Raw genomic sequence first — 95,822 nt, 5'->3', positions numbered from 1 at the left:
CAGCGACCTAACCCCCGCCCGCTGCGCAACACACTCAACCAGAACCAACTGCTGTAAGCATTCAATCAAACCAGAAAGGCGCCCGCGTAAAAAACGGTCGCCTTTTTTGCTGACTTCCTTTGCTTTTGATGGAAATTGAGATGACCGACCAGACTACCCGCCTGCCGATCCGCCGCGCCTTGATCAGCGTTTCCGACAAGACCGGGATCCTCGAATTCGCCAAGGAGCTTGAAGCCCTGGGCGTCGAGATCCTCTCCACGGGCGGAACGTTCAAGCTGCTGCGCGACAACGGTGTTGCCGCAGTGGAAGTCGCGGATTACACCGGTTTCGCCGAAATGATGGACGGTCGGGTGAAAACCCTGCACCCGAAAATCCACGGCGGCATCCTCGGTCGTCGCGGTATCGACGATGCGATCATGAGCGAGCACGGCATCAAGCCGATCGATCTGGTGGCGGTCAACCTGTACCCGTTCGAAGCCACCATCAACAAGCCAGGCTGCGACCTGCCGACCGCAATCGAGAACATCGACATCGGCGGGCCGACCATGGTCCGTTCGGCAGCGAAAAACCATAAAGACGTAGCGATCGTGGTGAATGCCAGCGACTACGCCAGTGTATTGGAAGGCCTCAAGGCCGGCGGTCTGACCTACGCTCAGCGTTTCGACCTGATGCTCAAGGCCTTCGAACACACCGCTGCCTACGACGGCATGATCGCCAACTACATGGGCACCGTGAATCAGGCAGCCGAAACGCTGAGCACTGAAGGCCGCAGCGAATTCCCGCGCACCTTCAACAGCCAGTTCATCAAGGCTCAGGAAATGCGCTACGGCGAGAACCCGCATCAGAGCGCGGCGTTCTACGTTGAAGCCAAGCCCGCCGAAGTCGGCATCGCCACCGCAACCCAACTGCAAGGCAAAGAGCTGTCGTACAACAACGTGGCCGACACCGACGCCGCGCTGGAATGCGTGAAAAGCTTCGTCAAACCTGCCTGCGTGATCGTCAAGCACGCCAACCCGTGCGGCGTGGCAGTCAGCCCGGACGCCGAAGGCGGCATCCGTCAGGCCTATGAACTGGCTTACGCCACCGACACCGAATCGGCGTTCGGCGGCATCATCGCCTTCAACCGTGAACTGGATGCCGAGACCGCCAAGGCGATCGTCGAGCGTCAGTTCGTGGAAGTGATCATCGCCCCAAGCGTTAGCGAAGAGGCCCGCGCCATCGTCGCGGCGAAAGCCAATGTGCGCCTGCTGGCCTGCGGCGAGTGGTCGGCAGACCGCGCTGCTGCGTGGGACTACAAGCGCGTCAACGGTGGTCTGCTGGTGCAGAGCCGTGACATCGGCATGATCAGCGCCGATGACCTGAAAGTCGTGACCAAGCGCGCCCCGACCGAACAGGAAATCCATGACCTGATCTTCGCCTGGAAAGTCGCCAAGTACGTTAAGTCCAACGCCATCGTCTACGCCAAGAACCGTCAGACCATCGGTGTCGGCGCTGGCCAGATGAGCCGCGTAAACTCGGCGCGTATCGCTGCGATCAAGGCTGAGCACGCCGGTCTGCAAGTGGCCGGTTCGGTGATGGCCTCGGACGCGTTCTTCCCGTTCCGTGATGGTCTGGATAACGCAGCCAAGGTCGGTATCACTGCGGTGATCCAGCCGGGTGGCTCGATGCGTGACGCCGAAGTGATTGCTGCTGCTGATGAAGCCGGCATCGCCATGGTATTCACCGGCATGCGCCACTTCCGTCACTAACCAGTCGACGGCCGCACTGAAGCCGGCATCTGCTGCGTTGGAGCCGACCTCGATGATGCTCATTGCCAAAAGGCAACTCCGCTCATCGAGGTCGACTCCGCCTTGCATCTACCGACTTCATTGCGACCTCCTACAGCGTGAAGCGCTTTAGGTTCTAAAAACAGAATTAGCGTCATCCGAGGTTTTTGAAATGAATGTTTTGATCATTGGCAGCGGTGGCCGTGAACACGCCCTGGCCTGGAAAGTGGCTCAGGATCCGCGCGTGCAGAAGGTGTTCGTTGCACCGGGCAATGCTGGCACCGCCATTGAAGCCAAGTGCGAGAACGTCGCCATCGACGTGCTGGCCCTTGAGCAACTGGCCGACTTCGCCGAGAAAAACGTTTCCCTGACTATCGTCGGCCCGGAAGTGCCGCTGGTGGCTGGCGTCGTCGATCTGTTCCGCTCCCGTGGCCTGGACTGCTTCGGTCCGACTGCCGGCGCTGCGCAACTGGAAGGCTCGAAAGCCTTCACCAAGGATTTCCTCGCGCGTCACAAGATCCCGACCGCCGACTACCAGAACTTCACCGAGATCGAGCCGGCCCTGGCTTATCTGCGTGAAAAAGGCGCACCGATCGTGATCAAGGCCGATGGCCTGGCCGCCGGTAAAGGCGTGATCGTCGCCATGACCCTGGCTGAAGCCGAAGACGCCGTGCGTGACATGCTCGCCGGCAATGCGTTTGGCGACGCCGGTTCGCGCGTGGTCATCGAAGAATTCCTCGACGGCGAAGAAGCCTCGTTCATCGTCATGGTCGACGGCAAAAACGTTTTGCCGATGGCCACCAGCCAGGACCACAAACGTGTTGGCGACGGCGACAGCGGCCCGAACACCGGCGGCATGGGCGCTTACTCCCCTGCCCCGGTGGTCACCGCTGACGTGCACAAGCGCGTGATGGACCTGGTGATCTGGCCGACCGTGCGCGGCATGGCTGAAGAGGGCAACGTCTACACCGGTTTCCTCTATGCCGGTCTGATGATCGACAAGGCCGGTAATCCGAAGGTTATCGAGTTCAACTGCCGCTTCGGCGACCCGGAAACCCAACCGGTAATGCTGCGTCTGCAGTCGAGCCTGGTGCTGCTGGTTGAAGCGGCACTGGCGCAAGCGCTGGACAAGGTCGAAGCACAGTGGGATCCACGCCCGAGCGTCGGCATTGTATTGGCCGCTGGCGGCTACCCGGGCGACTACGCCAAGGGCACAGCGATCAACGGTCTCGATGCTGCGGCGAAGCTGGAAGGCAAAGTCTTCCACGCCGGTACGGCACTCAAAGACGGCAACGTCGTCACTGCCGGCGGTCGCGTGCTCTGCGCCACTGCAATGGGCGCCAGCGTCGGTGAAGCGCAGCAGCAAGCCTACAAGCTGGCAGCAGCGATCGACTGGGAAGGCTGCTTCTACCGCAAGGACATTGGCTACCGCGCCATTGCCCGTGAGCGTGGCGAAACCCAGGAATAAGCTGTCGATCACGTCCGGCGAGGGATACCGTTCCTCGCCGGGCTGTTCCACCGCCGCGCATCGTTATATTCTGGCATCAACCTACGAAGGGATTTCGCCGTGCGCTGGCTCAGGATTGCCATAAGCTTCACCGTCACGTTGCTGACCTTGCTCTGCATGCTCCCGGCCCAGGCCGCGCAAGGCAGTGGCTGGTCGGTATTGCTCGACGATCAGGGCAATCTGCAACTGAGCGACATCCGCTCCGCTCGCTACACCAATCAATTCAGCCCCATCGACCTCGACCGCCTCACGGCGTCCGAGCCCGACGGCGCCTTGTGGCTGCGTTTCAGGCTGGCGCCGGGCAAGCACGAACAAGTGCTGCGTATCTTTGCCCCTGACCTGTCAAAGCTCAATCTCTACGTGCTCGACGGTGACAAGCTGATCGAGCAGCGCAACACCGGCACCGACCAGCCACAGGCCGAACGGCCATTGCCGAGCAGCGACTTCATGTTGCCGTTGCCGCAGAGCGACAAACCCCTCGATGTCTATCTGCGCCTGGTGTCCGACCATCAGTTGCGCCCGCACGTTACCTTGCAATCGGCGGTGATGAGCGCAGCCAATCACAATCAGACGCTGGTCTTCGGTTTACTGTTCGGTTGCCTCGGCATGCTGCTGTTGCACAACCTGGTGCGCTACGTCTATTCCCGCTCGCGCAGCAGCTTATGGCTGGCGGTCTGCGAAGGCCTGTTGGGCCTGAGCCTGCTGTTGTTGCTAAACCTCGCCGGCCCTTGGTTGCCGAACTGGCATGCGGTGCAGACGCCGGGCGCCTATCTGGCGTTGCTGCTGACGGCTCCCGCCGGATTGATGTTCGCCTATCGCTTCTTCGCCCCGCTCGGCCCGCACCCGCTGAACAAGCTGTTGATCGGCGACATCCTGTTTATCGTGACCTGCAGCCTGTTGCTGTTGTTCGTCAACACCCTGCCGCTGAACATCATCACGTATGCACTGGTGGCGCTGGCCGGCCTGAGCATGTTGTTCGTCGCGTTCTATCACTGGCAGAAAGGTTACCGTCCGGCGCGTTTGTTCGTCGCCGCGATGGTGGTGTTCAACATCGGCACCTTGATCATTCTTCCGGCCTTGCTGGGGCTGACGCTGGTGTCGCCGCAAGGCTTGATCATGACCCTGATGGCGTTCATCTGCATCAGCGGCCTGTTGATGAGCATCGCCCTCGGTGAGCGTCAGCGCAGCATCACCGAAAGCCGTTTCAGCGTCAGCCGCGATCTCGCCGCGAGCAATGCCGAGATCAACGCCAAAGCCGAGTTCCTCGCCAAGATCAGCCACGAAATCCGCACGCCAATGAACGGTGTTCTGGGCATGACCGAACTGCTGCTGGGCACGCCACTGTCGGTCAAGCAACGCGACTACGTGCAGACCATCCACAGCGCCGGCAACGAACTGCTGACGTTGATCAACGAAATTCTCGACATCTCCAAGCTCGAATCCGGACAGATCGAGCTCGACGACGTGCAGTTCGACCTCAATGCCTTGATCGATGATTGCCTGAGCATCTATCGCGCCAAGGCCGAACAGCAGAACGTCGAACTGATCAGTTTCATCCAGCCGCAAGTGCCGCGAGTGATCAGCGGTGACCCGACGCGTCTGCGCCAGACGCTGCTGAGTCTGCTGGAAAACGCCCTGAAGAAAACCGATGAAGGTGAAGTGCTGATCGTCGTCGCACTCGACGAACGCAGCAGCAAGCCACGCCTGCGCATCGCCGTGCAGGACAGTGGCGCGCCAATGGAGCAGGAAGAACGCGATGCGCTGATGCACGCCGAGCTGCACAGCAAACACTTCCTCTCGGCGAATCGCTTGGGCGGCAATCTCGGACTGGTCATTGCGCGGCAATTGATCCGTTTGATGCAAGGCGAATTCGGCATCAAGAGCGGTGCCAGTCAGGGCAGCACCTTGTGGCTGACCTTGCCGCTGGATCCGGATCGCCTCGAACACCCGACCTCTGATCTCGACAGTCCTCTGCAAGGCGCACGGGTACTGGTGGTCGACGACAACGATACCTGTCGCAAAGTGCTGGTCCAGCAATGCAGCGCCTGGGGCCTGAATGTCAGCGCCGTGCCTTCCGGCAAGGAAGCGTTGGCCTTGCTGCGAACCAAGGCGCACCTGCGTGATTACTTTGATGTGGTGTTGCTCGACCAAAACATGCCGGGCATGACTGGCATGCAGCTCGCGGCCAAGATCAAGGAAGACCCGAGCCTGAACCACGACATCCTGCTGATCATGCTCACCGGCATCAGCAATGCGCCGAGCAAGATCATCGCGCGCAACTCGGGGATCAAGCGCATCCTCGCCAAACCGGTGGCCGGCTATACCCTCAAGACTACCCTGGCCGACGAGCTCAATCAGCGCAACAAAGGCCAGGTAGTGTTCCAGCCACAAGTGGTCACCCCGGCCACCGCCGCCAAAGTGCCGAGCGACTTCCGCATCCTCGTCGCCGAAGACAACACGATTTCGACCAAAGTGATTCGCGGCATGCTCGGCAAGCTCAATCTGCAACCGGACACCGCTGCCAACGGCGAAGAAGCCCTGCAAGCGATGAAAGCCCAGCGTTACGACCTGGTACTGATGGACTGCGAGATGCCGATCCTCGATGGCTTCTCGGCGACCCAGCAATTGCGCGCCTGGGAAGTCAGCAACCAACGCATTCGCACGCCGATCGTGGCGTTGACGGCGCACATTCTCGCTGAACACAAAGAGCGCGCGCGTCAGGCCGGGATGGATGGGCACATGTCCAAACCGGTCGAACTGTCGCAACTGCGCGAGCTGATCGAGCACTGGGTGGCCCAGCGTGATCAGCAGAACCGGGCCACGACGCCAACCTCCTGAGCCCACAGGCCTCGGAGCGCCTGATAGACTCCCCCACGACTTCCCTCGCCAGTGAGCTTGCACCATGCTCCATGTGTTGTTCAGCGTTTACCTGAAGATGCTGGTGCTCTACAGCCCGTTCTTCGTGTTGTCCTGCTTTATCAGCCTGACCCGCGGTTATTCACGCAAGGAGCAACGGCGCCTAGCCTGGAAAGTCGCCGTGGCCACGCTGGTCTCCAGCGTTTTGCTGTATCTGTTCGGGCGGGTGATTTTCGATGTGTTCGGCATCACCGTGGATGCTTTCCGCATTGGTGCCGGCAGTGTGCTGTTCATTTCGGCATTGGGCATGGCGCAGGGCAAACCGGCGGTGCAGGCAGACAACGTGCAACAGGACGTCACCATCGTGCCGCTCACTATTCCGCTGACTGTGGGTCCGGGCACCATCGGTGCTTTGCTGGTGATGGGTGTCAGTCAGCCGCATTGGGACGACAAGCTCACCGCGATCATCAGTATTGCACTGGCCAGTTTCACCGTGGGCGTGGTGCTGTATCTGTCGAATCGTATCGAGCGGATTCTGGGCGATCAGGGATTGCAGATCGTCAGTCGTTTGATGGGATTGTTTGTCTGCGCCCTGGCAGCGCAGATCATTTTTACCGGGATTAAAGGCTATTTGGTGCCCTGATGCAGGTCCCCGGCGCGCCGGCCAACATTAAAACGCCGCGAACGACAACGTTCGCGGCGTTTTGCTTTTCAGACGAATTTACCGCTCAGGGCAAACGTTCAGCCACCACCGCCAGGCTGGCAATAACGTCATTGCCCTGTACGCTCGCAAAGGCTTTCAACCATTGCTCGAGTGCGCACAGGTATTGACGCCCAGCGATTCTGACCGCCAGTTCGCACGTACCCTGCTCCTCGATCCCGCGAACGATCAGACTGTGGCCGTTGTCCGGGTCGGCGAGCACCAAGTGGTTATCGACCCGCGACATCAGCCAATGACCGCACTCAGGTATATCCAGCACCAACGAGCCAGGTTCTATCTTCTGCTCCCCGAATGGACGCCGTACATCCACGACGATGCAATCCAGACGCTGCCAGCTTGCGGCCGATATCCGATAACCCTCCGTGCGCGAACCAAAGGTCAGAATCAACCTTTCGATATTGTCAGGAAGCAATGGCTGCACCGCGGTGAAGTCGTCACTCACTTCCAGCACCATGACCTCCTCGTCACGGTGGGCGTAACTGTCCGGCAACCCAACGCCATCGGCCGTTCCAGCGCTGAAGATCAATTGGTCAATCGGGTCGAACAGCAACGGATTGGCCCCGTTACGCGTACCAAGAAACGTCGCCCATTTTCCGTCGTCCCGTGCGGACACATCGAATAGTCGATCAAGCGTCGGAACATAGTATTGGTATCGATTGCCGGTGTTTTCCACGGGGATAAACGCGGCATGGGCTTGCCCCTTCAGCCGCTGCTTCAAACGCTCCTGCAACTGCGCAGGTGTCTGGCCAAGGACGTCTGACCAGCGGTTTTCCATGCCGACGATTCGCGCCGGTTGCTGATCCTGCAGTTGCAGCGTCACACCTTCGCAGGTACGCCCGAGCAGCCCGTCACCATGCGGCAGCACTTCACAAAACGCCCACGATGACCACACACGCTCGGCCTGTGGCAACGCCTGGCGATGCCGTAATACGCTGCCGCTGCCGAACGCCATGCGCACCTGTTCGAGGGGGACCAGCGTCTGGCGCCACAGTTGCCCGGAAGTAACATCAAGCAGCCAGACCGCCTGCCGGTCGGGCGTCAGCCCCAGCAACATGTGCTCGTGGCTGCCCAGTGCGTCCATCAGCACAAGCTTTTCGTCAATACACCATACAGGCAGATGTGTCTGACCCGCGTGGGCACGCAGGCCGATGATCGCAAACGCGGTGCTGCTGTATTCCTTGGCCAGGGCCGGTAACGCCGCCAGCCAATCGGGGTGTTGTTGCAGCCAACGCTGACCGAGGCCGACAAACTTCAGAACATTTCTATCAAGTTCGGACAACCAGTTGTCATCCTTGGCACCGAGATCAATTTCGAACAGCCGCCCATCGTCCTGAGTGGCCAGGAAGCTTTCGCCAACACGCGTCACGTCAATCACGTTTTTCGCCAGTGCCTTGTGCCATGGCACGTTGTCACGCAGCTCGATGCCATGACTGAGCATTTGATTTTGCTTGCTGTAAAACAGCAGCGCAGCGGCGGGATCAGCGGATCGTGGCATCAACATCACCCGGTCCGCGTCACTGTCGGCATCAGCTCGGAAGTACCTGTCGTGATGCGCGGCAATCCATGCCCGCTCGAGCAGCCGATCGAAGGACCAGGCACGGGCGTGAATGTACGGCGCGTAGCTCCAGGTACTGATGGGCGAAGCCATGCCAGGTGTCTCGTCGGCGTAGGGACGACGCTGTTTCTGGCGATGGCGGAAAAACGCGATTCTCGTCCCCTCCTCGGGCTTGAGGAAAGAGTTTTCCAGACCGGGCGACCACAGGTTGATGTCCGTCAGCGTCACTTCGCGATCGGACAGATGGAATTGCAGTGTCGTGCGCACGCTCACGGATGTTTGCTCAACCAACCGCTGCGAAACTCGCAGGGTGCCGTCCGCCAATTGCTCGAAAGCGGTGATTTTCGTACCGGGTTCCAGACTCAGTAACCGATAACGATGTACGACCAGGCCGGTGATCACATCGACGCGCCAGACCGTGGCATGGTCGGGATGATAAAACCATGCATGATCAGCGTTGGCGGCGCCCAGCATCAGGCCCTCGTTGACTTCGCGCGGCAAATTGCGCGCGTACAACAAGCGTCGTTGCGCGACATCGTAAAAGGCCGTCGTGCGCACCGCGTCGCTGGCCGGATTGAACGGAACCATGAACCGGTGAAGCGTGACGTAACCCGTGCCCAGGCGCCCCTCATTGCCTCGCTGGCGCAGATGGGCAAGGACATCACGCGGATTGTTTTTATCATCGCCGAGGGTGATGGCAGCCAGGCGCAGTGCATTGCGTTGCCAGTCCAGTTGAAACAACTCTCCTGCGGCCAGTTCGATCAGCCCCTCGAACGCCGACAGCACGATACCGTCGACCGTTAGTTGCCGCCCCGCCATATGCGTCCGCTTGACGCCGTCATCCATCGTTGGTCCGTCGTGGAAGCTGACCTGCTCGACGTCGACCCAGGGTGCATGCACCAGCCATTGGCCTGGGCCCTTGAACGCCACCGCTCGCAATCCCGGCGTCAGACGCAGCTGACAGCGGCCTGATGTGGAGGAAATTTCGTAGGACAGCTTTTGCTGACACTCCAGCGGCAAAGTGGGAACCACTAATTGGCGCACATGCTCATCCAGTTGCACGCTGATCGTCGTGGGTTTGTAGACCGGATGCAGTTTGTACAGGATGTGTTTTAACGACGGCGTGCTGTGCAGGTAAAAACGCCGGTTACCCTGCTCGTCGTATTCCAGCTTGTCCGCCGTACTGTTGCGCAATTGCGGATAGCGTGTGTGGATGCGCGTATCCAGACGGGTCGCCAGCGTATCGCCCAGTGCCGTGAACGCATTGAAATGCGAGTACCAGTGGGGTTCAGGCATTTCACTGGTGTGGCGAGGCTCGACCTGCTCTCCGGGCAACGGCTCGTACACATGGCCCGCGCCTCCCAGTTGATATTCGTAGCCGTAATAGCAAAGCGGTGTGCAGGGCAACACCACGCTATTGAAAGCGGCAGCCCCCTGGATATGCAGTGCTGCGTTCTCGGGGAGACCCAAGGCCTGCCGGATATTGAGGGAATGCTGTATCTGTTGCGGATCATCGTTGTATTGCGGCAATTCGAGTGCGCCGCCGCCCCAAGGATAAAAGCGCTGGCTGTCAAAACGAACCCGCCTTTCCTGCAGATCCAGGTGGGTGATCACGGCTTCTGGCGGGAATTGCAACACCCCCTCTGCGACCGTGAAAGCGCCCGGTTTGTAAGCGTTGTGGATGGCTCGCAAATGATTGCCGACCGCTGTTGCCTTGTCGGCAATCTGCCCAAGATTGCTGGCGATGGCAGTGGCTCCGATACCGATACCGAGCAACGGCACAGACAGAAAAGCCGCCGCTCCCCCCACCGTTCCGCCTGCCGCCAGTGCAACTACATCCAGTGCCAACGCCACCGTATTGAACGCCAGAGACGTAGAGAACCGCGAGCGCTGCTCGTGATTTTGCGCCAGTGAAAGGTTGTGAATGTCGAAGCCGATGTTGACCAGCGAAAACGCAAAACCAACGCCTGTTGCCGCACGACCGAGCACACGGCCGGACAACGACGACTGGCGCAAGACCAACGCCTGTTCACTGGCCACCACTTGCCGCACCAGGTTGATCATCTGCGCGGTATCGCTGAGCACACCAAAACCCAACTGCGCATAGCTGACGTAAACCTGAACCTGTAACGCAATCGACAAGGCTGGTAACCGATCACCGGCCTGGTCTTCACGATGGCGCATTTCGCTGATCAGCGTCTGGATCGCAAAGGCGAAACTCAAGCGGCTACCGCCATCAGCCTCCGCCGGACCACTCGGTTTGCCGGCCTTTACGCGCTGATGCAGATGCTGCTTGAGCTGAGTGAAGCGCGGGTCGGCCGTGCTCACTGTTCGCACCTGATACGGATTCTGCGCGTCGACCAGCTTCAGCGAAAAATCGCCGTCCGCCTGAGGTTTGAGCGTTTCCAGCAACGGCAAATATTCACGCCCCAGCGAGTGCTCACTGCGCAACTGCTGCATGGCCTGAGCAAACGCCTGCGCCCAGTAGCGCGCGTCCACTTGCGCCAGGCTGGCGCCCATTCGCGCGTTTTCGCTGAGCGAACGCTGACGCGCCACGGCCTGCTTTGCCCAGACCGGAACACGGCCTGAATCACTCGAAGGAATGCGCAAAAAACTGTCCAGGCGCAAACCCGTCGATAGCTTGCGGACCGCCATCGCCTCGGTGTTCAACTCGATCACGTTGAATCGCGCCCCGGCCATGTCGCCCAAGCCGTAGAGCCTGGCCAGCGCACTGTCGCCGGCGCTCAGATAACGCTCAACGCCAGATTGCATATGTGCACCTGCGGCGAACGCATAAATGGCGAAGTTCGGGTCATAGAATCGGTAGACGAACTGGTCTCCTGCCTGCACTTTGGCCACCAGCAAAGCGTGATCGCCGGTGTCGAGCAACAGAACGGCGGATGCACTTTTCGCCTCCAGTGTCTGTATGACCGAACCCAGACTCTGCAAGCCGCGGGACTCACCAACAGCACTGGTGGGCAAGGCACGCAGTTCATTCAACGCAGTGAGCAGAGCCTGTGAACTGAGTTCCTGGTGGTTGATATTGGCCGTCGCGACATGCCCCACCAGTGTCCGTTCGGCCGACTCGCCGGCAGCCACCGCGGCGCCCATCAGCAACGCCAGCGGATAACACCGACGCCCCGGATCACTGGGCGTATGCATCAGTAAATCCTGCGACAGTTGCCGGGCGGAGGTCGCGCCAGCCTCGAAGAACATCTCGCGCACCTGCGCACTGCGCTGGAGAATCCGCGAACGGTATTCGCCTTGCGCCGTGCGATTGATTTGCCCGATACGTTCGCCCCATTGGCGCAAGGTCAGTGGCTCAAACAGTGCCTGAACCTTGAGTTCGCGCGCCGTCAGGAGAGCAGGCGCCTGTCCACGCGCGAGCCCGGCCTCGAAGTCGGGCGACTGCCGCTGGCGCAGGGCTTTTTCAACCGCATCGTAACGCGCGAAAGTACCGTCGCCGTCAGTGTCGACAGCAAGGTCGCGCACGGTTTGCCAGACGCTGGCAAAGCTGGCGTCGTCCAGACTTGTCGCGCCAAAAATCCCCCCGAGCATGACGCGCACCAACGGGCTGAGTTGTTCAAGCGGCAGAGAATCATGGGCGATGCGGCTGAGCAGTTCGTTGAGGTTGCTTGAGGATTCGGCGCCATGGGAAACGGGCAGTTCGCGCACAGGTTGCGCAAGGATCAACTGACGATTATCGAAGCCGATGGAAAAAGGTTTGGTGAAGGTAAGGTCACCGCTCAGCTTGTCCCTCATGGCTCGCACAAAGGGCTCGCCCAGATCATCCAGCAATTGTTGCAGGACCGACGTCAGCAGCACGGCTTTACCGCCTATTACTGGCCAGCCTTGTTTGAACGTCAGCGTCTGTTGCGGCTGAAGCAGATCCGTCATCTGGCCGGTGTAGCGTGACTTGAGTTTGCCGGCTTTCCACTTTTCCTGTTCTTTGGCCAGCCATTGCTCCGCGTCGTCATTGACGGTCCAACCGGAAATCGCCTCCTCCTCGGTCTGCACGTTGTAACCCTCGGCCAGGCGCAAGCGCTCCTGAACCGCAACCTCGCTGTGCGGCAGAAGGTGAGTCTCGACATGATTTTTCAACCCGGTAACGGCCGCACCGGGCCCGGTAAGCGCAATGGTGCCGCGCGCTCCGACGCGAATACCATCACGGTAGTAACTTAAAATGGCCTCGCTCAACTTGCCGATAAAATCCCGCAGTGTGCGCGTCAGCTGTCCCTGCTCGACTTTCTCGTTCATGACGTTTTCTATGACATCGAGCAATCGTTCAGTCTCCGACCAGTCCACCGCCGACGCGATGGCCGACTGTTCAACGGCCTGGAGGCAGTCATAGTTGAAGCGGATCAATTGCATGACCGCGAGCGTCATCTCGCTTTGCGGCTGTGCCAGCAGATAAGCGTTCATCTCCCTGCCCAATTGCGCGCCCATACGCAGGCCGTTCCGAGGGCTGTGGACTTCACGCGGGGCGACGAATATATGTTCGACGCCAGGCTTGCTGCGGGCAAAGTCCAGCAGTGCCTGCCGCTGTGCAGCAGGCAAAGTGTCCGTGTGATCGGCGTAGCGCCGGCGGTCGCGACCGGGCATCAACGTTTCATCATGATTGAGCAACAGCTGCAACACCCCCAGCCGTTGCTCGTCACTGAACCCGCTGATGTCGACACCGCCCAGTCTGTCAGCCAGCGGCGGCAAGTAATCCATGTCACTGTAACGCCCGCCTTCGGCATATTCGGCCTGTAAGCGAACAACGTCACTTGCCGCCGCAAAGTTACCGCGCATTGCCACTTCGCGTTGATAGACATCCTGTAAAAAGTGCCCGGCAAACTCCCGACGAACATCACGCAACTGCAAATCGCTGCCGGCCATTTGCTGATGGGTTTGCAAACAGTGTTGACGAAAGTTTTCCAGGGTCGCGCGGTCCTTGCCGTAGGCGCGTACCATCAGTTCGATTCGGGCCTGATCCGCCTTGCCTTGCCATTGCGGTTGTTGCAGATATTCGAACATCTCGCGCTTCAATACACGCGCACGATCTTCGATCATTTTTGAAAGTTCACCAGGGTTGGTAACGGACTCCCCGCCTGACTCCATCGCATCAATTCTGGCGCTGTCGGATATAGTCCGGTTCATCTCGAAAGCCAGCAACGCATCGCTGTCGTACCAGAGATTGAACTGATAATTCTCGGCAGCCAGAACCTGACGCCAGATATTCATGTAATCGCGCTGAATACTGCCGACTTCACTGCCGCCCACCCAGACAAAGTGCATGATTCGCGGCACCGGACCGGACACGTCACTGAGCATGTTTACTGTGCCCGCCACACGGGCGGCGTAATCGCGCAATTTGCCTTCGACGGTATCGATCAATGCCGACACAGGCGCCGAATGGCGATTTGCCAAGCGTTCAAAGGTCTGCAGAAACAGTGTTACAACCTGAAGCTTTTCAGCGAGGCTCGTGGCCTGGCCAGCCTGCTCGTAAAGCGTCACCAACATTGCATATTCGGCAGAACCAGAAAACGCCTTGAACGCTCGCTTTAACGCTGAGTAATCATCTGCCGAGATAAAATCAAACTCATCAATATATTGCTCCATTACACCCATCAAACTTCATCCTTTATTCATTGAGAGAATCCAGGACGAAGTTAGTCTGCCCGCGAGGCAACTTCAAAAAGCACAAAACTCAAATAATTTCCCGAGAAACATCAAACAACAGACAAGTTGATTGCCTGCATGATTCGGCAACAAACAGACGCGTAACGAGTTATTCGACAAACCCACGAAGCGGCGCTCCCAACGGATCCACCGCGCAGTTTTAAACCTTATCGTCCGATAATGAATTTCGACTTGATGTCACACCGAGGCAACTTGCTTACAACTTGCCTCGGCATGGCACTCAGGAAAGTGGTTTTTCACCGTACCAACGCGGTGTGTAAACCCAATCACCACCGCTGGAGCGGGGAAAGGTGCATGTGGTGGACGAGCCAATCAACACCATGGTGCGCATATCCACCTGCTCGGGGGTTAATGCGCCGAGTGTCGTGGTGCGCAGGGTCTGGCCCGGACGGCCGATGTCGCGGCCCAGCACCACGGGGGTTTCAGGCGAGCGATGCTGCGCGACAATCTCCAGCGCCCGGCCCAGTTGCCACGGACGCGCACGGGAGATCGGGTTGTAGAACGCCAAGGCCAGGTCCGCTTCAGCGGCCAGATCCAGACGTTTTTCGATGATCGACCAGGGTTTCAGGTTGTCCGACAGCGACATCACGCAGAAGTCATGGCCCAGTGGCGCGCCGGCCTGTGCAGCGGTGGCCAGCGAAGCGGAAACACCCGGCAGAATCTCCAGATCGACGCTATGCCACGCTGGGTCCGTGGACTCGTGCAAGGCTTCGAGCACTGCCGCAGCCATGGCAAACACACCGGGATCGCCCGAGGACACGACGATCACCGAACGCCCCTCGGCGGCGAGCCTGAAGGCGTGACGGGCGCGCTGCATCTCTTCGCGGTTGTCGGTGCAGTGCTGCACTTGATCGTCGCGAAACGGCCCGGCCATGCGTACGTAGGTTTCGTAACCGAGCACATCGGTAGCGCGAGCCAGTTCGGCTTTTACCGCCGGCACCATCAGCTCGGCAGCGCCGGGGCCGAGGCCGATCACCGCGAGACGACCGCGTGGCCGGCCAATGCTGGAAACATCCAATGGCTGCTCGGCGACAGCGATTGCCATGCCGTGGCCAGCAACGACAGTTGCCGCAGGTATGGCGACACGCGCCAGAGTTTCGATGTCGCTTTGCATCGCGACAAAGCGCAGCGGCACACCTAGCTCAAGCGCCGCGTCACGCAAAAGTGGCGAAGCCGTTTGCGTCTCGCTGGCCAGCAGACAGGCCAGCGATTGCACGGCGATTTGCGCCTGCTGCAACGCGCTGCGAACGGCATCCGCCAGGTCCGCTGTTTCAGCACTCACCGCCACCGCCACACTGCGTGGATAGATCAGTAACTCACTGGCACTCGCCTCACGCGCGGCACTGCCGACATGAATCGAGCGCTGCGCCTGCGGATCTTCCGGCAATTGCGCCTGATCCAGCCACGGCGCCGCGCCTTCTATGCGCACGCTGTGACCGGCCAACAGGTCGGAGACAAAGCGCTTGCCCAGTTCCAGATCACCCAATGCATACCCGCTTGGCGGATTCAGCAGGCACGTGCCAAAGCGCAACTCGCCGCTGGTGGTGATCGCCGCGGCGACTTGCAGCCCGGCAGCAATTTCCCGCGCCATGACGTTCACCCCGCCGAGACCACCCAACAACGGCACCACGGCGCTGCCGTCTTCGGCCACGGCGAGTACTGCCGGTTCGGCGCCCTTTTCCAGCAACAGCGGCGCCAGCGTGCGGATGACGATACCGGCGGCGCACAGGGCAATGATCGGCGTGTCCTGCTGATACAACGCGCGCAGGGTGGCGCCGAATTCCGGATAGGTGCAATCGGCGCCTTCGACCCGCCCGGCGAGGCCGTGGATCTGCGCTGCCGGATAGACCTGCTGGATGCGCCGCGCGGTGGCCAGGCTGCCCTGACCGAGAATGACGATGGCTGGCGTGGATTGAGTCATCAGCCTTGCCACCGTTCGCCCGGCACAATGATCAGCGAGAAGTACGGCGACGACATCGGCTCGACCTGATCCATCGGCACGATCTTCTGGTTGGCCATGGTCGCGCGCTCGACGTACAGCGCACGCTCGGCCAGACCGAGTTCTTCCAGCACCTGCCGCACTTTGGGGAAGTTGCGCCCCAGCTTCATGATCACCGCCGCGTCGGCATCGGCCAGACGTCGCTTCAGCTCCTCATGGGGCAATACGCCGGAAAGCACAGACAGGCTCTGATTGCGATACACCAGCGGCGCACCCAGTACCGAAGCGCCGCCGAGCATCGAGCACACGCCCGGCACCACTTGAGCTTCGTAACGGGTGGCGAGGCGATCGTGCAGGTACATGTAAGAGCCGTAGAAAAACGGATCACCTTCACAGATCACCGCCACATCGCGACCGGCATCCAGATGTGCAGCGAGCGTTTCGGCGGCTTCATCGTAGAAATCGCTGATCACCTGCTCGTAGGAAAGCGGTGCCGGCAGCGCTTCGGTGGTCACCGGGTAGACCAGCGGCAGCAGGTTCTGCGCCTGTTGCAGATGCGCTTCGATGATGCCGAACGCGTTGCCCTTTTTGCCCTTGGCGACGAAGTACGCCACCACCGGCGATTCGCGCAGCAGGCGCAGGGCTTTGACGGTAATCAGTTCCGGATCACCCGGGCCGACGCCCAGGCCCAGCAAACGTCCTTTGGCCTGCATCATTCGATCTCCGTGGCGAGGGCGTTAACGGCGGCGGCGGCCATGGCGCTGCCACCGAGGCGGCCTTGCATGATCACGAACGGCACGCCACGGCTGTCGGCGGCCAGCGCGGCTTTCGATTCGGCGGCGCCGACGAAGCCCACCGGGAAGCCGAGGATCAGCGCCGGTTTCGGTGCGCCGGCGTCGAGCATTTCCAGCAGGTAGAACAGTGCGGTCGGCGCGTTGCCGATCACCACTACGCTGCCTTCCAGATGCGGACGCCACAACTCCAGCGCGGCGGCGGAACGAGTATTGCCCAGTTCACGGGCAAGCGCAGGCACGCTCTCGTCGCGCAAGGTGCAGATCACTTCGTTGTTGGCCGGCAGGCGCGCACGGGTCACGCCTTCGGAAACCATTCGCGCATCACAGAGGATCGGCGCTCCGGCGGCCAGCGCATCGCGCCCCGCCTTGCCCGCACCTGCGGAGAACTGCAGGCCGTCGACGGCTTCGACCATGCCGCAGGCGTGGATCACCCGCACCGCGAGTTTTTCCAGATCGGCCGGGATGCGCGCCAGATTGGCCTCGCTGCGAATGATCGCGAAGGAGTTGCGATAAATCTCCTGACCGTCGCGGATGTAATCAAGCATCAAGGGGGCTCCGAGAGCGGGCGGCGAGCAGGGTCGCGGCCGCTTCAATAGTAAGGTTGCGTGCGTGCAGCGCGCCGAAACCCGGCAGCGTCGCATCGCGAAAATAGAGGTCGTAATGACCGGGATTGACGGCCAGCAACGTCACCGGGGCACAGTGGGCGGCAGCGCAGGAGCGCGGGCAGCCGCTGAGGTGGACGTTGAGGGCCGAGGGCAGCAAGGCCGCCAGATGGCGGGCGTCCTGCTTGGTGTCGGCCAGGCCTTTGCCGCAGCCATTGGAGCCGGTGCAAGCGATCAGTTGTGCCAGCGGCTCGCTGGCCCGGGTCAGCAGGTTCGACTGCTCAAGTGCCTCGAGCACCACAGCAGCATCGGCCGCGTTTACATTCGGCAGCAGCAGACTTTGCCACGGCGTGCAGCGCAGGGTGCCATCGCCATACTGCCGAGCCAGTTGCGCAGCGGCGCGCAACATCGCGGGATCAAGACGCCCGAGTGGCGGCACGGCGCCGATGTACACCCGTCCCGAGGTCTGTTGCGGATGAACGCCGATGTGCAGATCCTGCGCAACGCCGGTGCGCTGCCACTGGCTGGTCGACTTGATCGGCACGCGCGTTCGCAGGGCGTCGAGAAACGCCAGCCTCGGCAGTTCATCGAGCAAATGGCGCATCCGCGTCTGTTCGGGGCGGGCCAGTTGCAGGAACAATTCCAGCACAGCGACCACCAGCGCATGGCCGTTTTCCGCCGCCACGGCACCGATGGCGCGATCCGTCGGGCATCCGGCCAGACCGAACGCCCACAACCTTTCGCCCTCGCGCTCAAACGCCGACAACCACAGATCATGCGGATGTTCGAGCATCGCCAGCGCTTCGCCGCCATCGATTTGCACGGCGAACTTGGCGCTCAACTCATGAAAGCGTGGATGGCGTTGCAAGGTGTCGAGGATCTGCTCGGCCAGCGCGCGGGTATCGACGCGCATCTGTCGGTCGATTCCCGCAGCCGGGCTGAGCATCAGGTTGCGCACGTCATCACCGGCGGCGGTGCGTGGACCGAGCCCGGCAGCCAGCAAACGCTCGATCAGCGCGGCGGATTGCTCACCGATCCCGCGAATCTGCAGATTGGCCCGGTTGGTCGCTTCAATGGCCCCGCCCGAAAACTGTTCGGCGGCCTCGGCCACCGCGTCGGCCTGATCGGCAGTGATCGAGCCGCCACTGAGCTTGATCCGGCAGATGCCGCCGTCCAGTGCCTGGACGATACGCAGCAACCCCGGGCAGGCCGAGGGGCGTAAGGCGGTGGACATCGGGCGTTCGTTCAAGGGGCTGACCGGCTGCGTGGGAAAGGCGCTTCGTGGGCGAAGGCGCGGTATTATGCCTGCTTTGTCCGCTGGCATGAAAAGTCTGCCCGTCGGAACGGCCTGTTTAGAGGAATATAGATGTCGCCCTGGCTGACGGTAGTGGGAATCGGTGAAGACGGCTTCAAGGGCCTGGGCAAAAACGCCCGGCGTGCCCTGCTGGGCGCCTCGCGGATCGTCGGTGGCCAGCGTCAACTGGATTTGCTGCCGGTGTGCATTCGCGGTGAGCGGCAGTTGTGGCCAAGCCCGTTTTCCCTCGCCCCCGTGCTCGAACAGCGTGGCGAAGCGGTCTGCGTGCTGGCCAGTGGTGACCCGATGTTCTTTGGCGTCGGCGCCAGCCTTGCCCGTCAGGTACCGAGCGAGGAGATGCTGATTCTGCCGGCGCCGTCGTCCTGTTCACTGGCCGCCGCCCGCCTCGGCTGGGCGTTGCAGGAGGTGGTGACGCTGTCGCTGGTGGCCCGACCGCTGGCGGCGCTCAATGCGCAATTGTTCAGTGGCGTGCGGCTGTTGTTGCTGAGCAACGACGGCCAGAGTCCGGCGGCTGTTGCGCAATTGCTCAGCGAACGCGGCTTCGGTTCGAGTCGCATGAGCGTTTTCGAGCATCTGGGCGGTGACGCCGAGCGGCGCATCGACAGCAGCGCCGACGCTTGGGACAACGCTCCGATAGCCGACCTCAATGTGATCGCCATAGAATGCCTGGCCGATTTACAGGCCCCACGCCTTTCACGTCTCGCCGGATTACCGGACTCGGCATTTCAGCATGACGGCCAACTGACCAAGCGCGACGTACGCGCCATCACCCTCGCCCGTCTCGCCCCGACACCCGGCGAACTGCTCTGGGATGTCGGCGCCGGCAGTGGTTCCATCGGCATCGAGTGGATGCGCGCGCATCCGAGCTGCCGCGCCTTGGCCATTGAAGCCGACGAAGGTCGCCAGCAACTGATCGAACATAACCGTGATGCGCTGGGTGTGCCCGGTCTGCAACTGATTCGCGGCAAGGCACCGCAGGCACTCGCGGGACTGGAGCGTCCGGACGCGATTTTCATCGGTGGCGGCGTGACCCGTGAGGGCGTGTTCGCAACCTGCTGGGAACGCCTCAAACCCGGCGGCCGTCTGGTCGCCAACGCCGTGACCCTGCAAAGCGAAGTGGCCCTGATGAACTGGCGCGAACGTTACGGCGGCGAACTGACGCGCATCCACGTCGCCCAGGCGCAGCCGCTCGGCGAGTTCGATACCTGGCGGCAGGCGCTGCCGATCACCCTGCTCGATCTGGTCAAACCCCTCGATGCGTGACGAAACCGCCGAACAACCCACGCCCCTGCGCAGTGGCCTGACCACCGGCAGTTGCGCCACCGCCACCAGCCTGGCCGCCGCACGCCTGTTGCTCGGCGGGCTGTCGGCCGATGCGGTGCAGATTGTCTTGCCGAAGGGCAAACAGGTGCAGATGCGTCTGGAGTTCTGTCGATTGACAGATGATGGCGCCGAGGCCGGGACGATCAAGGATGCCGGCGACGATCCCGACGTGACGCATGGCGCGTTGTTGTACTCGCGAATCCGGCTGATGGCCGAACCGGGGATTCGTTTCAATGCCGGTGCCGGCGTGGGCACCGTAACCCGGCCGGGTCTGGTGCTCGGCGTTGGTGAGCCGGCAATCAACCCGGTACCGCGCAAAATGATCAGCGATCACCTGACATTGCTCGCAGCGGAAACCGGTTATGCCGGCGGCTTCGATGTCACGGTCAACGTCGAGGGCGGCGAAGCGCTGGCGCTGAAAACCATGAACCCACGGCTGGGCATTCTTGGTGGGCTGTCGATCCTCGGCACCAGCGGCATCGTCCGGCCGTTCTCTTGCGCGGCCTACATTGCCTCGATCCATCAAGGCATCGACGTGGCGAAAACCAACGGTTATCTGCACATCGCTGCCTGCACCGGCAACGCCAGTGAAGACACCATGCGCCGGGTCTACAACCTGCCGGAAATCGCCCTGATCGAAATGGGCGACTTCGTCGGCGCGGTGCTCAAGCATCTGCGCAAAGTGCCTGTGGATAAACTCAGCCTGTGCGGCGGCTTCGGCAAGATCAGCAAACTGGCGGCCGGGCACATGGACTTGCACTCGCGGCATTCGAGTATCGACCTTCCGCAACTGGCTGAGTGGGCCGCAGCGATTGGCGCCGATGAGGCGTTGCAGCAAGGCATTCGTGAAGCCAATACCAGCCAGCAGGCATTGGCCATGGCCAGTGCGGCGGGTATCGCCCTCGGTGATGAAGTCTGCCGCCATGCGTTGAATTTCGCCCGCAGCGTGGTGCCGGCGCAGGTGCAGGTCGAGGTGTTTGCGATTGATCGTCAGGGCGGCATTGTCGGGCAGGCCGGAGGTTTTGCATGAAACGGATATTGCTGCTCGGCGGCGTGACGGAAGCGCTGGCAATCGCCCGCACGCTGGGGCCACAACATATCTACAGCCTCGCCGGCGTTGGCCGGGTGCCGACCGATCTGCGCTGTCAGGTGCGCGTCGGCGGCTATGGCGGCGCCGAAGGACTGGCGCAGTTCATCCGAGACGAAAGCATCGATCTGCTCCTCGACGCTACGCATCCCTATGCCGCACAGATCAGCCAGAACGTCGTGAGCGCCGCACAACTGACCGGCATCCCTTGCTGGGCATTACGCCGTCCGGCGTGGCAGCCGCAGCCCGGAGATGACTGGCGCGAAGTCAGCGACTGGGCCGAGTTGATCGCTGCCCTCAAACCGTTTCGCCGACCGCTGTTCACCCTCGGCCGCGAACCGCTGCAACACCTCGACGAAATCCCCTCCGAGCAGTTCTGGACCCTGCGCGCCCTCGACGTTTATCCCGGCAACGAACGCTGCGAAGTCATTGGCGCGCGTGGGCCGTTTCTGCTGGAGGATGAGCGTGCGCTCTTCGAACGGCGGCAGATCGATGTGCTGATCAGCAAGAACAGCGGCAGCACCGCGACCGAGCCGAAGCTGGAAGTGGCCCGCGAGCGTCGGGTGCCGGTGATTGTGTTGAAGCGTCCGAAGTTGCCGGGGGCTGATCGGGAGTTTCGATCAGCGTCTGAAGTCCTTGAAGCCCTGACGACGTCAGACTTTTCCTGACTTCGAGTTTATTTGCGAATTTACCTGCAATTTTTGAGGACGCAGCCGACTGTTTTTCACTACATCCTCACCCCAATACTTCGGTTCCTTTAATCCCGACAAGCAGACAGCCAAGAAAAGCGGCTTGCCAGCTTGTATCCCAAGGAATACGATCCCGACATGATCGCTTTTGAACGATCCCGCATATTTTCCGAATGGCTCGACTCCTTGAAAGACATCAAAGGGAAAGGCCGAATCATCTCCAGAATTAAAACAGCCGAAAATGGCAACTTCGGTGATTGCGGGTTCGTCGGTGACACTGTTTATGAAATGCGTGTTCATTACGGCCCTGGTTACAGGATGTACTTCACACGCAAAGGCGAAGTGATTTATCTGCTGCTGATCGGGGGCGACAAATCGACACAAAAAAGAGATATCAAACGCGCCGTGCAGATGGCTCATAAAATCGGAAATGAGGAGTAAATCATGACCGAAGAATTCGCTCGTTTTGACGCCGCCGAGTACCTCAAAACTCCCGAGGACATGGCGGCATATCTAGATGCCTGTTTTGACGATGATGAAGGCGACGGCGTCCTTATCCGTGCAGCGCTCAATGACATCGCCCGGGCTCAAGGCATGACACAAGTGGCGCGGGATGCAGGCTTGGGCCGCGAAAGTCTTTATAAAGCGCTGAGTAGCACTGGCAATCCCGAATTCGCAACTATCATGAAAGTCATGAAGGCTCTGGGTTTGCGATTGCATGCCGTAACACTGTGAACGCGCTGCGACACCAAACCGCACGACGCTTTTTTACTTATCGGCCCTGATCAGGCTAAATAGCCCGCGCCTGATCGCCCACCCAATGGATCTGTCCCATGAACCGACAACGGCTAGCATTTGCCTGGATCGCCTGCTTTGCAGTGCTGTTCAACATGCTCGCCATGCCGATGACCGGGGCGATGGCGCAGGCGGCCAGTTCACCGGCCGAGCAATTGCTCTGGAGCAGTTTCTGCACCGGCAGCGGGACGAAGATGGTGGCGATCAACATCGGCACCACCGATCAAAAAGCCCCGACCAACGACACTCATTCGAACATGCAGCATTGCTGGTGTTGCTCAGGCTCGGCGCCGTTGGTGGCGCTGCCGGGGCATTCGCCGCAGCTGTATTTCGCCCGCTATGAAAGCAATCGCAGTGTGGCGCCCGCCTCGCTGCAAACCCCGGCACCGCGCCAGCAATGGCCGAGTCTCAATCCCCGCGCCTCCCCTCTGGTTTGATTTGTTCGCGCAATTGACCTGCGTTTCAAATCGTTCTGGAGAACTGCCATGTTGAACAAACTCATCGTTGTCGCTGCGCTGTTGTTGCCGGCGTGCTTTGCCCATGCCCACGAATACAAGGCTGGCGAACTTGAGATCGCCCATCCGTGGTCGCAAGAGCTGCCGCCGAATGCACCGACGGTCGCCGCCTATTTCATCATTCACAACGCCGGCAAGACGGACGACCGCCTGCTCAGCGTCGACTCGCCGATTGCCCCCGAAGCGCAATTGCACGAACACGTGATGCAGGGCGATCTGATGAAGATGCAGCAAGTGCCGAGCGTGGAAATTCCCGCTGGCGGCAACGTGACCTTTGCGCCGATGGCCTGGCACGTGATGCTGCTCAACCCGACCGATCGCAGCCTGCTCAGCGATGGCAAGCGCTTCCCGCTGACGCTGCATTTCGAGAAGGCCGGTGACGTCACCGTCGAAGTCTCGGTGCAGAAGAAGCCGCCGGAAACCACGCAGGCCCACGCGCACGCTCAGTAAGCTTTGCGGCAGACTCCGCCCATGCGCCCGTTGAGCGCCAGGCCCTCCCGGCAACGCCGTCAGACTCAACACCTGACCCGCGGCAGCTGGATCGCCCTGTTCGCCATGTTCGCCATGTTGATGATCTTCATCGGCCCACTGATTTCTCAGTCGATGCCGATGGATCAACACGCCTCGACCTCCATGCCGATGAGTATGGACATGTCGATGGACATGCCGGGCATGGATCACTCCGGGCATGAGGCGAAATCGAATGCCGAACACTGCCCACCGCAATCCTCGCACCACGTGCTGTGGGAAAAGTGCGGCTATTGCAGCCTGTTGTTCAATTGTCCGGCGCTGACCGGCGGTGGCGACTTCGTCGCTTTCAACATCCCGCCGCTGAACACCTTCACCCCGCCCTATCCACGCCTGGGTCATGCCCGGCAGACATTCTTCCCCGGCGCCCGCACCCGCGCCCCGCCCGTCGCAACGTAAACACGCACCTTTGATTGCACACGGTTGAGAAGACAGCTTCAGGCTGCCGGCCGTGTCGTTTACGACTGTTTGATGGAAATTTCCATGTCCAGGTTTTCTGCTGTTCCACGCTCGGGCGCAAGCCCAGTGTCCTTCGCTTTGAACGAATCGCGGATTCGTTTCAGGCACGCTACCGCCGTCCTTTGCGGCGTACTGCTGTCCCCGCTGGTGCTGGCTGATGATCACGCCGGCCACAACGAAGAACTCAGTCCGACGGTAATCACTGCGATTGCGCCGAGTTCACCGCTGACCATCGTCACCAATCCAAAAGACCCGCGCCAACCGGTGCCGGCCAGTGACGGCGGCGATTACCTGAAGACCATTCCCGGCTTCGCCCTCGTGCGCAATGGCGGCACCAACGGCGATCCGGTGCTGCGCGGCATGTTCGGCTCACGCCTGAACATCCTCACCAATGGCAGCGTGATGCTCGGTGCCTGCCCGGGTCGGATGGATGCGCCAACCTCGTACATCTCGCCGGAAACCTACGACAAACTCACCGTGATCAAAGGTCCGCAAACCGTGCTTTGGGGCCCGGGCGCGTCGGCGGGTACGGTGCTGTTTGATCGTGAACCGGAGAACTTTGGCGAACTCGGCACACGGGTAAATGCGAGCATTCTGGCCGGCTCTCACGGACGCTTCGACAAGGTCGTCGATGCCGCTGCCGGCGGCCCGTTGGGCTACGTGCGCGTGATTGGCAACACCGCGCATTCCGACGATTACCGCGACGGCAACAACGACATCGTCGCCTCGCGCTACGACAAGTGGAACGGCGACGTCGCCGTCGGCTGGACGCCGGACGCCGACACCTTGATCGAACTCACCGCCGGCAAGGGCGATGGCGAAGCGCGCTACGCCGGACGCGGCATGGACGGCTCACAGTTCCTGCGTGAGAGCCTCGGTCTGCGCTTCGAAAAATCCAACATCACCGACGTGCTGGAGAAACTCGAAGCGCAGGTCTACTACAACTACGCCGACCACGTGATGGACAACTACACCCTGCGCACGCCGTCCGGCACCGGCATGATGGCAGGTCCCATGGCATCCAATGTCGACCGCCGCACCCTCGGCGCACGGATCAAAGCGACGTGGCGCTGGGCTGATATCCAGTTGATCACCGGCCTCGACGCGCAGACCAATGAACACCGCCAGCGCAGCGGCATGGGCATCGATACCTACAAGGATCAGCCGTACACCAAGGACGCTGATTTCCATAACTACGGCGTGTTCAGCGAAATGACCTGGTACGCCGCCGACCGCGATCGGCTGATCACCGGCGCCCGCGTCGACCGCGCCTCGGCCAAGGATTATCGGCAAACCAGCGGCTCAGGAATGATGTCCCACCCGAACCCGACCGCCGACGACACCCGCGCCGACACCCTGCCCAGCGGGTTCATCCGCTACGAGCATGATCTCGCCGACAGTCCGACCACGCTCTATGCGGGCCTCGGTCATGCACAGCGCTTTCCGGATTACTGGGAGCTGTTTTCGCCCAAATCCGGCCCGGCAGGATCGGTCAACGCGTTCGATTCGATCAAACCGGAAAAAACCACGCAGCTGGATTTCGGCGTGAACTACAAGAGCACCGAACTCGAAGCCTGGGCATCGGGCTACGTCGGTGTGGTCCGCGACTACATCCTCTTCGACTACACGCCCGGAATGATGGGCATGAGCACCTCGCGCGCCGAGAACATCGACGCGCGGATCATGGGCGGTGAGCTCGGTGCCGCCTACAGACTCACCGACCACTGGAAAGCCGATGCGACCCTGGCCTACGCCTGGGGCAAGAACAGCAGTGACGGCAAGGCTCTGCCGCAAATGCCGCCACTGGATGCACGCTTCGGTCTGACCTATACCGAAGACAACTGGAGCGCCGGCGCACTGTGGAGGGTGGTTGCCGCGCAAAACCGTATCGACCAGAACAAGGGCAACGTGGTCGGCAAGGATTACGACAAGAGTTCGGGCTTCGGCGTCTTCTCACTCAACGGTGCCTATCGGATCAACAAGCACTGGAAGGTCAGCAGCGGCGTCGACAACCTGTTCGGCAAGGCTTACGCCGAACACCTGAACCTGGCGGGCAACGCCGGATTCGGCTACCCGGCCAACGACCCGCAAGCGATCAATGAGCCGGGGCGCACGCTCTGGACCAAGGTCGACATGAGTTTCTAACAAGAAAAGTCAAAAGATCGCAGCCCGCAGGTACCCCTGTAGGAGCTGCCGAAGGCTGCGATCTCTTGATCTAAAAAAACGCCCAGCGGAGCACACGTGATGAAACAGCCCAAACCGAACTTCTACAACCTGGCCTGGCGTTGGCATTTTTACGCCGGCCTGTTCGTTGCCCCCTTCATGGTGATGCTGGCCCTGACCGGCATCATTTACCTGTTCAAACCGCAGCTCGATTCACTGATGTACAGCAGCCTGCTCAACGTCCCCGCCGGCCATCACACCGTCTCGGCCGATGACCTGCTGCAACGAGTAAAAAGCGCCTATCCACGGGGCCAGGTCACCCAATACCTGCCGCCGGTCAACGCCGAACGCAGCGCGCAGTTTGTCGTCAAGAACGCAGGCCACGAACTCAACGTATTCATCGATCCGTACCACGGCGACATCCTTGGCGAACAGGATGCCAAGCAAAATCTGCAAGCCATCGCCCGGGCGATTCATGGCGAATTGATGATCGGCACCGTTGGTGATCGGCTCATCGAAATGGCCGCCGGTTGGGGCGTGGTGCTGGTGGTGTCCGGCCTGTTCCTGTGGTGGCCGCGCGGTCAGGCTGCGGGCATTTTGTGGCCGCGCCTGAACAGTCGCGGTCGCGTGTTGTGGCGTGATCTGCACGCGGTCACCGGGTTCTGGGGCGCGACCCTGTTGCTGGTGATGCTGCTCAGCGGCATGACCTGGACCGGTTTTTGGGGCAAGCAGTACGCGCAAGTGTGGAACGTGTTTCCGGCCGCGATGTGGGACAACGTACCGACCTCCGACGTCGAGGCCCGCAGCCTCAACAGCGCCACGCGTCAGACCGTGCCCTGGGCGATGGAAAATACGCCGATGCCAATGTCCGGCGATCACGCCGAACACATGGCTCACGGCGCCACCAACGCCGGCCCCGCAGCACCCGCCATCAGCCTGCAAGACGTGCAGAACATCGCCACCCAGCGCAAGGTCGAACCCGGTTACAGCATCACCCTGCCGACCACCGCTACCGGCGTGTTCACCATCGCCGTGTTCGCCGATGACCCGCGCAACGATGCCACTCTGCATGTCGATCAGTACACCGGCAAAGTCCTCGCCGACGTGCGTTTCGAGCAGTACGGCACGGTCGCCCGCGCCACTGAGATCGGCGTGATGCTCCACGAGGGCAAGATGTTCGGCACCTTCAACCAGATCGTCGTGTTACTGATCTGCCTGATGATTCTGCTCAGCGCCGTCAGCGGCGTGGTGATCTGGTGGAAGCGTCGGCCACAAGGAAAATTCGGCGTACCGCCGCTGCGCCATGACCTGCCGAAATGGAAAACCGGCGTGGTGATCATGCTGGCGCTGGCGGTGGTGTTTCCGCTGGTAGGCGCTTCGCTGGTGGTGGTGTGGTTGCTGGATCGATTGCTGCTGGCGCGACTGGGTGGACAAACCGAATCGGCCTCGACCTGATACCGCCCCGCTCTTCTTCAAAACCAATCCCGTGTGGGCCGCCCCCCCACGGGATTTTTTTGCGCCCCAATCTGGCGCGGCGGCCTGCACCAATGCGCCATAGGCGTTCCTTCGTGGTGCATGCGCTACACAACCAACCGCTCTAACACGACATTTTCTTGCCAAAACCCGACCGGGCACAGCCCTTGCAAAACACCCTTCAGTCGTCCGCATCTGCCAACCAAAAAAACTTCAAATGTTCATGGAGATCGCACAATGAAGCGTCGCAGTTTGATCAAGGCTTTCACACTCTCGGCATCGATTGCCGCGATGGGCATGACCTGGACTGTCCAGGCCGCCGAGACCATCAAGGTCGGGATTCTGCATTCGTTGTCCGGCACCATGGCGATCTCCGAAACGTCGCTCAAAGACATGGCGCTGATGACCATCGACGAGATCAACGCCAAGGGCGGCGTCAACGGCAAGATGCTCGAGCCGGTGGTGGTCGACCCGGCATCCAACTGGCCGCTGTTCGCCGAAAAGGGTCGGCAGTTGCTGACTCAGGACAAGGTCGCCGTGGTGTTTGGCTGCTGGACTTCGGTGTCGCGTAAATCGGTGTTGCCGGTGTTCGAAGAACTCAACGGTCTGCTGTTCTACCCGGTGCAGTACGAAGGCGAAGAGATGTCGCCGAACGTCTTCTACACTGGCGCCGCGCCGAACCAGCAAGCGATCCCGGCGGTTGAATACCTGATGAGTGAAGAAGGCGGCAGCGCCAAGCGCTACTTCCTGCTCGGTACCGACTACGTCTACCCGCGCACCACCAACAAGATTCTGCGTTCGTTCCTGCATTCCAAAGGCGTGGCCGACAAGGACATCGAAGAGGTCTACACGCCGTTTGGTCACAGCGACTATCAGACCATCGTCGCCAACATCAAAAAGTTCTCGGCGGGTGGCAAGACTGCGGTCATTTCGACGGTCAACGGCGACTCCAACGTGCCGTTCTACAAAGAGCTGGCTAACCAGGGTTTGAAAGCCACCGACGTACCGGTTGTAGCGTTCTCGGTCGGCGAAGAAGAACTGCGCGGCATCGACACCAAACCGCTGGTGGGCAACCTCGCGGCATGGAACTACTTCGAGTCGGTAGAGAATCCGCAGAACAAAAAATTCGTCGCTGACTGGAAAGCCTACGCGAAGAAACACAACCTGCCGGGCGCCGATAAAGCCGTGACCAACGACCCGATGGAAGCCACTTACGTCGGCATCCATATGTGGGCGCAAGCGGTTGAGAAAGCCAAATCCACTGACGTCGACAAAGTCCGCGAAGCCCTCGCCGGCCAGACCTTTGCCGCACCGTCGGGTTATACGCTGACCATGGACAAGACCAACCACCACCTGCACAAACCGGTGATGATCGGCGAGATTCAGGCCGATGGTCAGTTCAACGTGGTGTGGCAGACCGAGGGGCCAATCCGCGCGCAACCGTGGAGCCCGTTCATTCAAGGCAACGACAAGAAGCCGGATTATGCGGTGAAGAGCAACTGAGTCGAATTCAGTTTATGAGGCGGGCTTGAGATTTCCCCCTCACCCCAGCCCTCTCCCTCAGGGAGAGGGCTGGGGTGAGGGAGCAGATCTTCATGCTCTTCAAAGCCTGAGTTCGGCTCGAATTCGCAGGTCGCAGCACATCGCCCAAACACCTCGGTCAGTTCCCTCAATTTCAAGAGGGAGAGGGGGGGAAGGGAGCTGATCTTCATGCTTTTCAGAACATGAGTTCGGCTCGAATTCGCAGGTTGCAAAACATCGTCCAGACACCTCGGTCAGTCCCCTCTCCCTCCGGGAGAGGGTTAGGGTGAGGGGGCGGTTGAACAGGACACCACTAATGCCCACTGCCATACACCGCTTTCTCATAGCCATCGCACTCTTGCTGCCGATGCTCGCCCACGCCGGCGACGCCGAAGACTTCGTCGCGGCCAATCCCGTGCAACAAGCCAAACTCCTCGAAACATGGGCTGCGCAGCCCGACCCGGTCCGTATCGAATTGCTCAACGCCCTGCAACAAGGCGAATTGACCATCGACGGCCAGTCAAAAACCCTGCGCCTGAACAATCGCCTGCGGGGTCTGATCGACACCGCTCTGGCCAGCCACCAATTGCTCGCCGCCGACGCCAAAATCCGTCTGACTGCCGCGCAGCAATTGCAGAAAAGCGCGAAACCCGCGCAGCTGAAATTCCTCGACCAGCAACTGGCTGGTGAAAAAGACGAAAGCGTCCACGCCGCTCTGAGCCTGGCGCTGGCCAATCTGCAACTGGTCGATAGCGATCCGGCGGTGCGCCTCGCCGCCGTACGCCTGCTCGGCGAAACCGGCGACCCACTGGCACGCACACGCCTTGAAGGTTTGCTCGAACCCGGCGTCGAAAGTGATCCCGGCGTGCGCACTGCCGCCGAAACCAGCCTCGCCCAGGTCAAACGCAAACTGCTGATCGGCGAGATCCTCGGTCAGGCCTTCAGCGGCATGTCCCTCGGTTCGATTCTGTTGCTCGCGGCGCTCGGTCTGGCGATCACCTTCGGCCTGCTCGGCGTGATCAACATGGCCCACGGCGAGATGCTCATGCTCGGCGCCTACTCGACGTATGTGGTGCAGTTGATGTTCCAGCGCTACGCACCGCAGGCCATCGAGTTCTATCCGCTGATCGCGCTGCCGGTGGCGTTTTTTGTCACGGCGGCAATCGGCATGGCCCTGGAGCGCACGGTGATTCGGCATCTCTACGGCCGCCCACTGGAAACCCTGCTCGCGACCTGGGGAATCAGCCTGATGCTGATTCAGCTGGTGCGGCTGTTGTTCGGCGCGCAGAACGTTGAGGTCGCCAACCCGGCGTGGCTGTCCGGCGGCATTCAAGTGCTGCCGAATCTAGTGTTGCCGTACAACCGCATCGTCATCATCGCTTTCGCCTTGTTTGTGGTGGTGCTGACCTGGCTGCTGCTGAACAAAACCCGCCTCGGTCTCAACGTCCGCGCCGTCACGCAGAACCGCAACATGGCGGCCTGCTGCGGCGTGCCGACCGGGCGCGTCGACATGCTCGCCTTCGGCCTCGGCTCGGGCATTGCCGGCCTCGGCGGCGTCGCGCTGAGCCAGATCGGCAACGTCGGCCCGGACCTTGGCCAGAGCTACATCATCGATTCGTTCCTGGTGGTGGTGCTCGGCGGCGTCGGCCAGTTGGCCGGTAGCGTGCTCGCGGCATTCGGCCTGGGCATTGCCAACAAGATTCTCGAACCGCAGATCGGTGCGGTGCTCGGCAAGATCCTGATCCTCGCGCTGATCATTCTGTTTATCCAGAAACGTCCGCAAGGCCTCTTCGCACTGAAAGGACGGGTGATCGACTGATGAACCAGCCTCTGTTAGTCACGGCCACACAAAAGGCCGGGCCGAAAGTCACGATGGCCGTCGGCGCGGTGATCCTTGCCGTGCTGATCGCCCTGCCGCTGCTGTCGTTGTTGCCGGCGGACAGTGCACTGTCGGTCTCGGCGTACACGCTGACGCTGGTCGGCAAAATCCTCTGCTATGCCATCGTCGCCCTGGCGCTGGATCTGGTCTGGGGTTACGCCGGTCTGCTGTCGCTGGGCCACGGTCTGTTCTTCGCGCTCGGCGGTTATGCGATGGGCATGTACCTGATGCGTCAGGCTGCCGGCGATGGTCTGCCGGCGTTCATGACCTTCCTGTCGTGGAGCGAATTGCCGTGGTACTGGACCGGCACCAGCAGCTTCATCTGGGCGATGTGTCTGGTGGTGTTGGCCCCGGGTTTGCTGGCGCTGGTGTTCGGTTTCTTCGCCTTTCGTTCGCGGATCAAAGGCGTGTATTTCTCGATCATGACTCAAGCCCTGACCTTCGCTGGCATGCTCCTGTTTTTCCGCAACGAAACCGGGTTTGGCGGCAACAACGGCTTCACCAATTTCCGCACGATTCTCGGTTTCGGCATCACTGAGCCGGGCACGCGCGCGGTGTTGTTTCTGGCCACGGTGTTGTTGCTGGTAGCGAGCCTGTTCATCGGTTGGCGTTTGGCGCAGAGCAAGTTCGGCCGCGTGCTGACGGCGTTGCGCGATGCGGAAAACCGCTTGATGTTCTGCGGCTACGACCCGCGCGGTTTCAAGTTGTTCGTGTGGGTATTGAGTGCGGTGTTGTGTGGTCTGGCCGGGGCGTTGTATGTGCCGCAAGTGGGCATCATCAACCCGAGCGAAATGTCGCCGACCAACTCGATTGAAGCCGCAGTGTGGGTGGCCCTCGGCGGGCGCGGCACCTTGATCGGTCCGTTGCTCGGTGCCGGCGTGGTCAACGGCATGAAAAGCTGGTTCACCGTGGCGTTCCCCGAATACTGGCTGTTCTTCCTCGGCGCGCTGTTCATCGTGGTGACGTTGTACCTGCCCAAAGGCGTGATCGGTCTGCTGAAGAAACGAGGTGAACAATGAGAGTCACGGCGAGCGCTGAATTCATGCTGGAACCGGCCTTTTTTCCCGTCGAACCGAACAAGGACGCCGGCACCAGCCGCGACTCGATCGGCCTCGGCCAACGCGTCGGCCCGGGCCTCGACACGCGTCACGGCACGATCCTGACCCTGGAAGACATCAGCGTCAGCTTCGATGGCTTTCGTGCGCTGAACAATCTCAACCTGTACATCGGCGTCGGTGAATTGCGCTGCATCATCGGCCCCAACGGCGCCGGCAAAACCACGCTGATGGACGTGATCACCGGCAAGACCCGACCGAGCCACGGCAAGGCGTGGTTCGGCGAAACGCTGGACCTGACGCAGATGAGCGAAGTGCAAATCGCTCAGGCGGGCATCGGCCGCAAGTTTCAGAAACCGACGGTGTTTGAGGCTCTGAACGTGTTTGAAAACCTTGAACTGGCGCAGAAAACCGACAAGTCGGTGTGGGCCAGTTTGCGTGCGCGCTTGAGTGGCGAACAGAAAGACCGGATCAGCGAAGTGCTGGAGACCATCCGCCTGACCACTTCGGTCAATCGCCAGGCGGGGTTGCTCTCTCACGGGCAAAAACAGTTTCTCGAGATCGGCATGTTGCTGATGCAGGACCCGCAATTGCTCCTGCTCGATGAGCCGGTGGCGGGCATGACCGATGCGGAAACCGAGTTCACGGCTGAACTGTTCAAGTCGCTGGCGGGTAAGCATTCGCTGATGGTGGTGGAACATGACATGGGCTTTGTCGGCTCGATTGCCGACCATGTCACCGTGTTGCATCAGGGCAGTGTTCTGGCGGAAGGCTCACTTGAACAAGTGCAGGAAAACGAGCGCGTGATCGAGGTCTACCTCGGCCGCTGAAGACTCAGATCGTTCCCACGCTCCGCGTGGGAATGCCGCCATGGACGCTCTGCGTCCGCCGTTATGTGACGCGGAGCGTCACGGGATGCGTTCCCACGCAGAGCGTGGGAACGATCACCGGGGGAGAATTTGAACATGCTGCAAGTCGACAAGCTGCACCAGTACTACGGCGGTAGCCACATCCTGCGCGGCCTCTCGTTCGACGTGAAAGTCGGTGAAGTCACCTGCCTGCTCGGCCGTAACGGCGTCGGCAAAACCACCCTGCTCAAATGCCTGATGGGCCTGCTGCCGGCCAAGGAAGGCGCGGTGAACTGGGAAGGCAAAGCGATTACCACGTTCAAGCCGCATCAGCGGGTTCACGCTGGCATCGCTTATGTGCCGCAGGGCCGCGAGATCTTCGGGCGCCTGACGGTTGAAGAGAATCTGTTGATGGGCCTGTCGCGGTTTCCCGGCAGCGAAGCCAAGGAAGTGCCAAGTTTCATTTATGAATTGTTCCCGGTGCTGCTACAAATGAAGCAGCGTCGCGGCGGCGACCTCTCCGGTGGTCAGCAGCAACAGCTTGCGATTGGTCGCGCATTGGCCAGCCGCCCGCGTTTATTGATCCTCGATGAGCCGACCGAAGGCATTCAACCTTCGGTGATCAAAGAGATCGGCGCAGTGATCAAGAAACTCGCGGAACGCGGTGACATGGCGATTTTGCTGGTCGAGCAATTCTACGATTTCGCCGCAGAACTGGCCGATCAATACCTGGTGATGTCCCGAGGCGAGATCGTGCAGCAGGGTCGCGGTGAAAATATGGAGGCCGAAGGTGTACGCGGGCTGGTAACGATCTAGTACAACGAACTAATCTGTAGCTTCCTAACGATAATTACACACCATGAATTCGACTGTTGTACCTGCCCTGTTTACCCCGAGCTGGCACGCCGAGCTGGAACTCGCTTACGCCCGTTTCGGCGACTGCACGCGCCCGGTTCTGCGCCGCCATCTCGGCCCGTTGCGGGTGCAAAAGCACCTTTATGCCGAGGGGCCTGAAGTGTGTCAGCACATCATCGTCCACCCGCCGGGCGGGATTGCCGGTGGTGATCGCCTCGATATCAGCGCCCGCGTCGAGCAACGCGCCTGGGCGCAGATCACCAGCCCCGGCGCGGCCAAGTGGTATCGGGCCGGTGGACCGGCTTATCAGAAACTTGATCTGAAAGTGGCGGCCGGAGCGACGCTGGAATGGCTGCCTCAGGAAACCATCGTCTACAGCGCGGCACAGGCTGAGCTGAGCACGTCGATTGATCTTGAAGGCGATGCGCGGCTGTTCTACTGGGACGTGGTGGCGCTGGGTCGCCCGGCCAGTGGCGAGCGTTTCGACCGTGGGCATTTTCAGGCGCACCTGGATATTCGTCGCGACGGCCGATTGCTCTGGCATGAACGCCAGCGCATTGTCGGCGGTGATGGTTTGCTTGATTCGCCGATCGGGCTGGATGGCCATCCGGTGTTTGCGACGTTGTTGGTGACCGGTGAGATTGATGCTGAGTTGCTGGAGCGCTTTCGCTCGTTGGGCCATGAAGTGCGCGGGGATCTGACCCAGTTGCCCGGCCTTTTGGTCGCCCGTTGTTTGGCGTCGGAAGCACTGCTCGCCCGCGCCTGGCTGATTGATTTATGGCGTTTGCTGCGGCCGGTGCTGCTGGGCCGCGATGCGGTATCTCCCAGAATATGGAGTACCTGAAAAAGCCCCTCACCCCCCGCCCTCTCCCGGAGGGAGAGGGCGCCTGACCGAGTCGTTTGAAATGAATTTGATTGCCTGAACGAATACTGCTGACTGAGCCGGCCATAGAAAACAACCGAGATCAGTCCCCTCTCCCTCGGGAGAGGGCTAGGGTGAGGGGTGGCTCCAACTGGCACCCCACACCCGCAAGAACCTCACAAATCTGCCCTGATGGAACCCCACAATGGACCTGACCCCACGCGAAAAAGACAAGCTGCTGATCTTCACCGCCGGCCTCGTCGCCGAGCGGCGTTTGGCGCGCGGTGTGAAACTCAATTACCCGGAAGCCATGGCCTACATCTCCGCCGCGCTGCTCGAAGGCGCGCGTGACGGCCAGACCGTGGCCGAACTGATGCACTTCGGCACCACCCTGCTCAGCCGCGAACAAGTGATGGAAGGCATCCCGGAAATGATCCCGGAGATTCAAGTCGAAGCGACGTTCCCCGACGGCACCAAACTGGTCACCGTCCACCAACCGATCGTCTGAGGCGTGCCATGACTTACTCCACTCGTGATGCCGTCCACGCCGATCTGCCGGCGATCCGCGACATCTACAACGACGCCGTGCTCAACACCACGGCGATCTGGAATGAACAAGCTGTCGACCTCGGCAACCGTCAGGCGTGGTTCAGCGCGCGTCAGGCCCAGGCCTATCCGATTCTGGTGATCGTCGACGGCGACAACAGCGTGCTCGGCTACGCTTCATTCGGTGACTGGCGGCCGTTCGACGGCTTTCGCCACACCGTCGAGCACTCGGTTTATGTGCGCAGCGACCAGCGCGGCAATGGCCTCGGCCCGCAATTGATGACCGCACTGATCGAACGGGCGAAGACCTGCGACAAGCACGTGATGGTCGCCGCCATTGAAAGCGGCAACGCCGCCTCGATTCGTCTGCACGAGCGCGCCGGCTTCAACATTACCGGGCAGATGCCGCAAGTCGGCACCAAGTTCGGTCGCTGGCTCGACCTGACGTTTATGCAACTGACCCTCAATCCTGGCGCGGAGCCGCCTGACGCCAACAAGGAGTGACACCGATGAACGCCGCCCAACTGCGCCGCGTCAATGCTGAAAGTTTTGCCCATTACCGTCAGGGCCTGATCGATCTGCTGCTCGATGCCGTGGGTTACGGCGCCAGCGTCGGCTTCATGGCCGACCTCGATGCGGCGCAGGCGCGTGCCTATTTCGATGAGGTGCAGGACAACGTCAACAAGGGCAGCGTATTGCTCTGGGTGGTGGTCAAGGACGAACAGGTGCAGGCCAGCGTGCAGTTGGGTCTGTGCCAGAAGGCCAACGGCCTCAATCGCGCCGAAGTGCAAAAACTGCTGGTGCGCGAAAACGCACGTCGTCGCGGCCTCGGCCAGCAATTGATGACCGCCCTTGAACTCGAAGCGCCCAAGCACAAGCGCGGCATGCTTTACCTCGACACAGAAGCAGGTTCGCCGGCTGAAGACTTCTATAAAGCCTTGGGCTACACCCGCGCGGGAGCCATTCCCGATTACGCTTGTGACCCGAACGGCACGTACCGCCCAACCGCCCTCTATTACAAGATTCTGCAAGGAGCCCAGTGATGATTCCTGGCGAGTACCAGATCCAGCCCGGCGACATCGAACTCAACGTCGGCCGCCGCACCGTCAGCCTGAAAGTCGCCAACAGCGGCGACCGGCCAATTCAGGTCGGTTCGCACTATCACTTTTTTGAAACCAACGACGCGCTGACTTTTGATCGCGCCGCCAGCCGTGGCATGCGCCTGAATATTCCGGCCGGCACCGCCGTGCGCTTCGAACCGGGGCAGAGTCGCGAAGTCGAGCTGGTCGATTACGCCGGACATCGGCGGGTGTTCGGGTTTGCCGGACGAATCATGGGTGATCTCTGACATCTGCGTGCACCGCTGCCCCTCACCCCAGCCCTCTCCCGAGGGAGAGGGAGCCGAATGGGGGCTTTTCCGATCCTGAGTTCGACTCGATATTTCAGGTCGATGTCTGTCGAAAGAAACCCGCGATCAGTCCCCTCTCCCTCTGGGAGAGGGCTAGGGTGAGGGTCAATGGCTCACCACTATTTTCCTGAAGGACGCTGCATGAAAATCTCCAGACAAGCCTACGCCGACATGTTCGGCCCCACCGTCGGCGACAAGGTGCGCCTGGCCGACACCGAGCTGTGGATCGAAGTCGAAAAAGACTTCACCACCTACGGCGAAGAAGTGAAATTCGGTGGCGGCAAAGTCATCCGCGACGGCCAGGGCCAAAGCCAATTGCTGGCCGCCGAAGTCGTCGACACGCTGATCACCAACGCGCTGATCGTTGACCACTGGGGCATCGTCAAAGCCGACGTCGGCCTCAAGGACGGGCGCATCGCCGCGATCGGCAAGGCCGGCAACCCCGACGTGCAGCCCAACGTGACCATCGCCATCGGCGCCGGCACTGAAGTGATCGCCGGCGAAGGCATGATCCTCACCGCCGGCGGTATCGACACGCACATCCACTTCATCTGCCCGCAGCAGATTGAAGAAGCGCTGATGAGCGGCGTCACCACCATGATCGGCGGTGGCACAGGACCTGCCACCGGCACCAACGCCACCACCTGCACATCAGGGCCGTGGCACCTGGCGCGCATGCTTCAGGCCGCCGATGCGTTCCCGATGAACATCGGCCTCACCGGCAAAGGCAACGCCAGCCTGCCAGAGCCGTTGATCGAACAGGTCAAGGCCGGCGCCATCGGCCTCAAGCTGCACGAAGACTGGGGCACCACCCCGGCGAGCATCGACAACTGCCTGACAGTCGCCGATCAGTTCGACGTGCAGGTGGCGATCCACACCGACACCCTCAACGAGTCCGGTTTCGTCGAAACTACCCTCGGCGCGTTCAAGGGCCGCACCATCCACACCTATCACACCGAAGGTGCCGGCGGCGGTCACGCGCCGGACATCATCAAGGCCTGCGGTTTCCCCAACGTGCTGCCGAGTTCGACCAACCCGACCCGGCCGTTCACCCGCAACACCATCGACGAACACCTCGACATGCTGATGGTCTGCCACCACCTCGACCCGAGCATTGCCGAAGACGTCGCGTTCGCCGAGAGCCGCATCCGTCGCGAAACGATTGCCGCCGAAGACATCCTCCACGACCTCGGCGCGTTCTCGATGATCAGCTCCGACAGCCAGGCCATGGGCCGTGTCGGCGAAGTCATCACGCGCACCTGGCAAACCGCCGACAAGATGAAAAAGCAGCGCGGCCCGCTGCCCCAGGACGGCGCAGGCAACGACAACTTCCGCGCCAAACGCTACATCGCCAAGTACACGATCAACCCGGCGATCACCCACGGCATCAGCCATGAAGTCGGTTCGATCGAAGTCGGCAAGTGGGCGGATCTGGTGCTGTGGCGCCCGGCGTTCTTTGGCGTGAAGCCGACGCTGATTCTCAAGGGCGGCGCGATTGCCGCCAGCCTGATGGGCGATGCCAACGCCTCGATACCGACCCCGCAACCGGTGCATTACCGCCCGATGTTTGCCAGCTACGGCGGCTCGCTGCACGCCACCAGCCTGACCTTTATCAGCCAGGCGGCGCAGGAAGCCGGATTGCCGGAAGCGTTGGGGTTGAAGAAGAAAATCGGCGTGGTGAAGGGGTGCCGTGATGTGCAGAAAACCGACCTGATCCACAACGACTACCTGCCGAACATTGATGTTGATCCGCAGACGTATCAGGTCAAGGCTGATGGCGTGTTGTTGTGGTGTGAGCCGGCGGAGACACTGCCGATGGCCCAGCGGTATTTCTTGTTCTGACCACAAAAAAAGGCCCTTCGGGGCCTTTTCAATAATGAGTCAGAAACTCCGCATCATCGTTCATCGCGGGCAAGCCAGCTCCCACAGGTTCTGCGCCGACCTGAGATCTGCATTCCAACGCAAAACCCTGTGGGAGCTGGCTTGCCAGCGATGAGGCCAGCTCAGCCCCAACAAGATTTTCAGGCTGTCTACTCCACCACCAACCGGCCCAAGCGCTGGCGCAACATGCGATTCTCGGCGCGCAACTCACGCACCTCTTCCAGCAGATCCAGCGCCAGGGCGACACCTTCCCACTCAAGCTCCAGATCGCGCCGCAGCTTGGCGGCGCGTTTGGCCAAAGCCAATTCGTAATCGGTGAAACGCCATTCCCGGGGCTGCGCACCCTGAGGTTCGAGGATGCCGTGCTCGACGATTTCGATCACGTAGACGTCCGACAAATCGGCCGCCTCACAGAATTCTGCCAGGTCCAGTTGAACGATCAGGGGGCTGCTCATGATGGGCTACTCCGTCGTCGAATTCAGAAGTTCTCTCGCGGATTGAAGGCGGCTTTCTGCGCCAGTTCCTGCCACAGCGCCTTGACCTCGTCGTCGGCCGCTTTCGGCATCACCGCTTTGAGTTGCACAAACAGATAACCGCGCTCACCGGCCTTGTTTTTCAGACCATGACCTTTGGCGCGCATGCGCTGGCCATTCTGGCTGCCGGCCGGGACCTTGAGGTTGATCTTGCCGGTCAGGGTCGGCACCGCCACTTCGGCACCCAGCGCCAGTTCCCAAGGCGCCAGCGGCAAGGTGATGATCAGGTTTTCGCCTTCAACATCGAATTTCGGGTGCGGCGCAAAGCGAATGGTCAGGTACAGATCGCCATTGACCCCGCCACCGACGCCCGGTGCGCCCTGGCCTTTGAGGCGGATGCGCTCGCCATCGGTGACGCCCGCCGGGATCTTCACGTTCAGGCTCTTGCTGGTGTTGCTGACGTGCTGACCGTTGGCGTTGTATTGCGGCACCTGGAAGGTGACTTTCTTCGACTCGTTCGACAGCGTCTCCTCGAGGAAGATCGGCAGTTCCATTTCCACGTCTTGCCCTCGGCGCCCTGCACTGCGTTGTTGCCGGCCTTCACCGCCACCGAAACCGGGGCCGCGATTGCCGAAGATCGAACTGAAGAAGTCCGAAAAGTCGCCGGTGTCGCCACCGCCACCACCAAAGCCGCCACGGCTCTGCCAGCCCGGTGGCCCCTGGAACGGCTGACCGTGCTGGCCATAACGGCGCAGTTCGTCGTATTCGGCGCGTTTGTCGGCGCTTTTCAGCGCTTCATAGGCTTCCGAGGCGTCTTTGAACTTGGCCTCGGCGTCCTTTTCCTTGCTGACATCGGGGTGGTATTTGCGCGCCAGCTTGCGATAGGCAGCCTTGATTGCCTTGTCGTCTGCTGTCGGCTCCACGCCGAGTATCTTGTAATAGTCTTTGAAGTCCATTGAAGGAATCACCATCCGTTATCGATTTCGCGCCGATGCCAGCATGCGCTGATTCGCGCGTGCCAGGTTGACCGATCTCAAGGTTGTGACCGGGTGACGCAGCAGAAGTTTATCGGCAGTGGACGGCGGTTCTTGCGACCGCCGGTGGTTCTGCCGGCCCATGCCAGCAAGTTTGGGGCAAAGCTTGAGGTTTCAAGGCAGTTTAGTCGCGAAATAGCAGATGACCGGCCTTCGAATCTGGCGCGCACTGACATACACTGCGCGGCCGTTTTTTTGACCGGAACCGAAAGACATGAAAGACGCCTCTCCAGCCCGTGCCTGCGGCATCGACTTCGGCACGTCCAACTCCACCGTCGGCTGGCTGCGCCCCGGCATGGAAACGATGATCGCGCTGGAAGACGACAAGATTACCCTGCCGTCGGTGGTCTTCTTCAACATCGAGGAACGCCGCCCGGTTTACGGTCGTCTGGCGCTGCACGAGTACCTGGAAGGCTACGAAGGCCGCCTGATGCGCTCGCTGAAAAGCCTGCTCGGTTCCAAGCTGATCAAGCACGACACCAGCGTGCTCGGCACGGCGATGCCGTTCAAGGACTTGCTCGGTCTGTTCATTGGCCAGCTGAAGAGCCGCGCCGAGACCGCCGCCGGTCGGGAATTCGAGCAAGTGGTGCTGGGTCGTCCGGTGTTCTTTGTCGATGACGATCCGCTGGCGGACCAGGAAGCCGAAGACACCCTGGTCGATGTGGCGAAGAAGATCGGCTTCAAGGAAGTCTCCTTCCAGTACGAGCCGATCGCCGCTGCCTTCGACTACGAGTCGACCATCGAGAAAGAAGAGCTGGTGCTGATCGTCGACATCGGCGGTGGTACGTCCGACTTCTCGCTGGTGCGCCTGTCGCCCGAGCGTCGTGGTCTGGATAACCGTCACGATGACATCCTCGCCACCGGCGGCGTGCACATCGGCGGGACCGACTTCGACAAACAGTTGAGCCTGCAAGGCCTGATGCCGCTGTTCGGCTACGGCAGCCGCATGAAGAGCGGCGCCTACATGCCGACAAGCCACCACATGAATCTGGCGACCTGGCACACGATCAACTCGGTGTACTCGCAGAAATCCAGCCTGGCGCTGGGCAGCATGCGTTACGACATCGAAGACACTGGCGGCATCGATCGCCTGTTCAAGTTGATCGAACAGCGTGCCGGGCATTGGTTGGCGATGGAAGTCGAAGAAACCAAGATCCAGCTGACCCACACCGACAGCCGCCATGTGCCGCTGGACCGGATCGAAGCCGGTTTGAGCGTGGAACTGTCGCGGGCGCTGTTTGAATCGGCGATCGATGCGCTGCTGGAGCGCGTCCGCGGCAGTGTTACGCAGCTGTTGAACGATGCCGGTGTGGCGGTCGATCAGGTTGATACGGTGTTCTTCACCGGCGGTTCGAGCGGGATTCCGGCGCTGCGCAACAGCGTCTCGGCGATGTTGCCGAATGCACGGCATGTCGAAGGGAATATCTTTGGCAGCATTGGTAGCGGTTTGGCAATTGAAGCGATGAAACGCTACGGCGCCATGAACTGATCCAAGACCGCGTTGCGCCCATCGCTGGCAAGCCAGCTCCCACAGGTTCTGCGCCGCTTTCGAAAGCGGTATCACTCTTGTGGGAGCTGGCTTGCCAGCGATGGCGGCAGCTAAGGCAACACAGTTATCGGATCAAACCATCCCGCCCAGCTTCAACTCACTCTTCAGGTACGCATAATAAATCGGCCCCGCCACCACTCCCGGCAAACCGAACGCGGCCTCGAACACCAGCATCGCCAGCAGCAACTCCCACGATTTGGCACTGATCTGCCCGCCAACGATGCGCGCGTTGAGAAAGTACTCGAGCTTGTGGATAAAAATCAGATAGCCCAGCGCGGCAATCGCCACCCAGATCGACAGTGAAAGACCGACGATGGTAATCAGCGTGTTCGACATCAGATTGCCAATCACCGGCAGCAGACCGAGCAGGAAGGTCAGTACGATCAGGGTTTTGGTCAGCGGCAGCTTGATGCCGAACATCGGCAGGATCACCGCGAGGAAAATCCCGGTGAAGACGGTGTTGAGCAGGGAAATCTTGATCTGCGCGAAGACGATGTTGCGGAACGCCTGCACCAACAGGTGCAAACGGTCGAACAGCGCGGCTGCCAATGGTTTGCGTTTGGTAACGTCGGGGATCCGCTGCAAGGCGATGATGGCGCCGAGAACCATGCCGATCAGCAACGTCACGAACATGTGCGCGGCGTCCTTGCCGACCAGTTGCAGGTCGGACAGGTGTTTGCTCATCCACTCGCCAATCGCCACGCGAAACTCCGCAGCACTGGCCGGTAAATAAGCGTCGATGAACGGTGGCAATTGCCCGCGCGCGCGGTCGACCACGCCCATGAACTTGTCGAGAGACGCGCCCGGATTTTCCGCTTCGTGCAGAAGAAAACTGATAGCGCCGGCGAAGATCAACGCCAGCACACTCACCACCAGCGTACCCAGCAACGCCACCGCCAGCCAGCGCGCGCGGCGGCCTTCGATCAGCCGTTGCAGTTGCGGGGTGAGCATATTGACCAGCTCATAGACCAACAAACCGGCCAACAGACTGGGCAACAAGCGCAGCGGCAGCACCAGCAGCAAACCGCCGAAAATGATGATGCAACTGACCCAGAACACTACATGACGCTCAGAAAACGTTGGCATACAGCCTCAAAACGAACGGCGTAAAAGGATTGGCAGTCTGCCAGCGTTCCGGGGTGAGCACTAGAAATATGCGGTGCTTGAGGTCCCCTCACCCTAACCCTCTCCCAAAGGGAGAGGGAACCGATTGGGGGATGCTCTGGATTTACAGTGACCTGAACCAGCGACATGGAATCCATAATCAACCGGATTTCTCAGGTCGACGAATACCTTGAGACAAAGCGGTCAGTCCCCTCTCCCTCCGGGAGAGGGTGAGGGTGAGGGAGAGGGTGAGGGCAAATCTCAAGCGAACACGTCAACCCAGTCACCCACTGATCCAGGTTATTTTTTCTTCAGGCAATCACTCATGAACGTCTTGCGTGCATCGCCGGTCAGGGCCTTGGTTTTCGCATCGGCGTTGCAGGTTTTCATTTTTTCCTGCTGCGGAGTCAGGGCCTTGGCATCGTTGGCCGCTGGCGCTGCCTTGAGGCAGGTGCTCATGAAGGTTTTGCGCTCATCGCCTTTCAGACTCTTGGCGGTCGCATCGGCATTGCAGGTGGTCATTTTGTTCTGTTGCGCCGTGGCGGCGAAACCCTGGGAACACAGGAGCAAACCAATCATCAACAAAGGCACACGCAACATCTTCATGGAGTTTTCTCCTTGTCGCCGCACCGAGGGGGGGCGGCCTCTGCTGGAGTGTAGCCAAATCTTGTTACACCTTCCTGCCTTCCAGATGGCTACGGCGATACTGCTCCGGCGTACACCCGGCCTGCCGCGCGAACATGGCAATGAATGCCGAGCCGCTGCTGTAACCGAGATCGAAGGCGATTTCCTGCACGCTGCGCGAAGTTTCCAGCGCCTCGATCGCAGCGAGGTAACGCAGACGCTGACGCCACTCGCCAAAACTCATCCCCAACTCACGAACAAATTGCCGCGCCAGCGTGCGCTCGCTGACATGCACTTGCAGCGCCCAATGCGCCAACGGCTGATTGTTACCCGGTTCGGCCTGCAAGGTTTCGAGAATCGCCAGCAAACCCGGGCTGCTCGCGTACGGCAGATAACACTCATGCACCGGCGCCTGTTGCAACTGATCGACCAACACCTGCGCCAGACGCTGATCGGCATCGAGCTCGGGAATCTTCACGTCGCGGGCGGCAAAGTCCTTGAGAATCGCTTTGAGAATGTCACTGATCGCCAGGGTACAGGCGCGCTTGGGCAGTTCGGTGCAGACCTTGGGGTCGAGGCACACCGCGCGATAGTTGACCGGTTGATGGCTATAGAAACTGTGCTCGACCTGCGGCGGCACCCACACCGCGTATTGCGGCGGCGACATGAAGCGGCTGCCGTCGACGTCCATGTGCAGCACGCCGTGGGCCGCGTACTCCAAAGTGCCCCACGGATGCCGATGCGGCGCGGCATATTCATGAGCATTGAAGTCGGCGTAGCGGAAATACACCGCTGACGGCAGTTCGCTGAAATCCAGCAGATCGATGTGTTTACTGTTCATGCTGTCCGGTTTCAGAGGCAGGTTGTCCGGTTCGAAGTATAGGCCTGCATCCAGACAAGGGATAATTGCGCTTCATCAACGTACTGGTTTCAACGCATGCAATACGCTTTTCCGCTGCTGGCGATTTTTATCTGGGCCGGCAATACCGTGATCAACAAACTCGCGGTCGGGGCAATTTTCCCCGCCGAGATCGGTTTCTACCGCTGGCTGCTGGCCGGCCTGCTGTTCACGCCGTTCATGCTCAAAGCGGTAATCGCGCACTGGCCGCAGATTCGCCCGAACCTGGGCAAGATCTTCGTCCTCGGCGTACTCGGCATGGCGGTATATCAAAGCCTCGCTTACTTCGCCGCGACCCTGACCACCGCGACCAACATGGGCATCATTCTGTCGCTGATGCCATTGATGTCGCTGGCCATGGCGATCATCAGCCTCGGCCAACGCCTGACCGCCGGTGCGCTGGTCGGTGCGGTGTTGTCATTCGCTGGCGTGCTGGTGGTGGTCTCGTCCGGCAGCCTCGGTGCGTTGCTGCAGCACGGCGTGAACATGGGCGATGCGATGATGCTGATCGCGACCATGGCCTATGCAATTTACAGCACGCTGCTGAAGAAATGGCAGCTACGCCTGCCGCCATTGGTGTTGTTGTATTTGCAGGTGCTGGTGGCGATTGTCGTGTTGTTTCCGCTGTATGCCGCTTCGCCGAAAACCGGTTTGACCCTGCAGAACATTCCGCTGGTGCTGTATGCGTGCCTGTTGGCGTCGATGCTCGCGCCGCTGGCGTGGATGCAGGCTGTGCAGCGGTTGGGGCCGAGTCGCACGACGTTGTTTTTCAATCTGCTGCCGTTGATTACTGCGCTGATTGCGGCGGTGGTGTTGAAGGAGCAGTTGGCGATGTATCACCTGGTGGGTGGATTGCTGACCTTGGGCGGGGTGATTCTGTCCGAGCGTTGGACCACCGTGTTGAGCCGCCGGATCAGCGTTGCCTGATAGGGCCCCATCGCTGGCAAGCCAGCTCCCACAGTGATTTGGGCGTTCACAAGATTTGTGTTCGATCCCAAACCTGTGGGAGCTGGCTTGCCAGCGATGAACGAAAACGCGGTCTGGCTGTTAAACCCCAGCTGCCTTTAGCCGCGCCGCATGCTCGACAAACAGCCGCACCGGATCCGCCCCTTTGCCGACCAGCCCCAGCGACTGATTGACGATGTCGAAGTGATCCAGCGGATAGTCATCGCCAATCACCGTGCCCAGATGCGAGCTATACCGCCCGACCATCCCGTCGCACTGCCCCGGCTCACGCACGAAGGTTTTCGCAAACAAGCGACAACTGCGATTGGTCCCGTCAAACAAATTCCCGCCGCGATCAGTCTTGCCCGGCTGCAACGTCCCCGACCATGAGTAATAGCGCACGCCGTTGACCTCTTCCGGCCCGTGCCCGCCCCACGTCTCGGGCAAGCCCTGTGGATAACGCTGGTTGAACAGCGCGACGCCCTCAGTCGTCAGCGATTGGTGCGAGGCGTGGATATCCACCGGCAGTTTCGGCCCGTGATAACCGGTCTCCAGTAACGCCATCAGCCAACCGACAAACCGCAACAGCGCCTCAAGGATCCGACCTTTGGCACTGTCCGCCGGGTAATGTTTCGCCAGGTAGTCAGCCAGTTCCGAACCGTGATTGGGTCCGGCCACCGATGTCACCGAGGCCACCAGATCCGGCCGTTTCGCCGCCGCATAGCGCGCCGTCAATGAGCCCTGACTGTGGCCGAACAGGTTGACCTTTCGCGCCCCGGTCTCCCGCAGAATCTCATCGATACGCGCCAGCAATTGCTCACCACGCACTTCTGTGGAATGGAGCGGCGACACCTGCACGGCAATCACCGTCGCACCACCACGGCGCAACGCCTTGATGATTCCGTACCAATACGGATAGAGCACCAGCCGGATAAACCCGAGCATGCCCGGCACCAGCACCAATGGATAACGCGTCGACATGGGCAAACATCCTTGTGGTCGGTGGGTGGATGCAAGGCGTGCAAAACGCCCGCCAAGCATCCTCCCTGATGATGACAACTCAACCACCAGCCTACTTCAGGCCCACCACCCCCGCCACAATCAGCCCTACCGAAACCAGTTTGACCAGCGTCAGGCTTTCGCCCAGCAGGGCGAAACCGAGGAACACCGTGCCCAGTGAGCCGATCGCGGTCCAGATCGGGTAGGCGATGCTCACCGGCAACTCGCGCATCGCCAGCGTGAGAAAGTAGATGCCGCCAACCGCCGCAATCACCGTAATCAACGACGGCCAGAGCCGAGTAAACCCTTCGGCGTACTTCATGCCCATGGCGAAGGTCACTTCAAACCCGGCGGCGATCAGCAAGAACAGCCAGGCCATCTAGAACACCCGGGCGAGGTCGAGCAAACGCTGCTCGGCCTCGGCCACCGACACCGCGAAGGTGCGTTCGGCGGACTCTTCGCCCTCGGCCGCGACCACAGTGACGTCGTTGATGCCGATAAACCCCAGCGCCGTGCGCAACCATGGATCGGCGTGATTCAAGGCCTCCAGCTCACCACCCGGGCCGAAACCGAAACCGCCGCGACTGGTGACGATCAACGCCTTCTTGCCCTGTAACAGCGGGGTGTACTGGGCAATGCCGTTGTCCAGCGTGTGATCGAAGGTCAGGCCCAGCCGCACGATCTGATCGACCCAGGCCTTGAGGCCGCTGGGCACGCTGAAGTTGTACATCGGCGTGGAAATCAGCAGCAGGTCGTGGTCGAACAACTCGCCGACCAGTTGATCGCTCAGGGCCAGATCGGCCTGCATCGACAATGGACGCGCTTCAGGCTGTGGATGAAACGCGGCGACGACAAAGGCTTCGTTGACCGCCGGAATCAGCGCTCGGCCGACCTCGCGGCGGGTCACCTGCGCCTGTGGATGACGCACCTGCCAGGCGCTGAGAAAACTTTCCGCCAGCCGCCGCGAGTGCGAACGGTCGCCACGTGGGCTGGCATGAATCGCAAGAATTTTGCTCATCTGAAACTCCTTGAGGCTAGACTTCGATTGCTGTGTCGCTGCAGATTGCAGGCAGCACACCGTTGCCTCAAATGAGCAAATATCAGTCTGGATGAATTCATTTCATCCATGGAGCTTTCAATGTTCGCCTCGCTGCCTCTCACTGCCCTCCGCGCTTTTGAATCGGCGTCACGCCTGCTCAGTTTCAAGGGTGCCGCCGAAGAACTGTCGGTCACGCCCACGGCGATTTCGCACCAGATTCGTTCGCTGGAAGACTGGCTCGGCGTCGCATTGTTCGAGCGCCTGCCACGTCAGGTGCGCCTGACCGAGGGCGGCGAGCGCCTGTTTCGCAGCTTGCATGGCGCGCTGCTGGAGGTGGCACAAAGCGTCGACACCCTGCGCCCGCAGCGCAACGCCAGCACGCTGACGCTATCGACCACCGCCGCGTTTGCCGCGCTGTGGCTGGTGCCGCGTCTCGGTCGCTTTTATGCGCAGCATCCGAACATCAACGTGCGCCTCGATACCCATTGCGAAGTCATCGATCTGCATCAGGACGCCAGTGTCGATCTGGTGTTGCGCTACAGCCTCGACGATTACCCGAACCTTTACGGTCTGTGCCTGTTCGATGAATCGTTCGGCGTGTACGGCTCGCCCGAGCAAGTAGCGCTGGCCGCGCGGCGCACGCCGACGTTGATCAGCGTGCGCTGGCATAACTCGAAGCTGTATGCCCATGGCTGGGAAGCGTGGTGCGCCAAGGCCGGCGAACACTGGCTGAACCAGCAACCGGCCATCCGCGAATACGATGAAGAGCATTACGCCCTGCAGGCGGCGATCGCCGGGCAAGGGCTGGTGCTGGCGAGCAATATTCTGGTGTCGGAGAGCGTTGCCAGTGGTTTGCTGGTGCCGTTCATGGGTCAGGTTCAAGTCGATGGCGCCGGTTACAGCGCATTGTGTGTGCCGGGGCGCGAGCGGCATCCGCCGGTGCGGGCGTTTTTTGCCTGGTTGCGCGAAGAAGCGCTGCTCTCGGGACTGGCACCCAGGTCGCCGCAAATCGGGTAAAACTTTTTGCAACGCTCACGACTCACAGCTTAGGTAGCGACCGCGTCCGCAGAACGTGGCGACAATCGGATTAGCCTCCAGGAGATCGAAATGAGCGACGACCTGCATCTGTCAGATGTTCAAACCTTGCGCGACCGTGCGCGCCAACACGTCGAGAACGGCGCCGTCACCGAAGGCTACAGCGCCGACCGTGAAGAGGTGCTGCGCTTGCTCAATGAATCGCTGGCCACTGAACTGGTCTGCGTATTGCGCTACAAGCGCCACTATTTCATGGCCAATGGCGTGAAAGCCCATGTGGCCGCCGAGGAGTTTCTCGAACACGCCACCCAGGAAGCCCAGCACGCCGACCGCCTGGCCGAACGCATCGTGCAATTGGGCGGCGAGCCTGAGTTCAACCCTGACCTGCTGTCGAAGATGTCCCACGCACAATACGTAGCCGGCAACACCCTCAAAGAGATGGTCTACGAAGACCTGGTTGCCGAGCGCATCGCTATCGACAGCTACCGGGAAATCATCCAGTACATCGGCGAGAAAGACCCGACTACGCGGCGTATCTTCGAAGATATTCTGGCGCAGGAAGAAGAGCACGCCGATGACATGGCTGACATCCTGAACGACCTGTAATCCCTGACGACTGATCGTTCCCACGCTCCGCGTGGGAATGCAGCCCGGCACGCTCCGCGTGCCTTTTTATTGCCGAACGCGGAGCGTCCGTTGAGGCATTCCCACGCAGAGCGTGGGAATGATCAGGAAAACGGCCTTCGCGAGCAGGCTCGCTCCCACACTCGACCGCATCCATCTGAAGGAATGCGGTCCCCTGTGGGAGTGAGCTTGCTCGCGAAATGGCCCTTACGGGCACTGACTATTTGGTGGGTTTAACGGTGACCGGCGCCTTCCCCGCCTTCATCTGTTCCAGCAACGGCGCACACTGATTCGGCTCACCGCCACTCGGTGCCACCAGCGCCAACAACCCCGCCGCCGGTGCCGCAATCACACCCAGCGCAACCATCCCCGCCCCGCGCAACATCAGCGGCACAGCCTTCACGCCGGCATCGGGCTTGATGAACTTGCCGCGCACATACAGCGGCGAGCGCAGAGAGATCAAACGCCAGCCCTTGGATTCCGGGGTCACGGTCAGATCCAGCTGCTCGGTGGCCATGTTCGCCGTGCCGTCGATGTAGATGATCGCGTTCTCGGTATCGAAGACGAACAGCTGCGTGGTCGCCAGACCGGTCTTGATGTCGAAGTCCGCCGCTGCACAGTTGATCTTCACTTCCTTGTCGCCAAAAATCTTGCCGACCACATAGTTACCGACGTTGAGCCCGGCCAGTTCCATCAGCTCGCGGCTGATCGCGCCGTCGTTGATCAACATCTTCAATTTGCCGTTGGCGCCGCCCAGCAGCTTGGCCACCGAGTTGCCGCGACCACTGATATCGGCGTCGCCGTTGAGCTCACCGAAACTGGTCTTCATCGGCTCAAACGTCGGGAACAGCTCTTTGAGCTTGAACTTGCGCGCAGTCAGTTTGGCGCGACCTTCCAGCGGCTCGGTGCGACCGTTGAGGCGAATCTGTGCATCAAGATTGCCGCCAGCCACGCCGAAGCGCAGTGGCTCCAGGCTCAGTTCGCCGTCGTTGAGTTTCAGGTGGGTATAAAGGTCAGTGAACGGCAGTTTCTCGCTATGGACGATGCGCTTGCCGGTGAACTCGACATCGGCGTCCATCGCGCGCCAGCGATCAGTCTTGAACTCTTCGACCGGCAGCACTTTATCGGCCGGCTGTTTGCTTTCGCCGCCGCGAGCCTTTTGCTTGTCATTGGAGTCGGCGCCGATCAGCGGTGCGAGGTCAGCGAACAACAGTTGATTGGAGAGTAACGCGCCGCTGAGTTTCGGCCGTGGCTGGCTGGCGACGTAGGTCAGGTCGCCATGGATATCACTGCTGCCGATCTTGCCGTTGAATTGCTCATAGGTGAATTTCGCCCCGGCCTCGTCATGCAGTTTGGCGATCAAATGGCCGTCGGTGGAGTACGGCGGCGTGTCCGGCAGGGTCACCCCGGTTAAAGGATAGAGATTGCCGAGGCTGGCACCGGCCAGTTTCAGGCGCAGATCGAGCGCGCCAAGGTTCAGCGGATCGGTCAGCGTGCCGGCCAGTTCGATACTGGTGTCGCCGATCTTCGCCTGGGCCTGCAACGGGAAGGGTTTGCTCGCGTCCTGCAAGGCGAGCAGCCCGCCGATCTTGCCTTGGCCCGTAAGGTTCTGGCCGTGGTATTGGCCTTTGACCTTCAGAGCAAATGCGTAATCCTGCGGTGCGCCACCCTTGTCCTGCGCGTTTTTCGCCGCTTTGGCACCGACGATGTCGCTGTACGGAATCGGCTTGCCCAGCGGATCGATCAGCACATCAAGGTTGGTCTTGAGCGTCTGGTCGTCGAGGGTGACGTGGCCCTTGTCGAAACCGATGGCGCCGATGTCGACCACCCAATTCGACGGCTCAGCGTTCGGATCCTTCGGATCGAATTTGAACGTCCAGTTGGCGCGGCCGTCGGCAAGGCGCTGCAACTCGGCGTTGGGTTCGGTCAGGTCGATGCGCGGAATCACCACCCGTTGCGCCAACAGCGCCAGCGGCGAGATACGCAGCTCAACGCGCTTGAGCGTGACCATCTGCGGTTTCTTCGACCAGTCCGGGTTGCCCAGGTTCAAGTCCTCGGCGACCACATGCGGCCACGGCACCCACGCACGCCAGCCGCCCTCGTCGGGTTCGCGCTGCCAGATCACCGCGAGGTTGCCGTTAATAGCAAACGGTCGGTGAAGTTCTTCCGAGACTTTGGCGTTGAGCGGCGGTTTGATCCGGTTCCAGTCGAAGAACACGATGATCAACACCAGCACGGCCAGTAGCAGCACGAGGATGGCGAAGGTCCAGCTGAAGATTTTTCCAGTGCGCGTCATGCACAAAGCTCCTGATCACGACCGCACGCAAAAACTGAGGCGCACGGCTGAAACGGCGGGCCAAAGCGGCCCTCATGAAGTCTACGACTGGCAAACGAGCCGCAGGTTTAATCGAAAGGTCGATTCAGGCGCAAAAAGTCGCGCGAAATCTGACCGATCAGTCGAACAGTGTTACCTCGACCCGCACTTTTGCGAGGCGCGAGTGAGTCGTAAATACCCACCTCGGTGCAAAACCGTTGCTCTGAAAGGCCCGATCTAGAGCCTCCCGGCAGAACAATCAATTCTGTTGATTATTACCATTGCGTTTATGAACTTTTATATCGACTTATCGAGAGTAGCATTGCCCTCGTACCCACTTTATCGCCCTCCCAAGGAGCAACCCATCATGAAACGCCAATTACTGCTCAGCCTTACCCTGTCGATGCTAGCCAGCACTGCTTTCGCCCTGCCCGCTGCCGATCAGGCCACCCCGCAAGTGAAATCCAGCCACTCGGTGTTCAGCCAGACCGTAGCGGCTGATGGCTCGGACCGTACCCCACAAGGCCAGACTCTGGCTGAAGGCGGCCGTGATCGCCTGGAAGAGAAAGGTCTGGTTCAAGACGGCTACGACAAGACTCCACAAGGTCAAACGCTGGCGTCTGACGGTACCGAACGCACTCCACAAGGCCAGACTCTGGCATCCGACGGTAGCGACCGCACCCCACAAGGCCAGACCTTGGCATCTGACGGTGGCGACCGCACTCCACAAGGCCAGACCCTGGCTGACGACGGTTTTGATAAAACCCCACTGGGTCAAGCACTCGCCGAAGGTGGTGGTGACCGTGTAATCGAACGCAACAGTGCCTTGAGCTAAGCCCATGGCGGCCTCGAAAAAAAGCCCAATCACCGGATTGGGCTTTTGACTTTTCCGGCTCGATAAAATCGTTCGCTGCATGCCCTCCCGTTCGACGCCGACAAAGCCGATTTGCTAGAGTGCGGCGCTTGTCCTGCCAAAGAACACACCCTGCGATGCTGCCCCGCGCCGAACAGAAGCAACAGACCCGCAACGCCTTGATGGACGCTGCCCGCCACTTGATGGAAAGCGGCCGAGGATTCGGCAGCCTGAGCCTGCGCGAAGTGACCAAAACCGCCGGGATCGTACCCACCGGTTTCTACCGGCATTTTGCCGATATGGATGAGCTGGGCCTGGTATTGGTCAGTGAAGTTGGCCAGACCTTTCGCGAAACTATCCGTTTGGTCCGCCACAACGAATTCGTCATGGGCGGCATCATCGATGCCTCTGTGCGGATCTTCCTCGACGTGGTCAGCGCCAATCGCTCGCAATTCCTGTTTCTTGCGCGCGAGCAGTACGGCGGTTCACTGCCGGTGCGTCAGGCGATCGGACGCTTGCGCGAAAACATCAGCTCCGACCTCGCTGCCGACCTGACGATGATGCCCAAGCTTCAGCATCTGGATACTGCTGGTTTGAGCGTAATGGCTGACCTGATCGTCAAATCGGTGTTTGCCACCCTGCCGGACATCATCGACCCGCCCGCCGAAGCGCTGCCGGAGCATCTGACGCCGCAGGCGAAGATCACCCAGCAATTGCGCTTTATCTTTATTGGTCTCAAGCATTGGCAGGGCTTGGGTAGTACCGAGTAACGCCCCCTCATTACTGACACGACAAATTCCCCCTGCTCGCGAAGGCGTCGTGTCAGCCAACATCCATATCGCTGAACCACCGCCCTCGCGAGCAAGCTCGCTCCCACATTTGGTTCGGCGCATCAGCCTCCATTTGGTGCATTAAAAAATCTTCACGCACCAAAACCTTCCATATTCCCGCAACATCTTGAAACATCCACTACGCTCCGACAGGGATTTCCTACATCTCGTCCGATTGGCAAGGCCCTTGCTCTAGCCAGAGTATTGTCCATAGCTGGAAGTTTTCCGATGCTGGTGATTCACCGCAGAATCGACCCTCAACCCGTCTGGGCCGCCGAGTTGCACCTGACCTTCGAAGCGCGGAGCAAAAGCCGTTTGCGCTGTTTCAGTGCCGAGGGCGAAGACGTCGGGTTGTTTTTGGAGCGCGGCCAGCCGCCGCTGTATGACGACGAATGCCTGCAGGCTGAAGACGGCCGCATCGTCCGCGTCTGCGCGCGCCCCGAGCAATTGCTCCACGTCACCTGCGCCAACGCCTTCGAACTGACCCGCGCGGCTTATCACTTGGGTAACCGCCACGTCGCCCTGCAAGTCGGTGATGGCTGGCTGCGTCTGCTCGACGATTACGTACTCAAAGCGATGCTCGAACAACTCGGCGCGCAGGTCGAAGCCATTGAAGCACCGTTCCAGCCGGAACACGGCGCCTACGGCGGCGGCCATCACCATTCACGCCACGGCGACGAGGACTTCAACTACGCGCCGAAACTCCATCAGTTCGGCGTACGTCTGTGAATCCGGCCTGGGCGCTGCTGCGCCTGGCCAGTCCGCAATTGCCGATTGGCGGCTACAGCTATTCGCAAGGCCTGGAAATGGCGGTGGATAACGGCCGCGTGAACAACCCGGACAGTGCCCGGCGCTGGATCAGCGATCAGTTGCTGCTCAACCTCGCCCGCTTTGAAGCGCCGCTGCTGCTCGCGCATTGCCAGGCAGCCGCGGATGAGCAATGGGCCGAGTTGCAGATTCTGCGCGAAAGCCATCGCGCCAGCCGCGAGACGCGCGAGTTGCATTTGGAGAGCCGGCAGATGGGCTATTCGTTGCAGCAATTGCTCAGCGGTTTGCCTGAACTCGACGCACCGGCACGCGACTTTCTCGATCAATGTACTGAACCGCACCTAGCCCTGTGCTGGGCGTTGGCCGCACGCGCCTGGGGCATCAGCCCACAAGACGCCCTCGCCGCGTGGCTGTGGAGCTGGCTGGAAAACCAGCTCGCCGTATTGATGAAAACCCTGCCACTGGGCCAGCAAGCCGCCCAGCGCCTGACCAGCGAACTGCTGCCACTGCTGCAACAAGCGCAGCAGGACGCAACCCGAATCAATCCCGAACACATGGGCAGTGCCGCGTTCGGCCTGTCCCTGGCGTGCATGGCCCACGAGCGCCAGTACAGCCGTCTCTTCCGCTCTTAGGAGAAACAACCATGAACACACAACCTCTGCGCGTCGGCATCGGCGGCCCGGTCGGTTCCGGCAAAACCGCGTTGACCCTGGCCCTGTGTCTGGCCCTGCGCGAGCGCTACAACCTCGCCGTGGTCACCAACGACATCTACACCCGCGAAGACGCCGATTTCCTGGTGCGCAACGAAGCCCTCGCGCCGGAGCGGATCATCGGCGTGGAAACCGGTGGCTGCCCGCACACGGCGATCCGCGAAGACGCCTCGATCAACCTTGAAGCGGTGGATCAACTGAACCGGCGCTTTCCCGGGCTCGACCTGATTCTGGTGGAGTCCGGTGGTGACAACCTGTCGGCGACCTTCAGCCCGGAACTGTCCGACCTGACTATCTATGTGATCGACGTTTCGGCGGGCGACAAGCTGCCGCGCAAGGGCGGACCGGGGATCTGCAAATCCGATCTGCTGGTGATCAACAAGATCGACCTGGCGCCGCTGGTAGGCGCTTCGCTGGAAATGATGGACAGCGACACCCAACGCATGCGCAACGGCAAGCCGTTCGTTTTCAGCAACCAGAAAACCGGTCAGGGTCTTGAGCAAATCATCGCCTTCATCGAACGCCAGGGCCTGCTGACTGCAGCCTGATTCACTGATCAACAAGGAAGCTTATCCATGACACTCAAACGTATTCTTGGCGCCGTGGCGCTGCTGCTGACGCCTGCGCTGGCTTTCGCTCACCCGGGACACGGCGACAGCGGTTTGATCGCCGGCATCAGCCATCCGATCGGTGGCCTCGACCATTTGCTGGCGATGGTGGCTGTTGGCTTATGGGCGGCGCAGCAGCAAGGCGCGGCGCGCTGGGCGCTGCCGTGCACGTTTGTCGGCACCATGCTGATTGGCGGCATGCTCGGGTTTGAAGGGCTGGAATTGCCGGCGCTGGAAAGCGGGATTGCGGCGTCGGTACTGGCGTTGGGTCTGGCGGTGGCATTGGCGGTGCGGCCGCCGCTGGTGATGGCGGTGGCGGCGACGGCGGTGTTTGCGTTGTTCCATGGTGTGGCGCATGGGCTGGAGTTGCCGGACATGAGCAATCCTTGGGCGTATGCGACGGGTTTCGTTGCTGCGACGGCTGCACTGCATGCGGCGGGTTATGCCGTGGTGCGTTTTCTGCCTCAGGCGGCTGCACCGTTGGTGCGCCTTGCAGGTGCTGCCTCAGCAATCACAGGCGCCTGGCTGCTGGCAGGCTAATCTCTATCGCCTGAGCCGGCCTCATCGCTGGCAAGCCAGCTCCCACAAGGATATTTGGTGTTCACACAATTGTGGACTTACCCAATAACCTGTGGGAGCTGGCTTGCCAGCGATGACGGCCGATCAGACACCAAACCTCTAAAGCCCGCCGCTCTGCTACCATGTCGCGCAATCGCCCCAGCCGTGACGACGTCCGCCCATGCCCCACGCTTCCCGCTCCACCTCCCTGCCCGAATTGACCGCCCTGTTCGGCGCTGTGCAGCAGCACTTCGTCAACGTGATCGTGCCGCTCTGGCAAGGCCCGGGCTGGAACGCCGACATGGCGTTGCCCTATGAGTCGCTGGACGCCACGCACCAACCTCTGCCACCACAGCGTTATCGGGCGATGGCCTGCGCCCGGCAGTTGTATTTGTTCTCCAGTCTGATCGGGGTTGTGGATAACGCTGATGTGCGCGCAGCGGCGCTGTTCCGCTCCTTGCAACGGCACTTTCATGATGCCGAGCATGGCGGCTGGTTCTACAGCATCGATGCCCAGGGCAAGCCGCTGGATCAACGCAAGGATCTCTACACCCACGCCTTTATCCTGTTTGCCTGCGCGCATTACTGGGGAAAGTCCGGCGATCCACTGGTCGAGTCGACGTTGAATGCGGCGCTGGAAATCATCGGCCGACGCTTCGCCACCGGCGATGGCTTGTACGAAGCCTGCCTGGAACGCGACTGGATCACCCTGCAAACCGGTCCGCTGCAAAACCCGCTGATGCACTTGGCTGAAGCATTTCTCGCCACCCTTGCCGTGCGCGAAGATGCCCAGACGCAGAAAGCACTGCTGGAGTTATGCACAGCCATGCACAAGCACTTCGTCGACCCGCAGCATGGCGTGTTGATGGAGAAACCGCTCGGGGCTGTGGATAACTGGTATGAGCCGGGGCACCAGTTCGAATGGTATTTCCTGCTCGAATCGTCAGCGTTGCTGCGGGGTTCGAAATTGCACGCGGCGCTGGATCGGGCGTTTGCGTTCACCGAGCAATACGGTGTGGTGCAGACATGCGGCGCGGTGCGGGCAATGCTCGATCTGGAAACGGATGGACGCCCGCGAGACTCGACCCAACGGATCTGGGCCCAGGCGGAATATCTGCGCGCGCTGACGTTGCGTCAGGGCAGTGAAGCGGTGGTACTGCGGCAGTTGCAGGCGTTGCAGCAGCGCTTTCTGCATGCCGGGGGCTGGCATGAGTGTCGGGATGAGCAAGGGGAAGTCAGTCGCAAGGATATGCCTTCTACTACGCCGTATCACTTGGCGACTTGTTACCACGGTTTGGCTGAATATCTTCGCTGATTTTAGATCGCTTTCGCGAGCAAGCTCGCTCCCACATTGGAATTGCGCCGAACACACTATTTGTGAGCAGCACAAATGAACTGTGGGAGCTAGCCTGCTAGCGATAGCCGTTACGCGGTCTCTAAGCGATCCACTTCTTGTCCCCGGTGAAGCTGATCGTCAACCACCGCGCCGCATCCGGCTTGCCCAGCTTCGCGGAAATCTCTTCGCGCAACGCATCCAGCTGTCCGACATTGCTCAACGCATAATCGGCTGACAACACCACATGAATCTCGATAAACCGCGCCCGCCCGTGCTTCTGCACATAGGACACATAGTCATCGAAACCGTGCTCGGTTTTCGCCGCCTCCATCACCTGACGCACCTGATCATCCAGCGTGTCCGGGGCAATCCCCAAGACATCGCGCAACGCCGGGCCAAGGATCTTGAACGCCGGCGGCAGCATGGTCAGCGCCAGCACGATCAGGATCAGCGGGTCGACATACACCGCCCACTGGCCATAACCCTGGGACTTGAGCAGCAGCGCTGCGAGAAAACTGATCAACAGGCCCACGGACAGCATCGCGTCCACCAGCCAACTGATGTTGTCGAACTGGATCAGGCTGGATTTGAGCTTGCGGTTACGATGGCGGACGTAGAAGAAGTAGGCGAATTCGACAACGGTAAACACCGCCGCATAAATGATCACCAGCCCCAACTCGATGTCACGGCCCCCGTTGATGACGCCGAACACGCCGTTGAGAAACGCGTAGATCGCAATCAACATCAGGAAACTGCCTTCGATCAACAGCACCATCGGCTCCAGATGCCAGAAACCGAACTGGAACCGGTGATTGCTTTCCTTGGCGATCAGCTTGGCGGTGATCAGCATCAGAACTTTGATGAACGTTGCGATCAACGAGAAAAAACCATCAAACAGAATGGATTGTGAACCTGAAACAAAACCGGTGACGATCCCGGCAATCGCCACAGCCAACATCAGAATGGTCGATTGTTTGAGCAGTGCCTGCTCACCTCGGTTACTCACTTTGACTCCTCGAAAAACCCTGAAAACCGCGGGGTGCGGTTGGGTTGTTGCGAGGGGAGTTTACCTTATCGGGATTTATTGCCTGTTCTGGCCTCACGCTGGCAAGCCAGCTCCCACAGGGTTATCGGTACACACGAATCTTGTGAGCGACTCGGTACTTGTGGGAGCTGGCTTGCCAGCGATTGGCCGTGACGCGGTGTCAGGCCTTGTTACGCTCGATAGCGAAACCCGCCCAGGTCTGGCTCACCGGCATCAATTCCAGGCTGTTGATGTTGATATGCGCCGGCGCATTCATCACCCAGAAAATCGTCTCGGCAATGTCCTGCGGCTGGATCGGCTCGGCACCCGCGTAAGTCGCGTTGTAACGCTCCTGATCGCCCGCAAAACGCACCAGCGAGAACTCGCTCTCGCACAGCCCTGGCTCAATGTTACTGACCCGTACGCCGGTGCCTTGCAAGTCGCAACGCAGGTTCAGCGAGAACTGTTTGACGAATGCCTTGGTCGCGCCGTACACATGGCTGCCCGGATACGGATAGTTGCCTGCGATGGAGCCAAGGTTGACGATGCCGGCGCCGCGGCCATGAGCGATGAGGCGCGGCAGCAGCAGGCGCGTGGCGTACATCAGGCCTTTGACGTTGGTGTCGACCATGGTGTCCCAATCGTCCAGATCGCATTTCGGCGCAGGATCCACGCCCAACGCCAGACCTGCGTTGTTGATCAGGCCACGCAGCTTGGCGAACGACGGCGGCAGATTGGCAATCGCCTCTTCCATCGCCTTGCGATCACGGACGTCGAGCACCAGGCCGTGCACTTCGGTCTGTTTCGACAATTCGGCGCACAGCGCGTTGAGGCGTTCTTCACGACGGCCGGTCAGCACCAGTTTCCAGCCAGCCTCGGCAAAACGGCGGGCACAGGCTTCACCAAATCCGGACGTCGCGCCGGTGATAAACAGGGTGTTGGACATCGTGTTCTCCTTGCTTCGGCCGCCGGGGCAGCCCTTGGAATAGAAAATCAGCCCGCAGCATGCCCGGCCCCGCACGCACGGGCAACACCCACAACGTGTGCAAAAAACAACCAACACCGCCAACGCCATAGCCAGCGTGGCCTGTAGCCATGTGCACGCATGTTATCCACAGTCCCTTCCACAGTTTCCGGGGGCAAGTGCAAACGCGCAAAGCCGCGCCACACAAGGCTTTGCGGGCGAAATAGAAAGTTTTTTGCTTGACCCTGAAGTGGCGGATGTGCGGGACATGGCATTTTGCACGACAGGTCAGTCAGCACAGTGATTGCGCGAGGCCAGTAATTACGGCCCTCAGCGCAGTCTTTCCAGAGTTTAATCACAGACTTATCCACAGGCTTATCGACATCGAATTGTCTGACAGTCAATGCCCAGAAAAAGGTTGACAACGACGCCTTCATCTTCAGCAAAAACGCCTGATCAAAAAACAACCACACACTTGCAGGCCACGGATTACAAGGCCTGCAGCCAGATACACCCACGTTATTCACAGCCAGCTCCACAGTAACCGGGGACAAGTCAAAACTGTGGAAAAACAGCCATTTGCAGCGTCTATATGTCGCGCTTTGGCAGCTTCGGGAATTTGTTTTCCACAATTCCACTGAAGGTCACCGCTTAACCTGTGGGAGCTGGCTTGCCAGCGATGGGGCCGTCACTCCCTGCATCAGTGTTGAATGATGAAGCGCTATCGCTGGCAAGCCAGCTCCCACAGGGATTGAGGTGGGTTTGGGATATAAAAAAGCCCCGGGACTTGCGTCGCCGGGGCTGTGTTTGACGCAGGAAAAGTCAGTGCCCGCCCAGATAAGCGTTACGCACCTCCTCGTTCACCAGCAACTCTTTACCCGTGCCCGTCAGGCGAATCTCGCCGTTAACCATCACATACGCCCGGTCCGACAGCTTCAGCGCATGGTTGGCGTTCTGCTCGACCAGAAAAATGGTCATCCCGGTTTTCGCCAATTCCCGCAGGGTCGCAAAAATCTGCTTCACCACAATCGGCGCCAACCCGAGGCTCGGCTCATCGAGCAGCAACAACTTCGGTCGACTCATCAAGGCCCGGGCAATTGCGAGCATCTGCTGCTCGCCACCAGACATGGTCATCGCCCGCTGCGTGCGCCGCTCTTCAAGCCGTGGAAACAGTTCGAACATGCGCTGCATGTCTTCCTTGGCGTATTTGTCACCAATCGGGATGGTGCCCATCAGCAGGTTTTCCTCGACGGTCATGTCGGGGAACACCCGCCGGCCTTCCGGCGACTGCGCAATGCCGTTGGAAGCGATGTAGTGCGAGGACTTGTGGGTGATGTCGACGCCTTGATAAAGGATCTGCCCGCCCGCCGCCCGTGGCTGGCCGAAGATCGACATCAGCAGCGTCGATTTGCCGGCGCCGTTGGAGCCGATCAGGCTGACGGTTTCCCCCTCATTGATCTGCAGCGAAACACCTTTGAGCGCCTGGATTGGTCCGTAGAACACGTCGAGGTCTTTGAGTTCGAGGATCGGTTGGGTCATACCAGCTCCTCTTCGTCGGCGCCCAGATAGGCGGCAATCACTTTCGGATCGTTGCGGATCGCTTCAGGCCCGCCTTCGGCGATGACGATGCCGTGGTCCAGCACCACGATGTGGTCGGAAATGCTCATTACCATGCCCATGTCGTGTTCGATCAGCACCACGGTCAGATCGTGCTCGTCGCAGCAGCCGGATCATCGCGCTCAGCGCTTCGGTTTCCTGAGGGTTGAGGCCGGCGGCCGGTTCGTCGAGGCAGATGATCTGCGGCCGCGTGCACATGGCCCGGGCAATTTCCAGACGGCGCTGTTGGCCGTAGGAAAGCTCACCGGCGAGCCGGTTGGCGCAGTCCACCAGATCGACCACCTCCAGCCAGTAGAAGGCGCAGTCCAGCGCATCACTTTCAGCCTTGCGATAGCCCTTGGTGTTAAGGATGCCGGCGAGCATGTTGCGGTTGACCCACATGTGCTGGGCCACCAACAGGTTTTCCAGCACCGACATTTCCTTGAACAGGCGAATGTTCTGGAACGTCCGCGCCAGGCCTGCACGGTTCACCAAATGCGTGCCGCCGAACATCTTGTAATACAGACGACTGAGGAAAGATTTCGGCGAAACGAAGTCGGTCGCTTTGAACGACTCGCCCAGCAACTGGATGACGTTGGTCTGCTGGCCGCGCACGTTGAGTTCGATCTTGCCGCCGGAGGCCTTGTAGAACCCGGTCAGGCAGTTGAACACCGTAGTCTTGCCGGCGCCGTTGGGGCCGATAAGGGCGAAGATCGAGTTGCGTTTGACCTTCAGACTGACATCGCTCAAGGCCTTGATGCCGCCAAAGTGCATCATCAGTTTTTCAACAGAGAGTACGACTTCACTCATGGCGCAGTCCTCTCATAGTGAATGGCACCTTTGCGTGGAGTGACCCCGGTACGGCTGATGCGGATCAGCCCGCGTGGTCGCCAGATCATCATCAACACCATCAGGATGCCAAACAGCAGCACGCGATATTCGGCGAAGCCGCGCAGCAGTTCAGGAGCGACAGTCAGCACGAATGCGGCGATCACCACACCGATGGTCGAGCCCATGCCGCCGAGCACGACGATGGCGAGGATCAGCGCCGATTCGAAGAAGGTGAACGAGCTCGGGTTGACGAAACCTTGGTAGGTGGCGAAGAACACACCGGCGAGACCGGCGGTCGATGCACCGATGGTGAATGCCGAGAGCTTGACCAGCACGTGGTTGAGGCCCATCGAGCGGCAGGCGATTTCATCTTCACGCAGGGCTTCCCAGGCGCGACCGACCGGCATTTTCACCAGACGATGCTTGATGTACAGCACGGCCAACACCACGAGGAACAGCACCGCGTAGATGAAGTAGTACTTCACGTCCGGGTTGTAGGCGATGCCGAAGAACTCGTGGAACGGCACCCCGCCATCCTTCGCCCGTTTGCCGAACTCCAGACCGAAGAACGTCGGCAGCGGCGCCGGCATGCCGTTCGGGCCGCCGGTCAGGGACAACCAGTTGTTGAGGATCAGGCGAATGATTTCACCAAAGCCCAGGGTCACGATTGCCAGATAGTCGCCATGCAGGCGCAACACCGGGAAACCGAGGATGCAGCCGGCAAGCCCCGCCGTGATCGCCGCCAGCGGCAGTACGGTCCAGAAGCCCAGGCCGAGGTATTGATAACCCAGCGCCAGACCGTAGGCGCCGATGGCGTAGAACGCCACGTAACCCAGATCGAGCAGACCGGCCAGACCGACCACGATGTTCAGCCCCAGCCCCAGCAGCACGTAGATCAACCCGAGGATGACCACGCCCAGCAGGTAGGAGTTGGAGACAAACGGCACGATGATCGCCAGCACAATCAGCAGCGGGATGATCCAGCGCAGGCGCGTCTTGTGATCGGCCGGCAGCACGTGCACACCGGAACCGGTGCTCTCGAATCCGTCGAGAATCTTCAGGCCCTTGGGCGTTTGCAGGAACAGGCTGAGGGCAAAGCGGCCGATCATGACAATGCCGATGATCCAGGCCACGCGGGTCGGTTCAAGGTTGAAGCTGTAACCCTCAAGTACGACGCCGACAATCGGCCCGAACACAATCAGGGCAATCAGGCCGGCCAGAATCGCCTCAACCAGGCTTTTTTTGATATCAATGCTTTTTTGAGTGGTTGAAGACATCGCTTACACCTTCGACACAAGAGGACGGCCCAACAGGCCCTGCGGCCGGAAGACCAGAACAAGTACGAGCAGCGAGAAGCTGAACACGTCTTTGTAGTCGGAGTTGACCAGACCGGAGAACAGCGACTCGGAGATACCGAGAATGATCCCGCCCAGCATCGCGCCCGGCAGCGAACCGATCCCGCCGAGTACCGCAGCAGTGAAGGCTTTAATGCCGATGACGAAGCCGGCGTAGAAGTCGAACGTGCCGTAGTTCATGGTAATCAGCACGCCGGCCAATGCCGCCATGGCCGCACCGATGATGAACACGTAAGAGATAACGCGGTCGGTGTTGATCCCCAGAATCGAGGCCATCTTGCGGTCTTGCTGAGTGGCGCGGCACATGCGGCCGAGCTTGGTGTATTTGATCACGTAGGTCAGCAGACCCATGCCGACGAATGCGGCCACCAGAATGAAGATCTTGGTGTAGGTGAGCTGAACGAAACCGGTGCCGATGTCGACGCGCCAGGCGCCGGTGAGCAGCGTTGGAACACCCTGTTGACGGGCGCCCTGGCTGATCTGGGCATAGTTCTGCAGGATCAGGGAAATACCGATGGCGCTGATCAGCGGGGCCAGTCGGGTGGAGTTGCGCAGGGGTTTGTAAGCGACTCGTTCAATGACCCAGCCATACACCGCCGTAACGACGATGGTGAAGATCAGAGTGCCGAGCATCAGCAGCGGGAAGGATTCGATACCGAAGTACGCCAGCAGAGCCAGACTGATTGCCGCCAGGTAAGCAGAAATCATGTAAACCTCGCCGTGGGCGAAGTTGATCATGCCGATGATGCCGTAGACCATTGTGTAGCCGATGGCGATCAGGCCATAGACCGACCCGAGGGTCAGGCCGTTGACCAGTTGCTGCAGGAAAATACCATCCATAACGCAATCTCACGCAGTGAGAACCTGCACACCTGTGATGTGCGGCTCTTCTAGGAAAAATACAGATTTACGTCGGAGCAATGTCAGAGCGCGATTTACCCGATCACTCCAAACCCTGTGGGAGCTGGCTTGCCAGCGATAGCGGTGGATCAGCCGAAATGAGTGTCGACTGAGCTGACGCCATCGCGGGCAAGCCCGCTCCCACAGTTACTGATGTGGGATCAGTTGATCGCGTCAGCCCTTACTTCTGTTTTTCCAGCTGGTGGTATTTGCCGCTGGCGTCCCACTGGTACACCACGTAATCAGAGACTTTCAGGTCGCCCTTCTTGTCCCAGGCTTTTTCACCCATGACGGTTTTCACCGGGTTGGCTTTCAGCCACTCGGCGGCTTTCTCGCCGCTGTTGGACTTCGCACCGTTGAAGGCGGCGGCCAGGGTCTGAACCGAAGCGTAGGCGTACAGGGTATAGCCTTCTGGTTCGGTGCCAGCCTTGCGGAAGGCATCCACGACGGTTTTACTTTCCGGCAGCATGCGCGGGTCGGCGCCGAAGGTCATCAGCACGCCGTCGACGTATTGCGGACCGCCAGCGGTGGTCACCAGTTCGTCGGTGACGATACCGTCGTCGGACATGAACTTGACGTCTTTCAGGCCTTCGGTACGCAGTTGTTTGACCAGTGGACCGGCTTCCGGGTGCAGACCGCCGAAGTAGACGACATCGGCACCGGCGGCGCGGATCTTGGTGACCACGGCGCTGAAGTCTTTCTCGCCACGGGTCAGGCCTTCGTACAGCACCGGCTTCACGCCACGTTTTTCAAGCTGAGCCTTGGTGGCATCCGCCAGGCCTTGGCCGTAGGTGTCCTTGTCGTGCAGTACGGCAACCTTTTTACCCTTGAGCACGTCGACGATGTAGTCGCCGGCGACGATGCCTTGCTGGTCATCACGCCCGCACATACGGAACATGGCGCTGAGGCCGCGCTCGGTCACTTGCGGGTTGGTGGAACCCGGAGTAATCGCGATCACACCGGCTTCGTCATAAATTTCCGAGGCTGGAATGGTGGAAGAAGAACAGAAGTGACCGACTACGCCAGCGACTTTCTGGTTGACCAGGTCCTTGGCGACCGTCACGGCCTGCTTCGGTTCGCAGGCGTCATCGCCCTTGACCAGAACGATTTTCTCCCCGTTGACGCCACCTGCCGCGTTGACTGCGTCAGCCGCCGCCTGTGCACCCTTCATGTACTGCTCGCCAAATGCCGCGTTGGCGCCAGTCATTGGACCGGCTACACCGATTTTCACATCAGCTTGAGCAAACGCAGAAACACCCAACGCAGTAGCCACTGCGAGGGCCAGAAAGCCTTTCTTGTAAAACGTCTGGGACATGAGGTGGTGCTCCAAGGTTTTTTTTAGTTGGCACTGCGACTTCACTTCACTGAATGCTCTGAGCAAGGGCCGTGCCATCGGTTTTTTATTCTTCAAAAAGTCGCTGCTTTCTTGTTATTTCGACTGTTTCGTTCCCATTTTCATTGGGCGTGCAACCGTCTAAACCGCGGAAGGTGAAACCATTTATTTTTTCAGGCGCAACCCGCACGCGCCATCATTGCAACCGCGGCGCCAAACGACGTGCAACCAGCCTGTAACAGCCCGCGTCACCGAACTGCACACTGCTGGTGCGGGACTGCTACAACCCGCACCATTACAGGCTAGTCGCTACGTGAAAAAGCGCCGCTTCCGGCAACAAATTTCAACACTCAAATCACAATGCGCAGGCACTGGCCCGCGTGATACAGCGAGAAGCCTGCCTCGTACAGGCAACTGCGCAAGCCCACGCCGGCCAGGGGCTGCATCGGTGCAAAGGGAATCGGCAGGGCTTGAGGATTGCCGTGACACAAATAGTCGGCGAAGGCTTTGCCGACCACGGTGCCAGTGGTGACGCCACGGCCGTTGTAACCGGTGACGGCCACCAATCCCGGCGCCGGTTCGAACAGGCGCATAAGGTGATCAGGGGTAAACGCGATGCGCCCGGTCCAGGTGCATTCCCACTCGACGGGTTTCAGATTGGGGAAATAATGCTGCTGCACGCGATCGGCCCAGGCCTTGAGAAACCAGGTCGGTTTCTGATTGCCGTTGCCCAGGCTGCCGAGCAATAACCGCCCTTCTTTGTCGCGGCGGATGCTGCTCAGGACTTGGCGGGTGTCCCACGAGCCCTGCCCGCCCGGGAGGATTTCCTGCGCGGCATCCTCAGTCAGCGGCACCGAGGCGACCTGATAGTAATAACCGGGGAAGAAGTTACGTTTGAGCTCGGTCCAGTCGCCTTCGGTGTAGGCATTGGAGGCGATGACCACTTGTTCGGCCAATACTGAACCGTGCTCAGTCTGCACTGACCAGTTCGCGCCCTGACGCTCAAGCCGAGTGACCGGCGAATGGTCGAACATTTGCCCGCCAAGACTGATCACGGCACTGGCCAGCCCGGTGACGTAGGCCATCGGATTGAGCGTGCCGGCGCGGCGATCGAGCAAAGCCGCAGCAATTTTTTGCGTGCCGGTGGCTTGCTCGCAGGCCTTGCCGGTCAGCAGTTCGACTGGCGCACCACGGCGCTTCCATTGCTGCTCGCGACTGCGCAGATCCGCCTCGCCCTTGGCGTTGTGCGCCATGTGCAGCGTACCTTCGCGGCGCAACTGACAATCGATGTCGTATTTATCCACAAGGCTGAAGACCAGCGCTGGCGCGGCCCCGAGCATGCGGTTGAGTTGACTGCCGACCGCTTCGCCAAACCCGGCTTCGATCTCGTCCGGTGGAATCCACATGCCGGCGTTGACCAGCCCGACGTTGCGTCCGGAACCGCCATGACCGGCGCGATGAGCTTCCAGCACGCAGACGCTTTTGCCTTTTTCCAACAGATGCAACGCCGCCGACAACCCGGTGAACCCGGCGCCGATCACGCAGACATCGACTTTGACTTCGCCTTTGAGCTCGGTGTTATCCGGTCTTTGCGGCGTGAGCTTTTCCCACAGACATTCTTCGCGTAACGGCATTGCCAGACTCCAACAGAAACCTAACCAAATGCGCTTGTGGGGCTACCAAAAGATCGCAGCCTTCGGCAGCTCCTACAAAACCGCAGCCTGGCGCCACCTATGTAGGAGCTGCCGAAGGCTGCGATCTTTTCAGCTTCCCTCCATCCTCAGTCGAACGTAATGCCCTGCGCCAGCGGCAACTCCAGCGAGTAGTTCACGGTGTTGGTCTGGCGGCGCATGTACGCGCGCCACGCATCGGAACCCGACTCACGACCGCCACCGGTTTCTTTCTCGCCACCAAACGCGCCGCCAATTTCCGCACCGCTCGGGCCGATGTTGACGTTGGCGATGCCACAGTCGCTGCCCACTGCCGACATGAACTGCTCAGCCTCGCGCACGTCAGTGGTGAAGATGCACGACGACAAGCCTTGCGGCACGGCATTGTTCAGGCGCAGCGCTTCCTGGAAATCGCTGTAACCGACCACGTAGAGAATCGGCGCGAAGGTTTCGCTGCAGACCACGTCGCTCTGCTCGGGCATTTCCACAATCGCCGGCGAAACGTAATACGCATTAGGGAATTGGTCCTCCAGTTGGCGCTTGCCGCCAAACACCCGACCGCCTTCGCTCAATGCCTGCTCCAAGGCGTCCTGCATGTTTTCGAAGCTGTGCTTGTCGATCAGCGGGCCAACCAGATTTCCTTCCAGCGGGTTGCCGATGCGCACTTTCGAGTAAGCAGCCTTGAGACGAGTGACGATTTCTTCTTTCACAGATTCGTGGGCAATCAGTCGACGCAGGGTAGTGCAGCGCTGCCCGGCCGTGCCGACGGCGCTGAACAGAATCGCGCGTACCGCCATGTCGAGATCGGCGCTTGGGCCGAGGATCATCGCGTTGTTGCCGCCCAGTTCGAGAATGCTGCGAGCGAAACGTGCGGCGACTTTCGGCGCCACTTCGCGGCCCATGCGCGTGCTGCCGGTGGCGCTGATCAGCGCGACACGCGGGTCATCGACCAGCGCTTCGCCGGCATCGCGGCCACCAATAATCACTTGGCAAAGGTTCGCCGGGGCATCGGTGAAGTTCTTCACCACGCGGTCGAACAGTGCCTGACAGGCCAGTGCAGTCAGCGGAGTTTTCTCCGAAGGCTTCCACACCACCGGGTTGCCGCAGACCAGCGCCAGCGTGGTGTTCCAAGCCCACACCGCGACCGGAAAGTTGAACGCGCTGATCACGCCAACCACGCCCAGCGGATGCCAGGATTCACGCATGTGGTGGCCCGGACGCTCAGAGGCGATGGTCAAGCCGTACAGCTGACGGGACAGGCCGACGGCGAAATCGCAGATGTCGATCATCTCCTGTACTTCACCGAGACCTTCCTGAGTGATCTTGCCCGCCTCCCAGGAAACCAGTTCGCCGAGATCGGCTTTGTATTCGCGCAGCACTTCACCGAATTGACGCACCAGCTCGCCGCGACGCGGGGCTGGCACCTTGCGCCACTGCTCGAACGCATGATCTGCGCGACTGATGTGTTGCTCGACTTCGGCTGGGCCTTCCCAGTTGACGGCGGCGATGCGGCTGCCGTCGATCGGCGAATGCACCGGTACTTTGCCGTTCTGGTATAGGGCCGGGTTTACACCTAGACGATCAAGCAATGCGGCAACCATGGGTCACTCCTCAAGCAAAAACTGAATGTGTGCGGGCGCTTTTTCGCGACCGGGCAGGCCTTTAGTTGTAGCGTCACAATGGCGAGGCAACAAACGACCTTTACGCGAGATATCATTCCGTTTATTCATGCTGGGCATAGAAAGACAAGAAAAGGATCGGCCATGCTGAACAAACGCCACTTGCCCTCGATCACCGCATTGCAGTGTTTCGAGGCCGTGACCCGTCACCTGAGTTTCACCCGCGCTGCCGAAGAACTGAACCTGACGCAGAGCGCGGTCAGCAAGCAGGTCGCGCAGCTGGAAGAATTGTTACAGCACTTGTTGTTTCTCCGCGTGCGTCGGCGTTTGCAAATGACCCCGGCCGGGGATTTGTACTTGGTTGAAGTACGAAAAATCCTCACGCAAGTGGAAATGTCGACGCACTACCTGCGCTCCTACGGCGGCGAAACCGAAGTCCTGCGCGTATCGACGCCGTCGACCTTCGGCGCGCGCTGGCTGGTGCCGCGTTTGAAAGGCTGGCGCTTGCGCCATCCGTCGATCCATCTGGACCTGTGCAATGAGCAGGAAGCGGATGACCTGCTGCAAGGGCGCAGTGATCTGGCGTTCTACTTCGGTCAGGGCTCACGGCCCGGCACTGAATGCCTGAAGCTGTTCGGCGAAGAGCTGGTGCCGGTGTGCGCGCCGGGCAGCCTGCCGGACACACCGTTTACTGACCCGACGCAACTCACTGATCTGGTGCTGCTGCAAAATGCCTCGCGCCCGCAAGCGTGGCATGACTGGTTCGACAGCCAGGGTTACCAGACCGAGCACAGCTACCACGGGCCGCGTTTCGAAACCTTTTATATGTGCATTCGTGCCGCGCAGGTTGGCTGCGGCGTGGCGTTGTTGCCACGGTTTCTGGTGGAAGAAGAATTGTCCGACGGCAAACTGGTCATTCCCTGGCAGCATGCAATGCCCAGTTCCGACGCCTATTACCTGGCGTACCCGGAGCATGCGGCGGAAGTGCCGAAGGTGCGCGACTTCGTCAAATGGATGCTCGAACAGATCGACAATCCCCTGTAGGAGCTGCCGCAGGCTGCGATCTTTTGATTTTGAAAACCAACATCAAAAGATCGCAGCCTGCGGCAGCTCCTACAGAAGCACAGCAGAAATTGCTGGCAATCCCCACCGCTGATATGCGCCACTAGCGCCATTGATTGAGACCGCGCCACGGCGCGGCGCACCTGGAGACCCCGTTATGAGCGAGAGTGTGTTTGCCGATCGCATCGTGCAGAACCTGCTCGACACCGACTTCTACAAACTGACGATGATGCAGGCGGTGCTGCACAACTACCCCAACGTCGAAGTCGAATGGGAGTTTCGTTGCCGTAATAGCGAAGATTTGCGCCCGTATCTGGCCGAGATCCGTTTTCAGATCGAGCGTCTGGCCGAACTGAGCCTGAGCGCCGATCAACTGAGTTTTCTGGAGCGCATCAGCTTCCTCAAACCGGATTTCCTGCGTTTCCTGGGACTGTTCCGCTTCAACCTGCGCTACGTGCATACCGGCATCGAGAACGGCGAGTTGTTCATCCGCCTGCGCGGGCCGTGGCTGCATGTGATTCTCTATGAAGTGCCATTGCTGGCGATCGTCAGCGAGGTGCGTAACCGCTATCGCTACCGCGAAACCGTGCTCGAACAGGCACGCGAGCAGCTCTATCGCAAATTCGACTGGTTGACCGCCAACGCCTCCGCCGACGAATTGTCGCAACTGCAAGTAGCCGATTTCGGCACCCGACGCAGGTTTTCTTACCGCGTGCAGGAAGAAGTGGTGAACGTGCTCAAGCACGATTTCCCGGGGCGTTTCGTCGGCACCAGCAACGTGCACCTGTCCCGCGAGCTGGACATGAAACCGCTGGGCACCATGGCCCATGAATGGATCATGGCCCATCAACAACTCGGTCCACGGCTGATCGACAGCCAGATCGCCGCACTCGATTGTTGGGTCCGCGAATACCGCGGTTTGCTGGGGATCGCGCTGACCGACTGCATCACCACCGATGCCTTCCTCGGCGATTTCGATCTGTTCTTCGCCAAGCTGTTCGACGGCCTGCGCCATGACTCCGGCGATCCTGTGGTGTGGGGCGAAAAATGCATCGCGCACTATCACCAGCTCGGCATCGACCCGATGAGCAAGACGCTGGTGTTCTCCGACAGCCTGACCCTGCCCAAATCGCTGGAGATCTTCCGCGCGCTGCACGGTCGGATCAACGTCAGCTTCGGCATCGGCACCAACCTCACTTGTGACATCCCGGGTGTCGAACCGATGAGCATCGTGCTTAAAATGACTGCCTGCAACGGCCAACCGGTGGCGAAGATCTCCGACGAGCCAGGCAAGTCTCACTGCAAAGACCCGAATTTCGTCGCCTACTTGCGACACGTGTTCCAGGTTCCTGCCGATTCCCGTCTATCTAGCAAGGAGTGAATTCATGCAAGCCGTACAGCGTGAGATTGCGCAGCAGCTCAAGGTGCAACCGCCGTTTGCCGACTACAAGGCCCTGCAGGCCGAAGTCGCCCGGCGCATTGCCTTTATTCAGGATTGTCTGGTCAATTCCGGGCTCAAGACACTGGTGCTGGGCATCAGCGGCGGCGTCGACTCGCTGACCGCAGGCCTTCTGGCCCAGCGCGCGATGCGTGAGCTGCGTGACCAGACCGGCGACAACAGCTACACATTCATCGCCGTGCGCCTGCCGTACGAAACCCAGTTCGACGAACACGACGCCCAGGCCTCGGTGGACTTCATCGCGCCGGACGAACGTCACACCGTCAACATCGGCCCGGCCGTGAAATCGCTGGCCAGTGAAGTCGCCGCGTTCGAAGGCAAACATGCGGTCTCGGTGGACTTCGTGCTCGGCAATACCAAAGCGCGCATGCGCATGGTCGCCCAGTACACCATCGCAGGCGCGGCGAACGGCCTGGTAATCGGCACCGACCATGCAGCGGAAGCGGTGATGGGTTTCTTCACCAAGTTTGGTGACGGCGCCTGCGATCTGGCACCGCTGAGTGGTCTGGTGAAGAATCAGGTTCGCGCGATTGCGCGCAGCTTTGGCGCGCCGGAGTCGCTGGTCGAGAAAGTCCCGACGGCGGATCTCGAAGACCTGTCGCCGGGTAAACCGGACGAGGCTTCCCATGGTGTGACGTACGCCGAGATCGACGCGTTCCTGCATGGCGAACCGGTGCGTCAGGAAGCGTTCGACATCATCGTCGCGACCTATAACAAGACTCATCACAAACGCGTGATGCCATTCGCCCCGTAAGTTGAAAGCCCCCTGAAGGAGCTGTCGAGTGAAACGAGGCTGCGATCTTTTGATCTGGCTTTGAAGATCAAGAGCAAAAGATCGCAGCCTTCGCCAGCTCCTGCAAAAAACAAAAAAGCGTCCCGAGGGACGCTTTTTTATGCCTGACTCAATTACTTGACGGTAATCGTGCCTTTCATCATCGAGATGTGACCCGGGAACGAGCAGAAGAAGCCGTAGCCGCCATCAGCAATCTTGGCTACGTCAAAAGTCAGCGAGTCAGTTTCCTTGGCGCCGATGATCTTGGTGTGAGCGATGATGCGCGCGTCACCTTCGGGCAGGTAGTTCTTGTCGATACCGGCGGCCAGGCCAGCGGTAGCGATTGGCTGCATGTCAGCTTCTTTGCTGATCACCAGGTTATGGCCCATGACGTTCTTCGGCAGGCTGCCGGAGTGGGTCAGCTCGACGGTGAAGGTCTTGCAGCTCTTGTCGATCACGATTTCCTTGGTGTTGAAGGACATCTGATCGGTGGAGTCAACGGTGGTTTTGCACTCGGCAGCCATCAATTGGCTGCTGGCCAGCGCCAGCAGGGATACCGCAACAACTTTGGAAAACATGGTGAATCTCCAAGGCAGGGTTAACAGAAACACGAATGATGGAAAGACTGCCTGAAATCTTCGCAAGTTCCTATGACTTGAGTCAAAAATTGTATACAACTTTCAGGCTATGACACTCATCGAGACAATCTAACGGCCAGATTCCCCGGCCAGCCCTATGATCGGCGCATCTACTGAGACGGAGTGCCTGTCATGTTCTTTAACGGTCTGTTGTGCAGTTTGCTCGCCGCTTACGCCTGTGGCGCCAGCGGTACCTTTGAATCGCCTGAACGCGAAGTTTAGGCCTTGGATCGAGGCGTGCCAGCCATTACCCTGTGACGGATTGACCCAGGAGGAAGGCATGTCTCTGAAATCCGTTTGTGTATTTTGCGGTGCCAACGCCGGCACCATCCCGGCCTATACCGATGCTGCCGTCGCCCTTGGCCGGGCCTTGGCTGAACGCAAGTTGACCCTGGTCTACGGCGGTGGTGCTGTGGGCTTGATGGGCATTGTTGCCGACGCCGCGCTGGCCGCTGGCGGTGAAGTGATCGGCATCATCCCGCAGAGCCTGATGGACAAGGAAATCGGCCACAAAAGCCTGACGCGCCTGGAAGTGGTCGATGGCATGCACGCGCGCAAGGCGCGCATGGCTGAGCTCAGCGATGCGTTCATTGCCCTGCCCGGTGGCCTCGGCACACTGGAAGAGCTGTTCGAAGTCTGGACCTGGGGCCAGCTCGGCTACCACGGCAAGCCGCTGGGCCTGCTCGAAGTGAACGGTTTTTACAGCAAACTCACTGCTTTTCTTGACCACATCGTCGGCGAAGGCTTCGTTCGCGCGCCACACCGTGACATGCTGCAAGTGAGCGAATCACCGCAAACGCTGCTCGATGCCCTGGATACCTGGAAGCCGACCGTCACGCCAAAATGGGTCGACCAAAAACCCGGCTAACCGCAAGGCACCGATACAGGGCAGAATATGCGCCGCTCAACCTCACCTTCGACCAAGAGGAACGCCCATGGCCAAACCCAATTACTCCTTCGCCAAACGTCAACGAGACCTGGCAAAGGAACAGAAGAAAGAGGAAAAGCTTCAGCGCAAGAAACAAACAGCTGAAGAAGCAGCCCTGAACCCTGAGGGTGAAGTGGCAACGGATGATGATGTTGATGCAACTGAAACACCGAAAGATCAGGCGCCCGACGCCTGAACCCCACCGGGTTTGATCATCGAATCAGACCCTGCGGATTTGTGACGGGGCTGGCGGTTTTCACCGCCGGCCCTCACAGCCCTCCACTCCCCAATACACCCAAATTCCCAGTGGGAGAGAGCAGGCTCGCTCCCACATTTTTTGATCATCGTTAATCCAGGGGCATTACGGTGACGCGCACTTCCGGGTCGTGATTGCCGCCGCCAAGGATCACCCCGCGCAACGGCGACACATCAGAGAAATCCCGCCCCCACGCCAAGGTGATGTGCTCCAGCGCCGGTTGCACATTGTTGGTCGGATCGAAATCCACCCAGCCCAGCACCGGACAAAACACCGACACCCAGGCATGCGAAGCATCGGCGCCGATCAAGCGTGGCTGCCCCGGTGGCGGCTGGGTCAGCAAATAACCACTGACGTATCGCGCCGCCAAACCTCGCGAGCGCACGCATGCCAGCATCAAGTGCGCGAAGTCCTGACAGACCCCGCGTCGCCGCTCCAGTACTTCCACCAAGGGCGTCGCCACTTGGGTCGCTTCGGCATCGAAGGTGAATTCGCTGAAGATCTTTTGCATCAACGCCTGTACACCGAACAGCAATGGCCGCCCCAGCGGGAAACAGCTGTGCGAAAACTCGACGAAGCTACTTTTCAAATGCACATACGGTGACTGAAAACGATAACGACAAGCTTCAAGCACATCCGCGGATAACGGCTGACTGCTGTAGGTCAGCGCATCGCGGGTCTGCTCCCATGCCGGCGATTGACGGAAATCCAGCGCTGGCCGCGCCAGCACTTCAACCGTCAGTTGTGCATTGACCTGCAACTCATCATGCGGGCGCTCGAATGCCAGTCGAGTCAGCGGATTGCCAAACACATCCAGTTCATCGCGCCGCGCAGTAGGCTCCGGGCTGATCAGCAGTTGCTGATCGGTGCAGCGCTGCCAGGTGCAATCGCGCGGCCACAGATGGGCCAGTTGCTGCGCCAGCGAAACCGGACTGTCGTAGTGATAACAGGTGTCGTGGAAGATCTGGTAACGGGCGCTCATCAGACGGACACCGTGCGTTGGCTGACATCATCGACGTGAGCGAAATGGCGCAGCGCCAGACGATCAGACACCTGGCCGCTGGCCTCGGCGATTTCCTGCAGCAGATCCGCCAGGCCCGAGAGGGCCGCACGTACGCTGGCCTCACCGAACAGTGGATTCTCCAGGCAACCCAGATCAAAGCGTGCCAGACGCTCAACCAGTCGCGGCAGCCCGGCCTCCCTCGGCACACCGAAGTCATCATTCAAGCGCTTCAACGTGCGGGTCACCAGTTTCAACTGGAACAGCACTGCGTGCGGGTTTTGCTCATCCAGCAGCAACAGGTCGAGCACTGGAATCAACTGCGCCACCGCCAGATAGCGTGAACGGTAAGTGATGCTGCTGTTGCCCAGTTCCAGCAACCACTCCAGCCCTGCCTGATCAAACGCGCCGGCACCACGCAGAAATGCCGCCAGACTGCTGCTGAGAAACTGCAGTCGCTCGATGCGCCGGCCGATCATCAGAAAGCGCCAGCCTTCGTCGCGGGTCATATCGTCCAGGGCAAATCCGGACAGCGCCGCCAGCGACATCACCAGCCGGTTGAGAAAATCCAGCAACTCGCCGAAATCCGGTTCTTCGGTGTCCAGCTCCATCGCCTCGCGTTGCAACTCGACCAGCGCCTGCCAGTTCTCCCGCGAGAGCTTGCCGCGCACTTGCGAGGCGGCCCACTGCAGGCGTTGCAGGTTGGAGCGCAGGCTGAACGACCAGTCCTCACCGAGCAGCGCAGCGAGCAAGCGCTCCGGCAGTTCACCTTCGTCCGGCAGCAGTGTCAGTCGCTCGCCGAGATCGACCGCCGCCTGCAGCGCTTGCGGATCATCGCCGTCGACGTAGCGCGCGAGCATGATCCGCAGCAGCCGCGCACTGTCGTCGCAGCGTTCGCAGTAACGACCGAACCAGAACAGGTTTTCCACCACCCGCGAGGGTAGATACGGGTCGCGCCGCACCAGATCGTGGACGCCGACGTTACGTTGCGTCTTCCACTGTTCGCCGCTGGGCGCACGATCGCCCAATACCCACGTGTCTTTGCTGGCCCCGCCGCGCTGCATCGACACCACTTCGGCATCGGCCTCCGCAGCCACTCGAGTCAGGCCTCCGGGCAGCACGCGATAACCGTCGCGACTGGCCACCGCGTACATGCGCATGCCGATCGCCCGTGGTTGCAGTTGACCGTTTTCGGCCTGCCAGATCGGTGCCTGGGACAACTGAGCCAATTCTTGCGCCACATAAGCATAAGGACGCGCCTGCATGCGCTCGCCAAGCGCCTGACGCTGTTTTTCACTCAGATCACGGCCAAACACGGGCGCGAAGCTTTGTGAGGGAAACGCCGGTTTGATCAACAGTTCCGGCAGTTTTTCCAGGGCTTGCGCCAGCACTGGCGCCTCACCGCACCACCACGTCGCAATCGACGGCAGGATCAGTTCTTCGCCGAACAGATAGTAGTTGATCTTCGGCAGAAACCCGAGCAATCCCGGCGATTCCAGCACCCCACTGCCCAACGCGTTGGCCACCAGCACCCGGCCCTGACGCACCGCTTCGAGCAGCCCGGGAACACCGAGCGCGGAGTCCGTGCGCAGCTCCAGCGGGTCGCAAAAATCGTCATCGAGGCGGCGCATGATCGCGTGCACCCGGCGCAGCCCGCTGAGGGTTTTCAGGTAGACCGTGGCGTCGCGCACCGTCAGGTCACCGCCCTCGACCAAGGGATAGCCGAGCTGGCGAGCCAGATACAAATGTTCGAAATAGCTTTCGTTAAAACGCCCCGGCGTCAGCAACACCACCAGCGGCGCGTCATCGTCACACGGTGCTTGCCGTGCGAGGGTTTCCTGCAACGTACGGAAGAACCCCGCCAGGTGCTGCACCTTCAAATCCCGGTACAACTCGGGAAAGGCGCGCGACACGATGGTGCGGTTTTCCAGGGCATAACCGGCGCCCGACGGCGCCTGAGTACGATCGGCGGTCACCCACCAGCGCCCATCCGGCGTGCGCGCCAGATCCACCGCATACAGATGCAGAAACGCGCCTTCCGGGGCTGCAATACCCTGGCAAGGCCAGAGAAAATTGTTGTGTCCAAACACCAGTTCAGCCGGTAACAGGCCTTCGCTGATCAAGCGCTGCGGCCCGTACAAATCAGCCAACACTGCATTGAGCAGTCGCGCACGCTGAGCGATGCCGGCCGACAACTGCTGCCACTCATCCGCCGCAATCACATGCGGCAGAAGATCCAGCTCCCACGGCCGGTCCGCACCTTTCGGGTCGGCATAGACGTTATAGGTGACACCATTTTCCTGAATCTGCCGCGCCAGCAATGCCTGCCGCTGCACCAGTTGCGCCGGCGTGCTGCGCTGCAACTGATCGAACAGTCGCTGCCAGTGCGGGCGCACCGCACCACTGCCGTCGAGCAGTTCGTGATAAGTGCCCGCCATCAGCGGGTAGCGGTCTAGCAGGTCAGGCATGGAAAGCTCGGCAGACAGCAGGGAACGGTCAGACTAACGCAGGCACATGACGCGCGGATATACGAAAAATCCGCGTGTCGCGTAGGCCTTAGAAACGTCGCAAATCGATTGTCATCGGTAGCTCGTCACTGATTTCCACGTTCGGTACAGGAAGTTTCCCCGGCGTGTGTCCGACGCGAAAGAATCGCGCCATCCGCCGGCTCTCGGCTTCATTGGCATTGACCGGCAGCGTCACGTAATTACGCCCGCCCGGGTGGGCGACGTGGTACTGGCAACCGCCCAGCGAACGCCCCATCCAGGTATCGAGCAAGTCGAACACCAGCGGCGCGTGCACAGGTATCGTTGGTTGCAGACAGTTGGCTGGTTGCCACGCGCGGTAACGTACACCCGCAACGAACTCGCCGACCCGCCCGGTCGGGTGCAGCGGCACGGCGATGCCGTTACAGGTCAGCAGATAACGCTGTGGCGGCACGCCTTTGACCTTGACCTGCAAGCGCTCCAGCGATGAATCGACGTAACGCACCGTGCCACCCGCCGCGCCCTCCTCACCCAGCACATGCCACGGCTCCAACGCCTGACGCAGTTCCAGTTCGATGCCGTTGACGGCGTAATCGCCGACCTTGGGAAAACGAAACTCCAGGTGCGCGGCAAACCATTGCGCCCGCAGCGGATAGCCGGCGTTATTGAGTTCGACGATGACGTCGGCAAAATCCTGCTCGATAAAGTGCGGCAGCAGGAAACGGTCGTGCAACTCTGTGCCCCAGCGCGCCAGTTTCGGCGGCGCATAAGGTTCGCGCCAGAACCGTGCGACCAGCGCCCGCAGCAGTAACTGTTGGGCCAGGCTCATGCGCGCATGGGGCGGCATTTCAAAGGCGCGCAGTTCCAGCAGGCCAAGACGCCCGGTGGCGCCGTCCGGTGAATACAGTTTGTCGATACAGAACTCGGCGCGGTGCGTGTTGCCGGTGACGTCGATCAGCAAATTGCGCAGCAGTCGATCAACCAGCCACGGCGCGCATTCCTCGCCCGGTTCAGGCATCTGCGCGAAAGCGATTTCCAGTTCGTACAGCGCGTCATTGCGCGCCTCATCGACCCGCGGCGCCTGCGAGGTCGGGCCGATGAACAGTCCGGAAAACAGATACGACAGCGACGGATGGTTGTGCCAGTAACTGATCAGGCTGCGCAGCAGATCCGGACGACGCAGAAACGGTGAGTCCGCTGGCGTCGCACCACCGAGAACGAAGTGGTTACCGCCGCCGGTGCCAGTGTGGCGACCGTCGATCATGAATTTCTCGGTGGTCAGGCGAGTTTGTCGTGCCTCTTCATAGAGAAACTCGGTGCGCTCGACCAACTCGTCCCATGATGCCGACGGCTGCACGTTGACCTCGATCACGCCCGGATCGGGGGTGATGCGGAAATTGCTCAGACGCGGGTCGCTCGGTGGCTCGTAGCCTTCCAGCAACACCGGACAATGCAGTTCTTCGGCGGTGGCCTCGATGGCCGCAACCAGCTCCAGATAATCCTCGACCCGCTCCAGCGGCGGCATGAACAGGTACAACCGCCCATCGCGCGCCTCGGCGCAGAATGCGGTGCGGGTCAGCCAATCAGCGGATTCGTCGATTTTCGGCACGCGTTCGTCAGCCGCTGCCGGTTCGCCGTGACGGTTGAGCTGAGCGGTTTCCGGCAGTTCAGGAAAGTCCTGATTTGGATCCTGTGGATGAATAAACGGATACTCGGCCGCCTTCACCCACGGCTGCGAACCCAGCGGCAAGCGATACCCCAGCGGCGAATCCCCCGGGACCAAACGGCAATGCTCATCGCGCAGGTACCAGCGCCCACTCTGCCATTGATCGCCCTTGGCGGTGCGCGCCAGCGGCAATACCTGACCGATCACCTTGTTCAGGCCCTGGCTGAAGACCTTGCGCAGGCGAGCGCGCTCCAGCGGCTCCTCCAGGCGCGAGTCTTCGGCGCTGACATTGCTCGGCAATGTGCCCTCGCGCCAGAGGTAATAGAAATTGTCCTCGTAGGCAGGGAAGACAAAACGTGTAGGCAACTTCAACCGTTCGGCGACACTGGCCAGAAAGCGCCCGGCCAACTCGCCATTGGCACCGTAATCCTGCTGCTCGTCAGCGATCAGCGCGTTGTTGTGCCAGATCGGTACGCCGTCGCGGCGCCAGTAGCAATTAAGCGACCAGCGCGGCAGTTGCTCGCCCGGGTACCACTTGCCCTGACCGAAATGCACCAGGCCCTCCGGGGCGTAGTGCTTGCGCATGCGCTGAAACAGTTCGGCGGAGAGCTGACGCTTGGCCGGCCCCAGCGCGGCGGTGTTCCACTCGGCGCCATCCGGGTCGTCGATGGAAACGAAGGTCGGCTCGCCGCCCATGGTCAGGCGCACGTCATCCGCCAGCAGGTCGGCATCGATCTGCCGGCCCAGCGCCTGTATTGCCAGCCACTGCTCATCGGTGTAGGGCTTGGTGACGCGCGGCGCCTCCCAGATCCGCTCCACCGACATTTCATGGCTGAACTCACATTCGCACGGCTCGACCAAGCCACTGATCGGTGCCGCCGAGGACGGATCGGGACTGCAGGCCAACGGGATATGCCCTTCACCGGCAAACAACCCTGACGTGGCGTCGAGGCCGATCCAGCCGGCACCGGGCAAATACACTTCGCACCAGGCGTGCAGGTCGGTGAAATCGACTTCAGTGCCGGACGGCCCGTCGAGGCTTTTCACGTCTGCCGTCAGTTGAATCAAGTAGCCGGAGACAAACCGCGCCGCCAATCCGAGGTTGCGCAGCAATTGCACCAGCAGCCACGCCGAATCCCGACAGGAACCGGAGGCGTGTTCTAGGGTGTGTTCCGGGGTTTGCACGCCCGGCTCCATGCGGATCAGGTAACCGATGTCCTCGCTCAAGCGCTGGTTGAGCGCCACGAGAAAGTCCACCGCCGGCAGCGGCGTGCGGTCGATGGCGTCCAGGTAGGCTTTGAATTTCGGCGTCAGCGGCAAGGTTTCGAGGTACGGCGCCAGTTCCTTGCGCTCATCGGACGCATAGGCGAAGGGGATTTTCTCGGCATACGGCTCGAGGAAGAAGTCGAACGGGTTGAATACGGCCATCTCGGCGAGCAGATCGACTTCGATGCGCAGCTCACTGGTTTTCTCGGGGAACACCAATCGAGCGAGGTAGTTACCCTGCGGGTCTTGCTGCCAATTGATGAAATGCTGCTCAGGCGAGACTTTCAGCGCATACGACAAAATCCGCGTGCGGCTGTGGGCGGCCGGGCGCAGGCGAACGATCTGCGGGCCGAGTTCGACAGCGCGGTCGTAGCGGTAATGCGTGACGTGATGCAATGCGACATGAATCGACACGGCGTGCCTCCTGCGAGCCTAAGCGTATTCGAAAGCGCGCAAGACTTATGCCATGCAGAGGGCTTGGGCGCTTTCCCGGAATGCTTAGGGCAGTACAGCACCAAAATCGGGCGATGCGGGGAAATGGTTTGGGCTCATTGCACGTAAATGTTGCGAGAGCCCCCCCTCACCCTAGCCCTCTCCCGGAGGGAGAGGGGACTGACCGCGCTGGATGTTGGAGATACGCCGACTTGAAAGTCTTGAGTCGAACTCAGATTTTGAAAGGCACAGAGTTCTGCTCCCTTCCCCCTCGCCCCCTTGGGGGAGAGGGCTGGGGTGAGGGGGATGGATCTTGCGGCCTGCATAAATCCAACGGCAGAAACGCAAAACGCCAACCCGAAGGTTGGCGTTTTCTTTAGCGCGGTACGACCGGCTTGCGCGTCGGCTTCGGCCCTTTGCCTTTCGCAGCGTCTTTACGCTCTTTGGCCGCCTGCTGGTTGCGGGCAAACGCCGCAGCCTTGGCCTGTTCACGCTTGTCCCAGGGATTACCACCATCACTGGCACGCGGCGGCAGGCCGGTGTGCTGAGTGAGAATCTTGGTGGTCTTCTCTTTGCCTTCCTTCGCCACTTTATGGCTGCCGGCTGGCGTCGAGTTCTTGCGACGGGCGCTCTGGTAGCTGTCAGTGGACGGCTGGTGGGTCGGAATCAATTGATCCTTACCCGAACCAATCAGATCAGCACGACCCATGCGGATCAGCGCCTCACGCAGCATCGGCCAGCCTTTCGGATCGTGGTAACGCAAGAACGCCTTGTGCAGACGACGCTGCTCCTCGCTCTTGACGATGGTCACGCCGTCACTCTTGTAAGTGACCTTGCGCAACGGGTTCTTGCCCGAGTGGTACATCGCGGTGGCGGTGGCCATCGGCGACGGGTAGAACGCCTGCACCTGATCTGCGCGGAAGCCATTGCCCTTGAGCCACAAGGCCAGGTTCATCATGTCTTCGTCGGTGGTGCCCGGGTGGGCGGCGATGAAGTACGGAATCAGGTACTGCTCCTTGCCCGCTTCCTTGGTGTACTTCTCGAACATGCGCTTGAACTTGTCATAGCTGCCGATGCCCGGTTTCATCATCTGGTTGAGCGGACCTTCCTCGGTGTGTTCCGGGGCGATCTTCAGGTAACCACCGACGTGGTGGGTCACCAGCTCTTTGACGTACTCCGGCGATTCGACCGCGAGGTCGTAACGCAGGCCGGAAGCGATCAGAATCTTCTTCACACCCGGCAAGGCACGGGCGCTGCGGTACAGCTGAATCAGCGACGAGTGGTCGGTGTTCAGGTTCGGGCAGATGCCCGGGAACACGCAGGACGGCTTGCGGCACGCCGATTCGATTTCCGGGGTTTTGCAGGCGATGCGGTACATGTTCGCGGTCGGGCCGCCGAGGTCGGAAATGACGCCGGTGAAGCCAGGGACCTTGTCGCGGATCTCTTCGATTTCGCGAATGATCGACTCTTCGGAGCGGTTCTGGATGATCCGGCCTTCGTGCTCGGTGATCGAGCAGAAGGTGCAGCCACCGAAGCAGCCACGCATGATGTTCACCGAGAAACGGATCATGTCGTAGGCCGGGATTTTCTCCTTGCCGTACGCCGGGTGCGGAACACGGGCGTAAGGCATGCCGAACACGTAGTCCATTTCTTCAGTGGTCATCGGAATCGGCGGCGGGTTGAACCAGACGTCGACTTCGCCATGCTTCTGCACCAGCGCACGGGCGTTGCCCGGGTTGGTTTCGAGGTGCAGCACGCGGTTGGCGTGGGCATACAGAACGGCGTCGCCGCGCACCTTCTCAACCGACGGCAGACGAATCACAGTCTTGTCGCGAGTCATGCGCGGGCTGGCCAGAATCTGCACGACCTTGGCTTCCTGCGGATCTTCGACCGGGCCTTTTTCCTGTTCGATGGCGCAGGCCTGGGTGTCCTGGGTATTCACGTACGGGTTGATGATCTTGTCGACCTTGCCCGGACGGTCGATGCGCGTCGAGTCGACTTCGTACCAGTCTTTCGGCGTATCGCGACGGATGAACGCGGTGCCGCGCACGTCGGTGATGTCTTCGATCTTGTGGCCGTAGGACAGACGCTGGGCGACTTCGACGATCGCGCGCTCGGCGTTGCCGTACAGCAGAATGTCGGCGCTGGCGTCGATCAGGATCGAGTTACGCACGCGATCCTGCCAATAGTCGTAATGGGCGATGCGACGCAGCGAGGCTTCGATGCCACCGAGAACGATCGGCACATGCTTGTAGGCTTCTTTGCAGCGCTGGCTGTAAACCAGGCTCGCGCGGTCCGGACGCTTGCCGGCCATACCGCCAGGCGTGTAAGCGTCGTCGGAACGGATTTTCTTGTCCGCGGTGTAGCGGTTGATCATCGAGTCCATGTTGCCCGCTGCAACCCCGAAGAACAGGTTCGGCTCGCCGAGCTTCATGAAGTCGTCTTTGGACTGCCAGTTCGGCTGCGCGATGATCCCGACGCGGAAGCCTTGCGACTCCAGCAGCCGGCCAATGATCGCCATGCCGAACGATGGGTGATCGACGTAGGCATCACCCGTAACAATGATGATGTCGCACGAATCCCAGCCAAGCTGATCCATCTCCTCCCTGCTCATCGGCAGGAATGGCGCTGGCCCGAAACATTCGGCCCAATATTTTGGATAGTCAAATAACGGCTTGGCTGCTTGCATGTCGACGACCGGTGTTGAAGTGAAAAATCGCGGGCGCGGAATATAGCACAAATTTTGACCAATTCCGACGGCAATGGTCGGTTTCTCTTACAGCCTCCGCGACACACGGCTTACACGACGACCGGCCAGGAGAAATCGCCATTCAAATCACATATTCATCGGCCAGCGTTAAAACTGGCTGATGTGACACCCCTTCAAGGATGAAGAAATGTCACCAAAATTGCCTGCCAAAGGCAGCCTTACCAGCAACACCACAACACGAGCCACGCAATCGACCACCTCGAATCCGCGGACGCCCAACAACCCGCATCCCGCAGTCGCGAGTTCATCCACCAGCAGGCCAGGAGAAACCTCGAGCACTCCGGTCAGACCCGATTTGCAGCCTCGCGTATCAGTCAGCCGGTCACCTTCCGGGGCGGCCATGGTGGCGACACCGGTGCAACGACCGCTGGCAGATTACTGGATTCCCGCCGACGTCCGCCTGCCTCCTGCCGATACGCAGGGTTTTCGCCACTACAAAGCACGCAGTTACGTCGATGTGCCGGACGGTCACTCGGTCCTGGTGGCGATTGATCCGAAAATGGGCCTCTATCGCGCCACGCTGACGAATGAGCGGGACCCTTCCGGCCCGGTGCTGCAACTTGATCCGCAGCGCAAACTCTGGCGGCCGCTGCAGGCCCCGGGCGACTTCCCGGCCCTTCGCTCGATCGCTGACCTGAACGGGGAACTGGATGTCCATATGCAAATGATGGATGAGTCTGCTGCTCTCGCCAGAGAGCTGGAAAGCGCCTGGTACGATTTGACCGGTCAGGAGGGCGAACGAACGGCAATCATCAAATATGAGGTTCAGTACCACAGACATTTGGCCGCCGTGGACAAATGCCTCGATTTCTACCTGAGGGAACAGATCGCCCTCTTGCTCTACAAAGGCATCGGCGCTTACGAGGCAGACCTGTTCAAGATTCAGATAAGGCGTTTCGAAATTCTTTGCAGAATGATGCAGGCCGGCGATCGGCGCAAACTGATCGACATGCCACCCAATAAACGCATCACTCCCGAACAACATCGTTCGAGCGCCGGATATCTGAAGGGCAAACTGGCGCTGTTGCGCAAGCGCCAGATCCTTGCAGATGAATTACTGCACAAATCGCAATACAACCAGAACGATTTTTCCGAGTGGGGTTACGACCCTATGGAAATTCACAGAGACACTGCTGACTGGTTGCAATCAAAGTGTCAGGTGCTGGCCGCCGATCAGGGCGTTTTCGCGCCTTTGTACCTTTCGTTGTCGTTCTCAGAAACGACGCGGGCCTTTCTTGATATCGACGCTATCCCGCTGGAAGCGCGCATTCCTGTTTTGAGCGATCTGCTGGAGCAATGTACCTCGATCAAGAACTCCTTTGAGTACCTTGAATACCCTTCGGGCTCCACCCACACCACTTCCCGGCAAGAAATCATCGACGCCATCAGCTCGTTCGAGAGCACGCTGGAAGATCGGCTGACCCTCTATCACCGCGATCTGGAAAGCATTCCATTACTACCCTCGTCCGATCAGTCCATCGACTTCGATTTCTTACCGGCGCAACGCGCAAACGAACCGGCCCCGCTGCCGACCAGGATGTTCCGCAGCAAACATAACGGCGTTCACAAGATCCGCCTCGGGCAACCGCGACGTGGTGCCGCTGACGAAGAACTGATTGATGTCATGCACCCACACCAACCCGCCGAGATCCTGCAGACGTATGAGCGGCGAGAGGGCGAGTGGCACCGCCGCGTAGCCACCCCGGCAAAAAGCCTGTCGAAGCTGACCACTGAAGCCGAGCAGCACCTGGCAATGTCAGATCAGTATTTGCGCGAGGCCTGGAAAAAAGAGGCGGCAAAACATAATGCATCAGGCATCGTGGATGAGTTGGTCAGCAAAGCCATCGTGCTCGATGACTTTATTCCACAGATAGAAAAAGCTCCAAACCCTTCCGCCATTGATACTGGACCTGTCCGGCAACGACTCAGGCAAGACAGCCAGCGATTACACAACGAAGCCGAAGCGATCCGCATTCGGCTGTTCAAAGACAAAAGCTACTTGAGCGCCGATCGGGTGGTGTACCTGATCGGCCGCGACGAACTGCGCGTCAAACGAATTCAGAGCCGGCAGCCGCTGGGCAGAGGCGCGAACAAAGAGTTTCTGGATATCTACGTGCTGAGCGACAAGCAGACGGGGGAGCGATTATGGGAGGCCCATTTTCACTATCCGAAAGCAGACACTTCTGCACTCGGGTTCAACGACCGCGGCGGTCATCTGAAAACGCTTGATCAAGCCCGCACAGGTGCGTCGTCCCAACGTCGGGATGAACAAGCCGGGCGTCCGCATGTCGCCGTCTGGAGACTGACCCTCGACCGCAAAACAGCGCAGAAAATCTTCGACATGGCGTCGTGAAACCGTACCTGTACCGGGATGAACAGGCGGGTCGGGCACATGTGCGTATATGGCGAGCAGACATCGACCTGTCGACAGCGCGGCAAATATTCCAACTGGCTTCATAGAACAGCCTCCCCCTGAACCAGGGCTGAGGGACTTTTTCAAGGATGAAAAAAACATGGCTCCAAAAAAACCCGCCAAGGGCACCACCAATGTGGATGGCCCTTCCCGCCCGGATGCACCACTGCACGGTAATACCGGGCAAGCGTCGCGTACGACACCGGATTCGCCGTTATCCTTTGGCTTAGAACTGCGACCGGCCCTCCCCCACAGCGCTGCCGCCCCAGGAGTGGCCAGCCCCTCTCCTGTCGTGATCACGCACTCGACAGTACCCGCACTGGAAGTCGGTTCAGCGGGACCCCGAACGCTGGAGCGCTACTGGCTCCCGGCACCCGCCCGTTTGACACCGGCCAACGCCGAGGGCCTCAGGGTGCACAAGGGACGCGAATATGTCGATGTAGCAAACGACGGCATCGTTATGATCGGCGCAGATGAGCAGACCGGCCTCTATCGTTGCAGATTCGCCGCTGAACAGACGGCCTCAGGACCGCTACTGCTGCGCGACGCCGACAGCGGTCTCTGGCATCCGCTCAAGGACGGTGACGCCGTAACCTTGAGCGATACTCACCTGCGAACGCTGCGCACCCCTCTGGATTTCACCGGCGTCGAGGCAGACGGCGACGGAATGTTTCGCCACGAAGGTCGGCTGTACCTGAGCATTCACCATGATGTTTATCAGGCCATGCACGATGTGAGGGCATCCACCGCGACACAAAAAGCCTGGCGCATCGTCAACCCGAATGATCCTGTCGCCATCGACATTGCCAATACCTACCGGGCCAGCCGCAGCGGTAAAACACGAGCGGTCAGGCGCGATGAGGGCAACCGATGGGTCTACCATTTGTCGGCCGACAAGGCTGGCATCCCGGATGCGCAGGCAGCGCTGTTAAGCAAAGATAATCTGCTGCTGATGTACGTACCTTTTCAGAAGGCCCACGCAGAGTTGGTGGCCTCGTCAGCACGGCATGACGCGCTGTGGGCCGATACCAAAAATCTGCCGCAGGGCAGTACAGAGAAAAACGCCAAACTGCTCAACCTTGAAGTGAATCTGCTCAGGCACGTTCTCAAGCAAGCAGACTTTGTGGATTCGCTTGTTCTTAACAAGAACTGGCTGATACGCGTGAAAGCAAGCGGGCTGTTCGGCGAAGAACTGCACACCTTCCGGATCGAGCGAGCAGAGTTCCTGAACCGGCTCATGGCGGCCATGGACTTGAGGGTCAGGCCTACGTTTTCGAGGCTGGACGCCGACAGTTGCAAAAGGGTCATCCCCCACCTGAACAAGAAGTTGAGGTATCTCGAAGAGCGGGAGTTGGTGATGGCTGAAATCAAAAAAACCAATCCCGGTGCGGCCCCGACACTCGAAGAAATCCGCCAGCAAGTGCCCTCGGCCGAGCGCATCAACTTCAACAAGCTGATCCTCTACGTCCACCTGTATGCGGGCACGCCCGACCACGCGCCCAATGCAACCATGCCCTCGCTTGCGGCCATCGACCTGATTACCGGCGACCTGAATAACGTCCCGCAACGCGATCATCCGATGGCGCTGTTGTTGACCCTTGATCAGATAAGGACAGACAAATCCCGCTTTGAGATGCAACTGGCCGCCATCGACGCTTCCAGGACCGAGTACACAAGGGAAATCCTCAGCCTGATAGGTCCATTCGAGAAGCGCATCGAAAACAGATTAAGCGAAATTCTTGACTCGCTTGATCGCAACACCGCGCTGCCAAGCGTCAGCCACGACATCGATTTCGATTTTCTTCCAGCGCAGCCCGACCCTTCCGAAAATGCGCGCCCCGTGCCGGCCAGGAAGGTTTTCCGTGTCCGTCAGCATGGCACTTACCGGGTCTTGGTCGGGAACATGGAAACGGCTCAAGACGGCAGCGTCACCGTCAATGTTCCGGATCCGTTGCGTCCGGACTTTCCTTCGGCACGTTACGAAAAAAGACATGGCGAATGGTTGCCCGTGCCCCCTCCCATGATCAGTGAACCCAGGCCACAACTCGTCGCCGAGGCTAAACGGTTACTGGCCGAAGTCGGACAACACGCCGACAAGGCCAGACAGGACGAAGCCCGAAAGACCAACCCCACTGAAATTGTCGAAGACCTGGATAAAGCGACGCAAAGCCTGAATGAGCAGGCAAGACGCCTGCAAAACCACGAAGGGGCCGCCGAGGATTTAGAGATCATCGACCTGGGAGCCCGCTTGCGAGCCGCCGCTGACTCGCTTGCCGCGCAAGGTGAAAGCGTTCTGGTGCGCATGTACAAGAACAAGGAAGTGCTCGACATCATGCGGTTGAACTATCTGATGGATGCCGACGAGCTCAATGTGCGCAAGACCGTTGATCGCACGCCGCAGGGCAAAGGCCAGAGCAAGTCGTTTCTTGACGTTTACTCGATCCGTGACCGTGCCGACGACACTCCGTTATGGGAAGCCCATTTCCACTACGACAGGCGCGACGCCCTGCCCCTGAATTTCACGACAAGAGGCGGTCACCTCAAAACGCTTGAACAGAGCAGGCGCGGCATCGAGTCTCAACGTCGCGATGAACAGGCCGGCTTACCGCACGTGGCCATCTGGCGTCAGACCTTCGATGGCAAGACCGCGACAAAAATATTTGCACTGGCCAGTCCGGCTGCCGTGCTTCCCAAGCCCGAGTGAGGAGCATTGGGACCAAACGCTGAATCAGGCAATGACGCCGCCCCTGCCATCAGCCCCTGCTCAGGCGAGCTGATGCGCACACTCTACAAGGATAAAAAGACATGCCCGTTAAACGGCCCCCTAATGGCAACAGTTCCGGTAATACACCCCTTCCCCCAAACACCACACCGGAGGTGAATACCCCGCGCCCTGAGCTGCCACCGCGTACAAGTGTCGAAATCCCGACGCCGGGCGGCCACTCGCCGCGATCGGGCAGGCCAGGGACACAAGCCGACCTCGATGCGATCGCGCCGGCACCGACCATCACGGTGCATTCGGCCCCTTCGTCAGACATCTCCCATCCGATCAATCAATCACTGGAACATTATCGGCTCACTGCAGCGGCGGGTTTGGCGGCACCCGACGACAACGGTTTAACAACGCACAAGGGTCGACAATACGCTGAGCTGGCCGACGGCGGCATCGTGCAGGTTGGCAAGGATCCGCTCACGGGTCTGTTGCGGGCCACGTTATCAAGCGAATCAATAGCGTCCGGCCCATTGCTGTTGCGCGATCCCGGCAGCGGGCTCTGGCACAGGCTGGAAGACTTTCAACCGGTCACCTTTCGTTTGAGCGAAACCCGACTGGAGCCGTTTCGCACAGGGCTGGATTTCAGCCACGCAGTACCTGGCCACGACGGTCTTCATCGATTTGACGGCAAACTCTACGTGGTGATCGAAAACCATGCCTATCAGGTCCTGCATGATGCCGATGGATCAACCCCGTTGGCAGCAGTGATGCGCATTGTGCGCAGCGAGGACCCCGTAGCCAGTGACGGCGCCAACCGGTATATCGCGACGCGCCCGGGAAGGTCGGAACCGATTGTTTTCGATGCTGTACAAGGCTGGCTTGGTATCACAGTTGCCGGTGCGGGCGGGATGTTACGCAGCAGCGATGGTGCTCGCGCGCCTGTTCGCCTGGGGCTACTGGATCGGCTATCTCTGTCCCTCAACAAATTGCGCAGCCCAAAGTCCCGCGCAAAAAAACTGTTCCCGGATCATACCGATGACGAGATTGACAGCTTCATCGAGTCATTGGGAAATGACGTCGCGGATGGCTTGACCCGTCGCGAAACCGCCTACAAAACGCTCGAGATCGAACTGAGTACCTGGGCCAGACAATCCACCCTCGCTTCGGCACCGGCAACATCGCGAAACTACGCGCAAGAAGTGACTGATAGCCTCAAGTCCTGTTGGCGCCATCAGGGCGGGGACACTCTCGGACTGGAGACCGGTAATGGAACTCTGCCCGCACTGACAGCGGATTTCAGACATGTCAGGCACCTGACACTGCAATCGGTCACCTGGTCCGACTCGGCCAACATATTTCTCGGAAACTTCTCCGCTCTGGAGTCTCTGCAGATTACCGGCTCTACGCTGGGTACGTTGCCCGCTGCCATTGTGCAGATGTCCAATCTGAGCAAGCTGGATCTGAGTTCGAACCGTATTGCACTCAACGAGCAAACGGCGGCAGAACTGAGCACGCTGGGCAAACTCAAGACGCTTGACCTGTCAGGCAATCCATTGGGTAAAACTCCTGATTTTGCCGGTATGGCTGAACTGGAAACGCTGAACCTGCGTCATGCACAACTGGATCAGTGGCCAACGGGTTTGCGCAATCAGGCACAACTGAAGCAGCTGGACCTGCGCAATAATCAGTTGGCCGAGGTTCCCGAGGCACACCTCACCCCTTCGACGGATGAACTCGAGGCGATCGCACGGATCAACAGCGTCACGCTGCTTGAGGGCAATCCTTTCCCGCGCGACTATTGGGAAAAACTTGAAGTATTTTGGCGACGCGTAGCGACCGAGCACCCGCAGCTGAGCACCGAGGCATTGGCCGGCGCATTCAGACTTGATGGTGATATGCCCGAGGTCGCCACAGTGCAGCGGCTCTACCCGAACAAGAACGCACAAGAGGCCCGCAAGTTTTTCACCGGACTGGATGATGAGGCCAAACTAAAACTGGCTCGACGCGCTGAGGAACTGGACTCACTGGAGGCCCAGTTGAAATCCTACGTTGACAGCAGCCAGACCGATTCATCCGGGGCTGACTCACCTGCAAGGATACAGGCGCGACGTGTCGCCAGAATCATCAGAGGCTGCTGGCTTCAAGACCCCGGAGAAATACTAAGGCTGGCGTCCTTCAACACGCCGCTCCCGGCTCTCACCGCAGACTTCAGTCATGTCAGATTGCTCATGCTCGACAACGTTACCTGGTCGGGTGATGCCGACATATTCCTCTCTAACTTTACTCATCTTGAGCATCTACTGATCAACAATTGCGGGATTGAAACCCTCCCCCGAGCTGTGGGTGCGATGGACAAACTGACCCACCTCAACTTGAGCGATAACCGGCTTGTACTGGACGAAGAAAGTGCGGCAACGCTCAGTACCTTGCGGCATCTGGAGCTTGTTTCTCTTTCCGGGAATCCAGCGCTATCGCGGCTCCCTGACTTCAGCAACATGTCCGGGTTGAAATACCTGCGGTTGAAAAATACGGGGATCGATCAATGGCCGACCGGACTGCAGGACAAGACAGGGCTGAGCACTGTGGATCTGCGCGATAACCGTTTGACTGAAGTGCCACAGGACTTCATCAATCCGGCGCCAGAACAATTGCTGACGATCGCCCGAATCAACAACAACACGCAACTCGCCGGCAATGATTTTCCGCCCGATTACTGGAAATCTTTCGACGACTACTGGCAGCGTGTGAGCACGGAAGCGCCCGATCTGCTGACTTCTCAGCATGAGGTGACATTTGACAGCGACAACTCGCCGACGCAGCGTTATCAGCGGCTGTTTCCAAACAAGGACATCAAACAGTGCAGGGAATACGTCTGGAGCTTCGACCGTGATGCGGCGGTCACCAAAATCCGCAGCCTCGAGCAGGAGTTCGGCCTGCTGAAACGTCAGCTCGACGCCTGGGTTTACTCTGGTGGGGGCGATCGTGGGGGCTACGTTCGGGCGAACCAGTTGGCGCTCAACGCACAAACCCGCCCTGACAGGGTCACGGCCAGCGAGAAGATCATCAGTTGCTGGCGCCAAGAGACACTCCCGAAACTGGCCGCTGACCGAACGCCCATCGGCCTGGAACTGAATCTCAGCGGCCTGAGGTTGCCAAGCCTGCCCGACCTCGATGTGGACTTCAGTCACGTGGGCTCGCTCAACCTGAGCAATATGAACCTGGGCACTTCGCCTGAAGGCTTTCTGACGCGTTTTCGGCATGTTCGCTGGCTGGATCTTTCGCAAAATCAACTGCGTGAACTGCCACCCGCCATTGGCGAAATGAACGGGCTGACACGACTGTTTCTAGAGCGAAACCGGATTTCCCTCACCGCCGACACGGCCCGAGTCCTGTCAGAGCGAACGACCCTGCGAGCACTCTGGCTGCATGAAAATCCGCTACTGGGTATCGCACCCGATTTCAGCGCGATAACCGACCTGCGTTCGCTCAATCTGGCCATCACCGGTATCGACACCTTCCCGACGGGCATTGCCGATCAGCCCCTGCTGGACACCATCAATTTGAGCAACAATGGAATTATCGAGATTCCGGATGCTGTCATTGCACCGCCCGACGAGCGCCTGGGGCACACCGTGCGCATCAACGATGTGACCGACATTGCCCATAATCCGCTGTCCGCAGCGACCCTGACCCGGCTGACCCAGTACAACGACCGTCTGATACAGGCCGGAACACCGCTGACTGGCTTGAGAAATCTGGTCGACACGGCGCGAGGTCACGCCCCGGTCATCAACCGTAGTTCCACAGACGATCCCGTGGTGCGCTGGACAGCAGGATTCACCGCGGATCAACTGGCGACCAGAAAAATCCAATGGCGGAGACTGCGTAAACAGCCACGCTCGGATGGTCTGTTCAATACGTTTGAACGCCTGTTGGAGTCCCCCACCGGTCACAACGAGCTTCAGAGTCGAGTCTGGCGGCTGATCGACAGCATTACCGAGAACACGCCTGAGTCCGAACGTCTGCGCAGCGAAGTGTTTGATCGGGCGGGCGACGCAGCCTGCTGCGATCGGGCGGCTTTCACGTTTGCCAATCTGGAAACCCGAATGATGATGCATAACGCCCTTGCCCAGGCCGGCGACAAGGCGCAGGGGCCAAAGCTGTTCGCATTATCCAAAGCGTTGTTCCGCTTGCATGAAGTCGACAAAATCGCCTCGGCGGACATTGCGCAACGCGAGGCCGCCATTGCCGCAGCCAGGTCCCCTCTAGAAGCAGCAGCACTTCCACCGCCGCATGTGCCCGAGGAGGTCGAAGTCCGACTCTTCTATCGCCACGGTTTGAAAGACCGACTGCAATTGCCGGGGCAACCGGAAAAAATGGGCTTTTCTCGTCTGGCCGGCGTTTCAGCGACGCAACTGGAGGACGCATACAAGAAAGTCATCGCGCTGGATAACTCCCCTGAAGAATTCCAGGAGTTGGTGGCGAGAGAGTTCTGGCAAAAATTCCTCACCCATAAGTACCAGGAAACGTTCGAAAAGCAGCGCCAGCCATTTCAGGATCGGCAGGCTGTACTCGACGAGTCACACAGCGCCAAGGAACTATCGTTTGCCGATTACGAGACGCAATCCAAAGCGATGCAGGCATCGTTGCTGATTGAGGAAGCAGCATTGATCGAAACATTGACCCGGCAAGAGCTTGCCGAGTACACACCGGTCAACACTGCTGAGGAAGCAGTGGGCGCAAGCGCATAAGTCCACAGGAACGGATGCTGGCCGAAAGACTTCGGCCAGCATTTATTCGTCGTCGTCGAAGTTGTAACTGCCCGGCGCGAGGTTTTCGAAACGGGTGTATTTGCCGATGAACGCCAGGCGGATAAAACCGATCGGGCCGTTACGCTGCTTGCCGATGATGATTTCGGCGATGCCCTTGTGTTCGGTTTCCGGGTGATACACCTCGTCGCGGTACACGAACATGATCACGTCGGCGTCCTGCTCGATCGCTCCGGATTCCCGGAGGTCGGAGTTGATCGGACGTTTGTTCGGCCGTTGCTCGAGGGAACGGTTGAGCTGGGACAGCGCCACCACCGGGCAGTTGAATTCCTTGGCCAGCGCTTTCAGGGAACGCGAGATTTCAGAAATCTCGTTGGTTCGGTTGTCGCCGCCGGAACCTGGAATCTGCATCAACTGAAGGTAGTCGATCATGATCAGGCCGATATCACCGTGCTCACGCGCCAGACGCCGGGTACGCGCACGCATTTCCGAAGGGCTGATACCGGCGGTGTCGTCGATGAAGAGCTTGCGGTCATTGAGCAGGTTGACCGCCGAGGTCAGGCGCGGCCAGTCGTCATCCTCCAACTGACCGGAACGCACTTTGGTCTGGTCGATCCGGCCGAGCGAGGAGAGCATACGCATGACCAGCGATTCGCCTGGCATTTCGAGGGAATACACCAGCACCGCTTTGTCGCTGCGCAGTACGGCGTTTTCCACCAGGTTCATCGCGAAGGTGGTTTTACCCATCGACGGACGACCGGCGACGATGATCAGGTCGGCCGGTTGCAGGCCGCTGGTTTTCTCGTCGAGGTCGGTGTAACCGGTAGACAGGCCAGTGATGGCGTTATCGGTGTTGAACAAGGTGTCGATGCGGTCGATGGCCTTGGTCAGCAAGTCATTCACACCGACAGGGCCACCGGTTTTCGGCCGGGCCTCGGCAATCGCGAAGATCTGCCGCTCGGCTTCATCAAGGATCTCCTCGGCGGTGCGCCCTTCCGGGTTGAAAGCGCTGTCGGCAATCTCGGTGCTGATGCCGATCAGTTGGCGCAACGTCGCACGCTGGCGGACGATCTGCGCATAGGCCTTGATGTTGGCGACGGATGGCGTGTTTTTCGCCAGCTCGCCGAGGTAACCGAGGCCGCCGACTTGCGAGGTCTGACCTTCCTTGTCCAATTGCTCGGCAAGGGTCACGACGTCGATCGGGGAGTTCTGATCAGCCAGTTTGGCGATCGCACGGAAGATCAGACGGTGGTCATGCCGATAGAAATCGCCGTCGGAGACTTGATCGAGCACGCGTTCCCAGGCGTTGTTGTCCAGCATCAGACCACCGAGTACGGCCTGTTCGGCCTCGATGGAATGCGGCGGCACCTTCAGGGCAGCGGTTTGCAGATCGTATTGCTCGGGAGCGGAGATATCGTTCATGGCCACTTGTGTTGTTTGGAAAAACAGGGAATTCAGAAAGACAAAGGGCACGACCTGTAAACAGGATCGTGCCCGATGTTAACCGTCTGACGGACAAGCCGCCAGCCGATCAGTGTTGCTTAAGCTGCTACCACGACAACGCGTACGGTGGCTTCAACTTCGGCGTGCAGGTGCACAGCCACGTCGAATTCACCCACGTTGCGGATGGTGCCGTTCGGCAGACGAACTTCGCTTTTCGCAACTTCAACGCCGGAGGCGGTCAGTGCGTCAGCGATGTCGTGAGTACCGATCGAACCGAACAGCTTGCCTTCGTCGCCAGCGGTGGCAGTGATGGTCACTTCCAGCTCGGCCAGTTGGGCAGCACGGCTTTCAGCCGATGCTTTACGGTCTGCAGCAGCTTTTTCCAGCTCGGCACGACGCTCTTCGAACGCAGCGATGTTCGCTGGGGTCGCGGCGGTAGCTTTGCCATAAGGCAGCAGGTAGTTACGACCGTAACCGGCCTTAACGTTTACTTTGTCACCCAGGTTGCCCAGGTTGGTGACTTTTTCCAGAAGGATCAGTTGCATGTGAAAATCCTCTAACTTTTAACCTTCACCGTTCGCGCTGTCGGTGTCTTTCGACACGTGACGACCGCGAAAATCAATCAGGCTGTCGACAATGGCCAGGACCACGAGCAACGGATAGATCAGTTGCATGAACAACAGCAGCGTGACGTACAACCCCACCAGCCAGAAACCGGCCAGTCGCTTTTGCCCGACCAGCCCGTGAATCAGGGCAAGTCCGGCGAACACCAGCGGTACACTGCACAACGGCGTCAACATGGCCATCTGTGCACCGAGATTCGGGCCCAGAAGCATCAACGCCAGCAGCAACATCGCCGGCCCCAGCGGGATCCGGATGGCGCGAAACTCGCGACCAAAACCACCCGGGTTGTACAACAACGCCTGCCAATGCCGCCCGACAATCAGGCTCAGCACGCTGACGATTTGCAACAAAGCCGCAATCAGTCCGGTCAGGACCGGTGCAATCAGGGACGCGAAACGCGCTTGCTCATCGACCGACAATTGCTTGTAGGTCTCACCGAGAAGCGCCGGCATGACCTTTATCAAGGCCTGCGCGAGCATCTCGATCTGGGCCGCAAACGCTGCCCCGAGCACCACCGAAAACACCACTCCAATCACTACGCTGACCAGCAGCGTGCGAACCCAGGATTCACTTGCGCGCAAAACCAACGCAAGTCCCGAAGACCCCAGCAGCACCAGAAGTGCCCGTGGGTCATCGGCATACAGCCACCAGATCAACGCCGGCAGCAGCCCCAGAGACAGAACACCCAGGGCGTCCGTCAGTCCGCGCCGCAGCAGCACAAGGCTCCCCGCGGCAGCACCCAACCAATACAACAACGGCAATGTTGCACATCCGGCCACCACGAGAGTGGCCTGCATACGGCCTCGCATGATGAACTCAGCTAAGGCACGCATGCATTCAATCCTTTGCTACTTGTCGACTGACCGGTCTCAGCTGCCGTGGCTTTCTGTTTAGGCCAGCAGGGC

Annotated in this window: 75 protein-coding genes and 1 pseudogene; 44 read left to right on the top strand and 32 right to left on the bottom strand. The window is 60.0% G+C overall.

Going from position 1 to position 95,822, the window contains the following annotated elements; genetic code table 11:
- Positions 1-140: 140 nt before the first annotated feature.
- The 4 genes from purH to ACIF4X_RS14405 all read left to right on the top strand — a co-directional run bounded on the left by purH (position 141) and on the right by ACIF4X_RS14405 (position 6,772).
- Positions 141-1,748, top strand: a complete 1,608-nt coding sequence (gene purH, locus ACIF4X_RS14420) for a bifunctional phosphoribosylaminoimidazolecarboxamide formyltransferase/IMP cyclohydrolase (RefSeq protein WP_007914589.1) — start codon at positions 141-143, stop codon at positions 1,746-1,748.
- Between the two features lie 190 nt (positions 1,749-1,938).
- Positions 1,939-3,234: a phosphoribosylamine--glycine ligase gene (gene purD, locus ACIF4X_RS14415; protein WP_397482653.1), complete on the top strand. Its 1,296-nt coding sequence runs from the start codon at positions 1,939-1,941 to the stop codon at positions 3,232-3,234.
- Between the two features lie 99 nt (positions 3,235-3,333).
- Positions 3,334-6,111 (top strand): response regulator, encoded by a 2,778-nt coding sequence (locus ACIF4X_RS14410; protein ID WP_397482652.1) that lies wholly within the window; start codon positions 3,334-3,336, stop codon positions 6,109-6,111.
- A gap of 64 nt (positions 6,112-6,175) precedes the next feature.
- Positions 6,176-6,772, top strand: coding sequence for a MarC family protein (locus ACIF4X_RS14405; RefSeq protein WP_007914577.1), 597 nt, complete (start codon positions 6,176-6,178; stop codon positions 6,770-6,772).
- 85 nt (positions 6,773-6,857) lie between these two features.
- Here ACIF4X_RS14405 and ACIF4X_RS14400 read toward each other — a convergent pair whose 3' ends face one another.
- The 5 genes from ACIF4X_RS14400 to cobG form a co-directional block, all read right to left on the bottom strand.
- Positions 6,858-13,910 (bottom strand): TcdA/TcdB pore-forming domain-containing protein, encoded by a 7,053-nt coding sequence (locus tag ACIF4X_RS14400; protein ID WP_397482651.1) that lies wholly within the window; start codon positions 13,908-13,910, stop codon positions 6,858-6,860.
- A 400-nt stretch (positions 13,911-14,310) separates the two neighbouring features.
- Positions 14,311-16,011 (bottom strand): precorrin-3B C(17)-methyltransferase, encoded by a 1,701-nt coding sequence (cobJ, locus tag ACIF4X_RS14395; protein ID WP_397482650.1) that lies wholly within the window; start codon positions 16,009-16,011, stop codon positions 14,311-14,313.
- Entirely contained in the window at positions 16,011-16,745 is a 735-nt protein-coding gene (locus ACIF4X_RS14390; RefSeq protein ID WP_371857758.1) for a precorrin-2 C(20)-methyltransferase, read from the bottom strand. The genes cobJ and ACIF4X_RS14390 overlap by 1 nt, the downstream gene beginning before the upstream one ends.
- Positions 16,742-17,368: a precorrin-8X methylmutase gene (locus ACIF4X_RS14385; protein WP_397482649.1), complete on the bottom strand. Its 627-nt coding sequence runs from the start codon at positions 17,366-17,368 to the stop codon at positions 16,742-16,744. The genes ACIF4X_RS14390 and ACIF4X_RS14385 overlap by 4 nt, the downstream gene beginning before the upstream one ends.
- Entirely contained in the window at positions 17,361-18,659 is a 1,299-nt protein-coding gene (gene cobG / locus ACIF4X_RS14380) for a precorrin-3B synthase (RefSeq protein ID WP_397482648.1), read from the bottom strand. Before cobG ends, ACIF4X_RS14385 begins: the two co-directional genes overlap by 8 nt.
- A 132-nt stretch (positions 18,660-18,791) precedes the next feature.
- On the opposite strand from cobG, the gene cbiE reads away from it, so the two are divergent.
- From cbiE to ureC, 21 genes are all read left to right on the top strand, one after another.
- Positions 18,792-20,003 (top strand): precorrin-6y C5,15-methyltransferase (decarboxylating) subunit CbiE, encoded by a 1,212-nt coding sequence (gene cbiE / locus ACIF4X_RS14375; RefSeq protein WP_397482647.1) that lies wholly within the window; start codon positions 18,792-18,794, stop codon positions 20,001-20,003.
- Positions 19,996-21,093 (top strand): cobalt-precorrin-5B (C(1))-methyltransferase, encoded by a 1,098-nt coding sequence (locus ACIF4X_RS14370; protein WP_397482646.1) that lies wholly within the window; start codon positions 19,996-19,998, stop codon positions 21,091-21,093. The genes cbiE and ACIF4X_RS14370 overlap by 8 nt, the downstream gene beginning before the upstream one ends.
- Positions 21,090-21,818 carry a cobalt-precorrin-6A reductase gene (locus ACIF4X_RS14365; RefSeq protein WP_397482645.1) on the top strand — a complete coding sequence of 243 codons (729 nt, stop codon included), beginning with the start codon at positions 21,090-21,092 and terminating at the stop codon, positions 21,816-21,818. Before ACIF4X_RS14370 ends, ACIF4X_RS14365 begins: the two co-directional genes overlap by 4 nt.
- A gap of 159 nt (positions 21,819-21,977) precedes the next feature.
- Positions 21,978-22,280, top strand: coding sequence for a type II toxin-antitoxin system RelE/ParE family toxin (locus ACIF4X_RS14360; RefSeq protein WP_397482644.1), 303 nt, complete (start codon positions 21,978-21,980; stop codon positions 22,278-22,280).
- Between the two features lie 3 nt (positions 22,281-22,283).
- Entirely contained in the window at positions 22,284-22,574 is a 291-nt protein-coding gene (locus ACIF4X_RS14355; RefSeq protein ID WP_007914567.1) for an addiction module antidote protein, read from the top strand.
- Positions 22,575-22,672: 98 nt separating this feature from the next.
- On the top strand, positions 22,673-23,071 hold the full coding sequence (locus ACIF4X_RS14350) for a DUF2946 domain-containing protein (RefSeq protein ID WP_397482643.1): 399 nt from the start codon (positions 22,673-22,675) through the stop codon (positions 23,069-23,071).
- 48 nt (positions 23,072-23,119) lie between these two features.
- Positions 23,120-23,599 (top strand): copper chaperone PCu(A)C, encoded by a 480-nt coding sequence (locus tag ACIF4X_RS14345; RefSeq protein ID WP_150647819.1) that lies wholly within the window; start codon positions 23,120-23,122, stop codon positions 23,597-23,599.
- A 21-nt stretch (positions 23,600-23,620) separates the two neighbouring features.
- Positions 23,621-24,076, top strand: a complete 456-nt coding sequence (locus ACIF4X_RS14340; RefSeq protein ID WP_397482642.1) for a DUF2946 domain-containing protein — start codon at positions 23,621-23,623, stop codon at positions 24,074-24,076.
- Between the two features lie 84 nt (positions 24,077-24,160).
- Entirely contained in the window at positions 24,161-26,281 is a 2,121-nt protein-coding gene (locus ACIF4X_RS14335) for a TonB-dependent copper receptor (RefSeq protein ID WP_397482641.1), read from the top strand.
- Positions 26,282-26,380: 99 nt separating this feature from the next.
- On the top strand, positions 26,381-27,754 hold the full coding sequence (locus tag ACIF4X_RS14330; protein ID WP_397482640.1) for a PepSY-associated TM helix domain-containing protein: 1,374 nt from the start codon (positions 26,381-26,383) through the stop codon (positions 27,752-27,754).
- Positions 27,755-28,009: 255 nt separating this feature from the next.
- The gene (gene urtA / locus ACIF4X_RS14325) at positions 28,010-29,275 is read left to right on the top strand and encodes an urea ABC transporter substrate-binding protein (protein WP_397482639.1); all 1,266 of its coding nucleotides are present in this window, start codon (positions 28,010-28,012) and stop codon (positions 29,273-29,275) included.
- 334 nt (positions 29,276-29,609) lie between these two features.
- The gene (gene urtB / locus ACIF4X_RS14320) at positions 29,610-31,112 is read left to right on the top strand and encodes an urea ABC transporter permease subunit UrtB (RefSeq protein WP_397482638.1); all 1,503 of its coding nucleotides are present in this window, start codon (positions 29,610-29,612) and stop codon (positions 31,110-31,112) included.
- Positions 31,112-32,191 (top strand): urea ABC transporter permease subunit UrtC, encoded by a 1,080-nt coding sequence (urtC, locus tag ACIF4X_RS14315; RefSeq protein ID WP_397482637.1) that lies wholly within the window; start codon positions 31,112-31,114, stop codon positions 32,189-32,191. Before urtB ends, urtC begins: the two co-directional genes overlap by 1 nt.
- Positions 32,188-33,057, top strand: a complete 870-nt coding sequence (gene urtD, locus ACIF4X_RS14310; RefSeq protein ID WP_397482636.1) for an urea ABC transporter ATP-binding protein UrtD — start codon at positions 32,188-32,190, stop codon at positions 33,055-33,057. Before urtC ends, urtD begins: the two co-directional genes overlap by 4 nt.
- A 135-nt stretch (positions 33,058-33,192) precedes the next feature.
- The gene (gene urtE / locus ACIF4X_RS14305) at positions 33,193-33,891 is read left to right on the top strand and encodes an urea ABC transporter ATP-binding subunit UrtE (RefSeq protein ID WP_242208463.1); all 699 of its coding nucleotides are present in this window, start codon (positions 33,193-33,195) and stop codon (positions 33,889-33,891) included.
- A 43-nt stretch (positions 33,892-33,934) separates the two neighbouring features.
- Positions 33,935-34,774, top strand: a complete 840-nt coding sequence (locus ACIF4X_RS14300) for an urease accessory protein UreD (protein WP_397482635.1) — start codon at positions 33,935-33,937, stop codon at positions 34,772-34,774.
- A gap of 223 nt (positions 34,775-34,997) precedes the next feature.
- Positions 34,998-35,300, top strand: coding sequence for an urease subunit gamma (ureA, locus tag ACIF4X_RS14295; protein WP_007915951.1), 303 nt, complete (start codon positions 34,998-35,000; stop codon positions 35,298-35,300).
- An 8-nt stretch (positions 35,301-35,308) separates the two neighbouring features.
- On the top strand, positions 35,309-35,842 hold the full coding sequence (locus ACIF4X_RS14290) for a GNAT family N-acetyltransferase (protein ID WP_397482634.1): 534 nt from the start codon (positions 35,309-35,311) through the stop codon (positions 35,840-35,842).
- Between the two features lie 5 nt (positions 35,843-35,847).
- Positions 35,848-36,381, top strand: coding sequence for a GNAT family N-acetyltransferase (locus tag ACIF4X_RS14285; RefSeq protein WP_397482633.1), 534 nt, complete (start codon positions 35,848-35,850; stop codon positions 36,379-36,381).
- A complete protein-coding gene (locus ACIF4X_RS14280; RefSeq protein ID WP_016984791.1) occupies positions 36,381-36,686 on the top strand; it encodes an urease subunit beta in 306 nt (101 codons plus the stop codon). The genes ACIF4X_RS14285 and ACIF4X_RS14280 overlap by 1 nt, the downstream gene beginning before the upstream one ends.
- A 201-nt stretch (positions 36,687-36,887) precedes the next feature.
- Complete coding sequence (gene ureC, locus ACIF4X_RS14275; RefSeq protein WP_397482632.1) at positions 36,888-38,588, top strand: urease subunit alpha; 1,701 nt, start codon at positions 36,888-36,890, stop codon at positions 38,586-38,588.
- 188 nt (positions 38,589-38,776) lie between these two features.
- Here ureC and ACIF4X_RS14270 read toward each other — a convergent pair whose 3' ends face one another.
- Together ACIF4X_RS14270 and ACIF4X_RS14265 are read right to left on the bottom strand one after the other, a co-directional pair.
- Positions 38,777-39,082: a chaperone modulator CbpM gene (locus tag ACIF4X_RS14270; RefSeq protein ID WP_016984795.1), complete on the bottom strand. Its 306-nt coding sequence runs from the start codon at positions 39,080-39,082 to the stop codon at positions 38,777-38,779.
- A gap of 23 nt (positions 39,083-39,105) precedes the next feature.
- Positions 39,106-40,056, bottom strand: a complete 951-nt coding sequence (locus ACIF4X_RS14265; RefSeq protein WP_397482631.1) for a DnaJ C-terminal domain-containing protein — start codon at positions 40,054-40,056, stop codon at positions 39,106-39,108.
- Between the two features lie 292 nt (positions 40,057-40,348).
- On the opposite strand from ACIF4X_RS14265, the gene ACIF4X_RS14260 reads away from it, so the two are divergent.
- The gene (locus ACIF4X_RS14260) at positions 40,349-41,623 is read left to right on the top strand and encodes an Hsp70 family protein (RefSeq protein WP_008085447.1); all 1,275 of its coding nucleotides are present in this window, start codon (positions 40,349-40,351) and stop codon (positions 41,621-41,623) included.
- Positions 41,624-41,755: 132 nt separating this feature from the next.
- On the opposite strand, the gene ACIF4X_RS14255 is transcribed toward ACIF4X_RS14260, so the two are convergent.
- The 3 genes from ACIF4X_RS14255 to ACIF4X_RS14245 all read right to left on the bottom strand — a co-directional run bounded on the left by ACIF4X_RS14255 (position 41,756) and on the right by ACIF4X_RS14245 (position 44,252).
- On the bottom strand, positions 41,756-42,769 hold the full coding sequence (locus ACIF4X_RS14255; protein WP_397482630.1) for an AI-2E family transporter: 1,014 nt from the start codon (positions 42,767-42,769) through the stop codon (positions 41,756-41,758).
- A gap of 318 nt (positions 42,770-43,087) precedes the next feature.
- Entirely contained in the window at positions 43,088-43,393 is a 306-nt protein-coding gene (locus tag ACIF4X_RS14250) for a PsiF family protein (RefSeq protein WP_007950613.1), read from the bottom strand.
- 64 nt (positions 43,394-43,457) lie between these two features.
- Positions 43,458-44,252 carry an AraC family transcriptional regulator gene (locus tag ACIF4X_RS14245; protein WP_397482629.1) on the bottom strand — a complete coding sequence of 265 codons (795 nt, stop codon included), beginning with the start codon at positions 44,250-44,252 and terminating at the stop codon, positions 43,458-43,460.
- A 96-nt stretch (positions 44,253-44,348) separates the two neighbouring features.
- Between ACIF4X_RS14245 and ACIF4X_RS14240 the strand changes: the two genes are divergently transcribed.
- Positions 44,349-45,236, top strand: coding sequence for a DMT family transporter (locus ACIF4X_RS14240; RefSeq protein WP_397482628.1), 888 nt, complete (start codon positions 44,349-44,351; stop codon positions 45,234-45,236).
- A gap of 120 nt (positions 45,237-45,356) precedes the next feature.
- Here ACIF4X_RS14240 and ACIF4X_RS14235 read toward each other — a convergent pair whose 3' ends face one another.
- From ACIF4X_RS14235 to ACIF4X_RS14225, 3 genes are all read right to left on the bottom strand, one after another.
- Positions 45,357-46,235: an alpha/beta fold hydrolase gene (locus ACIF4X_RS14235; protein ID WP_397482627.1), complete on the bottom strand. Its 879-nt coding sequence runs from the start codon at positions 46,233-46,235 to the stop codon at positions 45,357-45,359.
- 91 nt (positions 46,236-46,326) lie between these two features.
- Entirely contained in the window at positions 46,327-46,632 is a 306-nt protein-coding gene (locus ACIF4X_RS14230) for a multidrug efflux SMR transporter (protein ID WP_007915923.1), read from the bottom strand.
- Positions 46,633-47,271 carry an FMN-dependent NADH-azoreductase gene (locus tag ACIF4X_RS14225; protein ID WP_397482626.1) on the bottom strand — a complete coding sequence of 213 codons (639 nt, stop codon included), beginning with the start codon at positions 47,269-47,271 and terminating at the stop codon, positions 46,633-46,635.
- Positions 47,272-47,379: 108 nt separating this feature from the next.
- Between ACIF4X_RS14225 and ACIF4X_RS14220 the strand changes: the two genes are divergently transcribed.
- Together ACIF4X_RS14220 and ACIF4X_RS14215 are read left to right on the top strand one after the other, a co-directional pair.
- Entirely contained in the window at positions 47,380-48,309 is a 930-nt protein-coding gene (locus tag ACIF4X_RS14220) for a LysR substrate-binding domain-containing protein (protein WP_397482625.1), read from the top strand.
- A gap of 90 nt (positions 48,310-48,399) precedes the next feature.
- Entirely contained in the window at positions 48,400-48,933 is a 534-nt protein-coding gene (locus ACIF4X_RS14215) for a bacterioferritin (protein ID WP_034151608.1), read from the top strand.
- Positions 48,934-49,171: 238 nt separating this feature from the next.
- Here the strand turns inward: ACIF4X_RS14215 and ACIF4X_RS14210 are convergent, their stop codons facing one another.
- Positions 49,172-51,247, bottom strand: coding sequence for an AsmA family protein (locus tag ACIF4X_RS14210; protein WP_397482624.1), 2,076 nt, complete (start codon positions 51,245-51,247; stop codon positions 49,172-49,174).
- Between the two features lie 385 nt (positions 51,248-51,632).
- On the opposite strand from ACIF4X_RS14210, the gene ACIF4X_RS14205 reads away from it, so the two are divergent.
- The 7 genes from ACIF4X_RS14205 (at position 51,633) to ACIF4X_RS14175 (ending at position 56,907) form a co-directional block, all read left to right on the top strand.
- A complete protein-coding gene (locus ACIF4X_RS14205; RefSeq protein ID WP_397482623.1) occupies positions 51,633-52,100 on the top strand; it encodes a hypothetical protein in 468 nt (155 codons plus the stop codon).
- A gap of 155 nt (positions 52,101-52,255) precedes the next feature.
- Positions 52,256-52,888, top strand: a complete 633-nt coding sequence (locus ACIF4X_RS14200) for a TetR family transcriptional regulator (RefSeq protein WP_277760390.1) — start codon at positions 52,256-52,258, stop codon at positions 52,886-52,888.
- Positions 52,889-53,176: 288 nt separating this feature from the next.
- Positions 53,177-53,677 carry an urease accessory protein UreE gene (gene ureE, locus ACIF4X_RS14195; RefSeq protein ID WP_397482622.1) on the top strand — a complete coding sequence of 167 codons (501 nt, stop codon included), beginning with the start codon at positions 53,177-53,179 and terminating at the stop codon, positions 53,675-53,677.
- Complete coding sequence (locus ACIF4X_RS14190) at positions 53,674-54,348, top strand: urease accessory protein UreF (RefSeq protein ID WP_397482621.1); 675 nt, start codon at positions 53,674-53,676, stop codon at positions 54,346-54,348. Before ureE ends, ACIF4X_RS14190 begins: the two co-directional genes overlap by 4 nt.
- 11 nt (positions 54,349-54,359) lie before the next feature.
- A complete protein-coding gene (ureG, locus tag ACIF4X_RS14185; protein ID WP_077570691.1) occupies positions 54,360-54,974 on the top strand; it encodes an urease accessory protein UreG in 615 nt (204 codons plus the stop codon).
- A gap of 27 nt (positions 54,975-55,001) precedes the next feature.
- Positions 55,002-55,574, top strand: coding sequence for a HupE/UreJ family protein (locus ACIF4X_RS14180; RefSeq protein WP_397482620.1), 573 nt, complete (start codon positions 55,002-55,004; stop codon positions 55,572-55,574).
- A 199-nt stretch (positions 55,575-55,773) separates the two neighbouring features.
- Positions 55,774-56,907, top strand: a complete 1,134-nt coding sequence (locus tag ACIF4X_RS14175; protein ID WP_397482619.1) for an AGE family epimerase/isomerase — start codon at positions 55,774-55,776, stop codon at positions 56,905-56,907.
- Positions 56,908-57,028: 121 nt separating this feature from the next.
- On the opposite strand, the gene ACIF4X_RS14170 is transcribed toward ACIF4X_RS14175, so the two are convergent.
- The 9 genes and pseudogenes from ACIF4X_RS14170 to ACIF4X_RS14130 form a co-directional block, all read right to left on the bottom strand.
- Positions 57,029-57,934 (bottom strand): cation diffusion facilitator family transporter, encoded by a 906-nt coding sequence (locus tag ACIF4X_RS14170; protein WP_397482618.1) that lies wholly within the window; start codon positions 57,932-57,934, stop codon positions 57,029-57,031.
- 199 nt (positions 57,935-58,133) lie between these two features.
- Positions 58,134-58,898 (bottom strand): SDR family oxidoreductase, encoded by a 765-nt coding sequence (locus tag ACIF4X_RS14165; protein ID WP_007915905.1) that lies wholly within the window; start codon positions 58,896-58,898, stop codon positions 58,134-58,136.
- An 840-nt stretch (positions 58,899-59,738) separates the two neighbouring features.
- The gene (locus ACIF4X_RS14160; protein ID WP_007950655.1) at positions 59,739-60,455 is read right to left on the bottom strand and encodes an ABC transporter ATP-binding protein; all 717 of its coding nucleotides are present in this window, start codon (positions 60,453-60,455) and stop codon (positions 59,739-59,741) included.
- Positions 60,452-61,322: pseudogene (locus ACIF4X_RS14155) on the bottom strand (ABC transporter ATP-binding protein). The gene ACIF4X_RS14160 and the pseudogene ACIF4X_RS14155 overlap by 4 nt, the downstream one beginning before the upstream one ends.
- Complete coding sequence (gene livM / locus ACIF4X_RS14150; RefSeq protein WP_397482617.1) at positions 61,319-62,620, bottom strand: high-affinity branched-chain amino acid ABC transporter permease LivM; 1,302 nt, start codon at positions 62,618-62,620, stop codon at positions 61,319-61,321. Before livM ends, ACIF4X_RS14155 begins: the two are co-directional and overlap by 4 nt.
- A 3-nt stretch (positions 62,621-62,623) precedes the next feature.
- A complete protein-coding gene (locus ACIF4X_RS14145; RefSeq protein WP_008078282.1) occupies positions 62,624-63,538 on the bottom strand; it encodes a branched-chain amino acid ABC transporter permease in 915 nt (304 codons plus the stop codon).
- Between the two features lie 241 nt (positions 63,539-63,779).
- A complete protein-coding gene (locus ACIF4X_RS14140; RefSeq protein WP_397482616.1) occupies positions 63,780-64,913 on the bottom strand; it encodes an ABC transporter substrate-binding protein in 1,134 nt (377 codons plus the stop codon).
- A gap of 368 nt (positions 64,914-65,281) precedes the next feature.
- Entirely contained in the window at positions 65,282-66,565 is a 1,284-nt protein-coding gene (locus ACIF4X_RS14135) for an NAD(P)/FAD-dependent oxidoreductase (RefSeq protein WP_397482615.1), read from the bottom strand.
- Positions 66,566-66,711: 146 nt separating this feature from the next.
- Positions 66,712-68,202, bottom strand: coding sequence for an aldehyde dehydrogenase family protein (locus ACIF4X_RS14130; RefSeq protein WP_397482614.1), 1,491 nt, complete (start codon positions 68,200-68,202; stop codon positions 66,712-66,714).
- A 162-nt stretch (positions 68,203-68,364) separates the two neighbouring features.
- Between ACIF4X_RS14130 and ACIF4X_RS14125 the strand changes: the two genes are divergently transcribed.
- From ACIF4X_RS14125 to nadE, 3 genes are all read left to right on the top strand, one after another.
- A complete protein-coding gene (locus tag ACIF4X_RS14125; protein WP_397482613.1) occupies positions 68,365-69,264 on the top strand; it encodes a LysR family transcriptional regulator in 900 nt (299 codons plus the stop codon).
- A gap of 175 nt (positions 69,265-69,439) precedes the next feature.
- Positions 69,440-70,663 (top strand): nicotinate phosphoribosyltransferase, encoded by a 1,224-nt coding sequence (gene pncB / locus ACIF4X_RS14120; protein WP_397482612.1) that lies wholly within the window; start codon positions 69,440-69,442, stop codon positions 70,661-70,663.
- 4 nt (positions 70,664-70,667) lie between these two features.
- A complete protein-coding gene (gene nadE / locus ACIF4X_RS14115) occupies positions 70,668-71,495 on the top strand; it encodes an ammonia-dependent NAD(+) synthetase (RefSeq protein WP_397482611.1) in 828 nt (275 codons plus the stop codon).
- A 152-nt stretch (positions 71,496-71,647) separates the two neighbouring features.
- Here the strand turns inward: nadE and azu are convergent, their stop codons facing one another.
- Positions 71,648-72,091, bottom strand: a complete 444-nt coding sequence (azu, locus tag ACIF4X_RS14110; RefSeq protein WP_008078296.1) for an azurin — start codon at positions 72,089-72,091, stop codon at positions 71,648-71,650.
- Positions 72,092-72,431: 340 nt separating this feature from the next.
- Here azu and ACIF4X_RS14105 point away from each other — a divergent pair, with 340 nt between their 5' ends.
- Both ACIF4X_RS14105 and ACIF4X_RS14100 read left to right on the top strand, forming a co-directional pair.
- The gene (locus ACIF4X_RS14105) at positions 72,432-73,019 is read left to right on the top strand and encodes a TIGR00730 family Rossman fold protein (protein ID WP_397482610.1); all 588 of its coding nucleotides are present in this window, start codon (positions 72,432-72,434) and stop codon (positions 73,017-73,019) included.
- Positions 73,020-73,086: 67 nt separating this feature from the next.
- Positions 73,087-73,275 carry a hypothetical protein gene (locus ACIF4X_RS14100; RefSeq protein WP_397482609.1) on the top strand — a complete coding sequence of 63 codons (189 nt, stop codon included), beginning with the start codon at positions 73,087-73,089 and terminating at the stop codon, positions 73,273-73,275.
- Between the two features lie 151 nt (positions 73,276-73,426).
- Here the strand turns inward: ACIF4X_RS14100 and ACIF4X_RS14095 are convergent, their stop codons facing one another.
- The 5 genes from ACIF4X_RS14095 to ACIF4X_RS14075 form a co-directional block, all read right to left on the bottom strand.
- Positions 73,427-74,317, bottom strand: coding sequence for a transglutaminase N-terminal domain-containing protein (locus tag ACIF4X_RS14095; protein WP_397482608.1), 891 nt, complete (start codon positions 74,315-74,317; stop codon positions 73,427-73,429).
- A complete protein-coding gene (locus ACIF4X_RS14090; RefSeq protein WP_397482607.1) occupies positions 74,317-76,803 on the bottom strand; it encodes a circularly permuted type 2 ATP-grasp protein in 2,487 nt (828 codons plus the stop codon). The genes ACIF4X_RS14095 and ACIF4X_RS14090 overlap by 1 nt, the downstream gene beginning before the upstream one ends.
- A gap of 88 nt (positions 76,804-76,891) precedes the next feature.
- Entirely contained in the window at positions 76,892-80,167 is a 3,276-nt protein-coding gene (locus ACIF4X_RS14085; protein WP_397482606.1) for a DUF2126 domain-containing protein, read from the bottom strand.
- A 394-nt stretch (positions 80,168-80,561) separates the two neighbouring features.
- The gene (locus ACIF4X_RS14080; protein WP_322845712.1) at positions 80,562-82,874 is read right to left on the bottom strand and encodes a YgiQ family radical SAM protein; all 2,313 of its coding nucleotides are present in this window, start codon (positions 82,872-82,874) and stop codon (positions 80,562-80,564) included.
- Between the two features lie 168 nt (positions 82,875-83,042).
- On the bottom strand, positions 83,043-83,297 hold the full coding sequence (locus tag ACIF4X_RS14075; RefSeq protein WP_397482605.1) for a hypothetical protein: 255 nt from the start codon (positions 83,295-83,297) through the stop codon (positions 83,043-83,045).
- On the opposite strand from ACIF4X_RS14075, the gene ACIF4X_RS14070 reads away from it, so the two are divergent.
- From ACIF4X_RS14070 to ACIF4X_RS14060, 3 genes are all read left to right on the top strand, one after another.
- Positions 83,296-85,308 (top strand): hypothetical protein, encoded by a 2,013-nt coding sequence (locus ACIF4X_RS14070; RefSeq protein ID WP_397482604.1) that lies wholly within the window; start codon positions 83,296-83,298, stop codon positions 85,306-85,308. The genes ACIF4X_RS14075 and ACIF4X_RS14070 overlap by 2 nt on opposite strands.
- Before the next feature lie 160 nt (positions 85,309-85,468).
- Positions 85,469-88,072: a hypothetical protein gene (locus tag ACIF4X_RS14065; RefSeq protein WP_397482603.1), complete on the top strand. Its 2,604-nt coding sequence runs from the start codon at positions 85,469-85,471 to the stop codon at positions 88,070-88,072.
- A gap of 101 nt (positions 88,073-88,173) precedes the next feature.
- Positions 88,174-92,832 (top strand): NEL-type E3 ubiquitin ligase domain-containing protein, encoded by a 4,659-nt coding sequence (locus tag ACIF4X_RS14060; protein WP_397482602.1) that lies wholly within the window; start codon positions 88,174-88,176, stop codon positions 92,830-92,832.
- Between the two features lie 42 nt (positions 92,833-92,874).
- Here the strand turns inward: ACIF4X_RS14060 and dnaB are convergent, their stop codons facing one another.
- From dnaB to ACIF4X_RS14045, 3 genes are all read right to left on the bottom strand, one after another.
- A complete protein-coding gene (gene dnaB / locus ACIF4X_RS14055) occupies positions 92,875-94,272 on the bottom strand; it encodes a replicative DNA helicase (protein WP_053116810.1) in 1,398 nt (465 codons plus the stop codon).
- Positions 94,273-94,391: 119 nt separating this feature from the next.
- Positions 94,392-94,838: a 50S ribosomal protein L9 gene (rplI, locus tag ACIF4X_RS14050; RefSeq protein ID WP_008078307.1), complete on the bottom strand. Its 447-nt coding sequence runs from the start codon at positions 94,836-94,838 to the stop codon at positions 94,392-94,394.
- A gap of 18 nt (positions 94,839-94,856) precedes the next feature.
- A complete protein-coding gene (locus ACIF4X_RS14045) occupies positions 94,857-95,750 on the bottom strand; it encodes a hypothetical protein (RefSeq protein WP_007915845.1) in 894 nt (297 codons plus the stop codon).
- Positions 95,751-95,822: the final 72 nt, after the last annotated feature.

The sequence above is a fragment of the Pseudomonas sp. NPDC085632 genome (assembly GCF_044541255.1).
Lineage (GTDB): Bacteria > Pseudomonadota > Gammaproteobacteria > Pseudomonadales > Pseudomonadaceae > Aquipseudomonas.
The sequence above is the reverse complement of the archived record's forward strand: the minus strand, read 5'-3'. Positions and strand labels throughout refer to the sequence as shown.

Bases quoted from the DNA above. Each gene is read 5' to 3' on its own strand.
- purH (WP_007914589.1), top strand. From the start codon at position 141: ATGACCGACCAGACTACCCGCCTGCCGATCCGCCGCGCCTTGATCAGC.
- purD (WP_397482653.1), top strand. From the start codon at position 1,939: ATGAATGTTTTGATCATTGGCAGCGGTGGCCGTGAACACGCCCTGGCC.
- ACIF4X_RS14405 (WP_007914577.1), top strand. From the start codon at position 6,176: ATGCTCCATGTGTTGTTCAGCGTTTACCTGAAGATGCTGGTGCTCTAC.
- ACIF4X_RS14400 (WP_397482651.1), bottom strand. From the start codon at position 13,910: ATGTTGGTGACGCTTTACGAGCAGGCTGGCCAGGCCACGAGCCTCGCT.
- cobJ (WP_397482650.1), bottom strand. From the start codon at position 16,011: ATGACTCAATCCACGCCAGCCATCGTCATTCTCGGTCAGGGCAGCCTG.
- ACIF4X_RS14390 (WP_371857758.1), bottom strand. From the start codon at position 16,745: ATGATGCAGGCCAAAGGACGTTTGCTGGGCCTGGGCGTCGGCCCGGGT.
- ACIF4X_RS14385 (WP_397482649.1), bottom strand. From the start codon at position 17,368: ATGCTTGATTACATCCGCGACGGTCAGGAGATTTATCGCAACTCCTTC.
- cobG (WP_397482648.1), bottom strand. From the start codon at position 18,659: ATGTCCACCGCCTTACGCCCCTCGGCCTGCCCGGGGTTGCTGCGTATC.
- cbiE (WP_397482647.1), top strand. From the start codon at position 18,792: ATGTCGCCCTGGCTGACGGTAGTGGGAATCGGTGAAGACGGCTTCAAG.
- ACIF4X_RS14370 (WP_397482646.1), top strand. From the start codon at position 19,996: ATGCGTGACGAAACCGCCGAACAACCCACGCCCCTGCGCAGTGGCCTG.
- ACIF4X_RS14365 (WP_397482645.1), top strand. From the start codon at position 21,090: ATGAAACGGATATTGCTGCTCGGCGGCGTGACGGAAGCGCTGGCAATC.
- ACIF4X_RS14360 (WP_397482644.1), top strand. From the start codon at position 21,978: ATGATCGCTTTTGAACGATCCCGCATATTTTCCGAATGGCTCGACTCC.
- ACIF4X_RS14355 (WP_007914567.1), top strand. From the start codon at position 22,284: ATGACCGAAGAATTCGCTCGTTTTGACGCCGCCGAGTACCTCAAAACT.
- ACIF4X_RS14350 (WP_397482643.1), top strand. From the start codon at position 22,673: ATGAACCGACAACGGCTAGCATTTGCCTGGATCGCCTGCTTTGCAGTG.
- ACIF4X_RS14345 (WP_150647819.1), top strand. From the start codon at position 23,120: ATGTTGAACAAACTCATCGTTGTCGCTGCGCTGTTGTTGCCGGCGTGC.
- ACIF4X_RS14340 (WP_397482642.1), top strand. From the start codon at position 23,621: ATGCGCCCGTTGAGCGCCAGGCCCTCCCGGCAACGCCGTCAGACTCAA.
- ACIF4X_RS14335 (WP_397482641.1), top strand. From the start codon at position 24,161: ATGTCCAGGTTTTCTGCTGTTCCACGCTCGGGCGCAAGCCCAGTGTCC.
- ACIF4X_RS14330 (WP_397482640.1), top strand. From the start codon at position 26,381: ATGAAACAGCCCAAACCGAACTTCTACAACCTGGCCTGGCGTTGGCAT.
- urtA (WP_397482639.1), top strand. From the start codon at position 28,010: ATGAAGCGTCGCAGTTTGATCAAGGCTTTCACACTCTCGGCATCGATT.
- urtB (WP_397482638.1), top strand. From the start codon at position 29,610: ATGCCCACTGCCATACACCGCTTTCTCATAGCCATCGCACTCTTGCTG.
- urtC (WP_397482637.1), top strand. From the start codon at position 31,112: ATGAACCAGCCTCTGTTAGTCACGGCCACACAAAAGGCCGGGCCGAAA.
- urtD (WP_397482636.1), top strand. From the start codon at position 32,188: ATGAGAGTCACGGCGAGCGCTGAATTCATGCTGGAACCGGCCTTTTTT.
- urtE (WP_242208463.1), top strand. From the start codon at position 33,193: ATGCTGCAAGTCGACAAGCTGCACCAGTACTACGGCGGTAGCCACATC.
- ACIF4X_RS14300 (WP_397482635.1), top strand. From the start codon at position 33,935: ATGAATTCGACTGTTGTACCTGCCCTGTTTACCCCGAGCTGGCACGCC.
- ureA (WP_007915951.1), top strand. From the start codon at position 34,998: ATGGACCTGACCCCACGCGAAAAAGACAAGCTGCTGATCTTCACCGCC.
- ACIF4X_RS14290 (WP_397482634.1), top strand. From the start codon at position 35,309: ATGACTTACTCCACTCGTGATGCCGTCCACGCCGATCTGCCGGCGATC.
- ACIF4X_RS14285 (WP_397482633.1), top strand. From the start codon at position 35,848: ATGAACGCCGCCCAACTGCGCCGCGTCAATGCTGAAAGTTTTGCCCAT.
- ACIF4X_RS14280 (WP_016984791.1), top strand. From the start codon at position 36,381: ATGATTCCTGGCGAGTACCAGATCCAGCCCGGCGACATCGAACTCAAC.
- ureC (WP_397482632.1), top strand. From the start codon at position 36,888: ATGAAAATCTCCAGACAAGCCTACGCCGACATGTTCGGCCCCACCGTC.
- ACIF4X_RS14270 (WP_016984795.1), bottom strand. From the start codon at position 39,082: ATGAGCAGCCCCCTGATCGTTCAACTGGACCTGGCAGAATTCTGTGAG.
- ACIF4X_RS14265 (WP_397482631.1), bottom strand. From the start codon at position 40,056: ATGGACTTCAAAGACTATTACAAGATACTCGGCGTGGAGCCGACAGCA.
- ACIF4X_RS14260 (WP_008085447.1), top strand. From the start codon at position 40,349: ATGAAAGACGCCTCTCCAGCCCGTGCCTGCGGCATCGACTTCGGCACG.
- ACIF4X_RS14255 (WP_397482630.1), bottom strand. From the start codon at position 42,769: ATGCCAACGTTTTCTGAGCGTCATGTAGTGTTCTGGGTCAGTTGCATC.
- ACIF4X_RS14250 (WP_007950613.1), bottom strand. From the start codon at position 43,393: ATGAAGATGTTGCGTGTGCCTTTGTTGATGATTGGTTTGCTCCTGTGT.
- ACIF4X_RS14245 (WP_397482629.1), bottom strand. From the start codon at position 44,252: ATGAACAGTAAACACATCGATCTGCTGGATTTCAGCGAACTGCCGTCA.
- ACIF4X_RS14240 (WP_397482628.1), top strand. From the start codon at position 44,349: ATGCAATACGCTTTTCCGCTGCTGGCGATTTTTATCTGGGCCGGCAAT.
- ACIF4X_RS14235 (WP_397482627.1), bottom strand. From the start codon at position 46,235: ATGTCGACGCGTTATCCATTGGTGCTGGTGCCGGGCATGCTCGGGTTT.
- ACIF4X_RS14230 (WP_007915923.1), bottom strand. From the start codon at position 46,632: ATGGCCTGGCTGTTCTTGCTGATCGCCGCCGGGTTTGAAGTGACCTTC.
- ACIF4X_RS14225 (WP_397482626.1), bottom strand. From the start codon at position 47,271: ATGAGCAAAATTCTTGCGATTCATGCCAGCCCACGTGGCGACCGTTCG.
- ACIF4X_RS14220 (WP_397482625.1), top strand. From the start codon at position 47,380: ATGGAGCTTTCAATGTTCGCCTCGCTGCCTCTCACTGCCCTCCGCGCT.
- ACIF4X_RS14215 (WP_034151608.1), top strand. From the start codon at position 48,400: ATGAGCGACGACCTGCATCTGTCAGATGTTCAAACCTTGCGCGACCGT.
- ACIF4X_RS14210 (WP_397482624.1), bottom strand. From the start codon at position 51,247: ATGACGCGCACTGGAAAAATCTTCAGCTGGACCTTCGCCATCCTCGTG.
- ACIF4X_RS14205 (WP_397482623.1), top strand. From the start codon at position 51,633: ATGAAACGCCAATTACTGCTCAGCCTTACCCTGTCGATGCTAGCCAGC.
- ACIF4X_RS14200 (WP_277760390.1), top strand. From the start codon at position 52,256: ATGCTGCCCCGCGCCGAACAGAAGCAACAGACCCGCAACGCCTTGATG.
- ureE (WP_397482622.1), top strand. From the start codon at position 53,177: ATGCTGGTGATTCACCGCAGAATCGACCCTCAACCCGTCTGGGCCGCC.
- ureG (WP_077570691.1), top strand. From the start codon at position 54,360: ATGAACACACAACCTCTGCGCGTCGGCATCGGCGGCCCGGTCGGTTCC.
- ACIF4X_RS14180 (WP_397482620.1), top strand. From the start codon at position 55,002: ATGACACTCAAACGTATTCTTGGCGCCGTGGCGCTGCTGCTGACGCCT.
- ACIF4X_RS14175 (WP_397482619.1), top strand. From the start codon at position 55,774: ATGCCCCACGCTTCCCGCTCCACCTCCCTGCCCGAATTGACCGCCCTG.
- ACIF4X_RS14165 (WP_007915905.1), bottom strand. From the start codon at position 58,898: ATGTCCAACACCCTGTTTATCACCGGCGCGACGTCCGGATTTGGTGAA.
- ACIF4X_RS14160 (WP_007950655.1), bottom strand. From the start codon at position 60,455: ATGACCCAACCGATCCTCGAACTCAAAGACCTCGACGTGTTCTACGGA.
- livM (WP_397482617.1), bottom strand. From the start codon at position 62,620: ATGTCTTCAACCACTCAAAAAAGCATTGATATCAAAAAAAGCCTGGTT.
- ACIF4X_RS14145 (WP_008078282.1), bottom strand. From the start codon at position 63,538: ATGGATGGTATTTTCCTGCAGCAACTGGTCAACGGCCTGACCCTCGGG.
- ACIF4X_RS14140 (WP_397482616.1), bottom strand. From the start codon at position 64,913: ATGTCCCAGACGTTTTACAAGAAAGGCTTTCTGGCCCTCGCAGTGGCT.
- ACIF4X_RS14135 (WP_397482615.1), bottom strand. From the start codon at position 66,565: ATGCCGTTACGCGAAGAATGTCTGTGGGAAAAGCTCACGCCGCAAAGA.
- ACIF4X_RS14130 (WP_397482614.1), bottom strand. From the start codon at position 68,202: ATGGTTGCCGCATTGCTTGATCGTCTAGGTGTAAACCCGGCCCTATAC.
- ACIF4X_RS14125 (WP_397482613.1), top strand. From the start codon at position 68,365: ATGCTGAACAAACGCCACTTGCCCTCGATCACCGCATTGCAGTGTTTC.
- pncB (WP_397482612.1), top strand. From the start codon at position 69,440: ATGAGCGAGAGTGTGTTTGCCGATCGCATCGTGCAGAACCTGCTCGAC.
- nadE (WP_397482611.1), top strand. From the start codon at position 70,668: ATGCAAGCCGTACAGCGTGAGATTGCGCAGCAGCTCAAGGTGCAACCG.
- azu (WP_008078296.1), bottom strand. From the start codon at position 72,091: ATGTTTTCCAAAGTTGTTGCGGTATCCCTGCTGGCGCTGGCCAGCAGC.
- ACIF4X_RS14105 (WP_397482610.1), top strand. From the start codon at position 72,432: ATGTCTCTGAAATCCGTTTGTGTATTTTGCGGTGCCAACGCCGGCACC.
- ACIF4X_RS14100 (WP_397482609.1), top strand. From the start codon at position 73,087: ATGGCCAAACCCAATTACTCCTTCGCCAAACGTCAACGAGACCTGGCA.
- ACIF4X_RS14095 (WP_397482608.1), bottom strand. From the start codon at position 74,317: ATGAGCGCCCGTTACCAGATCTTCCACGACACCTGTTATCACTACGAC.
- ACIF4X_RS14090 (WP_397482607.1), bottom strand. From the start codon at position 76,803: ATGCCTGACCTGCTAGACCGCTACCCGCTGATGGCGGGCACTTATCAC.
- ACIF4X_RS14080 (WP_322845712.1), bottom strand. From the start codon at position 82,874: ATGCAAGCAGCCAAGCCGTTATTTGACTATCCAAAATATTGGGCCGAA.
- ACIF4X_RS14070 (WP_397482604.1), top strand. From the start codon at position 83,296: ATGGTGGCGACACCGGTGCAACGACCGCTGGCAGATTACTGGATTCCC.
- ACIF4X_RS14075 (WP_397482605.1), bottom strand. From the start codon at position 83,297: ATGGCCGCCCCGGAAGGTGACCGGCTGACTGATACGCGAGGCTGCAAA.
- ACIF4X_RS14065 (WP_397482603.1), top strand. From the start codon at position 85,469: ATGGCTCCAAAAAAACCCGCCAAGGGCACCACCAATGTGGATGGCCCT.
- ACIF4X_RS14060 (WP_397482602.1), top strand. From the start codon at position 88,174: ATGCCCGTTAAACGGCCCCCTAATGGCAACAGTTCCGGTAATACACCC.
- dnaB (WP_053116810.1), bottom strand. From the start codon at position 94,272: ATGAACGATATCTCCGCTCCCGAGCAATACGATCTGCAAACCGCTGCC.
- rplI (WP_008078307.1), bottom strand. From the start codon at position 94,838: ATGCAACTGATCCTTCTGGAAAAAGTCACCAACCTGGGCAACCTGGGT.
- ACIF4X_RS14045 (WP_007915845.1), bottom strand. From the start codon at position 95,750: ATGCGTGCCTTAGCTGAGTTCATCATGCGAGGCCGTATGCAGGCCACT.